The 113,346-nt window shown below is 70.2% G+C and carries 96 protein-coding genes, 1 tRNA gene and 10 pseudogenes (1 of these 107 only partly in view); 64 read left to right on the plus strand and 43 right to left on the minus strand.

What is annotated here, in order from left to right; all coding sequences use genetic code 11:
- The first annotated feature begins 660 nt into the window (after positions 1 to 660).
- The 8 genes and pseudogenes from ACZ7IB_RS16820 to ACZ7IB_RS16855 all read left to right on the plus strand — a co-directional run bounded on the left by ACZ7IB_RS16820 (position 661) and on the right by ACZ7IB_RS16855 (position 8,114).
- Positions 661 to 1,527 carry an amino acid ABC transporter permease gene (locus ACZ7IB_RS16820; RefSeq protein ID WP_470913212.1) on the plus strand — a complete coding sequence of 289 codons (867 nt, stop codon included), beginning with the start codon at positions 661 to 663 and terminating at the stop codon, positions 1,525 to 1,527.
- Positions 1,524 to 3,380, plus strand: a complete 1,857-nt coding sequence (locus tag ACZ7IB_RS16825; RefSeq protein ID WP_470913213.1) for an FAD/NAD(P)-binding protein — start codon at positions 1,524 to 1,526, stop codon at positions 3,378 to 3,380. Before ACZ7IB_RS16820 ends, ACZ7IB_RS16825 begins: the two co-directional genes overlap by 4 nt.
- A gap of 59 nt (positions 3,381 to 3,439) precedes the next feature.
- Positions 3,440 to 4,354: pseudogene (locus tag ACZ7IB_RS16830) on the plus strand (amino acid ABC transporter permease).
- Positions 4,355 to 4,392: 38 nt separating this feature from the next.
- Complete coding sequence (locus ACZ7IB_RS16835) at positions 4,393 to 5,145, plus strand: amino acid ABC transporter ATP-binding protein (RefSeq protein WP_470913374.1); 753 nt, start codon at positions 4,393 to 4,395, stop codon at positions 5,143 to 5,145.
- Between the two features lie 91 nt (positions 5,146 to 5,236).
- Positions 5,237 to 5,455: pseudogene (locus ACZ7IB_RS16840) on the plus strand (F420-dependent methylene-tetrahydromethanopterin reductase); the annotation flags it as partial.
- 4 nt (positions 5,456 to 5,459) lie between these two features.
- Positions 5,460 to 6,275: a DUF1684 domain-containing protein gene (locus tag ACZ7IB_RS16845; RefSeq protein ID WP_470913214.1), complete on the plus strand. Its 816-nt coding sequence runs from the start codon at positions 5,460 to 5,462 to the stop codon at positions 6,273 to 6,275.
- 248 nt (positions 6,276 to 6,523) lie between these two features.
- Positions 6,524 to 7,423: a S1 family peptidase gene (locus ACZ7IB_RS16850; RefSeq protein ID WP_470913215.1), complete on the plus strand. Its 900-nt coding sequence runs from the start codon at positions 6,524 to 6,526 to the stop codon at positions 7,421 to 7,423.
- Between the two features lie 211 nt (positions 7,424 to 7,634).
- The gene (locus tag ACZ7IB_RS16855) at positions 7,635 to 8,114 is read left to right on the plus strand and encodes a hypothetical protein (protein WP_470913216.1); all 480 of its coding nucleotides are present in this window, start codon (positions 7,635 to 7,637) and stop codon (positions 8,112 to 8,114) included.
- 57 nt (positions 8,115 to 8,171) lie between these two features.
- On the opposite strand, the gene ACZ7IB_RS16860 is transcribed toward ACZ7IB_RS16855, so the two are convergent.
- Complete coding sequence (locus ACZ7IB_RS16860) at positions 8,172 to 9,098, minus strand: DUF4231 domain-containing protein (protein ID WP_470913217.1); 927 nt, start codon at positions 9,096 to 9,098, stop codon at positions 8,172 to 8,174.
- A gap of 226 nt (positions 9,099 to 9,324) precedes the next feature.
- Here ACZ7IB_RS16860 and fxsA point away from each other — a divergent pair, with 226 nt between their 5' ends.
- The 4 genes from fxsA (at position 9,325) to fxsT (ending at position 17,276) form a co-directional block, all read left to right on the plus strand.
- Positions 9,325 to 9,492: an FxSxx-COOH cyclophane-containing RiPP peptide gene (gene fxsA / locus ACZ7IB_RS16865; protein WP_093893801.1), complete on the plus strand. Its 168-nt coding sequence runs from the start codon at positions 9,325 to 9,327 to the stop codon at positions 9,490 to 9,492.
- Positions 9,493 to 9,556: 64 nt separating this feature from the next.
- Positions 9,557 to 11,791 carry a radical SAM/SPASM protein FxsBH, inactivated beta-hydroxylase extension form gene (gene fxsBH / locus ACZ7IB_RS16870; RefSeq protein ID WP_470913218.1) on the plus strand — a complete coding sequence of 745 codons (2,235 nt, stop codon included), beginning with the start codon at positions 9,557 to 9,559 and terminating at the stop codon, positions 11,789 to 11,791.
- A gap of 210 nt (positions 11,792 to 12,001) precedes the next feature.
- Positions 12,002 to 13,357 carry an FxsC protein gene (fsxC, locus tag ACZ7IB_RS16875; RefSeq protein WP_470913375.1) on the plus strand — a complete coding sequence of 452 codons (1,356 nt, stop codon included), beginning with the start codon at positions 12,002 to 12,004 and terminating at the stop codon, positions 13,355 to 13,357.
- A complete protein-coding gene (gene fxsT, locus ACZ7IB_RS16880; protein ID WP_470913219.1) occupies positions 13,341 to 17,276 on the plus strand; it encodes an FxSxx-COOH system tetratricopeptide repeat protein in 3,936 nt (1,311 codons plus the stop codon). The genes fsxC and fxsT overlap by 17 nt, the downstream gene beginning before the upstream one ends.
- A 75-nt stretch (positions 17,277 to 17,351) precedes the next feature.
- Here the strand turns inward: fxsT and ACZ7IB_RS16885 are convergent, their stop codons facing one another.
- Positions 17,352 to 18,227, minus strand: coding sequence for an alpha/beta fold hydrolase (locus ACZ7IB_RS16885; RefSeq protein WP_470913220.1), 876 nt, complete (start codon positions 18,225 to 18,227; stop codon positions 17,352 to 17,354).
- Between the two features lie 457 nt (positions 18,228 to 18,684).
- On the opposite strand from ACZ7IB_RS16885, the gene ACZ7IB_RS16890 reads away from it, so the two are divergent.
- A complete protein-coding gene (locus ACZ7IB_RS16890) occupies positions 18,685 to 18,861 on the plus strand; it encodes an ATP-binding protein (protein WP_470913221.1) in 177 nt (58 codons plus the stop codon).
- Positions 18,862 to 19,042: 181 nt separating this feature from the next.
- Here the strand turns inward: ACZ7IB_RS16890 and ACZ7IB_RS16895 are convergent, their stop codons facing one another.
- The gene (locus ACZ7IB_RS16895; RefSeq protein WP_470913222.1) at positions 19,043 to 19,921 is read right to left on the minus strand and encodes a septum formation family protein; all 879 of its coding nucleotides are present in this window, start codon (positions 19,919 to 19,921) and stop codon (positions 19,043 to 19,045) included.
- Between the two features lie 177 nt (positions 19,922 to 20,098).
- On the opposite strand from ACZ7IB_RS16895, the gene ACZ7IB_RS16900 reads away from it, so the two are divergent.
- Entirely contained in the window at positions 20,099 to 20,452 is a 354-nt protein-coding gene (locus ACZ7IB_RS16900; protein WP_470913223.1) for an RNA-guided endonuclease TnpB family protein, read from the plus strand.
- An 835-nt stretch (positions 20,453 to 21,287) separates the two neighbouring features.
- Here the strand turns inward: ACZ7IB_RS16900 and ACZ7IB_RS16905 are convergent.
- Positions 21,288 to 22,325 (minus strand): ABC-2 transporter permease, encoded by a 1,038-nt coding sequence (locus ACZ7IB_RS16905; RefSeq protein WP_470913224.1) that lies wholly within the window; start codon positions 22,323 to 22,325, stop codon positions 21,288 to 21,290.
- Between the two features lie 179 nt (positions 22,326 to 22,504).
- Between ACZ7IB_RS16905 and ACZ7IB_RS16910 the strand changes: the two genes are divergently transcribed.
- The 4 genes from ACZ7IB_RS16910 to ACZ7IB_RS16925 all read left to right on the plus strand — a co-directional run bounded on the left by ACZ7IB_RS16910 (position 22,505) and on the right by ACZ7IB_RS16925 (position 29,142).
- Complete coding sequence (locus ACZ7IB_RS16910) at positions 22,505 to 26,002, plus strand: DNA polymerase III subunit alpha (protein ID WP_470913225.1); 3,498 nt, start codon at positions 22,505 to 22,507, stop codon at positions 26,000 to 26,002.
- Complete coding sequence (locus tag ACZ7IB_RS16915; RefSeq protein WP_470913226.1) at positions 25,999 to 27,006, plus strand: DNA polymerase Y family protein; 1,008 nt, start codon at positions 25,999 to 26,001, stop codon at positions 27,004 to 27,006. The genes ACZ7IB_RS16910 and ACZ7IB_RS16915 overlap by 4 nt, the downstream gene beginning before the upstream one ends.
- An 88-nt stretch (positions 27,007 to 27,094) precedes the next feature.
- Positions 27,095 to 27,559: a GNAT family N-acetyltransferase gene (locus ACZ7IB_RS16920; protein WP_470913227.1), complete on the plus strand. Its 465-nt coding sequence runs from the start codon at positions 27,095 to 27,097 to the stop codon at positions 27,557 to 27,559.
- Positions 27,560 to 27,594: 35 nt separating this feature from the next.
- Positions 27,595 to 29,142 (plus strand): trifunctional class I SAM-dependent methyltransferase/NUDIX hydrolase/VOC family protein, encoded by a 1,548-nt coding sequence (locus ACZ7IB_RS16925; RefSeq protein WP_470913228.1) that lies wholly within the window; start codon positions 27,595 to 27,597, stop codon positions 29,140 to 29,142.
- A gap of 16 nt (positions 29,143 to 29,158) precedes the next feature.
- Here the strand turns inward: ACZ7IB_RS16925 and htpG are convergent, their stop codons facing one another.
- From htpG to ACZ7IB_RS16940, 3 genes are all read right to left on the minus strand, one after another.
- Positions 29,159 to 31,096, minus strand: coding sequence for a molecular chaperone HtpG (gene htpG / locus ACZ7IB_RS16930; RefSeq protein ID WP_470913229.1), 1,938 nt, complete (start codon positions 31,094 to 31,096; stop codon positions 29,159 to 29,161).
- Between the two features lie 349 nt (positions 31,097 to 31,445).
- Entirely contained in the window at positions 31,446 to 31,940 is a 495-nt protein-coding gene (locus ACZ7IB_RS16935) for a ribonuclease FAU-1 family protein (RefSeq protein ID WP_470913230.1), read from the minus strand.
- Complete coding sequence (locus ACZ7IB_RS16940) at positions 31,921 to 32,841, minus strand: GNAT family N-acetyltransferase (RefSeq protein ID WP_470913231.1); 921 nt, start codon at positions 32,839 to 32,841, stop codon at positions 31,921 to 31,923. Before ACZ7IB_RS16940 ends, ACZ7IB_RS16935 begins: the two co-directional genes overlap by 20 nt.
- A 69-nt stretch (positions 32,842 to 32,910) precedes the next feature.
- On the opposite strand from ACZ7IB_RS16940, the gene ACZ7IB_RS16945 reads away from it, so the two are divergent.
- Positions 32,911 to 33,288 (plus strand): GntR family transcriptional regulator, encoded by a 378-nt coding sequence (locus tag ACZ7IB_RS16945; protein ID WP_383072307.1) that lies wholly within the window; start codon positions 32,911 to 32,913, stop codon positions 33,286 to 33,288.
- Between the two features lie 105 nt (positions 33,289 to 33,393).
- Here ACZ7IB_RS16945 and ACZ7IB_RS16950 read toward each other — a convergent pair whose 3' ends face one another.
- Positions 33,394 to 34,497, minus strand: coding sequence for a DUF5925 domain-containing protein (locus ACZ7IB_RS16950; protein WP_470913232.1), 1,104 nt, complete (start codon positions 34,495 to 34,497; stop codon positions 33,394 to 33,396).
- A 213-nt stretch (positions 34,498 to 34,710) separates the two neighbouring features.
- Between ACZ7IB_RS16950 and ACZ7IB_RS16955 the strand changes: the two genes are divergently transcribed.
- The 3 genes from ACZ7IB_RS16955 to ACZ7IB_RS16965 all read left to right on the plus strand — a co-directional run bounded on the left by ACZ7IB_RS16955 (position 34,711) and on the right by ACZ7IB_RS16965 (position 37,048).
- Entirely contained in the window at positions 34,711 to 35,520 is an 810-nt protein-coding gene (locus tag ACZ7IB_RS16955) for an SGNH/GDSL hydrolase family protein (RefSeq protein WP_470913233.1), read from the plus strand.
- Positions 35,521 to 35,792: 272 nt separating this feature from the next.
- Positions 35,793 to 36,056, plus strand: coding sequence for a hypothetical protein (locus ACZ7IB_RS16960; RefSeq protein WP_383072304.1), 264 nt, complete (start codon positions 35,793 to 35,795; stop codon positions 36,054 to 36,056).
- 383 nt (positions 36,057 to 36,439) lie between these two features.
- Positions 36,440 to 37,048, plus strand: a complete 609-nt coding sequence (locus ACZ7IB_RS16965) for a TetR/AcrR family transcriptional regulator (protein ID WP_470913234.1) — start codon at positions 36,440 to 36,442, stop codon at positions 37,046 to 37,048.
- 19 nt (positions 37,049 to 37,067) lie between these two features.
- On the opposite strand, the gene ACZ7IB_RS16970 is transcribed toward ACZ7IB_RS16965, so the two are convergent.
- Both ACZ7IB_RS16970 and ACZ7IB_RS16975 read right to left on the minus strand, forming a co-directional pair.
- Positions 37,068 to 37,229, minus strand: coding sequence for a hypothetical protein (locus ACZ7IB_RS16970; protein ID WP_470913386.1), 162 nt, complete (start codon positions 37,227 to 37,229; stop codon positions 37,068 to 37,070).
- 70 nt (positions 37,230 to 37,299) lie between these two features.
- A pseudogene (locus ACZ7IB_RS16975) lies at positions 37,300 to 37,500 on the minus strand (ABC transporter permease); the annotation flags it as partial.
- Positions 37,501 to 37,560: 60 nt separating this feature from the next.
- Here ACZ7IB_RS16975 and ACZ7IB_RS16980 point away from each other — a divergent pair.
- Positions 37,561 to 37,944 (plus strand): annotated as a pseudogene (locus ACZ7IB_RS16980) (TetR/AcrR family transcriptional regulator C-terminal domain-containing protein); the annotation flags it as partial.
- Between the two features lie 22 nt (positions 37,945 to 37,966).
- On the opposite strand, the gene ACZ7IB_RS16985 reads toward ACZ7IB_RS16980, so the two are convergent.
- From ACZ7IB_RS16985 to hmgA, 3 genes are all read right to left on the minus strand, one after another.
- On the minus strand, positions 37,967 to 39,193 hold the full coding sequence (locus ACZ7IB_RS16985) for a type ISP restriction/modification enzyme (RefSeq protein WP_470913235.1): 1,227 nt from the start codon (positions 39,191 to 39,193) through the stop codon (positions 37,967 to 37,969).
- Positions 39,194 to 39,457: 264 nt separating this feature from the next.
- Positions 39,458 to 40,225 (minus strand): GntR family transcriptional regulator, encoded by a 768-nt coding sequence (locus ACZ7IB_RS16990; protein ID WP_470913236.1) that lies wholly within the window; start codon positions 40,223 to 40,225, stop codon positions 39,458 to 39,460.
- Positions 40,226 to 40,308: 83 nt separating this feature from the next.
- Positions 40,309 to 41,637: a homogentisate 1,2-dioxygenase gene (gene hmgA / locus ACZ7IB_RS16995; RefSeq protein ID WP_470913237.1), complete on the minus strand. Its 1,329-nt coding sequence runs from the start codon at positions 41,635 to 41,637 to the stop codon at positions 40,309 to 40,311.
- Between the two features lie 122 nt (positions 41,638 to 41,759).
- On the opposite strand from hmgA, the gene ACZ7IB_RS17000 reads away from it, so the two are divergent.
- The 13 genes and pseudogenes from ACZ7IB_RS17000 to ACZ7IB_RS17060 all read left to right on the plus strand — a co-directional run bounded on the left by ACZ7IB_RS17000 (position 41,760) and on the right by ACZ7IB_RS17060 (position 58,266).
- Positions 41,760 to 43,865 (plus strand): right-handed parallel beta-helix repeat-containing protein, encoded by a 2,106-nt coding sequence (locus ACZ7IB_RS17000; RefSeq protein WP_470913238.1) that lies wholly within the window; start codon positions 41,760 to 41,762, stop codon positions 43,863 to 43,865.
- Between the two features lie 74 nt (positions 43,866 to 43,939).
- Positions 43,940 to 44,710, plus strand: a complete 771-nt coding sequence (locus ACZ7IB_RS17005) for a cupredoxin domain-containing protein (RefSeq protein WP_470913376.1) — start codon at positions 43,940 to 43,942, stop codon at positions 44,708 to 44,710.
- Complete coding sequence (locus ACZ7IB_RS17010) at positions 44,707 to 45,990, plus strand: hypothetical protein (protein ID WP_470913239.1); 1,284 nt, start codon at positions 44,707 to 44,709, stop codon at positions 45,988 to 45,990. Before ACZ7IB_RS17005 ends, ACZ7IB_RS17010 begins: the two co-directional genes overlap by 4 nt.
- Positions 45,991 to 46,039: 49 nt before the next feature.
- Positions 46,040 to 46,660: a TetR/AcrR family transcriptional regulator gene (locus ACZ7IB_RS17015; protein WP_470913240.1), complete on the plus strand. Its 621-nt coding sequence runs from the start codon at positions 46,040 to 46,042 to the stop codon at positions 46,658 to 46,660.
- A 167-nt stretch (positions 46,661 to 46,827) separates the two neighbouring features.
- On the plus strand, positions 46,828 to 49,134 hold the full coding sequence (locus ACZ7IB_RS17020) for a molybdopterin oxidoreductase family protein (protein ID WP_470913241.1): 2,307 nt from the start codon (positions 46,828 to 46,830) through the stop codon (positions 49,132 to 49,134).
- Positions 49,135 to 49,267: 133 nt separating this feature from the next.
- Positions 49,268 to 50,692, plus strand: a complete 1,425-nt coding sequence (locus tag ACZ7IB_RS17025) for a CitMHS family transporter (RefSeq protein ID WP_470913242.1) — start codon at positions 49,268 to 49,270, stop codon at positions 50,690 to 50,692.
- Positions 50,689 to 50,817 (plus strand): annotated as a pseudogene (locus ACZ7IB_RS17030) (MFS transporter); the annotation flags it as partial. The gene ACZ7IB_RS17025 and the pseudogene ACZ7IB_RS17030, both read left to right, overlap by 4 nt.
- Positions 50,818 to 51,063: 246 nt before the next feature.
- Positions 51,064 to 52,731 (plus strand): annotated as a pseudogene (locus tag ACZ7IB_RS17035) (IS200/IS605 family accessory protein TnpB-related protein).
- A gap of 85 nt (positions 52,732 to 52,816) precedes the next feature.
- Positions 52,817 to 53,101 (plus strand): annotated as a pseudogene (locus ACZ7IB_RS17040) (MFS transporter); the annotation flags it as partial.
- 141 nt (positions 53,102 to 53,242) lie between these two features.
- The gene (locus ACZ7IB_RS17045) at positions 53,243 to 53,392 is read left to right on the plus strand and encodes a hypothetical protein (protein WP_470913243.1); all 150 of its coding nucleotides are present in this window, start codon (positions 53,243 to 53,245) and stop codon (positions 53,390 to 53,392) included.
- 33 nt (positions 53,393 to 53,425) lie between these two features.
- Positions 53,426 to 55,312, plus strand: a complete 1,887-nt coding sequence (locus ACZ7IB_RS17050; RefSeq protein ID WP_470913244.1) for an ABC transporter ATP-binding protein — start codon at positions 53,426 to 53,428, stop codon at positions 55,310 to 55,312.
- 434 nt (positions 55,313 to 55,746) lie between these two features.
- Positions 55,747 to 57,135: an aldehyde dehydrogenase family protein gene (locus ACZ7IB_RS17055; protein ID WP_470913245.1), complete on the plus strand. Its 1,389-nt coding sequence runs from the start codon at positions 55,747 to 55,749 to the stop codon at positions 57,133 to 57,135.
- Between the two features lie 51 nt (positions 57,136 to 57,186).
- Positions 57,187 to 58,266, plus strand: a complete 1,080-nt coding sequence (locus ACZ7IB_RS17060) for a Zn-dependent alcohol dehydrogenase (protein ID WP_470913246.1) — start codon at positions 57,187 to 57,189, stop codon at positions 58,264 to 58,266.
- A gap of 141 nt (positions 58,267 to 58,407) precedes the next feature.
- On the opposite strand, the gene ACZ7IB_RS17065 is transcribed toward ACZ7IB_RS17060, so the two are convergent.
- The 3 genes from ACZ7IB_RS17065 to ACZ7IB_RS17075 are packed head-to-tail and all read right to left on the minus strand — an operon-like array spanning position 58,408 to position 60,837.
- Complete coding sequence (locus ACZ7IB_RS17065; RefSeq protein WP_470913247.1) at positions 58,408 to 59,391, minus strand: DMT family transporter; 984 nt, start codon at positions 59,389 to 59,391, stop codon at positions 58,408 to 58,410.
- Positions 59,392 to 59,424: 33 nt separating this feature from the next.
- Positions 59,425 to 60,147 (minus strand): ArsR/SmtB family transcription factor, encoded by a 723-nt coding sequence (locus ACZ7IB_RS17070; RefSeq protein WP_470913248.1) that lies wholly within the window; start codon positions 60,145 to 60,147, stop codon positions 59,425 to 59,427.
- 15 nt (positions 60,148 to 60,162) lie between these two features.
- Complete coding sequence (locus tag ACZ7IB_RS17075) at positions 60,163 to 60,837, minus strand: TetR/AcrR family transcriptional regulator (protein ID WP_470913249.1); 675 nt, start codon at positions 60,835 to 60,837, stop codon at positions 60,163 to 60,165.
- 65 nt (positions 60,838 to 60,902) lie between these two features.
- Between ACZ7IB_RS17075 and ACZ7IB_RS17080 the strand changes: the two genes are divergently transcribed.
- The 3 genes from ACZ7IB_RS17080 (at position 60,903) to ACZ7IB_RS17090 (ending at position 63,142) form a co-directional block, all read left to right on the plus strand.
- Positions 60,903 to 62,054: an acyl-CoA dehydrogenase family protein gene (locus ACZ7IB_RS17080; protein ID WP_470913250.1), complete on the plus strand. Its 1,152-nt coding sequence runs from the start codon at positions 60,903 to 60,905 to the stop codon at positions 62,052 to 62,054.
- Positions 62,055 to 62,145: 91 nt separating this feature from the next.
- A complete protein-coding gene (locus ACZ7IB_RS17085) occupies positions 62,146 to 62,436 on the plus strand; it encodes a YiaA/YiaB family inner membrane protein (protein ID WP_470913251.1) in 291 nt (96 codons plus the stop codon).
- Between the two features lie 82 nt (positions 62,437 to 62,518).
- A complete protein-coding gene (locus ACZ7IB_RS17090) occupies positions 62,519 to 63,142 on the plus strand; it encodes a TetR/AcrR family transcriptional regulator (RefSeq protein ID WP_401993811.1) in 624 nt (207 codons plus the stop codon).
- A 36-nt stretch (positions 63,143 to 63,178) separates the two neighbouring features.
- Here the strand turns inward: ACZ7IB_RS17090 and ACZ7IB_RS17095 are convergent, their stop codons facing one another.
- Positions 63,179 to 63,640 carry a MaoC family dehydratase gene (locus ACZ7IB_RS17095; RefSeq protein WP_470913252.1) on the minus strand — a complete coding sequence of 154 codons (462 nt, stop codon included), beginning with the start codon at positions 63,638 to 63,640 and terminating at the stop codon, positions 63,179 to 63,181.
- 134 nt (positions 63,641 to 63,774) lie between these two features.
- On the opposite strand from ACZ7IB_RS17095, the gene soxR reads away from it, so the two are divergent.
- Positions 63,775 to 64,248 (plus strand): redox-sensitive transcriptional activator SoxR, encoded by a 474-nt coding sequence (soxR, locus tag ACZ7IB_RS17100; protein WP_470913253.1) that lies wholly within the window; start codon positions 63,775 to 63,777, stop codon positions 64,246 to 64,248.
- A 104-nt stretch (positions 64,249 to 64,352) separates the two neighbouring features.
- Here the strand turns inward: soxR and ACZ7IB_RS17105 are convergent, their stop codons facing one another.
- Complete coding sequence (locus ACZ7IB_RS17105) at positions 64,353 to 64,964, minus strand: hypothetical protein (protein WP_470913254.1); 612 nt, start codon at positions 64,962 to 64,964, stop codon at positions 64,353 to 64,355.
- Between the two features lie 227 nt (positions 64,965 to 65,191).
- On the opposite strand from ACZ7IB_RS17105, the pseudogene ACZ7IB_RS17110 reads away from it, so the two are divergent.
- A pseudogene (locus tag ACZ7IB_RS17110) lies at positions 65,192 to 66,558 on the plus strand (penicillin acylase family protein).
- A gap of 82 nt (positions 66,559 to 66,640) precedes the next feature.
- On the opposite strand, the gene ACZ7IB_RS17115 reads toward ACZ7IB_RS17110, so the two are convergent.
- The gene (locus ACZ7IB_RS17115; protein ID WP_470913255.1) at positions 66,641 to 67,906 is read right to left on the minus strand and encodes an exo-beta-N-acetylmuramidase NamZ family protein; all 1,266 of its coding nucleotides are present in this window, start codon (positions 67,904 to 67,906) and stop codon (positions 66,641 to 66,643) included.
- Positions 67,907 to 68,090: 184 nt separating this feature from the next.
- Between ACZ7IB_RS17115 and ACZ7IB_RS17120 the strand changes: the two genes are divergently transcribed.
- Together ACZ7IB_RS17120 and ACZ7IB_RS17125 are read left to right on the plus strand one after the other, a co-directional pair.
- Complete coding sequence (locus ACZ7IB_RS17120; protein ID WP_470913256.1) at positions 68,091 to 68,855, plus strand: SDR family oxidoreductase; 765 nt, start codon at positions 68,091 to 68,093, stop codon at positions 68,853 to 68,855.
- Positions 68,856 to 69,154: 299 nt separating this feature from the next.
- Positions 69,155 to 69,748 carry a TetR/AcrR family transcriptional regulator gene (locus ACZ7IB_RS17125; RefSeq protein WP_093541408.1) on the plus strand — a complete coding sequence of 198 codons (594 nt, stop codon included), beginning with the start codon at positions 69,155 to 69,157 and terminating at the stop codon, positions 69,746 to 69,748.
- Here ACZ7IB_RS17125 and ACZ7IB_RS17130 read toward each other — a convergent pair.
- Positions 69,745 to 70,200 (minus strand): LysR family transcriptional regulator substrate-binding protein, encoded by a 456-nt coding sequence (locus ACZ7IB_RS17130; RefSeq protein WP_470913257.1) that lies wholly within the window; start codon positions 70,198 to 70,200, stop codon positions 69,745 to 69,747. The genes ACZ7IB_RS17125 and ACZ7IB_RS17130 overlap by 4 nt on opposite strands.
- Between ACZ7IB_RS17130 and ACZ7IB_RS17135 the strand changes: the two genes are divergently transcribed.
- Entirely contained in the window at positions 70,192 to 70,356 is a 165-nt protein-coding gene (locus tag ACZ7IB_RS17135; RefSeq protein ID WP_470913258.1) for a hypothetical protein, read from the plus strand. The two genes, ACZ7IB_RS17130 and ACZ7IB_RS17135, sit on opposite strands and share 9 nt — an antisense overlap.
- A gap of 52 nt (positions 70,357 to 70,408) precedes the next feature.
- The gene (locus tag ACZ7IB_RS17140; protein ID WP_470913259.1) at positions 70,409 to 75,007 is read left to right on the plus strand and encodes a HEAT repeat domain-containing protein; all 4,599 of its coding nucleotides are present in this window, start codon (positions 70,409 to 70,411) and stop codon (positions 75,005 to 75,007) included.
- Between the two features lie 56 nt (positions 75,008 to 75,063).
- On the opposite strand, the gene ACZ7IB_RS17145 is transcribed toward ACZ7IB_RS17140, so the two are convergent.
- Positions 75,064 to 76,290 (minus strand): acyl-CoA dehydrogenase family protein, encoded by a 1,227-nt coding sequence (locus tag ACZ7IB_RS17145; RefSeq protein ID WP_470913260.1) that lies wholly within the window; start codon positions 76,288 to 76,290, stop codon positions 75,064 to 75,066.
- Between the two features lie 8 nt (positions 76,291 to 76,298).
- Entirely contained in the window at positions 76,299 to 77,321 is a 1,023-nt protein-coding gene (locus ACZ7IB_RS17150; protein ID WP_470913261.1) for a phosphotransferase family protein, read from the minus strand.
- A gap of 152 nt (positions 77,322 to 77,473) precedes the next feature.
- On the opposite strand from ACZ7IB_RS17150, the gene ACZ7IB_RS17155 reads away from it, so the two are divergent.
- Both ACZ7IB_RS17155 and ACZ7IB_RS17160 read left to right on the plus strand, forming a co-directional pair.
- On the plus strand, positions 77,474 to 78,763 hold the full coding sequence (locus ACZ7IB_RS17155) for a glucarate dehydratase family protein (protein ID WP_470913262.1): 1,290 nt from the start codon (positions 77,474 to 77,476) through the stop codon (positions 78,761 to 78,763).
- A gap of 68 nt (positions 78,764 to 78,831) precedes the next feature.
- Complete coding sequence (locus ACZ7IB_RS17160) at positions 78,832 to 79,776, plus strand: NADP-dependent oxidoreductase (RefSeq protein WP_470913263.1); 945 nt, start codon at positions 78,832 to 78,834, stop codon at positions 79,774 to 79,776.
- An 18-nt stretch (positions 79,777 to 79,794) separates the two neighbouring features.
- Here the strand turns inward: ACZ7IB_RS17160 and ACZ7IB_RS17165 are convergent, their stop codons facing one another.
- The 6 genes from ACZ7IB_RS17165 to ACZ7IB_RS17190 all read right to left on the minus strand — a co-directional run bounded on the left by ACZ7IB_RS17165 (position 79,795) and on the right by ACZ7IB_RS17190 (position 83,536).
- Positions 79,795 to 80,106 carry a DUF202 domain-containing protein gene (locus tag ACZ7IB_RS17165; protein WP_470913264.1) on the minus strand — a complete coding sequence of 104 codons (312 nt, stop codon included), beginning with the start codon at positions 80,104 to 80,106 and terminating at the stop codon, positions 79,795 to 79,797.
- The gene (locus ACZ7IB_RS17170) at positions 80,103 to 80,498 is read right to left on the minus strand and encodes a YidH family protein (protein ID WP_470913265.1); all 396 of its coding nucleotides are present in this window, start codon (positions 80,496 to 80,498) and stop codon (positions 80,103 to 80,105) included. The genes ACZ7IB_RS17165 and ACZ7IB_RS17170 overlap by 4 nt, the downstream gene beginning before the upstream one ends.
- A gap of 85 nt (positions 80,499 to 80,583) precedes the next feature.
- The gene (locus ACZ7IB_RS17175) at positions 80,584 to 81,105 is read right to left on the minus strand and encodes an NUDIX hydrolase (protein ID WP_470913266.1); all 522 of its coding nucleotides are present in this window, start codon (positions 81,103 to 81,105) and stop codon (positions 80,584 to 80,586) included.
- A gap of 33 nt (positions 81,106 to 81,138) precedes the next feature.
- Complete coding sequence (locus ACZ7IB_RS17180) at positions 81,139 to 81,912, minus strand: glucose 1-dehydrogenase (protein ID WP_470913267.1); 774 nt, start codon at positions 81,910 to 81,912, stop codon at positions 81,139 to 81,141.
- 29 nt (positions 81,913 to 81,941) lie between these two features.
- A complete protein-coding gene (locus ACZ7IB_RS17185) occupies positions 81,942 to 82,571 on the minus strand; it encodes a TetR/AcrR family transcriptional regulator (RefSeq protein WP_470913268.1) in 630 nt (209 codons plus the stop codon).
- Positions 82,572 to 82,642: 71 nt separating this feature from the next.
- The gene (locus ACZ7IB_RS17190) at positions 82,643 to 83,536 is read right to left on the minus strand and encodes a DMT family transporter (protein ID WP_470913269.1); all 894 of its coding nucleotides are present in this window, start codon (positions 83,534 to 83,536) and stop codon (positions 82,643 to 82,645) included.
- Between the two features lie 204 nt (positions 83,537 to 83,740).
- On the opposite strand from ACZ7IB_RS17190, the gene ACZ7IB_RS17195 reads away from it, so the two are divergent.
- On the plus strand, positions 83,741 to 85,396 hold the full coding sequence (locus ACZ7IB_RS17195) for an FAD-binding dehydrogenase (RefSeq protein ID WP_470913270.1): 1,656 nt from the start codon (positions 83,741 to 83,743) through the stop codon (positions 85,394 to 85,396).
- Positions 85,397 to 85,573: 177 nt separating this feature from the next.
- On the opposite strand, the gene ACZ7IB_RS17200 is transcribed toward ACZ7IB_RS17195, so the two are convergent.
- Complete coding sequence (locus ACZ7IB_RS17200; protein WP_470913271.1) at positions 85,574 to 85,951, minus strand: GntR family transcriptional regulator; 378 nt, start codon at positions 85,949 to 85,951, stop codon at positions 85,574 to 85,576.
- A 222-nt stretch (positions 85,952 to 86,173) separates the two neighbouring features.
- Positions 86,174 to 87,979: a bifunctional metallophosphatase/5'-nucleotidase gene (locus ACZ7IB_RS17205; protein ID WP_470913272.1), complete on the minus strand. Its 1,806-nt coding sequence runs from the start codon at positions 87,977 to 87,979 to the stop codon at positions 86,174 to 86,176.
- 268 nt (positions 87,980 to 88,247) lie between these two features.
- On the opposite strand from ACZ7IB_RS17205, the gene ACZ7IB_RS17210 reads away from it, so the two are divergent.
- Positions 88,248 to 88,502, plus strand: a complete 255-nt coding sequence (locus tag ACZ7IB_RS17210) for a hypothetical protein (RefSeq protein ID WP_470913273.1) — start codon at positions 88,248 to 88,250, stop codon at positions 88,500 to 88,502.
- A 351-nt stretch (positions 88,503 to 88,853) separates the two neighbouring features.
- On the plus strand, positions 88,854 to 89,666 hold the full coding sequence (locus ACZ7IB_RS17215; RefSeq protein ID WP_470913274.1) for an AfsR/SARP family transcriptional regulator: 813 nt from the start codon (positions 88,854 to 88,856) through the stop codon (positions 89,664 to 89,666).
- Between the two features lie 35 nt (positions 89,667 to 89,701).
- Here the strand turns inward: ACZ7IB_RS17215 and ACZ7IB_RS17220 are convergent, their stop codons facing one another.
- Positions 89,702 to 90,262, minus strand: coding sequence for a hypothetical protein (locus tag ACZ7IB_RS17220; RefSeq protein ID WP_470913275.1), 561 nt, complete (start codon positions 90,260 to 90,262; stop codon positions 89,702 to 89,704).
- A 19-nt stretch (positions 90,263 to 90,281) separates the two neighbouring features.
- Here ACZ7IB_RS17220 and ACZ7IB_RS17225 point away from each other — a divergent pair, with 19 nt between their 5' ends.
- Positions 90,282 to 90,686, plus strand: coding sequence for a TetR family transcriptional regulator C-terminal domain-containing protein (locus ACZ7IB_RS17225; RefSeq protein WP_470913377.1), 405 nt, complete (start codon positions 90,282 to 90,284; stop codon positions 90,684 to 90,686).
- A 30-nt stretch (positions 90,687 to 90,716) separates the two neighbouring features.
- On the opposite strand, the gene ACZ7IB_RS17230 is transcribed toward ACZ7IB_RS17225, so the two are convergent.
- A complete protein-coding gene (locus ACZ7IB_RS17230) occupies positions 90,717 to 91,373 on the minus strand; it encodes a ScbR family autoregulator-binding transcription factor (RefSeq protein WP_470913276.1) in 657 nt (218 codons plus the stop codon).
- A 192-nt stretch (positions 91,374 to 91,565) separates the two neighbouring features.
- Between ACZ7IB_RS17230 and ACZ7IB_RS17235 the strand changes: the two genes are divergently transcribed.
- From ACZ7IB_RS17235 to ACZ7IB_RS17245, 3 genes are read left to right on the plus strand one after another with little or no spacing between them, the layout of a single operon-like run.
- Positions 91,566 to 91,997 carry a hypothetical protein gene (locus tag ACZ7IB_RS17235; RefSeq protein ID WP_470913277.1) on the plus strand — a complete coding sequence of 144 codons (432 nt, stop codon included), beginning with the start codon at positions 91,566 to 91,568 and terminating at the stop codon, positions 91,995 to 91,997.
- 12 nt (positions 91,998 to 92,009) lie between these two features.
- Positions 92,010 to 92,504 (plus strand): hypothetical protein, encoded by a 495-nt coding sequence (locus ACZ7IB_RS17240; protein ID WP_470913278.1) that lies wholly within the window; start codon positions 92,010 to 92,012, stop codon positions 92,502 to 92,504.
- 25 nt (positions 92,505 to 92,529) lie between these two features.
- A complete protein-coding gene (locus tag ACZ7IB_RS17245) occupies positions 92,530 to 95,085 on the plus strand; it encodes an FG-GAP-like repeat-containing protein (protein ID WP_470913279.1) in 2,556 nt (851 codons plus the stop codon).
- Between the two features lie 80 nt (positions 95,086 to 95,165).
- Here ACZ7IB_RS17245 and ACZ7IB_RS17250 read toward each other — a convergent pair.
- Together ACZ7IB_RS17250 and ACZ7IB_RS17255 are read right to left on the minus strand one after the other, a co-directional pair.
- A pseudogene (locus ACZ7IB_RS17250) lies at positions 95,166 to 95,417 on the minus strand (ATP-binding protein); the annotation flags it as partial.
- Positions 95,416 to 95,865 carry an ASCH domain-containing protein gene (locus ACZ7IB_RS17255; protein WP_470913280.1) on the minus strand — a complete coding sequence of 150 codons (450 nt, stop codon included), beginning with the start codon at positions 95,863 to 95,865 and terminating at the stop codon, positions 95,416 to 95,418. The pseudogene ACZ7IB_RS17250 and the gene ACZ7IB_RS17255, both read right to left, overlap by 2 nt.
- Before the next feature lie 216 nt (positions 95,866 to 96,081).
- Between ACZ7IB_RS17255 and ACZ7IB_RS17260 the strand changes: the two genes are divergently transcribed.
- Together ACZ7IB_RS17260 and ACZ7IB_RS17265 are read left to right on the plus strand one after the other, a co-directional pair.
- The gene (locus ACZ7IB_RS17260; protein ID WP_470913378.1) at positions 96,082 to 96,747 is read left to right on the plus strand and encodes a molybdopterin-dependent oxidoreductase; all 666 of its coding nucleotides are present in this window, start codon (positions 96,082 to 96,084) and stop codon (positions 96,745 to 96,747) included.
- The gene (locus ACZ7IB_RS17265) at positions 96,689 to 97,444 is read left to right on the plus strand and encodes a cytochrome b/b6 domain-containing protein (protein ID WP_470913281.1); all 756 of its coding nucleotides are present in this window, start codon (positions 96,689 to 96,691) and stop codon (positions 97,442 to 97,444) included. Before ACZ7IB_RS17260 ends, ACZ7IB_RS17265 begins: the two co-directional genes overlap by 59 nt.
- 123 nt (positions 97,445 to 97,567) lie before the next feature.
- Here ACZ7IB_RS17265 and ACZ7IB_RS17270 read toward each other — a convergent pair whose 3' ends face one another.
- Both ACZ7IB_RS17270 and ACZ7IB_RS17275 read right to left on the minus strand, forming a co-directional pair.
- Positions 97,568 to 98,965, minus strand: coding sequence for a GntP family permease (locus ACZ7IB_RS17270; RefSeq protein ID WP_470913282.1), 1,398 nt, complete (start codon positions 98,963 to 98,965; stop codon positions 97,568 to 97,570).
- An 11-nt stretch (positions 98,966 to 98,976) separates the two neighbouring features.
- Positions 98,977 to 99,486: a gluconokinase gene (locus tag ACZ7IB_RS17275; protein WP_470913283.1), complete on the minus strand. Its 510-nt coding sequence runs from the start codon at positions 99,484 to 99,486 to the stop codon at positions 98,977 to 98,979.
- Positions 99,487 to 99,630: 144 nt separating this feature from the next.
- Between ACZ7IB_RS17275 and ACZ7IB_RS17280 the strand changes: the two genes are divergently transcribed.
- Complete coding sequence (locus ACZ7IB_RS17280) at positions 99,631 to 100,332, plus strand: FadR/GntR family transcriptional regulator (protein WP_470913284.1); 702 nt, start codon at positions 99,631 to 99,633, stop codon at positions 100,330 to 100,332.
- A 46-nt stretch (positions 100,333 to 100,378) separates the two neighbouring features.
- Here the strand turns inward: ACZ7IB_RS17280 and ACZ7IB_RS17285 are convergent, their stop codons facing one another.
- On the minus strand, positions 100,379 to 101,101 hold the full coding sequence (locus tag ACZ7IB_RS17285; RefSeq protein ID WP_470913285.1) for a TetR/AcrR family transcriptional regulator: 723 nt from the start codon (positions 101,099 to 101,101) through the stop codon (positions 100,379 to 100,381).
- A gap of 99 nt (positions 101,102 to 101,200) precedes the next feature.
- On the opposite strand from ACZ7IB_RS17285, the gene ACZ7IB_RS17290 reads away from it, so the two are divergent.
- From ACZ7IB_RS17290 to ACZ7IB_RS17305, 4 genes are all read left to right on the plus strand, one after another.
- The gene (locus ACZ7IB_RS17290; RefSeq protein WP_470913286.1) at positions 101,201 to 102,706 is read left to right on the plus strand and encodes an APC family permease; all 1,506 of its coding nucleotides are present in this window, start codon (positions 101,201 to 101,203) and stop codon (positions 102,704 to 102,706) included.
- Between the two features lie 110 nt (positions 102,707 to 102,816).
- Positions 102,817 to 104,403 (plus strand): amidohydrolase, encoded by a 1,587-nt coding sequence (locus ACZ7IB_RS17295; RefSeq protein WP_470913379.1) that lies wholly within the window; start codon positions 102,817 to 102,819, stop codon positions 104,401 to 104,403.
- Positions 104,404 to 104,630: 227 nt separating this feature from the next.
- The gene (locus ACZ7IB_RS17300; protein WP_470913287.1) at positions 104,631 to 105,716 is read left to right on the plus strand and encodes an S-(hydroxymethyl)mycothiol dehydrogenase; all 1,086 of its coding nucleotides are present in this window, start codon (positions 104,631 to 104,633) and stop codon (positions 105,714 to 105,716) included.
- On the plus strand, positions 105,716 to 106,345 hold the full coding sequence (locus tag ACZ7IB_RS17305; protein ID WP_470913288.1) for an MBL fold metallo-hydrolase: 630 nt from the start codon (positions 105,716 to 105,718) through the stop codon (positions 106,343 to 106,345). The genes ACZ7IB_RS17300 and ACZ7IB_RS17305 overlap by 1 nt, the downstream gene beginning before the upstream one ends.
- On the opposite strand, the gene ACZ7IB_RS17310 is transcribed toward ACZ7IB_RS17305, so the two are convergent.
- The 6 genes and pseudogenes from ACZ7IB_RS17310 to ACZ7IB_RS17335 form a co-directional block, all read right to left on the minus strand.
- On the minus strand, positions 106,339 to 107,292 hold the full coding sequence (locus ACZ7IB_RS17310) for an RluA family pseudouridine synthase (protein ID WP_470913289.1): 954 nt from the start codon (positions 107,290 to 107,292) through the stop codon (positions 106,339 to 106,341). The two genes, ACZ7IB_RS17305 and ACZ7IB_RS17310, sit on opposite strands and share 7 nt — an antisense overlap.
- Positions 107,293 to 107,409: 117 nt before the next feature.
- Complete coding sequence (locus tag ACZ7IB_RS17315; RefSeq protein WP_470913290.1) at positions 107,410 to 108,648, minus strand: hypothetical protein; 1,239 nt, start codon at positions 108,646 to 108,648, stop codon at positions 107,410 to 107,412.
- A complete protein-coding gene (locus tag ACZ7IB_RS17320) occupies positions 108,645 to 109,712 on the minus strand; it encodes a hypothetical protein (RefSeq protein ID WP_470913291.1) in 1,068 nt (355 codons plus the stop codon). Before ACZ7IB_RS17320 ends, ACZ7IB_RS17315 begins: the two co-directional genes overlap by 4 nt.
- Positions 109,713 to 109,841: 129 nt before the next feature.
- Positions 109,842 to 110,072, minus strand: coding sequence for a beta-galactosidase small subunit-related protein (locus tag ACZ7IB_RS17325; RefSeq protein WP_470913380.1), 231 nt, complete (start codon positions 110,070 to 110,072; stop codon positions 109,842 to 109,844).
- 46 nt (positions 110,073 to 110,118) lie between these two features.
- Positions 110,119 to 110,428 (minus strand): annotated as a pseudogene (locus tag ACZ7IB_RS17330) (IS200/IS605 family accessory protein TnpB-related protein); the annotation flags it as partial.
- A gap of 170 nt (positions 110,429 to 110,598) precedes the next feature.
- A tRNA-Leu gene (locus tag ACZ7IB_RS17335) sits at positions 110,599 to 110,683 on the minus strand.
- 184 nt (positions 110,684 to 110,867) lie between these two features.
- On the opposite strand from ACZ7IB_RS17335, the gene ACZ7IB_RS17340 reads away from it, so the two are divergent.
- The 3 genes from ACZ7IB_RS17340 to ACZ7IB_RS17350 form a co-directional block, all read left to right on the plus strand.
- Positions 110,868 to 112,193, plus strand: a complete 1,326-nt coding sequence (locus ACZ7IB_RS17340; RefSeq protein WP_470913292.1) for a M20/M25/M40 family metallo-hydrolase — start codon at positions 110,868 to 110,870, stop codon at positions 112,191 to 112,193.
- A 164-nt stretch (positions 112,194 to 112,357) separates the two neighbouring features.
- Entirely contained in the window at positions 112,358 to 112,591 is a 234-nt protein-coding gene (chpH, locus tag ACZ7IB_RS17345) for a chaplin ChpH (RefSeq protein ID WP_470913293.1), read from the plus strand.
- A gap of 138 nt (positions 112,592 to 112,729) precedes the next feature.
- Positions 112,730 to 113,346: the 5' portion of a chaplin gene (locus ACZ7IB_RS17350; protein ID WP_470913294.1), read on the plus strand. It continues 124 nt past the right edge of the window; 617 of the gene's 741 nt are visible here — the first part of the coding sequence; its start codon is at positions 112,730 to 112,732; the stop codon falls past the right edge of the window.

Consider the following 113,346-nt stretch of genomic DNA (forward strand, 5'->3'; position numbering starts at 1 on the left):
TCGACACCCACACCACCCTCCCGCTGTTGGGGATCCTCCCCTTGCCTGCCCTCCTCCCTCCCCCCCCCCCCCCCCCCGCCGCCGGATCGCCGGACCCGCACGCGGTGAGGGCGAGAGCGGCGACGGTGATCAGCGCGAAGGCAGCGGAGTGCCGAGTTCGGGGCATGAGGTGTGGTTCTCCTGGTTCGTCGGCCGTGAACAGGCGCGAAAGCGCGGCAGCAGGGCAGCGCGCAGCGACACCACGGTCGTGGCGAAGGGGAATTCGGCGGAGCGGGGAAACGGCGGAGCGAGGGGAGGGCGGAGCGGTGTTGTGTACGTGAAGGCACGCAGGGAACGGTGCTCAGGCGCCGCACACGGCGCGAGGCAGAGACGCGAGGAGACGCAGGGGGTCAGCTCAACAGGAGGAGGACCACACGCGACCGAAGTCGATGTGGGAGCGCTTGACCAGCCACTGCTGCGAATGCATGGCCCAAGTGGAACAGGCATCCAGTGGCCCGTCAACTGAACTGAGACGTACGACTCACAGTGTGGACAAGCTTGACAACACGCAGTGAACAGCGCTTACCTCGGAGGCGGACCGGTGCTGAGGGGCCCGGTCCGCGTTGTGTTTCCGCTGAAGGCGCACCCCGTGTTCGATCTCTGCATCCACGGAGCCTTCGCATGTCCGCGCAGACAGATACCCGCCCTCCGTCTCCCCCCGCCCCGCTCACGAAGAGCAATGATGCCGACCGGCTCCGGATCGTCCCGGTACGCCGGACGGGACAGTGGGCGGGGGCCGTTGTCGCCCTGGCGCTCCTCGCCCTGGCGCTGAACTCCGTCATCCGCAACGAAGCCTTCCAATGGGATGTCGTCGCCGACTACTTCACGACCACCGCAGTCCTGCGCGGCCTCGGCCTCACCCTCTGGCTCACGGCGCTGGTCATGGTGCTCGGCTTCGCACTCGGCACGCTGCTTGCCATCCTCAGACTCTCCGGCAACCGCGTTCTGCGAGCGGTCAGTTGGGGATACGTCTGGCTCTTCAGGTCCACCCCGATCCTGGTCCAGCTGCTGTTCTGGTTCAACATCGGCGCGCTCTACCCGGAGATCCTCGGCGTCCGTACGGTGAACCTCCTGGGCCCCGTCACGGTCGCCGTCATCGGGCTCACCCTGCACGAGGCCGCGTACGCCGCCGAAGTCGTCCGCGGCGGCATACTCTCCGTCGAACGCGGACAGATCGAGGCCGCCCAGTCGCTCGGCCTCGGCCCCTGGCGCCGGCTCCGCCGGATCGTGCTGCCGCAGGCGATGCGCTCCATCGTCCCGCCCGCCGGGAACATGCTGATCGGCACTCTCAAGGGCACCTCGATCGTCAGCATCATCGCCGTGCAGGACCTGCTGTACTCGGTGCAGCTCGTGTACCACCGCACCTACCAGGTCATCCCGCTGCTGCTCGTCGCCACCATCTGGTACGCCGTCGTCACCTCGTTGCTCGGCATCGGCCAGCACTACATCGAGCGGCACTACGCGCGCGGCACGGCCGGTGCCCGATGAGCCGGTCGCCGACGCTCGTCGTCATCGGCGCCGGGCCGCGCGGCACCGGCCTCATCGAGCGCATCGCAGCCAACGCCCCCGGCCTGTACGAGGGCCGCCCGCTGGACATTCATCTCGTCGACCCGTACCCGCCGGGCGGCGGACGGATCTGGCGGCACGACCAGTCGCCGCTGCTCTGGATGAACTCCATGGCCGAGGACGTCACGATGTTCACCGACGAAACGGTCCAGCAGGAAGGGCCGATACGGCCGGGGCCCGCGCTCCACACCTGGGCGGCGGACGTCCGGGACGGACGTCTCGCACTCCCGGACGAGGACGGCATCGAGCCCGAACTCCTGGCCGAGTTAAAGGCGTTGGAGGGAACCGACTTCCCGAGCAGACGACTGCAGAGCGTCTATCTGCGCTGGGTGTACGAGCAGGCCGTGACCGCACTCCCGAAGGACATCACGGTCCACTGGCGCAGGGGCAGGGCCGTGTGTGTCACCGGGCCGCGCGAAGGCCGTCAGCGCGTCTGGCTGGAGGGGTGCGACAAGCCGATCCTCGCCGATCTCGTCGCCGTCACCATCGGCCACCTCGACGCCGAACCAGAGCCTGAGCAAGTCGAGTTGGCGGACTTCGCGAACCGGCACGGACTCGTCCACCTGCCGCCCGACTTCACCGCGGACACCGATCTGACCGACCTGCCCGCGGGCGAACCGGTCATAGTCCGGGGCTTCGGACTCGCCTGCGTCGATCTGATGGTGCTGCTCACCGAGGGCCGCGGCGGACGGTACGAGAACGGCGAGTACGTACCGTCCGGCAGGGAACCCGTGCTCCATATCGGATCGCGCCGAGGTGTCCCTTACCACTCCAAGATCGGCTACGCCTGGCAGGGCGAACGGCCGCCGCTGCCGCGCTTCCTCGGCCCCGACCGGACCGAGGCGCTGCTGAGGACGGACGAGCCGGTCGACTTCCGGCGCGATGTGTGGCCACATGTCGACAAGGAGCTCGGCTACGCCCACTATCACCGGCTCTTCACCGCCCACCCCGAGCGCACGACGGGCGAATGGCCCGAATTCGAGGCGAAGTACGCCGCCGCGGACCCGGCCGGCCCCGAGCTGCGCGCCCTCGTGTCGGCCGCCGTCCCCGACCCCGCCGACCGGCTCGACCTGGAAGCGCTCGACCACCCCCTGGACGGGGTGCGCTACCCCTCGTACGACGCACTGCAGGAGGGGCTGCGGGGCTACATCGCCGCCGACCTGGAACGCCGCCACGACCCCGCCCACAGCCCGGACCTCGCCGTCTTCCTCGGACTGCTCTCCGCCTACGGGCAGTTGATCCGGCTCGGTGACATCGGCGGCTGGTGGCACGGCTTCTTCAGCTATCTCGCCTCCGGCCCGCCCGGGCCCCGGCTGCACCAGCTCCTCGCGCTCTCCCGGGCCGGTGTCGTCCGCTTCCTCGGCGCCGGGATGACCGTCGAGGCCGATGAACGCCAGGGCGTCTTCCGGGCCGGCAGCGCCACCGTGCCCGGGCAGCGGATCGAGGCCCGCGCCCTGGTCGAGGCCCGGCTGCCGGACCCCTCGCTGGAACGTACCCGCAGCCCACTGCTCCAGGAGCTGTACGAGGACGGGGCCGCCGCCACCGACACCGGGCTGCTCTCGGTCGACCCCGACAACGGCCGGATCCTGGGCCGCGACGGCCGTCCGCACCCGCGCCGCTTCGCGCTCGGCCCGTTCACCACCGCGCGCGCCGGCGGAGCGTTCACCCGGCCGCGCACCGGCGGCCCGGCCTTCCGGCAGAACGACGCCACCGCGCGCACGGCGCTCACCTTCCTCCGGGACCTCGCCTGTAGCGACGGCCCCCTCGGCGCCTGAACCCGGCTCCGCGCAAAGCCCCACCCCACCCTCGTACACCTGCAGCTCAAGGACCCCTCATGTTCCTCACCAGCGATCCGCCCATCGGCAAGACGACCGGACCACATGTCGCCGCGCCCACCGCCGCGACCACGACGCGCTCACCGTCGTCCCCGTACGCCACCCCTGGCGCTGGGTCGCCGTCGCCGCCACCGCCGTCGTACTCGCCCAGTTCCTGCACGGCCTGGTCACCAACCGTTCCTGGGCAGTGAGCAGGAGTGAGTCCTGTCTCACCGGCACGCCCCGAACGGTGTTGGGCGCGCTGGTCCTCCGCTTTCACGTCCTGGGCGGCGACGCATATCACGTATGCGGTCCGTCCCAGGCGGGCGGAATCCCTACGACCTGGCCATGTGGGTGTGGCCAGAGGCGACGGGGAGGCCCCGAACCATCACTCCGGTGATACGGGGGCCCCGACTGCTGACGCCACACCCGGCGTCCCAGATCGCTTCACACATTACGCACACCCAGTCAGGCACACCCACAGACCGGAACACCGTTCACTCAATCGTGCCCATGTTCGCCAAAACAAGGTACTGGACCAGCAGTTGTGAACCCCGGCTGGGAGTGTGGCCGCCTATGCGGCGGAGATCGTCCGCGGCGGTGTACTGGCGGTGGACGGCGGTCAGCTGGAGGCCGCCGCCGCGCTCGGGACTCCCCGGCACCGACAGCTGCGGCGGATCGTGCTCCCGCAGGCGATGCGCTCCATCCTGCCGAACGCCGCCAGCGAGATCATCTCGCTCTTCAAGGGCACCTCGATCGTCTCCGTGATGGCGATCGGCGAACTCTTCTGCCAGGTCAAGGTCGTCTACGGACGCAACGGCAGGGTCGTGCCCCTGCTGATGGTCGCGACGCTCTGGTACATCCTCCTGACCACCGTGCTCTCCGTCCTCCAGCACTACGTCGAACGTCACTACGCCAAGGGGGCCGCGCGATGAGCAGCACCACCACCGACACCACCGGATCCGCGGACGCCGTGGTCGAGATCCACTCCGTCCACAAGCGCTTCGGCAGCCTCGAAGTGCTGCGCGGAATCGATCTGTCCGTGCGTACCGGAGAGGTGACCGTCGTCCTCGGCCCTTCCGGCTCCGGCAAGTCCACGCTCCTGCGCACCATCAACCACCTGGAGAAGGTCGACAACGGCTGGATCAGCGTCGACGGCACCCTGGTCGGCTACCGCAGGGACGGCGACAAGCTGTACGAGCTCCGCGAGCGCGAGGTCCTGCGACAGCGCACCCGGATCGGCTTCGTCTTCCAGAACTTCAATCTCTTCCCACACCTCACCGTGCTGGAGAACATCATCGAGGCCCCGGTCGCCGCACTCGGCCGCCCGAAGAAGGAAGCCGTCGCCGCCGCGGAGAAGCTCCTTGCCCGGGTCGGGCTCGCCGACAAGGCGGGGGCGTACCCCAAGCAGCTCTCCGGCGGGCAGCAGCAGCGGGTCGCCATCGCCCGCGCGCTGGTCCTCGAACCGAAGCTGCTGCTCTTCGACGAGCCGACCTCGGCGCTCGACCCCGAGCTGGTCGGCGAAGTCCTTGACGTCATCAAGGACTTGGCGCTGCAGGGCACCACGATGATCGTCGTCACGCACGAGATCGGTTTCGCCCGCGAGGTCGCCGACACCGTCGTCTTCATGGCCGAGGGACGGATCGTCGAGCAGGGCGCCCCCGGCGACGTACTCGACCGTCCGGAGCACGAGCGCACCCGCGCCTTCCTCTCCAAGGTTCTGTGACCCCACCCGTGCTCCCTTCAGTGTTCTTTTCAAGGAGTACGCGCGTGTCCGTCCGCCGCACCCTTTCCGCCACACTCGCCACCCTCGAACCGGCGGCCCGCAGACGGTCGCGGCGCAGCTGACGGAGTTCGTCGCCGCCGATGCCGCCGACGGATTCATACTCGTTCCGCATCTCACGCCGGGCGGCCTGGACGATTTCGTCGACCGGGTCGTCCCGCTCCTCCAGGAGCGCGGTGTATTCCGCTCCGAGTACACGGGTCCCACACCGCGGTCGCATCTCGGGCTCGCCGAGCCGGTATGGAAAGGTTGATCGCATGAGCACGGACGCACAGCAGCCGCACGATTCCGGGCAGGCGGCACAGGACTGGAAGCACTGGCACGAGGAGCGCACCGCCACGGTCGCCGCACCGTACGGACCGCTCTCCCTCACCGGCACCCACTGGCTCTCCGACTACCCGGAGGGCCACATTCCAGGGGTGCCCGGGCAGTGGCGGGAGGATGGCGAGGAGCTGGTGCTCAGCGCCGCCGCCGCGGACGGTCTGATCGTCGACGGCAAGCCCTTCACCGGCCAGGTCCGCCTCACCGCCGACCGCGGCCCGATCGGCGAGTCCCGCGTCGCGCACGGCGAGCGGCGGCTTGTCGTGCTGAGTCGCGAAGGACTCTGGGCGGTACGGGACTTCGACCCGGACTCCGTGGCGCGGCGCACCTTCCGGGACATCGAGGCCACCCCGTACGACGCCCGCTGGGCGCTGCCGGGCACATTCCGCCCGTACGAGAGCGCCCGTACGGTCCGGGTCGAGAACGCCGACGGAGTCGAGCGCGGCCTCGGACTCGCGGGCGAGATCGCCTTCGAGGCCGACGGCACGGAGCACACACTGCAGGTCGCGGTCGAGCCCGATGGCTCGCTCTGGGCGGTCTTCGCGGATGCCACCAGTGGAAACAGCAGCTATCGCTTCCGGTTCCTGCGGCCCGCGGCCCCGTCCGAGGACGGCAGTGTGACGGTCGACCTCAACCGTGCGCTGCTGCCGCCCTGCGCCTTCGCGGACCACTTCATCTGCCCCTTCCCGCCGCCCGGCAACACCCTTCCCATCGCCGTCGAGGCGGGGGAGCGGAACCGCGTCGACGGCTGACGCACCGCCATATCCCCTCGGGACGACGTCCCCGGCAGTCCGTGTGCTGCCGGGGACGCCCGTGCAGCCCGGCAAGTTCAGGCCAGAAGGCCCTCTTGCGCCAGAAGTTGACGCCTTGAATACTCCCGAGCAGCGCTTGTCAGGAACACGGCATTCCGCACTGCGGGCATGCCGTGCGAACGACTGCGCCTCACGGGTCCGACCACCCCACAGGCGGACCCCCGACTTCCCCTCGGGAGGAATGAAAAGTGAGGATCAAGCGCACCACCCCCCTCAGCGGTACCGCGAGACGCAGCAGGGCTGTCGCCATCGCCGCAGGCCTTGTCGCCGTCGCCGCACTCGCCGTCCCCACAGCCCATGCCGACACCACCACAACCTTCAGCGCCAAGCAGCTCTCCGCCGCGAGCGACGCGGTGCTCGGCGCCGATGTGGCGGGGACCGCCTGGAGCATCGACCCGGCGACCAACACCCTCGTGGTCACCGCGGACAGCACGGTCTCGCGGGCCGAGATCAAGCAGATCAAGCAGTCCGCCGGAGCCAACGCCGGCGCCCTGCGGATCGAGCGCACCCCCGGAAAGCTCAGCAAGCTGCTCTCCGGCGGCGACGCGATCTACGCCCCCGGCTGGCGCTGCTCCCTCGGCTTCAACGTCCGCAGCGGCAGCACCTACTACTTCCTGACCGCCGGTCACTGCACCGACGGCAACCCGCCCTGGTACACCAACTCCTCCAACTCGACCAGCATCGGCCCGACGGTCGGATCCAGCTTCCCGACCAATGACTACGGCCTGGTGCGCTACGACAACACCTCGCTCGCCCACCCGGGCACCGTCGGCAGCGTCGACATCACCAGCGCGGCCAACGCCACGGTCGGCATGTCGGTCACCCGCCGAGGCTCCACCACCGGCATCCACAGCGGCGCCGTCACGGGCCTCAACGCCACGGTCAACTACGGCGGTGGAGACATCGTCTACGGCATGATCCAGACCAACGTCTGTGCGGAGCCCGGCGACTCCGGCGGTCCGCTCTACTCCGGCTCCAAGGCGATCGGTCTCACCTCGGGCGGCAGCGGCAACTGCTCCTCCGGCGGTACGACGTTCTTCCAGCCGGTCACCGAGGCGCTCAGCGCGTACGGGGTCAGCGTCTACTGACGCCAGGCACCCCGGTCCGGCCACCGAACAGGCAGTCGGCCGAGACGGAGCCCCCGCCCGAATCGTGGGCGGGGGCTCCCGTTCACCCCGTGGCTTTTGAGAGGATGTGGGGCAGGTCGGTCATGCAGGAGCAAACGGGGGCGGATGCTGTGCCTTCCGGAGGGATGCCCTCCGGGAACCCCCGGCAGACACCTCAGGGGGTTCCAGGTCCGTGAAACGCATCGGAGTGACCGGCCATCGCAGCATTCCGCAGGAGGCCCATGCCCATGTGCTGGCCGGGTTACAGGCGGCGCTCTGCGGCTTGGAAGGCTCCCTGGAGGCCCTCTCCAGCCTGGCGGTGGGGGCGGACCAGCTCTTCGCCGACCTCGCCCTGGCCCGCGGTGCGGATCTGACCGTGGTCATCCCCAGCGGCGACTACGAATCCTGCTTCGCCGACGCAGCCGAACTCGCCCGCTACCGGGCCCTCAAGGACCGGGCGGTCCGGGAAGTCCGGCTGGACTACCCGCACTCCACCGACGAGGCGTACTACGCGGCGGGCGCGTACATCGCCGACCACTGCGACCGGCTGCTCGCCGTGTGGGACGGAAGGCCGGCCCGGGGCTTCGGCGGCACGGGCGACATCGTGACGTACGCCCGCAGCCTGGGCCGCCCGGTCACAGTGATCTGGCGCGAGGGCGTGGAGCGCGCCTGACCGGTTCCCGCGGCCGTCTTCGTATACGACCTCGCGTCCGCCCCGACTGATTGTTCGTCACATCTGATGCCGGGCAAGCCAGTCGGTGTGCTGTGGGGAGACGATGCGCTCGGTCTCGAAAACCGCCCGCGGCCACTGACGCTCGGTCAGTGTGGTCTCCATCGCCACCTGCATCGCCTCCAGATCCTGCTCCACCAGCGAGTGGGCCGAGATCAGCGGGTGGTGGCGGCGCATCTCGCTCCACGCCAGACAGGCCGCCGCGGCGGCCGACAGCACCCCCGTCAGGGCGAAGGACTGGGTGACGGAGAACGTCCGCAGCAGCGCGAACACCAGGGCGAGCGCCGCCAGTACGGCAATGGTGGTCGACCAGACGAGCGTGGCCCGCCGGGACACCTCCTGGCGCCTGCGGTACCAACTGCGCTGCTCGATCAGCCGGTCCCGTACATACGTCTCCTTGCGCACGGTGAATGCCTTGTTCCGCAACTCGCGCATGGAGTCCGTTATCAGTCCGCCCGAATCCGCCGTCAGGTCGCGAGGGTCGGCCCACCCCACCTTCCGGAGCTCCTGAAGACCTTCTTCGAGACGATTCGCGAACACCGCCTCGGGGTGCTGGGCGGTGGTGTCGAAAGGCGAGCCGTGCACCGAGTAACGCCAGCACATCGACTTGATGAACTCTGCTGCCGAGCGGTTGAGTTGCCATTGCGACTTTGCTTTGCGTTGGGCGGTGAGGTACATCGTGATCAGGACACCCACATAGGCCAACACGCCGATGGCATCGGCGAGTTGAAACGTGTCACCTATCTCCAGGTGCCAGGGCACCGCGGCCGGCATCGCGCCGATGACCAGTAGAATCAGCTGGACGCGGGTGGTGTTCACGGCCTCCCGCTGGCTGGCGATGGCGATCGCGTCCGTGTGATGGAACAGCGCCGGCAGGTCGGCGTTCCTGAACACCATGCTCTGCAGCGGTCCGGGAATCGCCGTCATGTTCACTCCCGTCTGCGGTTATGTCGTCACCTCAATGGTGGAATCGGTGGTTCCGTTCGATCCGGGGCGGTCCCACATGACGCTCTTGTTCCAAGTGGGCGTCCTCAGTTGCCAACCGAAGCCATGAGAGTAAAGTCGTGCCGCCAGACACTGCAATGGTGCAGATACCGTTGCTGCATTCCTGTCTGGAACCATTCCATCGGAACAAATCCCCTCAAGGACGGCCGTGAAGACCTCTGAATCCTCCCTCTCCTTCGCTGTTGCGAAGAGGAACCGTGTGCCGCTCGCCGAGATCGATGTCCGCGGCACTGCTGCTGCCCGGAAGCTCGGTCGTGTGCATGCCGCGTCAGCCGGTCGCCCCACCCAGGCATCGACCTTCAACTCGGCACTCTGAACCGACGCCTCGGCACTCCGAACCAATGCCCCGAGCACCCCTTCGGGCTGGCTAGACTGGTGGAATGACTGGACCCCTGGTCCCTTTCCGCGAAGTCGTTCTCAAGGTTCACAGCAGGTGCGATCTTGCCTGTGACCATTGCTATGTCTATGAACATGCAGATCAGAGCTGGCGAACCCGGCCGAAAACAATCTCTGATGATGTCATCTTCCGGACTGCTCAACGCTTGGCCGAGCATGCCAAGACACATGCACTGCCCTCCGTGTCAGTGATCCTGCACGGAGGGGAGCCTCTACTGGCGGGCCCCGCCCGATTGCGGCGCGTCTGCGAGGAGCTCACCTCCGCCTTCGAAGGCATCGCGGAGCTCGACCTCCGTATCCATACCAACGGACTCCAGCTCAGCCCCCGCTATCTCGACCTCTTCGACGAGTTCGACGTCAAGGTCGGCATCTCTCTGGACGGCGACCGGGCCGCCAACGACCGGCACCGCCGCTATGCCGACGGACGCAGCAGCCACCCCCTGGTTCTCAAGGCCGTCGAGCTGCTCCAGCAGGAGCGCTACCGCCATCTCAACCTCGGGCTCCTGTGCACCGTCGACATCGAGAACGACCCGCGCGCGGTCCTCGACGCTCTCACCGAGCTCGACCCGCCGCTCATCGACTTCCTGCTTCCGCACGCCACCTGGGACGAGCCTCCGCCCCGCCCGGACGGCTCACCCACCGCCTACGCCGACTGGCTTCTCGCGGTCTTCGACCGCTGGCAGGAGCAGGGGCGCCCGGTGCCGGTACGGCTCTTCTCCTCGGTGCTGTCCACGCTGAGCGGCGGCCCCAGCCTCACCGAGTCCCTGGGGCTCGCCCCCACCGACCTCGTCGTCGTCGAGACCGACGGCCAGCTGGAGCAGGTCGACTCGCTCAAGAGCGCCTACGAAGGCGCGGCGGCCACCGGATTCGATGTCTTCACCCACACCTTCGACGAGGTCGCGGCCCACCCCGGGGTGCGGGCCCGCCAGCTCGGACTGGCCGGCGTCAGCGAGACCTGCCGCCGATGCCCGGTCGTACGTTCGTGCGGAGGCGGCCTCTACACCCACCGGTACCGCTCCATGGAGCCGTCCGGCGCATTCGACAACCCGTCCGTGTACTGCGCCGATCTGGAGGCCCTGGTGCGCGGCATCGAGGCGCGCAGCGCAGCGGCCCTTGTCGCACCCGCGGTGGCCGAGCCCGTCGAGCTGCTCGCCGCCCAGCAGGACCTCACCCGCACCCTGCTCGCCCGGCTGAACGCCGACATCGGACGGCGCGGCGGCGGGCAGTGGGCGGCCGTCTGGGAGCTGGCCGCCACCATCGACGCGTCCGAGGAAGGGGCCCGCGGTCTGGACGAGGTGCTGGCCCACCCCTACACCCGCAGCTGGCTGCTGTACGCGATGGAGCTGGCCCAGGAGCGGCCCGGGGCCATGCAGGTGGCGCGCCGGATGCCGGTGTATCTCGCGGCCGCCGCCGTACGGGGCGGTCTCGATCTGCCCGTACGGGTGACCTTCTCGGACGGCAGGATCTTCCTGCCGGGTCTCGGCGAGTTGCGGATCGCGGATGCGGGGGAGCACGGCACGGCGCTGGTGCGGGCAACCGAGGACGGCTTCCTGGTCCGGCAGGAAGGGAGTGACGCGGCCGAACTGAGGGTCGTACGGCCGGAGGCGGCCGGCCCCGGCTGGCGGCCGCTGCGCCGACTCGCGACGCCCGGTTCGACGCCCGGCCTCGTGCTCGACGACCTCGACCCGTACCGCACATGCTTCTCCGTGCCCGCCGCGGACGCCCTCGACGACCGGGCCGCCGCCGACCTGGAGGCCAGGACCGGCGAGGCGTGGACGCTGATCGAGGCGAAGGCGCCCGGGCGTACCGGGGAGATGGCGGGCCGTCTCACCACCCTCACACCGCTGACCCGTCTGGCCCCGGCGGAGCCCGCCGTCGGGCGGCACGGATACGGCGCTCTGGGGATCTCCCCGGACGGCAGCGCGGAGGAGTTGGCGTTCGCGCTGCTGCGGGGCTTCCGGCGGGCCGAATTGCGGGCGCTTCGCGATGTCACGGATCTTTACGCGGCAGACGGCTCCTGGGAACATCGGATGCCCTGGCAGGAAGAACCAGTTCCGTTTTCCCGGTTGCTGGCCGATACCTATGAGCGGATGGCGTTGGGGGCTTTCGAGCCGAGCTATCTGGAGGGCGTACCGCAGGCCCTCGACACGCTGGAGGGTGCCGCCGAGCTGACCACCAGTGGAAAGCGGCTGCTGGATCAGATGCGAAAAGAGATCTGAGGCTCGCATTCCGGTTTAGCCGGGGCCGTCGGTACGCACAGGACAACTGGGAGGAACAGACGCAGACCGAATTCGATCAAGGAATGATCGACTGAACCTGGGAACGTATGACTGAAAACTGGCGTTGAATGACCGAACGCCATGGGGGTGGAGCAACGTCCGCTCCGGAATGATGAATTCGCTCGCATTCACTTCAATCCTCGGGTGCGGGTGCTCACACAGGACGGGGGTCGTGTGCACGCAACAACGCAGCAGCGAGCGGCGGACCATCGGCCGTACTTCTTCTTGAGTTATGCACATACACCGGGGTACGGCGGTGGAACGGACCCCGACATGTGGGTCGAGCGGCTCTTTCAGGATCTCTGCGGTCATGTGATGGCCATGACCGATCTGCCCGCGGGCGCGCCCGCCGGGTTCATCGACCGCGAGATACGCTCCGGCGAGGGCTGGTCGGAGCGGCTCGGCGAGGTGCTCGCCACCTGCCGGGTGTTCGTTCCGCTGTTCTCGCCGCGCTACTTCGCCAGCGAGATGTGCGGCAAGGAGTGGTACGCCTTCGCCCAGCGCGCCATTCACTACCGGGCCCGCTCCAACCAGCCGGCCGAGGCGATCGTCCCGGCGCTCTGGGTGCCGGTACCGCCGAGCCAACTCCCGGGACCCGCCGAGAGATTACAGTTCAACCACCGCGACTTCGGGGACCGTTACGTCAGCGACGGACTCTACGGACTGATCAAACTCAAGCTCTTCACCGAGGAGTACGAGCGCGCGGTGTACGAACTCGCCAAGCGCATCGTCAACGTCGCGGACACCATACGGATCGGCACCGGCCGCCCCGTCGACTACCGGCTGGCCCCCAGCGCCTTCGGCCCGCCGAACAGCGGAGCCGGCGGTCCCCGCCCCATGCAGGTGACCATCGCCGCTCCCACCCGGCACGACCTGCCCGAGGGACGCAACGCCGATTACTACGGCGACAACCCGCAGGACTGGAACCCCTACCACCCGGCCGCCGCCCGTCCCCTGGCCTATGTCGCCGAGGACCTGGTGCGCTCCCTCAACTACCAGGCCACCATTTCCTCCTTCGACGAGGAGTCCGGGCACCCGGAGGGCAAACAGCCGCCCAGCAGGCCGGAGATCCTGCTCGTCGACCGGTGGGCCCTGCAGGACGAGGACCGGCGCCGACGGCTCGCCGCCTTCGACGCCGAGAACCGCCCCTGGGTGACGATGGTCGTGCCGTGGAACCGCGAGGACCACGAGAGCAGGGCGGCCGAGGCCGAACTGACCGAGAAGCTCGAACAGACCATGCCGACCAAGATGCGCCAGGGGCGGGCCTACTGCCGCGCCGCCGCCAGGGGCGTACCCAGCATGGAGGCCTTCGGGCAGATCCTGCCGCAGGTGGTCGAGGTGGCGGCCCAGCAGTACCTGAGACATGCGGCGGTCTACCCACCCGCCACCGGCGGCGGGCACACCGAACGGACACGGTTGATGGGGCCGATGGCACAGACGTACTACACCCCCGAGACACACGACCCTGCGACGGATGCGGAGGACACGGATGACGGCCAGTCGTGACGGGCGCATCGTCACTTTCTACTCGTACAAGGGCGGCACCGGGCGCACCATGGCTCTGGCCAACACCGCCTGGATACTCGCCGCCAACGGGAAACGGGTACTGGCTGTCGACTGGGACCTGGAGGCACCGGGGCTCCACCGGTTCTTCCACCCGTTCCTCGACCCGTCGACACTCGGTGCCACCACCGGCGTCATCGATCTGATCACCGAGTACGCGTGGGCCGCGACCAGCCCCGTCCAGCGCGCCGACGACTGGCACCGCGACTACGCCCGTATCCAGCCGCACGCCGTATCCCTCACACCCGAGGCGCTCGGCTGGGAGTTCCCGCAGGGCGGCACCCTCGACTTCGTCTCCGCCGGGCGGCAGAACCGCGAATACTCCGCGACCGTCTCCACCTTCGACTGGGACAACTTCTACGACCGGCTCGGCGGCGGCCACTTCTTCGACGCCCTGCGCGACGACATGAAGGCCAACTACGACTACGTTCTCATCGACAGCCGGACCGGCCTCAGCGACATCGCCGACATCTGCACCGTCCACCTGCCCGACGTCCTCGTCGACTGCTTCACCCTCAGCGACCAGTCCATAGACGGCGCCGCCTCCGTCGCCCGGCAGATCTCCGAGCGCTACACCGGCCGCCCCATCTCCATCTTCCCCGTCCCGATGCGCATCGACGAGGGCGAGAAGGAGAAGGCCGATGCCGGACGGGCGCTGGCCCGGCTGAAGTTCGACCGGCTGCCGCGTGATCTGTCCGGGGACGAACTCACGGCCTACTGGGGCGCGGTGGAGATTCCGTACCGCCCCTACTACGCCTACGAGGAGACCCTCGCGACCTTCGGTGACGAGGCCGGTCTCACCAACTCCCTGCTCTCCGCCTTCGAACGGCTCACCTCCGTCATCACCGACCAGCAGATCACCTCGATGCCGCCGGTCGGCGAAGAGGTACGGCTGCGCATCCGTGACGCGTTCACCCGGCGCAGGCCCGCGCTGCCCGCCGATCTCTTCCTCAGCTATGTGGCGGAGAACCGGATGTGGGCCGACTGGATCGAATCCGTGCTCACCCGGGCCGGGTTCCGCGTCGTACCGCGCGATGTGTCCGCCGAGCGGGAGAACCCGGAACCGGCGGCCGCCGCCGCGGAGAACGCGGCCCGTACCGTGGTGCTGCTCTCCAGCGCCTACCTCAAGTCGCAGCGTGCGGTGAACCTCTGGGAGCGTGCCGTGGCGGAGGACCCCGGCGGTGGCCGGCGCCATCTGCTGCCGCTCAGGGTCGGTGACGTACGGCTGTCCGCGCCCTACATCGACCGCAACCCCGTCGATCTCTTCCGGCTCGACGAGGTGCACGCCACCGCCGCCCTGTTGCGCGCCCTGGACCGGCCCGTACAGCTCACCGACAGTGTGTCGCCCGGACCCCGCTTCCCCGGTACCGTCCCCAGGATCTGGAACGCGCCGCCGCGCAACCCCGGCTTCACCGGCCGCTCCCTGGTCCTGGAGCGGATGCGCGACCAGCTCGGCGGTGGCATGGCCGTCGTGCTGCCGCAGCCGCAGACCCTGTACGGACTCGGCGGCGTCGGCAAGACCCAGGTCGCCCTGGAGTACGTGCACCGCTTCATGGCCGACTACGACCTGGTGTGGTGGATATCGTCCGAGCAGACCGACGACGTGGTGGCCGGGCTCGCCGAGCTCGCCGTCCGGCTCGGTGCCCAGGGCGGCGACGACATGGCGGCCGCCTCCCAGGAAGCCGTGGACCTGCTGCGGCGCGGGGTTCCCTCGGACCGCTGGCTGCTGGTCTTCGACAACGCCGACGACCCCGAACGGCTCAGGCGCTACTTCCCGCAGGGCGGCTCCGGACACATCCTGGTCACCTCCCGCAACCAGGCATGGTCCCAGCACGGCGACGCACTGCCCGTCGACGTCTTCCTGCGCGAGGAGTCCATCGAGCACCTCCAGCGCCGGGCCCCGGGGCTGAGCGACGAGGACGCCGCCCAGGTGGCCACCGCAGTCGGTGACCTGCCGCTCGCTGTCGAACAGGCGGCGGCCTGGATCGCGGAGACCGCCACCCCGATCGACACCTATCTGGAACAGCTGGCGCAGCAGGCCCCCGAGGTCCTGGCGCTCAACCAGCCGGCCGGCTACCCGCAGCCGGTCGCAGCGACCTGGAACATCTCCATCGAACGGCTCAAGGAGCGCTCGCCCGCCGCGGTGCGGCTGCTCCAGCTCTGTGCCTTCTTCGCCCCCGAGCCGATCTCGGGGAACCTTCTGTACAGCAAGGAGATGATCGAGGCACTGAAGCCGTACGACGCCTCGCTCCAGGAGAAGCTCGTGCTGGGCCGGGTCATCCGGGAGATCGGCCGGTTCGCCCTCGCCAAGGTCGACCAGGTCTCCAACTCCATCCAGGTGCACCGTCTCGTCCAGGCCGTCATCCGGGCACAGCTCAGCGAGGAGGAGCAGCGCGACGCCCGGCATGCCGTCCACCGCATTCTGGCGGGTGCCCGGCCCGATGAGGACGAGCCGATCGACAACCCCTCGACCTGGCCGCAGTTCGCCACCCTCTGGCCGCACCTCGTCCCGTCCGACGCCCGCAACTGCAAGGAGCCCGAGGCCCGCAGGCTGTTGATCGACCGGGTCCGCTATCTCTGGAAGCGAGGTGACTTCAGGACCGCGGGCGCACTCGGCGAGGAGTTGCGCGCCATCTGGAAGGAGACGTTGGGGGAGCGGGACATCCAGTACCTCTACCTCTGCTTCCACCTCGCCAACATCTACCGCTCGCGCGGCCGTTATGTGGAGGCGAGGGAGCTCGACGAGATCACCCTCGCGACGCAGCGGGAGGTCCTGGGACCGGAGCATCCGCACACGTACATGAGCACCAGCAGTCTGGCGACGGACCTCGGCACGCTCGGCGAGTACACCATGGCGATCGAGTTGGCGACCGAGGCCACCGACGGGTTCAACCAGATCTTCCACGATTCGCATCCGAGGACCCTGGCAGCGGCCAACAACCTGGCGTTCACCCTGCGGTCCATCGGGCAGTACGCCAAGGCCAGGGAGATCGACCAGGACGTCTTCGACCGGCGGGTCGAGGTGCTCGGCGCGGAACACCCGTACAGCCTCTCCTCGGCCATGAACCTGGCCCGTGACCTGCGTGACGTCGGGCGGTACGAGGACGCGGTCGGCATCCTCAGCCGCACGTACGACAGTTACAAGGCCACGCTCGGCCGGTCCTTCCCCGGCACGCTGAGCGCGGCGAAGAGCCTGGCGGTGTCGCTGCGCCGGGCGGGCAGACTGGAGGACGCCCGCAGGCTCACGGTGGCCACCCGTGCCCGGTACCGGGCCAAGTACACCTCCGCCAACCCGGAGTGGCTGGCCTGTGACCTCAATCTGGCGGCCGACCTGTTCGCGGCGGGCGAGGCGTCCGAGGCCAGGGACACCGCGCAGGAGGTCGTCGACCAGTACATGAAGGTGCCGGGGGAGAAGCACCCGTACACCCTGGCCGCCCTGAACAACCTCGGCGTCTACCTGCTGGGGGCCGGTGCGGTGGAGGAGTCGGAGCAGGTGCTGACCCGGGTGGTCGCGTCGATGCGGGAGGTGTACGGGCACGAGCACCCCAACACCCTGTTCTGTGTGATGAATCTGGCCAATGCGACGGCCGAACGGGGCGATCTCGAAATCGTGCTGGAGACCGAACGGAAGGTGGCAGGACAGCTCAGGCACGTCCTCGGGGCGCACCACCCGGAGACCCTGGCCATGATGTCGAACATGGCGGTCACGCTCGATGCGATGGGGCGCAAGGACGAGGCGCTGCGGCTGAGGGCGGAGACGGTCGACGAGCTGTCGCGGCAACTCGGTGACGACCACCCGATGACCCGGATCGCCCGGGACGAGCGCCGGTTCGAGCGCGAACTGGAACCGACGGCGGTATGAGCCACGGGAGCGTCCGGACGCCACCGGACGCTCCCTGTCTCTCCCTGTCCCTTCTGTCTCTCTCGGGTCCGTTCCTCAGCAGACAGCCGGCTCCAGCAGCCAGTTGAGGATCGTGGGCAAGGCGTGCAGCGCGTCGAAGTGCGCGGCCGCCGGTTCCACCACGACGGTGGAGTTCGGGATGCGCTCGGCCAGCCAGCGGGAGTGGCCCACCGGAGAGAACACATCCTTCTCGCCGTGCCACAGCATCACCGGACCCGGGATGTCCGCAGGGTCGAACCCCCACGGACGGCTGAACGCGATCGCGTCGTCGATCCATCCCCATGCCGAAGTGCGCAGCCCCTCACGGTAGTTGCGCAGCAGCATGGTGCGGACCCCGGCGTCGTTGACCACCATCCGGTCGGAGTCGGTCAGCTCCCGGCGCAGATCGTCGATGAGCCTGACCGGGTTCTTCCTGATCACCGCGGACCGCGAGGTGAACGACTCCGCGAGCCCGTCCGGATCGGCCGCCGCGGTGGAGTACGCCAGTACGTTGGAGGCGGCCATCCCGTCGAACCAGTCCAGGCCGTCGGCGCCCCAGGGGGCCAGCCCGACCAGTGCGGCGGTACGGGTGACCCGCTCGGGCATCAGCGCGGCGCAGGCCAGGGCGTGCGGGGCGCCACCGGATCGGCCCACCACGGCGAAGCGCTCCAGCTCAAGGTGGTCCGCGATGGCCCGTACGTCCTGAACGACATCGGCGACACGGCGGCCCGGCAGCCGGTCGGAGTCGCCGTAGCCCGGCCGGTCATAGGTGATCAGCTGTGTCTTGCGCTGGTACAGCACCATCCCGCGCGGAGCCGGACCGAGCCTGCTCCCGGGCATTCCGTGCAGCAGGAAGACCGGTCTGCCGCAGGGATCGCCCAGACGCTCCACCACCAGATGCCGCCCGTCCGTTGCGCGCACCCGACTACGCACTCCGCGCCTCCTTCGTATGGTGCGGGCACCGCGTGCCCGACTTTTCCCGCCCGATTCGATGATGGCCCATCAGAGCACTTACCGGGACTGTGTGTTGGGAAACCGTGGGGGCGTTCGGGGGGCGCGTAATCGTGCGGCGTCTTCGGGCAGTTCTCGATCCGGCACGCCGGGGGGGGGGGGGGGGGGGGGGGGAGGGGGGGGGGGGGGGGTGGGGGGGGTGGGGAGGGGGGTGGTGGGGGAAAAACCGGGGGTGGTGTGGGGGGGCGGGGGCGTTGTCCGTCTTTTCCCCCCTCCCCCCCCCCCCTTCCCCCCTCCCCCCCCCCCCCCCCCCCCCCTTCCCCCCCCCGAGCCCGTCGATTCCGATCAGGAAGCCTCGTCGGCGCTACCCCCGCGCGAGCGTCACGAACGCCGCCCACTCGCCCCGGCCGACCCGCAGCACCGGGCGGGTGCCGTCGAGGTGACCGACACCCGCCCGGAGCGCCTGCCGCCCATCCCGGCACCGGGACCCGCGTCCGCCGACGCGGCATCGGGCCGCGGTCTGCTGCTCGTCGAGGCGTACGCGGACCGCTGGGGCTGCACCGTCCGCGACGCGTTCACGAAAGCGGTCTGGGCGGAGGTGGCTTGCTCCTCCTGAGCGCGGCGCGGAGGACTGCTGGGCCCCCAGGAGATCTCCACTCAGGCTCCGGGGCTGTTCTTCGGTCCCGGCACATGGCCGAAGCCAGGATGCCGGGACCGAAGGCGCAGGCAGACGTGCCGGATCCGGCGGTGTCCCCGCCGTTCGGCAGGGGCCCGGCCGGACGACGTGATCCGACAGGTCAGCCGGCCCAGACCTCGGCTTCGTCGGCCGGGACGGTGGTGGCGAGCTTCAGCTCCTTGCGCGCGGCGACCGTCTTGCCCGGGTCGATACCGGCGAAGGCCCGGTCGTAGGCGAGGTAGAAGGCGTCCGTGTCACCGGCCGAAGCGGCCTTTTCCCACGCACCGGCGGTCTCCTTCAGCCCTGCACGGAGCTTGGCGGTCTCCGGCTGCTGAATGCTCTTCAGAGCCGTGAGGTGGGTGCCGAGCGCGGCGGCAACGGCTTTGGCCTGCTTCTTGTAGCCGGCGAAGTCGTCCTCAACATGCTCCGTTTCGGGCTGGTTCGTCCACAGGGCCTCGTAGACGGCGTTCGAACCCTTCAGGTACGCGAGCTGGTCGGCGTTCAGGGGCTTGCTCTTCAACGAACCGGAGAACGTGCCCGCTTCCTTGGTGTACGTGCAGCTCACGGCCCGATCGCCCGTCGCCCAGCTCTCCTTGGTGGGGGAGTAGTAGTAGACATCGACGCCCTTGGGCAGGGCCCAGGCGTCGGGGGTGAACTTCTGCGCCTCGGCCGGGCATCGCTCGTCGGCGATCTGTGCGGTTTTGTCCTCGCCGGGGTAAGCCGACTGCCCGTCGATCTTGAAGTCACCGACGACCTGGCCCTTGTGCGGTTCCTTGCACGGCACGACCTCGACGCTGAGCTCCTCGCTCTTGGGCGCCTCGTTGTTCGGGTTGTAGCAGTCGCCGGTCGCGAGCGAGAAGACCGATTGCTGGCGAACCACTTTCTTGGCGCCGGCCTTTGCGCTGTCGAGGGCCTCGGAGCATCCCACCGCTCCGACCGAGATCAGGGCTACGACAGCGGATATACCGCGCAGAGAACGGGACGTGGCACCGAAAGACATGACGTAGGCATCCTCAAACGGAAGGGTTGTGAACAGATGTGCGCATCGTATGGCATGTCAGTGACAGTGCTGTGCGCAGGCGCTTTGGTGCACCGGCGGTGGTGGTGCAGGTGATATCCGGACGAGTTGTCGTCCGGCGCGCTTGAGAGTGGTCGAGAAGCGAACTCCTGATGCAGCGTGGAGAGCCTGAACGTGAAGGGGCTCGCCCGCACCCGTCTGGCGAAGTCCGTGCACGACGCGGGATGGTCCTCCTTCGTGACCATGCTGGAATACAAAGCGGCCCGGTACGGACGCACCCTGACCAGGGTGGACCGTGCTTTCCCGTCCTCGCAGGTGTGTTCCGCCTGCGGTCACCGCGACGGGCCCAAGCCCCTGCACGTCCGGGCATGGACCTGCAACGCGTGTGGCACCCGGCACGACCGGGACCACAACGCGGGCCAGAACATCAAGCACGAAGGGCGGCGCATCCGCGCCGCACAACAGGCTGTACCACCCGCCCCCGGACCGGGGACCCCGCCCGGCAACGCGTGAGGTAAACGCCTGCGGAGCGAATGTAAGACCAGGATTCGTCCCGGCAGAGCCCACAATCCCCGCCCATCGGTGGGGAGGAACCAGGAACCCGGCTCAAGGCGCACCGCACACGCGGACGCCAGGGAGAGAATCCCCCACACTTATGGGAACGACGTCGGCGGGAGCGGCGCATCCATTACGTTCGGACCTGGTGAGCAGGAGGGGGAGTCCATGCCTACAGAGGGCCGGTTCCGGGCGAGCGGGTGGCGAGGGCGGGAAGTTGAGATACCGCAGCCTGCTGGGACTCAGCGGCCGGTCCCTCTGGAGTTCAAGGGGGGGCGGACCACATCGTTCAGGGTGCACGCGCTGCGGCGATCGACGGCACGCAAGGTGCACGGCGGGGAGCTGCTGTACGCATACGGGCCCGGGGTGCGCAGAGTGCTGCTGCCCGCCGGTTACAACCGGGTGGAGGTCACTCGGGACAAGCCGAAGCCGAGCTCGGGGACGGGCTTCTCCCGCTGGCGCCTGCAAACCGTCGAGTGGATCCCCTGGGGTGCTCACCGAGCAGCGGGAGTCGCCCCGATGTCAACCGTTCGTGCCCACGCGGGCGGCGAGTCCGGGACGTAATCGGGATCGTCCTCGTCCTACGACCCGGCTGCCTGCTGGAGACCCGAGGCGGCCTGCGCCGGAGGCGTGCGGCCCTTGCAACGGGCCCCCGAGCACGACTGTACGCACGGCCTTCCGCTGTCCGTACTGTCGGGCCGCAACGAGGCTCTGATCGGAGACCCGGCCGGACGTTTTGCAACGCGTGGTTCCCGGATGCCGATGAGCGCTCGCGCTGCCACGATCCGCTGGGTCAGGCGGCCGTAGAGCCCACGGGCGCCGTGTCACCGGCGACATCATCCGGTGTGCGGCGCATGGCCATCAGGAGTGTGACGAGTGTGCCCGCCACCGCCCACGCGGACAGCACCAGCAGTGGTCCGGTGACCGCGTTGCCCTTGAAGTACGCGATCGAGCGTGCCACCCAGGTGCCCGCCCCGGGCGGCAGCGCGGGGCCGATCGCTCGCCAGAAGTCCGGGAGCATCGGCAGCGGGAAGGCGCCGCCGGCGCTCGGGTTGCCCGCGATCACCACGATCAGGACGGCCAGGCCGATGCCGACGATGCCGGTGAGGGCCTGAAGGGCGAGGGTGAGCATGCCGACCGCGAAGACGGTCAGCGCCCCCAGCCCCGACAGGCCCCAGAAGCTTCCGGGCAGGGCGCCGAGGATCGGGCCGATGATGATCGCGCCGCCGATCCCGCCCACGATGGAGTACAGCGCCATGACGCCGGTCCGGATCACCGCGCGCTGTCGGTTGGCGGGCTTGGAGCCGGCGCTGATTGCCAGGATCGAGGCGCAGAGGTAGCCGCCCACGCACCAGCCCACGACCAGGTAGAAGGACGAGAGCCCGTCGAAGTCCTGGTCGGAGGCCGGGGCCACGTCCACGGACCGCACTGTGCGCTGCTGGGTCAGATCGACCTTCGTGATGATCTTCGTCAGGGTGTCGGCCAGCGCGGCACCCCCGCCGGAGGCGACCAGCACGGTGTCGGCCGTGCTCCTGGGACTGACGATCAGGGCGCCGTCGATCTCGCGGTTCAGGATCTGCTCGCGGGCTGTGGCCGAGTCGGCGACCGTACGGGGGGCCAGCGGGCCGCCCGGGAGATTCTTCAGCTCGGCGATCAGCTGTGCGGACATCTGCCGGGGCGCGACGACCCCGAAGGGTACGTCCGTCGGTTTCGGCTTGTGCAGAGCCCCGACGTAGGACGCGATGAACAGCAGCTGCAGTCCGAGCACACCGATGACAAGCAGTGCTGCCCGTGGAGTGACGGCGTTCTTCACCTCGTCAGCGAAAGTCATGCCCCCACGGTCCGGGGCGTCGGCCGTTCGCGCAGGTGGGGCTGGGCCGAATGGCTGACCGGAGCGCCGGTCCGGGGCCGGGTGCATGTCCCGCACTGCGGGTATCGTACGAATGTTCGAAATTTGGTCTATGGTGGAGAGCGAGGGGTGGTGAGTGCGGATCGGTCCAGGAGGTGCAGATGCCAGGGTTCACGCATCTGCACACCGTTTCCGGGTTCTCCCTGCGGTACGGGGCCTCGCACCCGGAGCGGCTGGCGGAGCGCGCCGCGGAGCGGGGGATGGACGCTCTCGCGCTGACCGATCGCGACACGCTCGCGGGTACGGTCCGCTTCGCCAAGGCCTGCGAGAGGGCCGGGGTGCGGCCGATCTTCGGGGTGGAGCTCGCGGTGGACCCTGCGGCGGCGGAGCATACGAGGGAAGGCGGACGTACGCATCGGCTGCGGACCCCGGTCCGTGGCGGTGCCTTTGTCGATGAATCCGCACCCCGGGTCACCTTCCTCGCCCGGGACGGTGCGCAGGGCTGGGCGGAGTTGTGCCGTCTCGTCACCGCCGCCCACGCCCCCGCGCCCGCCGGTGCCGGACAGCCCCTGGTCGGCCGGTCCGAGCTGCCTGCCGAAGGGCTCACCGTGCTGCTCGGCCCCGCCTCCGACGTCGGCAGGGCGCTGGCCGCCGGCCGCCCGGACCGGGCCGCCTCGCTGCTCGCCCCCTGGCGGGAGATCTACGGCGACGACCTGCGCCTCGAAGCCGTCCACCACGGACGCGAAGGCACCGGACCCGGATCGCTGCGGCTCGCCGCCCGTACCGTCGGCTTCGCCGCCGAGCAGGGGATACGGGCCGTGCTGACCAATGCCGTCCGGTACGCCGACCCCGGGCAGGGCCCGGTCGCCGATGTGCTCGACGCGGCCCGCAGGCTGGTCCCCGTCGACCCCCGCCGCGGCCCGCTCGACAGTGATGAGCGCTGGCTGAAGGATGCCCGCGCGATGACGGAGACCGCCGAGCGGATCGCCTCCTCGGCCGGGCTCGGCCGGGACGGCGGAGCCCGGCTGCTCGCAGAGACCCGGCGCACCGCCGACGCCTGCGTCGTCGACCCCGAGGGCGACCTCGGCCTCGGCACCGTCCACTTCCCCGAACCGCATCTCGTCGGTGCGGGGCGGCGCACCGCCCAGCGGGTACTGGCCTCCCGCGCCGCCGCCGGAATGGTGCTGCGCGGCTACGACCGCAGGCGCGACTACTGGGAGCGGATGCACCAGGAGCTGGACATCATCGCCTACCACGGTTTCGCCTCCTATTTTCTGACGGTCGCTCAAGTCGTTGATGACGTAAGGGCGATGAAGGTACGGGTTGCCGCCCGGGGCTCCGGCGCGGGCTCCCTGGTCAACCATCTCCTCGGGATCGCGCACGCCGACCCGGTCGAACACGGGCTGCTGATGGAACGCTTCCTCTCCAAGCGCCGCTTCGTGCTGCCCGACATCGACATCGACGTCGAATCGGCCCGCCGGCTCGACGTCTACCGCGCGATCATCGGCCGCTTCGGCACCGAGCGGGTCGCGACCGTCGCCATGCCCGAGACCTACCGGGTGCGCCACGCCATCCGGGACGTCGGCGCGGCGCTCTCCATGAACCCGGCCGAGACCGACCGGCTCGCCAAGGCCTTCCCGCACATCCGGGCCCGCGACGCCCGCGCGGCCATGGAAGAGCTGCCCGAGCTGCGGGCTGTCGCGGCGGAGAAGGAGAAGTACGGGCGGCTCTGGGAACTGGTGGAGGCGCTGGACGGCCTGCCGCGCGGTATCGCCATGCACCCGTGCGGGGTGCTCCTCTCGGACGCCTCCCTGCTGCGCCGGGTGCCTGTCATGCCGACCAGCGGGGAGGGTTTCCCGATGGCGCAGTTCGACAAGGAGGACGTGGAGGATCTCGGGCTGCTCAAACTCGATGTGCTGGGCGTACGGATGCAGTCGGCGATGGCGCACGCGGTCACGGAGGTCAAGAGGGCCTCGGGCCAGGACGTGGACCTGGACGCCGTACCGCAGGGCGACCCGGAGACGTACCGGCTGATCAGGAGTGCCGAGACACTGGGCTGCTTCCAGATCGAGTCGCCGGGCCAGCGCGACCTGGTCGGCAGGCTCCAGCCCGCCACCTTCCACGATCTGGTGGTCGACATCTCGCTGTTCAGGCCGGGGCCGGTCGCCGCCGACATGGTGCGGCCGTTCATCGAGGCCAGGCACGGCCGTGCGCCCGTGCGCTATCCGCATCCCGACCTGGAAGGGCCGCTGCGCGAGACGTACGGAGTGGTCGTCTTCCATGAGCAGATCATCGAGATGGTCGACATCATGACCGGCTGCGGCCGGGACGAGGCCGACCGGGTGCGGCGCGGGCTCTCCGACCCCGGGGTGCAGGGCCGGATCAAGGTGTGGTTCGCGCAGCAGGCGGCGGCGAAGAAGTACAGCGCCGAAGTGATCGCCCGCGCCTGGGAGATCATCGAGGCGTTCGGCTCGTACGGCTTCTGCAAGGCGCACGCGGTCGCCTTCGCCGTACCGACGTACCAGTCGGCGTGGCTCAAGGCACATCACCCGGCGGCCTTCTATGCCGGGCTGCTCACCCATGATCCGGGGATGTACCCGAAGCGGCTACTGCTCGCGGACGCGCGGCGGCGCGGGGTGCCGGTGCTGGGGCTGGATGTGAACCGGTCGGCGGCCACCCATCGAATCGAACTGGTGCCTGATGGTGAGGAGGGGAGGGAGGTCTGGGGGGTGCGGCTCGCGCTCTCGGACGTCCATGGCATCAGTGAGGCCGAGGTCGCCCGGATCGAGGCCGGGCAGCCCTTCACCTCGCTGCTGGACTTCTGGCAGCGGGCCAGGCCGGGAAAGCCGGCCGCTGAACGGCTGGCCCAGGTCGGCGCGTTGGACGCGTTCGGCGCCAACCGGCGTGATCTGCTGCTGCATCTGTCCGAACTGCACCGTGCCCAGCGGGGTACCGGGGCGCGGTCCGGCTCCGGTGGCGCGCAGCTCCCGCTCGGCGAGGGGCGCAGGACCGGCTCCATCGGCCTGCCCGACCTCAACGAGGCCGAACGCCTCAGTGCCGAGCTCGGCGTCCTGAGCATGGATGTCTCCCGCCATCTGATGGGCGATCACCATGCTTTCCTGAAGGAGCTCGGCGCGGTCTCCGCCAAGCGGCTGCGCGAGGCACGGCACGGGGATACTGTGCTGGTCGCGGGCGCCAAGGCGGCCACCCAGACACCGCCGGTCCGCTCCGGCCGCCGGGTCATCTTCACCACCCTGGACGACGGTACGGGCCTGGTCGACCTGGCCTTCTTCGACGACAGCCATGCCGCATGCGCGCACACCGTCTTCCACTCCTGGCTGCTGCTGGTACGCGGAGTGGTACAGCGGCGCGGACCGCAGAGCCTGAGCGTGATCGGTGCGGCCGCCTGGAATCTGGCGGAACTGGCCGAGCTGCGGCGTACCGGCGGACTTGACGCGGTCGCGGCCCGGCTGGCGGAGGAACCCTCGTCCGAGGAGAGCGCCCCCGAGGCTCCCGAGCCTGCTCCCACCGACAAAGGCCGCCGCATCCAGATGACCACCGGGTACGAGATGAACCCCTGGTCCGACCTCCAGCCGCCCGGTGAAGGAGTCGCCACCGGAAGGAAGTTGTGGCACCAGAGCCCGGGGAGTGCGGGATGAGCACTGCGCACGATGCGCCGGGAATCCTGTATCTGCGGTTCCGCAAGGTCGGCGGCGGCTCCCCGGACAGCGCCGGTTACGAGGGACTGCTCGCCCTTCTCGGTGCGTTCACCCCGGTGGTCGAGGCGGTCCCGCCCGACGGGGCGCTCGCCGATGTGCGCGGCGCGCTGCGCTACTTCGGACGGGATGTGAAGGGGCTGGCCTCGGTGATCCGGATCCGTGCGCTCGCCCTGCACGGCGTGGACTGCGCGATCGGAGCCGCGGAGAACCCGATGCTGGCCCGGATGGCGGCACGGCAGGCCGCGCCCGGAATGACCTTCGTGGTGCCCGGGGGCGGGGGAGCGGAGTTCCTCGCGGCCAAGCCGGCCACGGCGCTGGACGGCGTCGGGGCGGCGACGGCCCGCACCCTGTGCGGGTACGGGCTCGACTCCGTCGGCCGGATCGCGGCTGCCCCGCTCGGCACCCTGCAACGGATCACCGGCGTACGGACCGGACGTGAACTGTGGGAGCGGGCGCGCGGCATCGACCGTACGACGGTCGTACCGGGCGCCGCCGCACGGTCGATCGCCGCCGAACGGTCCTTCCCGCGCGACGAGCTGGACCGGGAACGCCAGCGCCGCGCGCTCATGTCGCTCACCGAGGAGCTGGGGGCCAGGATGCGCGGGGACGGGCAGGTGTGCCGGGGGCTCGCGGTCTCCGTCCGCTATGCCGACCGCACCGGATACTCGACGCTGACCCGCAGTCGTACGCTCCGGGAGCCCACCGCACACTCCGCGGCGCTCACCGAACTCGCGTACCGGATCCATGACTCGTTCGCTCTGCAGCGGGCCCGGGTTCGGGGGATCGCGCTGCGCGCGGAGGGGCTGACGGACGCCGAACGGGCCGCGCACCAGCTGTCGTTCGACCCGGTGGACGAACGGGCGCGCCGGATCGAGGCGGTGGCGGACCGGCTGCGGGCCAGGTTCGGGCCGCAGGCCGTGGTGCCGGGGCGACTCGCGACCTGATTTGCTGAGCGCGGTGACGGCGATCGTTATGACCGCCTTGAGGACCCGCTCAGCAGCGATTGAGAACAGCCGGCCGTACGGTGCGTACATGACCGCCGAAGCTTCCGAGAAGATCCGCCTCGCCACCCCGGCCGACGTCCCCGCCGTGCGGGCCGTCACCGACGCCGCCTACCGTCACTACATCGAACGCATCGGTCTCGTACCCGCACCGATGGAGGCGGACCACGCGGCGGTTGTCGCCGCGGGCCGGGTGCACGTTACAGGGGCCTTGGACGTCGTCGGCGTCCTGGTCCTCGTACCGCACGACGACCACCTCTTCCTGGAGTCCGTCGCCGTCCACCCGGACGTGGCCGGCCGGGGAGTCGGCCGACGGCTGCTCGCCCACGTGGACGCGCACGCCCGCAGCCTCGGCCTCCCTGAGATCCGGCTCTACACCAACGCCCTGATGTGGGAGAACCGGAAGCTCTACCCGCGCTACGGGTACGAGCTGGTGGAGCGCCGTGTGGACGGCGCGTACGACCGCTTCCACTACCGCAAGCGGCTGGCCGGCTGATCGACTCCGTCAGTGCGGGATGGCACGATCGGCCCATGACGACGATCGACTGGGATTCCGCAGCCGACTCCTTCGACGAGGAGCCCGACCACGGGCTGCTCGACCCGGCGGTCCGGCACGCCTGGGCGCAGCGGCTGGAGAGCTGGCTGCCCGGTGAGCGCTCCGAGGTGCTCGACCTGGGATGCGGCACCGGAAGCCTTGCGCTGCTCGTCGCCGGGCAGGGGCACCGGGTCACCGCCGTCGACCGGTCGCCGCGCATGGTGGAGCAGGCACGGGCCAAGCTCGCCGGGACGGGTACCGGGGTGTTCCTCGGGGATGCGGCCCAACCACCGGTCGGAAAGCAGCAGTTCGATGTGATCATGGTCCGGCATGTGGTGTGGCTGCTGCCCGATCCGGTGGCAGCCCTGCGTCACTGGTTCACCCTGCTGCGGCCCGGCGGCCGGCTGATCCTGATCGAAGGCGTCCGGGGTGGCGTCGGCCTCTCCGCCGAGCGGCTGACCGGACTTCTCTCCGAGCTCACCGAACGCATCCACCACGAGCGGCTCTCCGACGATCCGACCCTGTGGGGCAAGCAGATCGACGACGAGCGCTACGCCCTGGTGGCCCGCGCCGAACCGCCGCACCGGCACACCGAGGTCGTCGATGTGCATCTGATCCTCCGCCGAGGCCCGGACGTCCTGCTCGCCCGACGGGCCAATACCGGTTACGCGGACGGACTGTTCAACGGCCCGTCCGGACATGTCGAGGACGGTGAGGACGTCCGCGAGGCGATGATCCGCGAGGCCGCCGAGGAGATCGGTGTCGAACTCGGCCCGGACGAGCTGCGGGTCGCCCTGGTCATGCAGCACCGAGGCCCCGGCGGCAGTCCCAGGACCGGCTGGTTCTTCGAGGCTGAGTACGACCCCGCCCGCCCGCCGTACAACCGCGAACCGGACAAGTGCTCCGAGCTGGCGTGGTTCCCGCTGGACGCCCTTCCGGACGACATCGTCGCCTACTGCCGGGCAGGACTCGACGGCTACCGCGCGGGGGAGCACTTCCTGATCCACTGGCACGAGGACGGCGACACCGTGGCGTACCAGCCGCACGCGATCCGCCGCGCCGTCCCGCTGCCGGCCGGCGGGGCCCGCACCGGCGGGGTGCACCACATCGAGCTGTGGGTGCCCGATCTGCCGGCGGCCGAACAGGGGTGGGGCTGGCTGCTCGGCGCGCTGGGCCATGTCCCGTACCAGCGCTGGGAACACGGGCGGAGCTGGCGGCGCGGCGACAGCTATGTGGTGGTCGAGCAGTCACCCGATCTGACCGGGGGGACGCACGACCGCCGCCGCCCCGGGCTCAACCACCTGGCGTTCCACGTCCGGGACCGGGCCACCCTCGACGCACTGGTGGCCGGGGCCCCGGAGCACGGCTGGCGGCCGCTCTTCCCGGACCGATACCCGCACGCGGGCGGGGACGGGCACATCGCCGCCTATCTGGAGGACGCGGCGGGGTACGAGGTGGAGCTGGTCGCCGGAATCCAGCAAGCCCGCCCGGTGCCACAGGACCCGGCGCCGCACACCGATGTATGGGCGCGGCGCCGGGACTAGGGCCTGCGTCTTTCACTCACAGGGTGCGCTCAAGGCGGTCGGCCATCAGTCTGACGAAGCGCGACGGGTCGCCCAGTTCGCCGCCCTCGGCCAGCAGCGCCAGGTCGTGGAGGAGTCCGGCCGTCTCCTCCAGGCCGGTGCCGGCATCCTCGCCGCGTTCGGCGTGTGCCCGGTTGAGACCGCTGACCAGCGGATGCTCCGGGTTGAGTTCGAGGATGCGCTTCACGTGGGGGACGGGCTGGCCCATGGCGCGGTACATGTTCTCCAGGGCCGGCGTCACATCGTGCGTGTCCGAGACGATGCAGGCGGGCGAGACGGTGAGGCGCGAGGAGAGCCGTACCTCCTTGACGGTCTCGCTCAGCCGGTCCGTCATCCAGGCGAGCAGATCCGCGTATTCCTGCTGCCGGTTCTCGCGCTCGGTCGCGGCCTCCTTCTTCTCCTCCTCGGTGCCGAGGTCGACCTCGCCCTTGGCGACGGACCGCAGCTTCTTGCCGTCGAACTCGGGCTCGGCCTCGACCCACACCTCGTCGACGGGATCGGTCAGCAGCAGCACCTCGACGCCCTTGGCCCGGAACGCCTCCATGTGCGGGGAGTTCTCGATGGCCTGCCGGGACTCACCCGTGAGGTAGTAGATGTGCTCCTGGCCGTCCTTCATCCGCTCCACGTACTGCCGCAGAGTGGTCGGCTCGTCCTTGTCGTGGGTCGTGGCGAAGGAGGCGACACCGAGGATGGCGTCGCGGTTCTCGAAGTCGCTCAGCAGCCCCTCCTTGAGGACGCGGCCGAACTCCCGCCAGAACGTGGCGTAGCGCTCCGGGTCGGCGGACATCATGTCCTTGACCGTCGACAGCACCTTCTTCGCCAGACGCCGGTGCATCAACTGGATCTGACGGTCCTGCTGGAGGATCTCGCGCGACACGTTGAGCGACAGGTCAGAAGCGTCGACGACGCCCTTGACGAAGCGCAGGTACGGCGGCATCAGCGCTTCGCAGTCGTCCATGATGAAGACGCGCTTCACATAGAGCTGGATGCCGCGCTTGTACCCCTGCATGAACAGGTCCTGGGGCGCGTGCGACGGGATGAAGAGAAGCGCCTGGTACTCGAAGGTGCCCTCCGCCTGCAGCCGGATGGTTTCGAGCGGGGCGATCCAGTCGTGGCTGATGTGCTTGTACAGCTCGTGGTACTCGTCGTCCGTGACCTCGTCGCGCGAGCGCGCCCAGAGGGCCTTCATCGAGTTGAGGGTCTCGGGTTCGCGCGGGGCGTCGTCGGCCCCTGCCCCGGAGTCCGCGGCGTCGTCGGCAGCGGTCTCCGGGGCCATCCTGACGGGCCAGGTGATGAAGTCCGAATACCGCTTGACGATCTCCCTGATCTTCCAGGGAGAGGTGTAGTCGTAGAGCCGGTCATCGGCGTCCTCCGGCTTGAGCCGGAGTGTGACCGAGGTGCCCTGGGGAGCGCCGTCGACGGTCTCGATCGTGTACGTGCCCTCGCCGGTCGACGTCCAGCGGGTGCCCTGGCTCTCGCCCGCGGGCCGGGTGAGCAGCGTGACCTCGTCGGCCACCATGAAGCTGGAGTAGAACCCGACACCGAACTGGCCGATCAGCCCTTCGGCCGCGGCGCTGTCCTCGGCCTCCTTGAGCTCCCGCAGGAACTTCGCTGTGCCCGAGTTCGCGATGGTCCCGATGAGCTGGACCACTTCGTCGTGCGACATCCCGATGCCGTTGTCCCGCACGGTCAGCGTACGGGCCTGCTTGTCGGTCTCGATGTCGATGTGGAGGTCGGACACGTCCGCGCCGAGCGAATCGTCGCGGAGCGCTTCGAGCCGCAACTTGTCGAGCGCGTCGGAGGCGTTGGAGACGAGTTCGCGCAGGAACACGTCCTTGTTCGAGTAGATCGAGTGGATCATCATCTGCAGAAGCTGGCGCGCTTCCACCTGAAACTCGAACGTCTCAGTGGGCATAATCCGTGATTCCTTCTCAGGTCACCGGGTGGGGAACTGACCTGAGCACTGTAGATCAACTGGTCATCACGGGAACTGCGTTCCGGCGGTCAGGGGTGTCCGTCGTGCGGTTTCGGCGGTGAGGCCGGACCGCATTCACGGAAATTCAGTACAAAGCGGGCGCGCTGTCCCTGGGTGCGTCGGCGGACACGGCATCCGGGTCCCGTGGGCCCCGTCCTGCGGAACCCTCCGTTCCGCTGAGGCCATCGAGCTGACGGCTGACGGCTGACGGCTGACGGAAACGGTGGGCGGGGCTCCGGGCGGATCGTTCAGTGGTCCGCCCGGAACCCGGAACGAGTACCTCCGCCGGTCAGGCCAGCAGCGTCGCGAGGCCCTCCGTGCGGGCCAGGTGTTCCAGTTCGTCCAGCGCCCGGCGGGCCGCATCGGCCGCCGCCGGATCGCGTTCGGCGAGACCGCTCTCCTCGAATTCGTCCTCGTCCAGCCGGAGTACGGACGAGCCGTCCGCCGACACCCACAGATCGAGATCCAGGTCCTCGACCAGAAGTTCCGCGTCCCGCAGCACGGCGGGACGGGTGATGTCGCAGTACCAGCCCTTGAGTTCGCCCGCGCCGGTACGGACCTCCTTCACGGCGAACCAGCGGTCGCGCCAGTAGTGCTCGGTGAACACATCGCCCGGCTCGAACCGCACGAAGCCGAAGTCACGGACCCCCGGCGCCGCCCAGGGCGCACGCACCGTCACCCGGGTGCCGTCGTCGCGGACCACATGTGCCGGGTAGCGGATCTTGGTCCGCCCGGCCTTCACCAGGGCGACCACCAGCGCGGTCTCAGCCGAGCTTGCGGACATACCGCACCTCCGTGGCACAGATCTCGTAGCCGAACCATCGATTGACCGCCAGCATCGGACCGTTGTCCGCGTCATTGCCGGTGTACGCGTCCGTGTACCCGGCGGCGCGCGCCCGGTGCAGCGAGTCGTTCTTCGCGAGCCTGGCCAGGCCCCGGTTGCGGTAGGCCCGGCGGGTTCCGGTCATCCCCGACATATAGCGGGTCAGACCGTCGGTCTGCGCCGCGCTGAACGCCGCCACCTTCCCGTCGGCCACCACGACCGAAGTCAACTCGTGGTCGAGCCCGGGGTGGCGCCAGATCTGATTCAGCCAGTCCTCGTAGTCGGACAGTTCGGCCGGGGTGTCGCTCGGCTCGTCGGCCGTGGTCTCGGCGTCCGCCTCGAAGAGCGGGCGCGGATCGTCCGCGAAGTCCGCGCCGGTACGCAGCTCGACGTCCGCCGGGGGCTCCTGACGGGGCGGCAGCGAGCCGCCCGCCAGATCGAGGTGGAGGAAATGAGCCGAGCGGCTCGGCGCATAACCGCGCTTCTCGGCGAACGCGCGGTTCGACGGGGTGTCGAGCACCCAGGTGTAGAGCGCGAGCGCGTCCTCCCGCGCGAGGTACTCCTCGGCCGTGCTCAGCAGCAACCCACCTGCCCCGCGCCCGGTGCGGTCCGGATGCGTGTACGGATTGCAGAACGCCTGGCCGGGTTCGGGGCTGTCGTGGACGAGACCGACCTGTGCGGTCCCGATGAGCTCACCGTCCTCCTCGGCGACCAGTAGCCGGTAGCGCTTGTCGGGATGGGCAGAGGCCAGATCGAAGGCGACCTGCTCGGGAGTCGTCACCATGTAGGGCAGTGCGGCACGCCGGACCTGCACCCAGGCCTCTGCGTCGGCGGGCAGGAAGTCGCGAACGAGGACAGTCATGGGCCGGACGTTACGCGTGGTCCCGCACGGGGCGCCGCTGATTTTCCGGCGGTGGGGGACAATCGGCGCGTGACCCTGAAGATCGCCCTTGATCCGGATTCCGGTACCGCCCCGTACGAGCAACTGCGCACGCAGATCTCCGAACTGGCCCGCTCCGGCGCGCTGCCCGTCGGTTTCAGACTTCCGACCGTACGCGGCTTCGCCGAGGAGCTCGGCCTCGCCGCAAACACCGTCGCCAAGGCATACCGGGCGCTGGAGGCCGACGGGGTGATCGAGACCCGTGGCCGCAATGGCACGTTCATCGCCGCTGCCGGTGATGCGGCGGACCGGCATGCGGCGGCCGCGGCGCAGGAATACGCGGAGCAGGCCCGGCGACTGGGCCTGTCCCGGTCCGAGGCGCTGTCCCTGGCCGAGGACGCGGTACGGGCGGCGTACGCGGCCCGATGAGTCGGGGGCCTGGGCGGGGCAAAGCCCGGCGCCCGGTCTGCCCTCAATCACCGGACGGGCTTGAGGGATGTCGTTGAGCGCCGGACGGGCTCGGTTTTGCCGGGCTCAGAGGTACAGGCCCGCGTCCGCACCGGAATCCTGCTTCGGTACCGACGCGGGACCGCTGCCGCGCCGCAGCGCGTACAGCTCGGCGAGCGTGGCGCCCTCGCGGCCCAGCCCTTCCTCCGTACCCAGCCAGGCCGCCGCCTCGTTGCGGGTCAGTGAGCCCACTTCGATCCTGGCGAGGCAGCGGCCGGGCCTGACCACGGCCGGGTGGAGCCGCTCCAGGTCCTCGTTGGTGGTGACACCCACCAGCACATTGCGGCCCTGGCCCAGCAGCCCGTCGGTGAGGTTCAGCAGCCGGGACAGCGCCTGGCCCGCCGTGTGCTTGGCCTCGCCGCGGATCAACTCGTCGCAGTCCTCCAGAAGCAGCAGTCGCCAACGGCCCTTCGCCGTGCCGTCGTCCTCACCGATCGCGATGTCCATCAGATAGCCGACATCGTTGAAGAGCCGCTCCGGATCGAGCACGCAGTCGACCTGGCACCAGTCCCGCCACGAGCGCGCCAGCGTGCGCAGTGCGGACGTCTTGCCGGTGCCGGGCGGGCCGTGCAGCAGGAGCAGCCGGCCGGCGATGTCGTCGGGCGTGACCTTCATCAGCCGGTCCATGGCATCGGCCACCGGTGCCGTGTAGTTGTTGCGGACCTCGTCCCACGTACCGGCGGCGATCCGCCGGGTGGTGCGGTACGGGCCGCGGCGCGGGGACACGTACCAGAAGCCCATCGTCACATTCTCGGGCTGCGGTTCCGGCTCGTCCTGGGCGCCGTCCGTCGCCTGGCCGAGGATTTTCTGCGCCAGCTCCGGGCTGGTCGCGGTGACCGTGACATCGGCGCCGCGGTTCCACCGCGAGATGAGCAGCGTCCAGCCGTCGCCCTCGGCGAGCGTGGCGCTGCGGTCGTCGTCGCGGGCGGCGCGCAGCACCTTGGCGGCCGGGGGCAGCAAGGTGGCCCCGGCCTTGACGCGGTCGAGGGAGGAGCTGTGCGAGTACGGCTGCTCGCCCGTCGCGAAGCGGCCGAGAAACAGCGCGTCGACGACGTCGGACGGGGAATCGCTGTCGTCGACGGTGAGCCGGATCGGGAGAGCGGACTCAGGGTTGGCAGACATGGCGCCCATGATCCGGCAAGGGGGCACCCGGCGCACCCCGGTTTCGCCACCTTCCTCCCTGCTTCCGGCGGCGGACAGCGGACATGACGCAACCTCAGCGGGACGCGCAGGAGAACTCATTGGACAAACTTGGCATGGACACTTCCGGTGAGGGCGTGGGTGCTGCTACCACGGACACGGCAGACCAGGCGGAGATCCTGCCGGTCGGTCCAAGGAGGTTCCATGAAAATGTCCAGACTCGTGGCGTTCTCGTCCTCGCTCCTGCTCGGTGCCGTACTCGCTCTGACCGGAGCGGCCACCGCCAACGCGGCACAGTCTGTTCAGGCCGTCGACTACGTCGCCCTCGGCGACTCGTACTCCTCGGGTGTCGGATCCGGCAGTTACGACAGTGCCAGCGGTGACTGCAAGCGCAGCACCAAGGCCTACCCCGCACTCTGGGCCGCCGCCAACTCGCCCTCGTCCTTCGGTTTCACCGCTTGCTCCGGTGCCCGCACGGGTGATGTCAAGGCCAACCAGCTCGGCCCCCTCAGTGCCTCGACCGACCTCGTCTCGATCTCCATCGGCGGCAATGACGCGGGTTTCTCCGACGTCATGACCACCTGTGTCCTCCAGTCGGAGGCCACCTGCCTCAGCCGGATCGCCACGGCCCGCAGCTATGTCGACACCACCCTGCCCGGCAACCTCGACTCGGTGTACTCGGCGATCCGGACCAAGGCGCCGTCCGCTCGTGTCGTCGTCCTCGGCTACCCGCGCTTCTACAAGATCGGTGGCAGCTGTGTCGTCGGCCTGAGCGACAAGGTGCGCACCGCGATCAACGGTGCCGCGGACTACCTCAACGCGGCGACCGCCAAGCGCGCCGCCGACCACGGCTTCACCTTCGCCGATGTCACGGGGAACTTCACCGGGCACGAGATCTGCTCCGGAAGTGCCTGGCTGCACAGCCTCAACTGGCTCGACATCGGTGAGTCGTACCACCCCACCGCTGCCGGGCAGTCGGGCGGCTACCTGCCCGGCCTCAACTCGGCTGTCTGACCCCCCACCCAGTGCATGCGCCGGGCCCGTTCAGCCGTCTGACGGGTAGGAGGCCCCGTACGCAGGGGTCTCCGTCCGGCACCCCGTCGATTCATCGCGGGCGAACCGCTTCCGTTCTGTCCAACTCGCCCTGGAATCGGGCGGATTCAGAGGTCAGTCGTCAGCCTCCGTATGTGTGTGCTCAATCCTGCGACCGGGATACACGAGTGTCGTCGCGGGGGGATAGGGTTAACCTGCCCGGGCCGGGTGCCCTCGTACGGGTGGGGAGTGACATGGAACAGATAACGGTGCGCAGCAGGCCGCGTGTGCCTGCCATCACATGCGGGAGCAGTGCGACGAGTTCGCGCCTCGACCGCCATCTCGCGGTGCTCGGCGGCCCTGCCGTCCCGCAGCGGGAGGCCGCGGAGGCGACGCTGCTGATGCGTGAGCTCACCTCACGCGATGCCGCCCACAGCCGTCGGAGCAAGAGTGCGCGGGTCTCGCTCTTCGCGCCGCTGCGGCGACTGCGACGCTCGCTCTTCGGCAGCCGCCACTGACCCGACGGCCTGTCACGACCGCGCTTCGGTCCACCGCCCGGGCTTCCCGGCCAGGGTCCGTCGCCCAGGCCCCCCGCTCGGGGCCGCGCGGGCGATCACACCGCCCCGGCGCTGCGCTGCTGTCTGCTCTCCCGTCATCCCAGGGCCCGCAGCAGCGCTTCGGTGTGCTCGCCGGGCGTCGGCACGGCGGCCATCGGTGGCTGCATCCGTCCACTCGTACATATCGTGTACGTAACATCTTTGTCATCCCGAGATGGTGACGCAGAAAACTTCCGGGTCCAGTGCGCTAATCGTTTGGCAAGTACGCGACATCGATCCCGGGAACAGGGATACGGAACGGGTACCGAAATAATTCGGCTCCGAAGTACTTCTAGACTGTCCGCATGTCCGAAAAGCGAGCCGCGCGCCTCAGTCCCGACGAACGAAGGGCCCAGCTGGTTGCCATCGGCCTGGACATGCTCGCCGACCGGTCACTGGACGAGCTCTCCACCGACGAGGTGGCGCGCCGGGCCGGGATCTCGCGGGGGCTGCTCTTCCACTACTTCGAATCCAAGCGCGACTTCTACCGCGCCGTGGTGCGGCAGGAGTGCGACAACTTCGCCGCAGCCACGGAACCGGACTCTTCGCTGGAGCCCGTCCCCTGGCTGCGGTCGTTCATCACCGGTTTCGTGACGTACGTACTGGAGCACCGCAAGGTCTATCTCGCCCTGGTCCGCGGTGCCGCCGGCAGTCACCCCGCGGTGGAGGACATCGTGGAGGGGACCAGGGACACCCTCGCCCGGCGGGTGGAGGAGGGGCAGCGGCGGCTCGGGATGCCCGACTCGCCCCGGCTCTCCATTGCCACGCGGGCGTGGATGGCGTTCGCCGAGGAGGCCGTGACCAACTGGCCGCTGGGTGAGCCGGACGCGCTGACGGAGCTCGGCGCCTTCCTGGAGTCCAGCTTCATCAGCCTGCTCGGCGCCCTGGACCGGCCCGCCGCGCTGCCCCGGTGAGCGTGGCGCGCGGCGGCGGTCACTCGCCGCCGCGCGCGTAACGCCGTACGGACAGCGGCACGAACACCGCGAGGAGCACCACCGACCAGGCGAGCGTTCCGGCCACCGGGTGGGCGACCGGCCAGGCCGCGTCGGCGGCCGGGGACGCGTTGCCGAACAGTTCGCGGGTGGCCGAGGCCATCGCGCTGATCGGGTTCCAACTCCGCGATCGTCCGCAGCCAGTGCGGCAGATTGTCGGTCGGGATGTACGCACTCGACAACAGCGGCAGGATGAAGGTGGCGCTGCCCAGCTGACCGGCGATCTCCTCGTTGCGGATCAGCAGGCCCAGCCGGCAGCCCAGCCAGGACGTGGCGAACCGGAGGAGCGGCAGCCCGAAGGCGCCCAGGGCGGCGAGCGGACCGCCCTCGATCCGCCGGCCGACCGCGAGTCCGACCAGGATCAGCGGAATCATGCCCGCGTCGAAGCCCTCCGCATCGGCGATGCGGACGGCGGCTGCCGCGATGTCGGCGCGATGCACCGCCACACCTGGGTGCCCCGGCTGATGTCACCCGTGTACGGCTTCAGCCCGAACGCCCTGCGGTATCCGGAGTACTCGCTCAGCTGCCTGGACGGGGTCGACGCGCGATTTGGCGAGAAGATGGAACTCATCGCCATGGTCACCAGTGTGGTCACCACCTATGTGGCCAACGAGATCGCCACGGCGGAGCGCAGCCGGTCGCTGCCCTGGTCCGAGGAGCAGGAGCACGCCGTGCGCACCGGCTATCCGATCAGCCAGATCGCGACCGGGAAGTATCCGCGGATGGCTGCGGGATTCGCCGAGGACCCCGGGCCGATCGATCTGGACGGGGTCTTCGACCGGGCGCTGCGCCGGGTGCTGGACTCCTTCGGCCGGTAGCGAGTGGGGCCAGGGCGCCCCCTCACAGCAGCGCGAACTGCCCGTCCGGGCCCTCCTCCTGATGGTCGAGCACCGATGCGGGCCGCCGGGCTGTGGCCGGGACCGGCAGGACGCCCGCCGCGCGGAGGTCGTCGGCCGTGATCTGCGGGCCGTCGGCCAGGCCCTCCTGCCGTGGCCGGAGTCCGTCGAGCAGGGCAAGCACGGTGATCAGTTCCAGCAACTCCGAGGTCCACTCCTGGGGCCAGGACCGGGGCCTGACCGCTTCCAGGCTGTCCGGGTCCTGCACTCCGGCCGCCGCCGTACGGCGTTCGAACCACAGCTCCAGCATCCGGACCCCGCCCACCCGGAACTCCCACGCCCCGGTCGGCACGGGCGAGATACGGCCCGTGCCCAGCGTCAGCGTCTCGTCGTCGGGGTCGTACGCCAAAGCAGTCGGCACGGGCGGAACCGCGGCCCGCACATAGGGGCGCCGCCCACCGGGCAGCCGCGGGCGCTCCCCGCCCCGGGCGCCGCGCAGCTGCAACCGCAGCAACTCCTGCCCCAGCTCCACCCCCGCCGACCAGCGCTCCGTGTCGGCGGGCAGCGGCACCACGCACCCGGCCGGGGAAGGGCGGGCCGCCGCGAGTGTCCACGCCAGCACGGACCGATCGGTGACCGCATCCCCGTGGCGGGCCCGCAGCAGCGCGAGCAGCCCGGGGGCCAGATTGGGTTCGAGACCGCCGGGGCGCCGGTACAGCGGCCGGATGCGGCCCGGCCGGCCGGCGGGGGAGTGACCGTCCGGCAACAGCGCCGTCACGGAGAGGGCGGGGCCGGGGTCCTGGGGCACGTAACCGTGTTCGACGGCGAAGAGCTGGTGCCCGTCGGCGACCCGCCACAGCTCGGGGCGGGCGGCATCGATCAGCCGGTGATCGGGGAGCAGCCACTGTTCGTCGAACGGGCCGTGCAGGATCCGTACCGGCTCGGGGCACGGTCCGGTCTCCCGGGCGAACCGGCCGGTGGAGGTGGCCTGTCCGGGAAGTGCCGCCACCGGGGTCTGCGGGGTACGGGAACGGGTGGGCCGGAACAGCCGTTCGCGTTCGGCGGCCTCCGCCCGAACCAGCCGCTCCCAACGGGCCTTGAGCGAACCGGCATCCGGGGCGGTCACCCAGGGGCGCCCTGTCCGCAGGGGCCGTACGGACCATGGCATGAGGTCGTCGAGCAGCGGGATGTCGTCGTTCCCGCCGGCTCCGGTCGCCGGCCGTGCTGCCACCGTGTCGTCCTCCCCGTCGCCACGCCGCCTCCAGGGCCGGTCCGGCGGAGCACGGCCGGGGTCGCGATGCCCGGCACGGCACCTCGCGGCGTTGCCGAAACGCCCGAACAGCTCCTTCCCCAAGCTCTCAACTTCGTTCGAGCAGGGGAGACCCCATCCAGGGCGCTCCGGTGCCTTGCGATGCACCGCACCGGACGCCGCGCCCTGTCCGCCCCTGATCCACCGGACCGGCCCTGGCATCGTAACGGCGCCGGGGGCGGGCCGTCAGTGCGCCTCCACCGTCACCGAGAAGGAGAACCGGTCGCCCCGGTAGCGGATCTGCGCCACATCCACCACCCGGCCGCTCTCGTCGTACGTCACGCCCGTGTAGAACAGGATCGGGCTCAGCAGCGGCACCTGGAGGAGTCCGGCGGTGGCCGGGTCGGCGAGGCGCGCCTCGACCGTGTCGGTGATGCGCGAGATCCGGACACCGACCCGGTCGCGCAGCACCTTGGTCATCGGCCAGCGTTCGAGATCGGCCACATCGAGCCGGGCCGCGACCTCGGGATGCACCGCGTTCTCCGCCCAGTTGGTGGGCTCGTCGCTCTCGCCGTCGCGGCGCAGCCGGCGGTAGCTGACGACCTCCGCGCAGTCGGGGAAGTACTCGGTGAGGTCTCCCGGCACGGCGAGCGGACCATGGCCGAGGACCACGGTCCGCTCGCCCGACTGCTGGGCCACGATCGCATCGATCGAGCCCAGCAGCCGGACCGGTGACACCCGGCGGGCGCGCGGCTCGATGAAGGTGCCGCGCCGCCGGTGCCTGCTGATCAGCCCTTCCGTCTCCAGCTCCTTGAGCGCCTGGCGCATCGTCAGGACGCTGACGCCGTAGTGCGCGGCGAGCTGTTCCTCGGTCGGCAGCCGCGCCGATGCGTCCTTGGCGCGGCCCAGTATCGAGGCGCGCAACGACTGCGAGACCTGGTACCACAGCGGCAGTTTGCGGTTCAGGACCAGCGAATCGGGGGCGAAGACATGCCCCTGGGGCATCTTGGGCATCTGAGGCACCTGGGTCACCTGGTCTCTCCGTACTGCGACACAGCGGACGCGACGACGCGGGGGCCGAGAAGCGGCGTCGTTGCCTACGGTCTGAAGTTGCGGCTCAGACCCTGCCACACGTCGTCGTAGCCACGCTGCAGATGGGCGGCCGTCGCCGCCTGCCCGGTCGCCGTCACCGGCCAGCGGGTCTCGAACATGAAGGCGAGACCGTCGTCGATCTTCTGCGGCTTCAGCTCCGCCTCGCTCGCCCGGTCGAAGGTCTCCCGGTCCGGGCCGTGCGCCGACATCATGTTGTGCAGCGAGCCACCGCCCGGGACGAAGCCGCCCTTGCCGGCCGTCTTCGCGTCGTACGCGCCCTCGACCAGGCCCATGTACTCGCTCATCACATTGCGGTGGAAGTACGGCGGCCGGAAGGTGTCCTCGCCGACCAGCCAGCGCGGCGCGAAGACGACGAAGTCGACGCCGGCCAGGCCGGGGGTGTCGGACGGAGAGGTCAGCACCGTGAAGATCGACGGGTCGGGGTGGTCGTAGCTGATCGAGCCGATGACATTGAAACGGTGCAGGTCGTAGACGTACGGAGTGTGGTTGCCGTGCCAGGCGACCACATCGAGCGGCGAGTGGTCATAGGTCGCGGACCAGAGGTTCCCGCAGAACTTGTTGACCACCTCCACCGGGCGGCCGTCGTCTTCGTACGCGGCGACGGGGGCGAGGAAGTCCCGGGCGTTCGCCAGGCCGTTGGCGCCGATCGGGCCGAGGTCGGGAAGGGTGAACGGCTGGCCGTAGTTCTCGCAGACATAGCCGCGGGCAGTGGCATCCAGCAGTTCCACGCGGAAACGGATACCGCGCGGGATCAGCGCGATGTGCCCCGGTTCGGCGCGCAGCAGGCCCAGTTCGGTACGGAGCAGCAGGCCGCCCCGCTCCGGGACGATCAGCAGCTCACCGTCCGAGTCGCTGAACACCCGGTCGGTCATGGACGAGTTGGCGTGGTAGAGGTGCACGGCCATGCCGGTGCGCTGCGTCGCGTCGCCGTTGCCGCCGAGGGTCCACAGACCGGCCAGGAAGTCCGTCCCGGCCGTGGGCTCGGGGAGCGGATCCCAGCGCAGCCGGTTGGGGTCGGGCACGGATTCGGTGAACGGGGCGGTGCGCACTGCGCCGTTGTCGATACGGACGAACGGGGGATGAGCGGCCGACGGGCGGATCCGGTAGAGCCAGGAACGGCGGTTGTGCACCCGCGGTTCGGTGAAGGCCGAGCCGCTCAGTTGCTCCGCGTAGAGCCCGAGGGGCGCGCGCTGAGGCGAGTTGCGGCCGTGCGGCAGCGCTCCCGGCACTGCCTCCGAGCTGTGTTGATTGCCGAAACCGGCGGAATGCTCAAGCCCTTCCGCGGTCTTCCTCGCCTGCTCGATGCCGCTCATGTGCGCTCCTGGTGCCGAAGGAATCCTATGGACAACCGTAGGAATCGGATCGAGGCGAGTCAACGGCATTCGTGGTGCGCAGGGGGGTTCCAAAAGTTGAACAATGCTCTACTCTCCCGCACATGTCGTGGACACGAAGACTTCTGGTGGTCCTGGCGGCGCTCGCCGTCGCCCTCCTCGCGGCTCCGGCCGCCCAGGCGCACGAGGAACGTCCGGTCACCCTGCCCGACGGAACCGGCAGCGTCCCCGTGTACCGCACCGGCGATCCGGATCTGCTGGTCTGCAAGAGCGACCGGGCGGACTTCGAGCGCCGCATATCCGGCTTCCCCGACGGGCTGCGGGCCCGGAACCTGCAGCTGTTCGACCGGTGCCTGAAGTCCGGCTACCGCCATCTGCAGCAGGCCGTCGACGCGGTCGGCAGGCCCGGCATGAACATCGCGATCCTGCCCGGCCTGTACGAGGAGGAGCCCTCACTGCCCAAACCGGCGGGGGAGTGCACTCGCCTGAAGGCGCCCAACTCCAAGCTCGGCTACCAGATCCTGTCCTACGCACAGCAGACGCAGTGCCCGCACAACCAGAACCTGGTGGCGATCCTCGGCAAGAAGAACCTCCAGATCGAGGGGACGGGCGCCGAGCGCACGGATGTCGTCATCGACGCCAAGTACCAGAAGCTCAACGCGATCCGCGCGGACGGCTCCGACGGCGTCTACTTCAAGAACTTCACCGCCCAGCGCACCACGTTCAACTCCCTGTACGTCCTGGCGCAGGACGGATTCGTCATCGACTCCGTCCTCACCCGGTGGAACGACGAGTACGGCTTTCTGACCTTCGCGAGCGACCACGGGCTGTACAAGAACTGCGAGTCGTACGGAAACGGCGACTCCGGCATCTACCCCGGCAGCGCGTCCGACATCAACGACGGGTACGGCTACAATGTCCCGCGCTACTCGATCGAGATCACCGGCTGCCGCAGCCACCACAACATGGTCGGCTACTCCGGCACCGCGGGCGACTCCGTCTACGTTCACGACAACGAGTTCGACCACAACATGGGCGGCGCCTCGATGGACAGCGCCTTCCCCGGCCACCCAGGACTGCCGCAGAATCACGCCCGCTTCGAACGCAACCTGATCCACGACAACAACGCCGACTACTACCCGTATGTCGCCGACGGGACCTGCGCCAAGCCGCCCGTGGACCGCGGCTACGAGGACGGGGTCGTCTGCCCGCAGATCTCCATGCCGCCGGGCTCCGGCATCATCACCGCCGGCGGCAACTGGAACCTGTACGAGAACAACTGGATCTACGGGCAGCAGCGCGCCGCCTTCTTCCTGACCGCGGTCCCCGCCTTCATTCGCGGCGAGAGCGCGCTGTCCAAGCAGACCGACACCTCCCACCACAACCGGTACGCGGGCAACCACCTCGGCACGGACAAGGCGGGCAACTCCCGGCCCAACCGCACCGACGTGTTCTGGGACGGCCAGGGCGACGGCAACTGCTGGCAGTCGGACACCGGGCCGTCCTCCCCGCGCACCCTGCCCACCTGCGGCTCCGAGCGCGGCGCCGTGTCCGGACGCACCGACCGGCTCGTCGGCGAACCGGTCAAACTCGCCCAACTGCTCGTCTGCGCCGACTACAACGTGCAGGCGCGACGGCTGCCGGCCGGCTGCGACTGGTACGGAGCACGTGGCATCGAGCGCATCGAGGTACAGGTGACGCTGGCGATCGCGGTGGTGCTCGCGCTGGTCGGCGGGGTGCTGTGGTGGCGCAGACTGCGCGGCAGCGGGCTCGCCACCGCGGTCACGGTGCTCGGCGCGATAGGCCTCGGGCTGGATGTGGCCGGATCGACGACGGGGCTCGCCTCCACCTATGTGCCCGCGCTGGCACTGCTGCTGACCGGGGTGTGGTGGACCGGGATCGGGCTGGTGCTGCGGGGGGAACGGCCCTGGCTGGGCTGGACCACGGTGGTCCTGGGTGCGCTCACCCTGCTCGACGCCGTCGACAAGGCCGTGTTCATGATCCCGTGGATTCCGCTCAGCCCGGCCTGGGTCCGTGGACTGCTCGGTGTGATCTGGGCGGTGTGGGCAGTCGTGGCCGCCGCCAGGCACGGCGAACGGGGAGCCTCGGAGGAGGGCCCTGCTCCGGACGCGGGCGTGCACGAGCCCGCCGCTCCGGCCCCCGCCCCGGCCGCCGCTCCGGCCCCCGCCCCGGAAGGAGACGCATCGTGAAGGATTTCCGCAGGCGACTGCTGCCCGCTCGGCCGGGCGTCGCAGCCGTCACCGTGCTCACCGCAGGCGCCCTCATGTTCGGTGCGAGCGCCTGTGGTGGGCGGGCCACCACCCACCACAAACCCGGCACCAGCCATGAGCAGGCCGGCGGCAGCGTCGGCCGGCTCCTCGCCGCCGACGACGGCTCCGGTCACCGGCTGCGCCAGGTCGACGCCAAGGGCGCCCCCGCAGTGACGGTCGCCGTCCGGCGGGACTCCGAGGACGGCTGGAACGTCCGTCTCTCCGTACGGAACTTCCGGTTCACCCCGGACAGCGTGGGCGGCGCCGCTCTCCTCGGGCGCGGCCACGCCCGCCTCTTCCTCGACGGCCACCCCCTCGCCCGGGTCTACGGCTCCTGGTACCACCTCCCCGACTCCCTCGTCCGCAGCGCCGGCGGCGGCGCCGGCCTCACCGCCCGCCTCTACGCCGACGACCACACCGCCTGGGCCGTGAACTCCGCCCCGATCCAGGCCACCACCTCCCTCACCACTGCCTCCGCACAGCCCTCCGCCCAGGCGCCGCACCCACCGGAAACGCCCCGGCCCGACACGACCCTTGAGATCGTCGTCTCCCACGGCAAGGTCAGCCCCGCCCCCGGCCGCACCGAGATCAAGAAGGGCCGGGTCATCGAACTCCGGGTCCGCAGCGACCACGCCGACACCCTCCACGTCCACGGCTACGACAAGGAGGCCCGGCTGCCCGCAGGAAAGACCGTCACCCTCACGTTCACCGCCGACCGCACCGGGCTCTTCGAAGTCGAGACACACGAGTCCGACCTGCTCCTGACCCAGCTCGTCGTACGGTGAGCGTCCTCGCCCATGGCATCGGCGCCCAGCACGACCTTCCGCTGTCCCCCTTCTACGCCTTCGCCGGGGCCTTCGCCGCGCTCTTCGTCTCCTTTCTCGCGCTCGGCCTGCTCTGGTCCTCCTCCCGATTCCGCGGCGACCGGGCGGGCCGCCCGCTCCCGGCCGCCGTCCAGCGCCTCGCCGACGCACGCCCCACCCGTATCGCCGTGCGCGTACTCGGACTGACCGCCGCCCTGTTCGTCACGCTCCACCTTCTCCTCGGTCCGGACGACCCGGACCGCAACCCGGCGCCCGGCGCCGTCTACGTACTCCTCTGGGTCGGGCTCGTCCCCGCCTCACTCCTTCTCGGCCCCGTCTGGCGACTGCTGAACCCGCTCCGTACCGTCCACCTCCTCGGCTGCCGCGCGCTCGGCCGCGATCCCGCCGCAGGCCGCCCCCTTCCCGTACGCCTCGGTCTCCGGCCCGCCGCGGCCGGGCTCCTGGCCTTCACCTGGCTCGAACTCGTCGCCCCCGACCCCGCATCGACCACCGCCCTCCTCCTCTTCCTCTCCCTCTACGCCGCCGTCCACCTCGCAGGCGCCGCCCGCCACGGCGCCGGATGGTTCGACCACGCGGACGCCTTCGAGGTCTACTCGGGGCTGCTCGCCCGGCTCTCCCCGCTCGGCCGCCGCCCCGCCGACCGCCGCCTCGTACTCCGCTCCTTTTTCAACGGCCTCGACGCCACCCCGCAGACCCCCGGACTCGTCGCCACCGTCTGCGTCATGCTCGGCTCCACCGCCTACGACGGCTTCTCCGACGCCCCCTCCTGGATCGCCACCGTCCAGACCTCACCTCTGGGCCGCACCACCGCGGCCACGCTGGGACTCCTGGGCGCCGTCGCCCTAGTCGCCACCCTCTATGCCCTCTGCGCCGGCGCCACCCGGCTGATCTCCGGTCAACTCCGCCACCCCCTCACCGTCTTCGCGCACTCACTCGTCCCGATCGCCCTCGGCTATCTCATCGCCCACTACTTCACGCTCTTCGTCACCGAAGGGCCACGCACAGTCATGGTGGCATCCGGCACTGACAATCCCGTCCCGCCCGAGCCGCCCCTCGGCCCGGGCGGCGTCGCCACGCTCCAGGTCGCCGCGATCGTCCTCGGCCACGTACTCGGCGTCATCGCAGCCCACGACAGGTCCGTGCGCCTCTTCCCGCCCGGCCGCGCCGTGGCGGGGCAACTCCCGCTGCTGGTCCTGATGATCACGTACACCATCGGCGGGCTGTCCCTGCTCATCGCGTGACGGCCGCACCGGCACCGACCCGCCACCCGCAGAGGAGACCCACGGCATCATGGATCCCGTGCCCCATGCGAACACGAACCTCCGCCGCGCCCCCGTGCAGCAGCGCAGCGCCGAACGCCTCGCCCGGATACTCGACGCCTGTGCCGAACTCCTCGACGAGACCGGATACGAGCAGCTGTCCACCCGTGCCGTCGCCGTCCGCGCCGAGGTCCCCATCGGCTCCGTCTACCGGTTCTTCTCCAACAAGCGCGCGCTGACCGATGCGCTCGCCCGGCGCAACCTGGACGGCTACGCCGAACGCATCACCGCCCGCCTCGCCGCCATACCGCCCGCCGACTGGCGCAGCGCCATCGATGCCGTCCTGGACGAATACCTGGCCATGAAGCGCTCCGTGGCCGGCTTCGCCCTCGTCGACTTCGGTGCTTCGGCCCCCGACGACGACCCGGCCGGTGACGCCAACCACCGGGTCGCCGGCCGGCTCACCGAACTGCTTTCCGGGCACCTCGGCCGGGCCCCCGACGAGGAGCTGCTCCGGACGGTCCTGGTCTGTGTCGAGGCTGCCGACGCCCTCCTCCAACTCGCCTTCCGCAACGACCCGTCGGGCGACCGAGCCATCGTCGGCGAGACCCGCGTCCTGCTCCGGGCCTACCTCGCACAAGTCCTGGACTGACCGCGAGGGCCTCGGCCCACGGCCCGTCCCCCGACCCGCCCCGCGTCGTCTCAAGGCCCGGCAGTATCGTCGCGACAACACCTCCCCACCATGCGTACCGGTCGGTATGCTCGGCCGTGCTTGCCCACGTACGCGCGCCACCGCTGTCGCCGCCCCGGGGAGGGCCCATGTCGCACGACCCCAGCAGCTCCCGCACCGCCCTGCGCATCTGCCCCCTCTGCGAGGCCACCTGCGGACTCACCCTCACCATCGAGGGGACCAGGATCACCGGTGCGCGGGGCGACCGGGACGATGTCTTCAGCCGCGGCTTCATCTGCCCCAAGGGCGCGTCCATCGGCGGGCTCGACGCCGACCCCGACCGGCTGCGCACCCCGCTCGTCCGAAAGGACGGCGTCCTGACGGAGGCGAGCTGGAGCGAGGCGTTCGACGCGACCGCCCGCGCCCTGCCCGCACTGACCGAGGAGCACGGGCGGCAGGCCGTCGGCGTCGTCCTCGGCAACCCGAACGTGCACACCATGGCCGGCGCGCTCTACCCGTCCGCACTGCTCTCCGCCCTCCGCACCCGCGCCCTGTTCACCGCGAGCACCCTCGACCAGATGCCCAAACACGTCTCCAGCGGACTGCTCTTCGGCGACCCGAACGCCATCCCGGTGCCAGACCTCGACCGCACGGACCATCTGCTGCTCCTCGGCGCCAACCCCCTCGAATCCAACGGCAGCCTCTGCACCGCCCCCGACTTCCCCGGCAAACTCAAGGCGCTGCGCCGCCGCGGCGGCACCCTCACCGTCGTCGACCCGCGCCGCACCCGCACCGCCCGCCTCGCCGACCGGCACGTCGCCATCCGCCCCGCCACCGACGCCCTCCTCCTCGCCGCACTCACCCACGTACTCTTCGAGGAGAAGCTCACCGACCTCGGCGCACTCGCCGAGCATGTCGAAGGACTCGGCGAAGTCGCCGAAGCGGTACGGGAGTTCACGCCCGAGGCGGTCGCCGAAGCGTGCGACGTGGACGCCGTGACCATCCGTACGATCGCCCGGGAACTCGCCGCCGCCCCCACCGCCGCCGTCTACGGACGCATCGGCAGCTGCACCGTCGAACACGGCACCCTCGCCAGCTGGCTCGTCGACGTCCTCAACATCCTCACCGGCAACCTCGACCGCCCCGGCGGTGCGCTCTTCCCGCTCTCCGCCACCGCCCGCGCTCCCCGTCCGGCCGCGCCCGGCAAGGGCTTTGTCCTCGGGCGCTGGTCGAGCCGGGTCTCCGGACACCCCGAGGCCAAAGGCGAACTGCCCGTCTCCGCGCTCGCCGAGGAGATCGAGACGCCGGGGGAGGGCCGGATCCGCGCCCTGATCGTCCTCGCCGCCAACCCCGTACTCTCCGCACCCGACGGCGACCGTCTCGACCGGGCTCTCGACGGCCTCGACTTCATGGTCAGCGTCGACCCGTACCTCAACGAGACCTCACGCCACGCACACGTGGTGCTGCCCCCGCCGCCGCCCTCGCAGAGCGCCCACTTCGACTTCGCGTTCAACGCCTTCGCCGTGCACAACCAGGTCCGTTACACCCGCCCCGCCGTCCCCCTCGACGACGGTCTGCTCGACGAGAGCGAGATCCTCGCCCGGCTCGTCCTCGCCGTCTCCGGGATGCACGGCACCGACCCGTCCGCCGTGGCCGCCGTGGACGCCACGGTCATCGACCGGATGCTGACCAGGGCCGTCGGCGACCCGCACTCGCCCGTGCACGGCCGCACCCCCGGCGAACTCGCGGCCTCCCTCACCGGCCGCACCGGACCCGAACGCCGCCTCGACCTGATGCTCCGCCTCGGCCCGTACGGCGAAGGTTTCGGCGCCGCCCCCGACGGCCTCACCCTGCAACGGCTGCTCGCCCACCCGCACGGCATCGATCTCGGCCCACTCCGGCCCCGGATCCCGGAGGTCCTCACCACCCGCAGCGGACGCATCGAACTCCTCCCCGCACCGATCGCCGCCGATCTGCCGAGGCTCCGCCACGCCCTGGCCGACCGGCGCGGACCGGACGCACTCCTTCTCATCGGCCGCCGCCATCTGCGTTCCAACAACAGCTGGATGCACAACATCGCCGAGCTGAACGGCGGCTCGAACGTCTGCACCCTGCAGATCCACCCCGCCGACGCGGCCCGGCTCGGACTGACGGACGGTGGCCCGGCCACGGTCACATCGGACGGCGGCTCGGTGACCGCCCCGGTCGAGCTCACGGAAGGCGTACGCACCGGAGTGGTGAGCCTCCCGCACGGGTGGGGGCACAACCGCCCCGGCACCCGGCTGTCCATTGCCGCGGCCCACCCCGGCGTCAACGTCAACCAGCTTCTCGACGGCAGCCGGCTCGACCCGCTCTCCGGCACCGCCGTGCTCAACGGCATCCCGGTGGCGGTGACGCCCGCCGCGACACCCGACGCCATGAGCCAGGGGGTGCCGCCGGTTGTGCCCATCACGTGATTAACGCGTTGACCTGGGGTTTTGCTCGTATTGCTCGCATGTCAACATCTTGTTAACGAGGCGAGGCGCGCCCTAACGTCATCCGCACCGCCGACTCCGGTGGGAGTTCAAGGGTGAACGATAGGTATCCCACATGCTGACAATCCTCGGCTTTGCCATGATTGCGACCTTCCTGGTCCTGATCATGATGAAGAAGATGTCGCCGATCGCGGCGCTGGTCCTGATCCCCGCACTGTTCTGCGTCGCCGTCGGGAAGGGTGCGAAGCTCGGCGACTACGTCATCGAGGGCGTCGGTAATCTGGCCCCGACCGCCGCGATGCTGATGTTCGCCATCGTCTACTTCGGCGTGATGATCGACGTCGGCCTCTTCGACCCGATCGTGCGGGGCATCCTGCGCTTCTGCAAGGCCGACCCGATGCGGATCGTGGTCGGTACGGCGGTGCTCGCCGCGATCGTCTCGCTCGACGGTGACGGCTCCACCACCTTCATGATCACCGTCTCGGCGATGTACCCGCTCTACAAGCGCCTCAAGATGAGCCTGGTCGTGATGACCGGTGTCGCCGCCACGGCGAACGGCGTCATGAACACCCTTCCCTGGGGCGGCCCCACCGCCCGCGCCGCCACCGCGCTCAAGCTGGACGCGGGCGACATCTTCGTCCCGATGATTCCCGCGCTCGGCGTCGGACTGGTCGCCGTCCTGCTCCTGGCCGTCGTGCTGGGCCGGCGCGAGCGCAAGCGGCTCGGCACGCTCACCCTCGACGAGGTGCTGGCCACCGAGACGGTCACGGAGTCGGAGACGGTTCTCGTCGGGGCGGGCGGCAGCGACCGTATCCGCAAGAGCTCCGGCGGAAGCGGTACGGGCACGGGCGCTGTCGGCGACGAGGCGGCAGACGCCGAAGCGAATGCGGACGAGGGCTTCAAGGGCCTGGACCCGGCCCGCGCCACCCTGCGCCCCAAGCTCTACTGGTTCAACGCGGGCCTCACCGTCGCCCTGCTCACCGCGATGATCATGGAACTGATGCCGATCCCGGTGCTCTTCCTGCTCGGCGCGGCCCTCGCCCTCACCGTCAACTTCCCCCACATGCCCGACCAGCGGGCCCGTATCGCCGCCCACGCCGACAACGTCCTCAATGTCTCAGGCATGGTCTTCGCAGCCGCAGTCTTCACCGGCGTCCTGTCCGGCACCGGCATGGTCGACCACATGGCCGACTGGCTCGTCGGCGCGATCCCCGACGGCATGGGCCCGCACATGGCGATCGTCACCGGCATCCTGAGCATCCCGCTGACGTACTTCATGTCCAACGACGGCTTCTACTTCGGCGTCGTCCCCGTGCTCGCCGAGGCCGGTGCCGCCCACGGTGTCTCCCCGCTGGAGATCGCCCGCGCCTCCCTGGTCGGACAGCCCCTGCACATGTCGTCCCCGCTGGTCCCGGCCGTCTATGTCCTCGTCGGCATGGCGAAGGTCGAGTTCGGTGACCACACCAGGTTCACCGTCAAGTGGGCCGCGCTCACCTCACTCGTGGTGCTCTGCGCCGGACTCCTCTTCGGGATCATCTGACCGTGCCCCGTAGACAAGAGCCCGGCAGGAGCCGGCTGCTGCGCCTCGTCATCGCCTTCGCCTTCGCGCAGGGGGCGGTGTCGATGGCGCGGCCCGCCGTCTCCTACCGGGCTCTTTCGCTGGGCGAATGGGGTCTCCCCTGCCCGAACGCAGTTGAGAGCTTGGGGAAGAGCGCGCCATCGGTATGATCACGGGGGTTGTGAGCTGCTGTCGGTTTGCTGAGCTGAAGTGCGTTGTAGTGAGCAGGAGTGAGTCCTGTCGGTGGGTTCACGCGGGTGGGAACGGAAGTTCTGGGGTCGAATGGGTGAACTTGGCGTCTGCTGCTCGTTGGGCAGGTGGCAGGTTTCCAGACTTGGGGAGGGGGTGTTGTGGTGGGTGGTGTGCGGGAGTTGGCGGCGCCCTTCGTGGTGCCCGGGCCGAGCGGGGTGGCGGCCCGGGACCGTCTCAAGCACCTCACCCCCCAGGACGAGATGGTTTTGCGTGCGGTCGGTGAGCATCAGGGCCGTCTGGCTTCGCGTGATCTCAGGGCCCGTTGTGCGGATGGTCTGGAGCACGGTGCGGACACCTGGGCGTCGCGTAAGCGGGACCTGACGCCGCTGTCGTCGTCGCGGATCGCCGGTGCGATCACCAAAGCCACGCACGATCAGTGGGCGCTGGCGCGCCGTTGCCAGGCCGCGCACATCCAGACGCTGGAGGCCGGGATCAGGACGCTGCGGCACCGACTGTCCCTCCCCATCGGCGCGCCAGGAACGAAGCGGGCTGCAGGCGGCTACCGCTCCAAGGGCGAGTGGTTCCACAAGTCCCGCCGTCTCGCGGCGTTGGAAGCCCGGCACGATGCCGCGGTCCGTGACCGGCAGGCCGGACGCGTCCGGGTCGTGCGGGGCGGCAGACGCCTCCTCAACACCCGCCACCACCTCACCCGGGCCCGGCTGGCCGAAGAGCGGTGGCGGGAGCGCTGGGAAGCGGAGCGCTGGTTCATCGCCGCCGACGGCGAGTCCGGGAAACGGTTCGGGAACGAGACGATCCGCGTCACCCCGGACGGCGAGGTCAGCATCAAACTGCCCGCCCCGCTCGCACACCTGGCCAACGCCAAGCACGGCCGGTACACCCTCACCTCCACCGTGGCGTTTGCACACCGGGGTCAGGAGTGGGCCGACCGCATTGTCGCGAACCGGGCCGTGGCCTACCGCATCCACCTCGACACCGGCCGTGGTCGCTGGTATCTGACCGCCTCCTGGCAACGCCCCGTCGTCCAGACCATCCCGCTGGAGACGGCCCGCGCCCGGGGCATGATCGGCGTCGACACCAACGCGGACCACTTCGCCGCCTACCACCTCGACCGGCACGGCAATCCGGTCGGCGACCCGCACCGCTTCCCCTACGACCTCTCCGGCACCGCCGATCACCGCGACGCCCAGATCCGCCACGCATTGACCCGGCTGATCCACTGGGCCAAGCAGGCCGGGGTCGCCGCGATCGGCATCGAAGACCTCGACTTCACGACCGAGAAGACCCGCGAGAAACACGGCCGCAGGAAACGGTTCCGGCAGCTGATCTCCGGCATTCCGACCGGCAGACTCAAGGCCCGGCTGGTCTCCATGGCCGCCGAACAGGGCCTGAGCATTGTCGCGGTCGACCCCGCCTATACCTCCCTGTGGGGTGCCCAGCACTGACAGAAACCACTGGCCACCGCGCACCGCAGAATGTCCCGTCATGATGCCGCCGGTATCGCGATCGGACGACGCGCCCTCGGACACCCGGTCCGGGATGGGGTATCCCCTGCTCGAACGGAGTTGAGAGCTTGGGGAAGGACGGCACCGCCCCCACACGACCGGAGTGATCGTGCGGGGCATCGGACCGCCCAGGCCAGGCCAGGCACCCGAGGACGTGACGGAACCCGCCCACCCACAACGGACCACGCCCCCAGAGACGTGCCGCCGAACGGGACGCGAAAGCGGGGACCGAGTGCATCCAACACCGTTCGGGATGCGCCCAGTACACATCGGTGGGTCCAGGACTCACTCATGCACACTGGCTAGGAACGGTGTACGCGCTCCTGCCGCTCTTCGCCGCCGTCCCGCTCGGGCGCAGGACCGACCACGGCCGGTGCGCACCCTTGCTGCCCTGTCGATGACCACCGTCGTCCAGGCCGCCCCGGCGGAGGCCCGTTCCACCGCACTCGCTCTCCGGCTGACCGGAAACCGCCTGGGCCAGGTCGCCGCCCCGGCGTCCGCCGGTCTCATCGCCGGAGTGGCGGGCACCGCGGCGCCGTTCGTCATGCTCGGCGCACTTTTGCTCGCGGCGGCGGGGCTGGGGGTACGCGGCGGGCGCGCCAGAAACGCCGAAGCGACCCCGGCCGTGCCGGCGCCCCGGCCCCGACAGCGCCCCGTGGACCGCAACCGCACCTGACAATTCCGCCGCACCCACCCCAGTGCGACGCAACCTTTGCCCTCGACGAGCCCGGCCAGGACAGCGACCCGAACGCCGTGCACAGCCCGGACCGCCCCGCGATCGCGGGGCGCCGACCTCGTCGTCCGTACCGGCCCCGACATGCGGCTGCGCACCGGCGGACAGGTCCCGCTCCTGGTCGATCTCGCGCACCTGTACGTCTTAGACCACCACGGACGCCGGATCTGCCCACGGCCCAAGGGCATCCCGGGTCTTGAGGTCCAGGAGCACCGGACGACTCCGGGCGGTTGACCTCAAGTCCACTGGAGGTCGTACGTTCCTTCCATGAGCATGGAAGCCACCGCGTGGACGCAGCTCCACAACGTCATGAACGCGCAGCAAGACCGACGCCCCTTCGACCGGAACACCCTGCGGCGCATCGCCGCGTTCGCCCGTCCGCACCGGCGCCGGGTCGCCCTGTTCCTGATGCTGAGCGTGGCGACGGCGCTGCTCGCGGTCGCCACCCCCGTCCTCGCCGGCCGCGTCGTGAACGCGATCGTGACCGGCGAGGACGGGGGCACCGTCACACGGCTGTCCCTGCTCATCGCCGTGATCGCCGTCGCGGAGGCGGCACTCGGCCTGGTCAGCCGCTGGCTCTCGGCGAACCTCGGCGAAGGTCTGATTCTCGATCTGCGCACCGCCGTCTTCGACCATGTGCAGCGCATGCCGATCGCGTTCTTCACCCGCACCCGCACCGGCGCACTCGTCAGCCGCCTCAACAACGACGTCATCGGCGCCCAGCGCGCCTTCAGCAACACACTCTCCGGCGTCGTCAGCAATGTCGTGACGCTGCTCCTCACCCTTGGCGTCATGCTCTCCATCTCCTGGCAGATCACCGCGCTCGCACTGGTGCTGCTGCCGGTGTTCGTGCTGCCCGCGCGCCGCATGGGTACGCGGATGGCGAGGCTCCAGCGGGAAGCCGCGGCCCACAACGCCGCGATGGGGACCCGGATGACCGAGCGCTTCTCCGCACCCGGCGCCACACTGATCAAGCTCTTCGGCCGGCCCGCCGACGAGTCCGCCGAATTCGCCGCCAGAGCGGGCAGGGTGCGCGACATCGGGGTGCGTACGGCCATGGCCCAGTCAGCGTTCATCACCGCCCTCACCCTCGTGTCCGCGCTGGCGCTCGCCCTGGTCTACGGGCTCGGCGGGTTCTACGCCCTGCGCGGGCAGCTGGACGCGGGCGCGGTCGTCTCCCTGGCCCTGCTGCTGACCCGGCTGTACGCGCCGCTCACTGCCCTTGCCGGGGCGCGCGTCGAGGTGATGAGCGCCCTCGTCAGCTTCGAGCGGGTCTTCGAGGTCCTCGACCTCAAGCCGCTCATCGAGGAGAAGCCGGACGCACGGACGGTCCCGGAAGGGCCGGTGTCCGTGGAGTTCGACGACGTACGCTTCGGCTACCCGTCCGCCGACAAGGTCTCCCTCGCCTCGCTCGAAGACGTCGCGGCCCTCGACACCCGCGGCGGCAGTGAAGTGCTGCGCGGGGTCTCCTTCCGCGCCGAGCCCGGCCGGACCGTGGCACTCGTCGGCTCGTCCGGCGCGGGCAAGTCGACCATCGCGCAACTGCTGCCGCGCCTGTACGACACGGACGAGGGTTCGGTACGCATCGGCGGCATCGACGTACGCGACCTGTCCGCCGACACCCTGCGTGACACCCTCGGCATGGTCACCCAGGACGGCCATCTCTTCCACGAGTCGGTCCGCGCCAACCTCCTGCTCGCCCGGCCGGAATCCACCGAGGAGGACCTCTGGGACGCGCTGCGCCGCTCACGCCTGGACGGTCTGGTCGCCTCGCTGCCCGACGGGCTCGACACGGTCGTCGGCGAACGCGGCTACCGCCTCTCCGGCGGCGAACGCCAGCGGCTGACCATCGCCCGGCTGCTCCTGGCCCGCCAGCGCGTTGTCATCCTCGACGAGGCCACCGCCCACCTGGACAACACTTCCGAGGCGGCTGTCCAGGAGGCGCTCACCGAAGCGCTCGCCGGACGCACGGCAGTCGTGATCGCCCACCGGCTCTCCACCGTACGGGCGGCCGACCTCATCCTTGTCGTGGAGAACGGGCAGATCGTGGAGCGGGGCACCCACGAAGAACTTCTCGCGGCCGGCGGCCGGTACGAGGAGCTGTACCGCACCCAGTTCGAGAGCCCCGGCACGGAGGCCGCGGAGCTCGGCTGACAACGGCCGCCCGGACCACCGGGCAGCCGGGAAATCCGGTACGGGCGGCGGCCCAGTCCGTCCCGCCGGCTTCATCCACCGCGAACGCCCCTGCGGGATAGGGGAGTTCCCTGACCAGGGCCGCAGCCCGCCCGAACTCCTCGTGTGCCGCCGCCTCCCGGCCCAGCGCCGCGAGCGCGGCCGCATGCACCGTGCGGGCATCGGTCTCCGACAGCCGCTCGCCGACCCGCTGTGCACGCAGCTCCCCCGGCTGGTCCCGGACGCTGGGAGGAGGCCGTTACTGGCGTATTACTGGCCGGGGCGGACGGACTTTCGGCGCATGGCGTGACACCGTGACGGAAGCCATGGGAATGGCCCCTGGCGCCCAAAAACTAACAGCGCTAGTTTGGGCGTGGACGACTACGCCGTAGCCACGGCACCCCGGGAGGAACGCGATGAAGGCCCACGACGGGATGTACATCGGCGGCGAGTGGCGGGCCGCCGCAGGCACGGACCTGATCGCGGTGGTCGATCCGGCGGACGAGCAGGTCATCGCCCATGTCCCGGCAGGCACCGCCGAGGACGTCGACGCCGCCGTGTCCGCAGCGCGTGAGGCCTTCCCTGCGTGGGCCGCGACCCCGCCCGCCGAGCGCGCCGCCAAGATCGCCGCCCTGCGCGACGTCCTCGTCGCCCGCAAGGACGAGATCGCGCAGACGGTCACCGCCGAACTCGGCGCGCCGCTGCCGTTCTCGCAGTTGGTGCACGCGGGCGTACCGATCCTGGTGGCCGGCTCGTACGCCGAACTCGCCGCGTCGTACGCCTTCGAGGAGAAGGTCGGCAATTCCACCGTCTACGCCGAACCGGTCGGCGTCGTCGGCGCGATCACGCCGTGGAACTACCCGCTGCACCAGATCGTCGCCAAGGTCGCCCCCGCGCTCGCGGCGGGCTGCGCGGTCGTCCTCAAGCCCGCCGAGGACACCCCGCTGACCGCCCAGCTCTTCGCGGAGGCCGTCCACGAAGCGGGCATCCCCGCAGGCGTGTTCAACCTGGTCACCGGCCTCGGCCCGGTCGCGGGACAGGCGCTGGCCGAGCACGAGGGCGTCGACCTGGTCTCCTTCACCGGCTCCACCGCCGTCGGCAAGCAGATCGGTGCCACGGCCGGCGCGGCCGTCAAGCGCGTCGCCCTCGAACTGGGCGGCAAGTCCGCCAATGTCATCCTGCCGAGCGCGGACCTCGCCAAGGCCGTCGGCGTCGGCATCGCGAATGTCATGGGCAACTCCGGCCAGACGTGCAGCGCCTGGACCCGCATGCTCGTGCACACCTCCCAGTACGACGAGGCGGTCGCGCTCGCCGCGGAGGCCGCCGCCAAGTACGGCGACCGCATCGGGCCCCTCGTCAACGCCAAGCAGCACGCACGGGTGCGCGGATACATCGAGAAGGGGGTGGCGGAGGGTGCGCGCCTCGTCGCGGGCGGCCCCGAAGCCCCGCGCGAGCAGGGGTACTTCGTCAGCCCCACCGTGTTCGCCGACGTCACCCCGGAGATGACCATCGCCCAGGAGGAGATCTTCGGCCCGGTCGTCTCGGTCATCCGTTACGAGGACGAGGACGACGCCCTGCGCATCGCCAACGGCACCGTGTACGGGCTCGCGGGAGCGGTCTGGGCGGGCGACGACGCCGAAGCGGTGGCCTTCGCCCGCCGGATGGACACCGGGCAGGTCGACATCAACGGCGGCCGGTTCAACCCGCTCGCCCCGTTCGGCGGATACAAGCAGTCCGGCGTCGGCCGCGAACTCGGTTCGCACGGGCTCGCCGAGTACCTCCAGACCAAGTCCCTGCAGTTCTGACCTTTCCGCCCCTGCCCCGATCCCTGCCGCCGACCGTCAAGGAGCCTGTTCGTGGTCCGCGCCGCCGTACTGCCCGCCGTCGGAGCTCCCCTGGAGATCACCGACATCGAACTCCCGGAGCCCGGCCCCGGCCGGGTGCGAGTCCGTCTCGCCGCCGCCGGTGTCTGCCACTCCGACCTCTCCCTGTCCAACGGCACCATGCGGGTGCCCGTCCCCGCCGTCCTCGGTCACGAGGGTGCGGGCACCGTCGTCGCGGTCGGTGAGGGCGTCACCCATGTCGCGCCAGGCGACGGAGTCGTGCTCAACTGGGCGCCTTCCTGCGGAAGTTGTCACCACTGCGGGATCGGTGAGGTCTGGCTCTGCGTCAATGCCCTGTCCGGTGCGGCCGGCATCCATGCCCGTACCGCCGACGGCACCGAACTGCACCCCGGCCTGAACGTGGCGGCGTTCGCACAGGAGACCGTCGTCGCCGCGAACTGCGTCCTGGCCGCCCCCGACGGCATCCCGCTCACCGACGCCGCCCTGCTCGGCTGCGCGGTCCTCACCGGATACGGCGCGGTCCACCACAGCGCCCGGGTCCGCCCCGGCGAGTCCGTCGTCGTGTTCGGCATCGGCGGTGTCGGCCTCGCCGTGCTCCAGTCCGCCCGGATCGCGGGCGCCTCGAAAGTCATCGCCGTCGATGTGTCCCCCGAGAAAGAGGAACTGGCACGACGGGCGGGCGCCACCGACTACGTGATCGCCTCCGACACCACCCCGCGCACCATCCGGGGGCTCACGGGCGGCCAGGGGGCCGACGTCGCGATCGAGTGCGTCGGACGGCCCGCCACCATCCGGGGCGCCTGGGACTCCACCCGCCGCGGTGGCCGCACCACGGTCGTCGGCATCGGCGGCAAGGACCAGCTGGTGTCCTTCAACGCCCTGGAGATCTTCCACTGGGGCCGCTCGCTGACGGGCTGTGTGTACGGGAACAGCGACCCGGCCCGCGACCTGCCGGTCCTCGCCGAGCACATCCTGGCGGGCAGGTTCGACCTCTCCATGATGGTGACCGAACGGATCGCGCTGGACGGCATCCCGGCGGCCTTCGACAACATGATCGCGGGCAAGGGCGGGCGGGCCCTGGTGGTCTTCTGACCGTTGCCCGGAAGGGACCCCGGCCGCCCTCGACGGCGGCCGGGGTCGCCGTCGAGCCCGGAGCCGCCGTAGCGGGCCGCCTCGGTGAGGGCGTCCAGCATGGCTTCCCGGGCCCCGGCCGGCTTTCTCTCCGTCTTCTTCTTACGGCCGCTCGGTTCCTTGGCGCTCCGCGTCATGTCGGAGTCCCTCCACCGGCTGTGCCGGATTCTTCCGCGTCAGGCCAGTCTGCGGACGCATCCGGGAGACAGCCACCCCGGCCAGACAGAGCAGCCCCCCGCCGACGGTGAGCAGCGCGGGCACCTCGTCCAACAGCAGCCAGGACATCAGCACCACCAGCGCGGGCACCGCATAGGTGGTTGCTCCCATCCGCCCCGCGGTGGTCCTGGCGAGCGCGTAGGCCCAGGTGGTGAAGGCCAGCGCGGTCGGAAAGAGGCCGAGGTAGACCACGTTCAGGGTGGCGGACAGGGGCGCGTCGGCGGCGTCGGAGATCAGCGCACCGGAGAACGGCAGACAGGCGGCGGTGCCGACCAGGCAGCCGAACGTGGTGATCTGCAGTGCGGATCCGTGCCGCAGCGCCGGCTTCTGGCTGACCACCCCTGCCGCGTACGCCACCGCGGCCAGCAGACAGAGCGCCACGCCGAGCACCGACGCGTCCCCGTGCCCCGACATCGAGAGTCCGACCACGGCGGCGCCCGCGAACGACACGGCCATGCCCGCGATCAGCCTGCCGGGCAGCCCCTCACCGAGCATCCGGGCACCGAGCAGCGCGATCAGGAGGGGACCGATGTTCACCACCATCGCGGCCGTGCCCGCGTCGACCTGCTGCTCGCCCCAGTTGAGCACCACCATGTAGAGGCCGAACCAGAGCAGGCCCGACCATATGATCCCCGGCCAGGCGGCCCGTGGCGGCAGCCTCTCGCGCCGCAGCACCAGCAACGTGCCCAGCGCCAGGGAGCCCGCGAGCAGCCGGCCGAGAGCGAGCGCACCGGGCGAGTAGGCATCCCCGGCGCTGCGGATGGAGACAAAGGCGGAGGCCCACAGCAGCACACTGGTGCAGGCCGCGGCAGGGGCCCGCCAGTCACGATGTGCCGCGGGTGCCGCCGCCGGGGTGGGTGTCGTCGTCATGTACCCGACCGTATGGCCGCGACCGTTCGGCACCTACCGAATGGTGGACGGTTCGATGCCCAGATGCTCGTACAGCGCCCGTTCCCCGTCCGGGGTCGCTCTCACCGCACGCCCGGACCCGATCCGTACGCACCACCCGGCATCCAGCGCATGGCGGCACAGCGCTGCTCCCGCGACCCCTGCCAGATGCGGCCTGCGCTCCGTCCAGTCCAGACAGCTCCGTACGAGCGGACGCCGCGACCTCGACTCCAGGCCGATACCCAGTCCGCCGAACCAGCCGAGCCCGTCGTCGGTGAGCGCGAAGCCGGTGTCCTGCTTCAGCAGTCCCCGTACGGTCATGGCATCGGCGATCGCGATGCCGATCCGGCCCGCGAGATGGTCGTAACAGGTGCGGCCGCGAGCGAGTGCGCTGCCGGCGCTCGCCGCGCTCAGGGTGCGCGGCCGCTCGGGCGCGGTGTCGGGGACGACCTGGGCCGCCAGGTCCTCGACGAGGTGCGCGGTCCGTTCGTCGGCGAGCCGCAGGTAGCGGTGGCGGCCCTGCCGCTCCTCGGCCAGCAGCCCGCCCGCGACGAGCTTGCCGAGGTGTTCGCTGGCGGTGGACGGTGCCACCGAGGCGTATCTGGCCAGTTCGCCCGCGGTCCAGGCGCGGCCGTCGAGCAGGGCCAGGCAGAAGGCCGCGCGGGTCTCGTCGGCGAGGAGCGTGGCCAGGGCGGCGAGGCGGGGTGCGGCCGGGGCGGGGTGTGCCATGCGTGCCATGTGTTCCAGGATGCGTCAGGAACGCTTCGGTGCCGGCCGAACAGTCCCGGCGGACGCCAGTTGCTCGTACTGGAGGGAGAGGCCCTCGACCAGTGCTCGCAGCCCGGTCTCGAACGCGCCCTCGTCGACCTTCTGGCGGCGCTCGGCCAGCAGATGGGCCTGGCCGAGGTGCGGATAGTCCGCGGGGTCGTACGCCGTCTCGTCGTCGACGAAGCCGCGGGCGAACGAACCGAGGGACGAGCCGGTGATGAAGTAGCGCATCAGGGCCCCGATGTACGTCGCCTGGGCGGGCGGCCAGCCGGCCCTGACCATCGCGCCGAAGACCGCGTCGGCCACCCGCAGACCGGCGGGGCGGCGTCCCGGGCCCTGGGCGAGCACCGGGACGATGTGCGGGTGCTCGGTGAGCGCCGCACGATAGGAGACGGCCCAGTCGTGCAGGGCGGCGCGCCAGTCGCGGGTGTCCGACTCGTCGAACATCGACAGATCGACCTGGGCGGACACGGCGTCCGCGACCGCGTCCAGGATCTCGTCCTTGTTGCGGAAGTGGTTGTAGAGCGAGGGTCCGCTGACCCCGAGTTCGGCGGCGAGCCGGCGGGTGGAGACGGCGTCGAGCCCCTCGGAGTCCACGAGTGCGCTCGCCGTCTCGACGATGCGGTCTCTGCTGAGGAGGGGCTTGCGCGGTCGGGCCATGCGGCACATAGTAGGGCCTGCAAGCGAAAAACTAGCAGTGCTAATTAAAAGTGGAGAGTCGAAGGATGAACCTGGAGCTCAGCGAGGAGCAGGAAGCCGTCCGGCAGCTCGCCAAGGACTTCGTCGCCCGCGAGATCGCACCCCATGTCGTGGAGTGGGACCGGGCCGAGAACGTCGACAAGTCGATCGTGAAGAAGCTGGGCTCCGTCGGCTTCCTGGGCCTCACCGTTCCCGAGGAGTACGGCGGCTCGGGCGGCGACCACCTCGCGTACTGCCTGGTCACCGAAGAACTCGGCCGCGGCGACTCCTCGGTCCGCGGCATCGTCTCCGTATCCCTCGGCCTGGTCACCAAGACGATCACGGCCTGGGGCGACGAGGCGCAGAAGCGGCACTGGCTGCCGAAGCTCACCGCGGGCGAGGCGATCGGCTGCTTCGGCCTCACCGAGCCCGGCACCGGCTCGGACGCCGGGAACCTGACGACGAAGGCCGTCCGGGACGGCGGCTCGTATGTCATCAACGGCAGCAAGATGTTCATCACCAACGGAACCTGGGCCGATGTGGTGCTGCTCTTCGCCCGCACCAACGACGCCCGGGGCCACAAGAGCATATCCGCCTTCCTGGTCCCCACCGATACCCCCGGCCTCAGCCGCCGCACCATCCACGGCAAGCTCGGCCTGCGCGGCCAGGCCACCGCCGAGGTGGTCCTGGAGGACGTCCGAGTGCCCGCCTCGACGCTCCTGGGTCCGGAGGGCAAGGGCTTCTCCATCGCGATGTCCGCCCTGGCCAAGGGGCGGATGTCGGTCGCGGCCGGCTGTGTCGGTATCGCGCAGGCCGCCCTTGACGCCGCCGTGGGTTACGCGGGTGAGCGCGAGCAGTTCGGCAAGTCCATCGCGGGCTACCAGCTCGTCCAGGAACTCATCAGCGACATCGCCGTCGACGTCGACGCCGCCCGGCTGCTGACCTGGCGGGTGGCCGACCTCATCGACCGCGGCGAGGACTTCGCCACCGCCGCCTCCACGGCGAAGCTCTTCGCCTCCGAGGCCGCCGTCCGCGCCGCCAACAACGCCCTCCAGGTCTTCGGCGGCTACGGCTACATCGACGAGTACCCGGTCGGCAAGCTGCTGCGCGACGCCCGTGTGATGACGCTGTACGAGGGCACCAGCCAGATCCAGAAGCTCATCATCGGCCGCGCGCTGACGGGGGTCTCCGCCTTCTGACCGTTTCATCGCCGCTCGAACGGGAGTCTGAGTACCGGACTGAGTACGGGGGCGGATGCGGTGCACACCGCGTCGGCCGATGCTGGGCGACATGAGTGACACAACATCGGTCAAGCAGCAGAGCACCGCGGCCTTCTACGGCCAGGCCGTCGCGTCCTTCGGGGTGGCGATGACCGCGATGACCCTCGGCATCTACTTCCTCGACGCCGATGCCTGGGTCCGCGGATTCCTCGCGATCGGCGTCCTCTACCTCGTCACCTCCTGCTTCACCCTGGCCAAGGTCATCCGTGACCGTCAGGAAGCGGGACAGATCGTCAGCCGGGTCGACCAGGCCCGGCTGGAGAAGATCCTCGCCGAGCACGACCCCTTCCAGAAGCCCTGACGATCCCGCCCGGACGGACCCTAAGCGCTTGCTCAGGTTCGGGGTATGGTGTTCGTCCTGCTGACGAGAGGGGCGAGTGACGATGAGCACGGCGGAGGAGACCGACGGCGACAGTGCGCCGTGGGCCGAGGTGACGCCCGAGGCGGCCAGGCGGCTCCTCGTCGCCGCCGTCGAAGCCTTCGCCGAGCGCGGGTACCACGCCACCACCACCCGCGACATCGCCGGCCGGGCGGGGATGAGCCCCGCCGCGCTCTATATCCACTACAAGACGAAGGAAGAGCTGCTCCACCGGATCAGCAGGATCGGTCACGACCGCGCCCTGTTCGTCCTGGAGGCCGCCGCCGACGGCGGGGGTACGGCCGCCGAGCGGCTGGCCGAGGCTGTACGGTCCTTCGTCCGCTGGCACGCCGAACGGCACACCACGGCCCGCGTCGTCCAGTACGAACTGGACGCCCTCGGTGAGGAGCACCGCACCGAGATCGTCGAGCTGCGCCGCAAGAGCGACGCGGTGGTGCGCCGGATCATCAGCGAGGGCGTGCAGGCCGGGGAATTCGACGTCCCCGACATCCCGGGCACCACGCTCGCGGTGCTCTCGCTCTGCATCGACGTGGCGCGCTGGTTCAACGCGCAGGGCAGCCGGACGCCGGACGAGGTCGGCGAGCTGTACGCCGACCTCGTGCTGCGCATGGTCGCCGGCAAGCGGTAGCTGTGGCGGGCTGCGCCGTCAGGAGCAGCCGTGCCGTCAGAAGTAGTAACGCGACACCGACTCGGCCACGCACACCGGCTTGTCGCCGCCCTCGCGCTCGACCGTGACGAGGGCGGTGACCTGCACGCCGCCCCCGGCCTCCTCGACGCTCTTCAGGACGGCCGTGGCGCGCAGCCGTGAGCCCACGGGCACGGTGGACGGGAAGCGGACCTTGTTCGTCCCGTAGTTGATGCCCATCCTCATGCCCTCGACCCGCATGATCTGGGGTACGAGGGCCGGCAGCAGCGAGAGCGTGAGGTAGCCGTGCGCGATCGTCGTGCCGAACGGCCCGGCCGAGGCCCGCTCCGGGTCCACATGGATCCACTGGTGGTCGCCGGTGGCCTCGGCGAAGAGGTCGATCCTCTTCTGCTCGATCTCCAGCCACTCGCTGTGACCCAGCTGTTCGCCCACCCCGTCGCGCAGCTCCTGCGCGGACGTGAAGATCCTCGGCTCTGCCATGTCCCTGGTCCCTGCCCTTCCAGCTCTCGGCCATCCGGCGTCGCGCCCCTGCCTAAGCGCTTGCTCAGCATGGTTGGCGGGTGCGTTCCTGTCAACGACGGACCGGCCGGGGGCGGACAAGTAGGGTTGGAGGGGTGCCCCAGATCCCACAGACACTCCATGAACTCACGGTCGGCCAGCTCTCCGCACGCAGCGGCGCCGCTGTTTCGGCCCTGCACTTCTACGAGGCCAAGGGCCTGATCAGCAGCCGCCGCACCAGCGGCAACCAGCGTCGCTACACCAGGGATGCGCTGCGCAGGGTCGCGTTCGTCCGTGCGGCGCAGCGGGTCGGAATCCCGCTCGCCACCATCCGGGACGCCCTCGCCGAACTCCCCGAGGAGCGCACCCCGAACCGTGACGACTGGGCGCGGCTCTCCGCGGCGTGGCGCTCCGAACTGGACGAGCGCATCGAGCAGTTGGGCCGGCTGCGGGACCATCTCGCCGACTGCATCGGCTGCGGCTGTCTGTCGCTGGAGAACTGTGTGCTCTCCAATCCGGACGACATCTCCGGTCAGCGGATCAGTGGCTCGCGCCTGATGCCGGAGCGCCGGTCGGCCGACTGTCCGTAGAAGCGGGGGCCCGGTGGCTCAGAGCCTGTCGGGTGACCTTCGACCGGAGGCCACCCGGCAGGCTCTCAGGTGCCTGACGGCGCGCCGGGCGCTTTCGCTGTCCGTCACGCCGCCGACGCCAGATCCCGGCGCCGTGCGCCCCGGGCCTTCGCCAGCGCCCCCGGTGTGAGCATCGGCTGCGGCACCACGATCCCGCACCCCGTGCAGACCGGCCCCGACCACGGCTCGCACTCCAGATCCGGCCGCCAGACGATCTCGGTGCTCGCGCACACAGGGCAGGACGCGCCCGGTTCCGACTCCAGTGCGGCGATCAGCCGGCCGAGAACCTCGGCGAGCGGCGCCGAGGGGTGAACCGTCGGGTCCTCGCAGCGGGCGACGCCGTGGCCGCCCCAGGTGCGCCGGTGCCAGTCGTCGAACGTGCCGGGCCTGCGCAGCCCGTCGTGCTTCTCCCGCCTGCGGCGCTCGGCGAAACCCGCCTCGTATCCGAGCCAGACGGCCCGCGCCGCCTCCAGTTCGTCCAGTGCGCGCATCAGCCGCACCGGATCGGGGGACCGGTCCTCGGGCTCGATCCCGTGCCGGGCGCACAGATGATCCCAGGTCGCCCGATGCCCGTAAGGGGCGAACCTCTCCAGGCACTTGCGCAGCGAGTACCGCCGCAGCGCCAGGTCGCCCCGTGGATCGCGGACCTGTCTCGCAAGACTCCGGAATCCGGCCACTGCACTGCCACCTCCGTCGCTCGTACTTCGGCGTCAAGGAATGGACGTACGGCTGCCCGATTCGGATCCATCGAAATGTGGTGACGTCCACGATGTGAGATGACTCATCGTCATGAGGGCCGCATGCGACGGCATGTGATGATTCGGAAAAGGTGACTGTTGCTCACCTTACCGGTGGGTCATACCGCCGGTAACCTCCGGCGCATCGGCCTCTCGGAGGAGCACGCGTGCCCCCACGCACCGTCAAGTTCAGAGCCGCCACCGTCGCGGCGGTTCTCGCACTCGGCACCACCCTGCTGGCGGCCTCGCCGCAGTCCGGCGCCGCGGCAGCGGAACCCGCACCCGCCACCGACTACTGCCAGGGGCAGTGCGACGACATCCTGCCGCCCGGCGAGAACGGCAACGCCACGCTCGTCGACATCCTCGGCAACAAGGCGTTCGGTACGCACCCCGCCCACATCGACGACCAACTCGACCGCTACAACGGCCTGGTGGCCGGGCACACCGGTCTCACCGACCAGAAGCTGACCGACTTCTTCAACGACGCCTCGTTCGGCGTCCCCGAGAACCAGGTCGAGTCCGTCACCTCGCCGCGCGACGATGTCACGATCACCCGTGACAAGACATCCGGCGTGCCGCACATCAAGGGCACCACCCGTTACGGCACCGAGTTCGGCGCCGGATTCGCGTCCGGGCAGGACCGGCTCTGGCTGATGGACCTCTTCCGGCACATCGGGCGCGGCGAACTGACCTCGTTCGCCGGTGGCGCGCTGGCCAACCAGGGCCTGGAGCAGTCGTCACCCACCGCGCCACCGTGGGCGGCAAGCCCGTCGCCTACACCTCGCTGCGTACCACCTGGCTGGACGACCGGGTGGCGAAGCTGGTCGAGGAGGGCGGCGTGACCCGTGGGTCCCTCACCCGGGCGATGGCCGAGGCCGCCGTCACCGATCTGCGCGGCGAGCAGCTGCTGCCCGAACTGCTGAAGGTGATCCGCTCCCGGCCGGTCACCGATCCGGAACTGAACGGCGTCGTCCAGCAGTTGCAGTCCTGGCGGGCGGCAGGTTCGCAGCGTAAGGAGAGCAGCCCCGGATCGCATGCGTACACCTACGCCGACGCGGTACGGATCATGGACGCATGGTGGCCGAAGCTGGTCGAGGCCGAGTTCAAGCCGGGTCTCGGCGACGGCCTGTACGGGGCGCTGACCGCGAACCTCGCCACCGACGAGTCCCCGGCGGCCGGCCACGGGCCGAGCGGGGCGCACAGTGGTTCGGCGTTCCAGTACGGCTGGTGGGGCTTCGTGGACAAGGACCTGCGCCGGGTCCTGGGGCAGCCGGTCAAGGGTCCGCTGGCCAAGACCTACTGCGGGAACGGCGATCTGGCCAGTTGCCGTGACGCGCTGCTGGCGTCCCTGAAGGCGGCTGCGGCGGAGCCGGCCGCGGAGGTCTACCCGGGTGACGACAGCTGCAAGGCCGGCGAGCAGTGGTGCATGGACTCCATCGTCCACCGGCCGCTCGGCGGGATCGCCCAGAAGTCCATCCACTGGCAGAACCGCCCGACGTACCAGCAGGTGGTGGAGTTCCCCGCCCACCGGTAGGGCGTTTTTGTTCCGTCCGGCGTTCGAGGACGGAACCGGTGCGCCGGGCGGGGCCCGAATCCTCGGACCCGCCCGGCCCCTCTCACCGGTACTGGAGATACCTCTTCCGCACGGCCCGGAACGCGGCGAGATCCTCCGCCCACGCCCCCACCACCTCATCGGTGTCCGCCCCCGCGTCGATCATCGTGCGGACCCGCGTGTTGCCGGTGAGCTTGTCGATCCAGTTGTCGGAGCGCCACGCGAACCCGCTCCACGTCCGCTTCGCCGTCACCAGCAGCGCGATGCCCGTGCGTACCGGATCGAAGACCTCGCGGTCCTGGACGTGCAGCTGCACCCCGCCGACCGTCTTGCCCTGGAACTTGGAGAACGTCGGCGCGAAGTACGCCTCGCGGAACGCGACTCCGGGCAGGTCGAGCGCGTTCGCGGCCGCCGCCCACCGGTGGTCGATGCCCTCCGCGCCGAGCAGTTCGAACGGCCGGGTGGTGCCGCGTCCTTCGGAGAGGTTCGTGCCCTCGAACAGGCAGGTCCCCGAGTAGACCAGCGCCGTGTCCGGCGTCGGCATATTGGGGCTCGGCGGAACCCAGGGCAGCCCGCTCGCGTCGAAGAAGTCCGAGCGCTTCCACCCCGACATCTTCACGATGCGCAGGTCGACCGGCCGCTGGGCCAGGAATTGCGCATTGAAGAGCAGAGCCAGCTCGGTGACCGTCATACCGTGCGCCTGCGAGATCTCCCGGCGGCCCACGAACGTGGAGAACGCCGGGTCGAGCACCGGTCCGAGTGCCGCCCGCCCGGTCACCGGGTTCGGCCGGTCCAGGACGACGAACCGCTTGCCCGCGAGAGCCGCCGCCTCCATGCAGTCGTACAGCGTCCAGATGTATGTGTAGAAGCGGGCGCCCGCGTCCTGGATGTCGAAGACGATCGTGTCCACGCCGGACGCGGTGAAGACATCGGCGAGCGGCTGCCCGCTCTTCAAGTACGTGTCGTAGACGGGGAGTCCGGTCGCCGGGTCGTCGTACCGCCCCTCGGAACCGCCCGCCTGCGCGGTGCCGCGGAAGCCGTGCTCGGGTCCGAAGACCGCGACCAGGTTCACCCGCTCATCCGGGTGCATCACATCGACGATGTGGCGCACATCGGAGGTGATCCCGGTCGGGTTGGTGACGACACCGACCTTCTGCCCCTTCAGCAGCGCGTAGCCGTCCGCGGCCAGCCGGTCGAAGCCGGTGCGGATCCGGCCGTGCCCCTTGCCGGGGGTGGGGGCGGCGGTCGCGACCCCGGTACCGGCGGCCGTCGCCGCGAGGGCTCCCACCGCACCGCCGGCGGCCAGCAAGCCACGTCTGGACAGGCTCATTCAGCTACCTCCGTGATCGCGACGTCTGTCATGGTCACGCACGCTAGCGCGCGTTCAGGCCATACGGAATGAGCCGGACGATTCGGTTGTGACAGGAGTGCCGCCCGAGCGGTGTCAAGCCCTTCCACTACGACATACCGACTGGTTAGTCTGCGGGGTAGTCGGCTGAGAGGGGCGGGACCCGATGAGTACGGTGCAGGGCGCGGGCGTAGTGGTCACAGGGGCCGGAGGCGGCATCGGAGCCGCTCTGGCCCGCAGATTCGCCGCGGAAGGCGCCAGGGTCGTCGTCAACGACCTCGACGAGGCCCGGATCAAGCCGCTGGCCGAGGAGATCGGCGGCACCGCCGTGACCGGTGACGCCTCGCAGATCGTGGACGCCGCCCGCGAAGCGCTGGACGGCACCGTCGACATCTACTGCGCCAACGCGGGCCTCGCCTCGCCCGGCGATGTCTTCGCCGACGAGGAGGTCTGGGCCGCCGCCTGGGACGTCAACGTGATGGCCCATGTCCGCGCGGCGAGGGCGCTGCTGCCGGACTGGCTGGAGCGCGGCAGCGGCCGCTTCGTCTCGACCGCCTCCGCCGCCGGACTGCTGACGATGATCGGCGCCGCACCGTACAGCGTCACCAAGCACGGTGCCGTCGCCTTCGCCGAATGGCTCTCGCTGACCTACCGCCACCGCGGCATCAAGGTCCACGCGATCTGCCCGCAGGGCGTGCGTACGGACATGCTCACCGCCGCCGGATCGGCCGGCGAACTCGTCCTCGCGCCCAGCGCCATCGAGCCCGAGGCGGTCGCCGACGCGCTCTTCGACGCCATGGCCGAGGACCGCTTCCTCGTCCTGCCGCACCCCGAGGTCGCCGGTTTCTACCGGGCCCGCAGCAAGGACACCGACCACTGGCTCGGCAGTATGAACCACCTCCAGCAGAAGTGGGAGGAGACCGGCGCATGACCGAGTCCATCTACGCGGCAAAGCCCTGGATCTCCCTGCTCGGCGAGGCCCAGCGCGCCCAGCCCGCACCAATGGGAACGTATGTTCTTAGCCTTCGGTCAGGGGCGACGCCTCCCGGACGAGGCCGGACAATGCGAGCGCGGCCGGCCGCGTAGAAGTACCCGCGCGAGGTCGAGATCCTGACCGAACTCCCGAAGACGGCGAGTGGGAAGATCCTCAGGCGGGAACTGCGTTCCCCTCGATAGACCGTTTCACGCACAGCACGGATTCACGCACGGTACGGAAGGAAGGTGGCGGCAATGGCCAAGGCGACGGACGGGGACACGGCCCCCGTTCCTCAGCGGCTGCTGGCCGCCGCCACCCGGCTCTTCGCCGAGCAGGGGTACGACCGCACCTCGGTCCAGGAGATCGTCGAGGCGGCAGGCGTCACCAAGGGTGCGCTCTACCACTACTTCGGCTCCAAGGAGGACCTCCTCCAGGAGGTCTACGCCCGAGTGCTCCGGCTTCAGCAGGAGCGCCTCGACGCCTTCGCGGACGCCGACGCCCCGGTCGAACAGCGGCTGCGCGACGCCGCCGCGGACGTGGTCGTCACGACCATCGAGAACCTCGACGACGCCTCGATCTTCTTCCGGTCGATGCATCACCTCAGCCCGGAGAAGAACAAGCAGGTACGGGTGGAGCGGCGCCGCTACCACGAGCGCTTCCGGGCCCTGGTGGAAGAGGGCCAGCGGAGCGGAGTGTTCTCCACGGCCACCCCGGCGGACCTGATCGTGGACTACCACTTCGGCTCGGTCCACCATCTGTCCACCTGGTACCGGCCCGACGGCCCGCTCAGCCAGCAGGAGGTCGCCGACCACCTGGCCGACCTGCTGCTGCGCGCCCTGCGTCCCTAGTCACCCGGGGAGCGCCGCCGGTCAGCCGGTCGAGGAGCGCCTTTGCCGCCGGGTTGGGGGGTGCCCGCCCCCGCAAGGACCACCGTCCGGCCGGGCTCCGGCCGGCGGATGCTCACACACGGCAGCCCCGCTTCCGCACCGATCCGCCGCGGCACGATCGCCACACCGGTCCCGGCCCGCACGAGATCGACGAGCAGCCGGATCTGAGTGACGTCACGGGTGATCCGGCGCTCCGGACCGCAGTGCGCGGCCGGCCTCCGTACCGCGGTCTCCAGACCGGTGCGCGCGCGGAAGTCCACGAACGGCTCGTCGGCGAGATCCTTGAGCAGGGTGCGTCCGGCCGTCGCCGGCCGATGGCCCGCCGCGGCGATCGGCACCAGGTCCTCGTGCCAGGTCGCGAACCCGACCAGGACCGACCGCCGGTACGGGGCGAAGCTGGATGTATGACTCACATCCAGCCATCCGCACACGTTCCCGCACTCTGGGCCGCGGCATACGGCCCGCGCCACACACCGGCCGTCCGCCTCGTCGCCCGGTGCCTGTTGCGTGTGAGGGCTTTCGCCCGCGACCTGGCGCTGGCCGACCACGTGCCGTTCGGCGGCTACTGACGGGGGCGGAATCCGTTGGTGGAGCCGGGAGTGCCCCGGTTAGCATCCGACGGTGAAGACACCGGCCGACGAACAGTTCCACGATGCCGTACGCCGGGCCGACGCCGGGCGGCTGTCGAGGCTCCTGGACGCGCAGGACTGCCCACCGGCAGTCCTCGGACGTCTGATCCGGCACGAGGACCCCGCCCTGCGTCATCTGGGGCTGGTCCTGCTCACCGAGCGAGTGACAGCGGGCCGCCCGTCCGACGACGGCGAGACGGCCGAACTCGCCGGGCTGCTGCCCGTATCGCTGATGGGGCCGCCGGAGGCGGATCTCCTCCTGGCGGAGCTCTACGAGCGACTCGGCCACCGTCTCCGGGGCCGCCCCCGCCCGTCATGGCGCACGGCCGGGCTCCCGGTACGGGTGAGGATCGCGTGGCTGCGCTCCGAACTCCTCGACGAGCCGGCGGTGATCCGTGACGAAGCCCCGGGTGAACTCCTCTACCAGGCCGTACGGGAGATGGGTATCACCGCGGCGCATCGGCCGGCCCAACTCGTGGACGAACTGGCGGACAGCGGCGACCCCGTGCTGCGGGCCGAGGCGCTGCGGCTCGCGCGGCAGGGGCTGCACGCCGGACTGCTGGCTCCCGCGCTGGTCCGCGAAGACCTGATCGGCCTGCTCGACGCCGACAGCGACCGGGTCGTCGTCGGCGCGCTGGACGAACTCACCGAGCCGTGGGCGGCGATCGAGCCGCTGCCGCAGGGGCGCATTTCTCCATTTCTCGCCGCCGGTTCGGCGAAGGACAGGCCCGCGGTGGCCGATGCTGCCCTCGCGGCCGCCGCCCGCCACGGCCACAAGGACCTGCTGCGGCAGATCATCGACGATCCGGATCTTCCGCCGGGCCTTCGCCGACGGGGAATGGAACTGCTCGGCGATCTGGCGGACCGCGACGACATCGGTGAACTCACGGCCGTCGCCACACGCGATCCGCTGCTGTTCGGCAGGCCGACGGTGACGTGCCTGCGCGGTCTCCACCGGCGCGGGCACTTCGTGGACGGTCCGGAAGTTCCGGCCGTGATCGGCCTGGCCCTGGCCGATCACTCGATTCCGCCCCGCGAGATCGCGACGATCCTGTTCACCTGCCGGAAGGAGGCGTTCCGGGTACTGACGGAGACGGCCGCCGATGATCCGAGCAGGCCGCGAGGGCTCGCCCTGCTGGTGGCCCTGGCCGGGCAGGGAACGGGCGAGCTTCCGATCGGGGACGCGATCGCACGCGTACTTCCTTCGGCCCCCGCCCCCGGTCCGTTCCTCGACGCGATCCGGGAGCTGCGCCATGCGGATGCCGAGGACGCCGTGATCGCTCTGCTGCCCTCGGAGCCCGCCGCGGCCCTGGACGTTCTGGAGGCCATCGGAGGGCAGCGGACGGTACTGGCCCTGCGAGAAGGGCTGGGCCTGGCCGGTGACCCGGTCGCCCCCCACCTGTACGCCGTACGGGACCGCGCCCTCGAACTGCTGTGGCAGCTGACCCGCGATCCGGCGCACCGGCGCGCCCTCCTCGTACGGCTGGATCCGGTCGACCTGCCGGCGCGCATCGCGGCGGACCTGGGTGGCCCGGACGAGCGGGAACTGGCCCTGCTGCGTTCCCATCTGAACCCGGACGAGCCGGTGGCGGCGCTGTGCCGTCTTACGGACCACGGCAACGCAGGCACCCTGCCGGCCATCGCAGCCCTGCTGCTGCGCATCGTGGCCGAGCAGGCGGCGCTGCGGGAGTGGCAGCACGGCCAGCCCGGCGGTGAGCCCGTGGTGCCCCAAGAGGTCCTGGACGCCGTGCACGCCCTGGGCCGCCGTCTCCACGAGCGGGGCGCGATCCGGCCGGTCTGCCTGCTCGACACGGCAGATGCGCAAGAGGCCGGCCACGCACTCGTCGCGACCATGGCACTGGACCTGCTGGACCGGCCCGGACTGTCCGACCGTGAGCGGACGATCCTGCTCGAACTGCTGCTCCGGGCCCCCTGGGCGGGCACTCGCGCCCGGGTGCACCGGCTGCTGCGCCACCGCGACCGGCACGTACGCAAACACGTCATCGCCCTGCTCGCGCGCGACGCCACGGGCGAGGACGCACAGGCGCTGTCGGCGACCCTGATCGCGCTGACCACCGCCCAGGACATCCAGACCGTCCGGCAGGCCCTGCTCGCACTGGGTCACGCACAGGCCCACTGGGCGTGCACCGCGATCGCCGCATGTCTCGACCATCCGAACATGAACATCAAGAAGACCGCCGCCGAGGTGCTGGTCCGCGCGGGCACACCGGCGGCGCTGCCCAAGCTGCTCTTCTGGCTCGGGCGCCACGACAACCCCGGGCTGCGCGGCACGCTCGTCGCGGCTCTGCGTGCCGTCCTCGGCGACGCCTACGCGGCGACCCTTCTCGCCGCCGCCGAGCACAGCCAGGACGGCCGTACCCGCGAACTGCTGCTGGCGGGCCTCGACGGCGCCCTCGGCGCCCGCTCGGTCCTCGCGCTGGACGACCAGGCGTCACCGGTGGTGGCCGCCCTGCTCTCCCTGGTGGCGGACGGCCGGGTCGCTCTGGCCTCCGGGGACGTGCAGGATCTGGCGATACCGCTGGCCAGGCATGGCATCACCACATCGGCCGTCGCACAGCGGTCATCGCAGGACACTGCGGCGGACCGTGACATCAGGTCGCTGGTGGCCGGCGGCTGGAATCCCTCGGTCGCGCTGCGCGTCGCCGAGAGGGACGCGCCGCTCCACCCCGACCGGCTGAACGAGCTGCGGCCGATGCTCACGGACTGGCTCCGGCTGGCCGGCTCCCGGCCCGCGGCCCGGGACAGGCTGGTGCGGCTCGCGCTGCGCATCTGCCCCGCACCCCGGACGGCCGGGGAACTGACGGCATTCGCCCGGTCCGCACGGGTCCTGCTCGACGCGCTCGTCGACGCCCGGGACGAGGACCGGCACGACCTGGTCGCGGTACTCGAAGAGGTCGCGCCGATGCTGACGGGGGCCGGCAGGCCGGCCGTCGCCGCTGCGGTACGGGCACTGCGTCCCGCACCCACGACGCCGGGCCGGTCCACGCTGACGCTGCTGCGCCTCCTCGGCGCGGTGCCGGTCCGCGCCGACCTCGATCAGGCACTCGCGTCGGCCCGGCTCGGCGCCGACCCCTGGCAGGCCCAGGCCGCCGTGCTGAGGGAGGCGTTCGCAGCCCCGGAGACCACCGCGGCACCCGTGCCCGCCGAGGCGCGGGCATGGCGGGCGGCGCTGGACGACGCGGTGCGCGCACCGGACACTCTGGAGGAGTTCCGCCGACAGGACGACGGCAGGGTCGGTTCGCGGGACCGGCTGACCGCACTGATCGAGGTCCACCACGGCGCGGACCCCGAAGTCCAAGCCGCCCTGCTCGACTGGATGACGCTTCTTCAGCCCCTCGACGCACCGCCCTGGACCATCACCGAGACCGCCAAGGCTCCGACGCCGCTGCCCCGGCACGTACACATCGACGACCTCGACCAGCCCCGCTCGGCGGCCCTGAGGGAGCGCCTGCTCGACATGCTGGGGTCGACTCATGCGGGCCGCAGGGAGACCGCCGCCCTGGCGCTGGCGAAGTGGCCCGAGCCCGAGGCCCGGCTGCCGGTTCTTCGCGCGTACCTCCGCGGGCACATCGACATACCCATCGGCGTGGACCTGGCCCGTGCACTGCGCACCCTCGACGAGACGGAGCTCCGGGGCGAGGACGTCCTGCACGACAGGGTGGCTCTCGCGGCCTCGAAGCTCTCCCCGTGGACACTGGAACCGCTGGTGCCGCTGCTGCTGGACTGGTGGGAGCACGCCCCGCCCGCCGACGGACCGGCAGTCGGCGACGCACTGCGCAACTACCCCGCCGACGCGCTCGCCAGGACCCTCGGAGACCGCCTCGACGCCGGGGCCTGGGGCTGCCTCGACCTGCTCCTCGACCGCCGACTCCTGCGCACCCCCGCGCTGACGCGCACGTGTCGGCGGCTGCGCGCCGAAGGACGCGACGACATGGCGGACCGGCTTCTTCTCGTCGAGGGTCCGCTGCGCGGCCCGGACGCCGCACAGCAGGACGCGGCAGCGCTGACAGCGCTCCGTGACCGCCCCCCGGCCGCACCCGGCGGAGCTTCGCACCGCCCGTCCAGGCAGGAACTGCTGGACCTGGCCCGAACCGGCACCCCGGAACAGATATGCGGGGCACTCACAGAACTGGCCGAGGCCCACTCGGGCCCGGACCCCGGACTGCGCGACCTGATCGGTGAATTGCTGAACCATCCCCGGGCCAAGGTACGCCTGCGCGCCCACCGGACCTCACGGACGATGCTGGACCGGGGTACCTACCTGAGCCACACCATGCTCCTGCTGGACGACCCCCGGCCGGAATTGACGCGTACGGCGATCCGCACGCTCTGCCACGCCGGCTGGGAGCCCGCGATCCCCGCCGTGACCGGACTGCTCGCGCACCCGCACCCCGTCGTGCGCAGGACGGCGGCCGAGGGGCTCATCGGGATGAGCGAGGCGGCGATCCCCGCCCTGCGCCAAGCTGCCGCCCACGCCCGCCCCGACAAACGCTCCCTCTACACGGACGTCCTCGACCGGCTCAGAAATTCAAGTCCGTCCGGCAACATTCCCAGCCCGTCCGGCGATTGAGGACGAAACGGCAACCGGGCGGGCCCTCGCACCCACCGACCCCGCCCGGGCACCGGCTACATGTACCGCTTGATCTCCCGCCGGGCCAACGACCGCTGATGCACCTCGTCCGGCCCGTCCGCCAGCCGCAACGTCCGCGCCGCCGCCCACAGTTCCGCCAGCGGGAAGTCCTGGCTCACGCCGCCCGCGCCGTGCAGCTGCACCGCCTGGTCGAGGATGTCGACCACCCCGCGCGGGGTGGCGATCTTGATGGCCTGGATCTCCGTGTGCGCCCCCCGGTTGCCGACCGTGTCCATCAGCCATGCCGTCTTCAGTACCAGCAGCCTCAACTGCTCCACCGTGACCCGCGCGTCCGCGATCCAGTTCTGCACGACGCCCTGCTGGGCGAGCGGCTTGCCGAAGGCCGTACGGGACACCGCCCGCTTGCACATCAGCTCGATGGCCCGCTCGGCCATCCCGATCAGCCGCATGCAGTGGTGGATGCGGCCCGGGCCGAGGCGGGCCTGGGCGATCGCGAAGCCGCCGCCCGCCTCGCCGATCAGGTTCGCGGCGGGCACCCGTACGTCCGTGAAGACGACCTCGGCGTGACCGCCGTGATAGTGGTCCTCGTAGCCGTACACCTGCATGGCGCGCCGCACTTCGAGACCGGGGGTGTCGCGTGGGACCAGGATCATCGACTGCTGGCGGCGGATGTCGGCGCCGTCAGGGGTATCGGCAGTCGCTGTCTTGCCCATCACGATGAAGATCTGGCAGTCCGGGTTCATCGCCCCGGAGATGTACCACTTGCGACCGTTGATGACGTAGTCATCACCTTCGCGCACGATGCGCGTCTCGATGTTGGTCGCGTCCGACGAGGCCACCTCGGGCTCCGTCATCGCGAACGCAGAGCGGATCTCCCCGGCGAGCAGCGGCTCCAGCCACTGCTTCTTCTGCTCGTCCGTGGCGAACTGGAAGAGCACCTCCATGTTTCCGGTGTCCGGGGCCGCGCAGTTGAGTGCGGTCGGCGCCAACTGCGGTGAACGGCCGGTGATTTCGGCGAGCGGTGCGTACTGGAGGTTGGTCAGTCCGGCGCCGTACTCGGCATCGGGGAGGAAGAGGTTCCACAGCCCCTGCCGCCGCGCCTCGGCCTTCAGGGTCTCGATGATCTGCGGGGTGTCCCACGGTGAGGCCAGGAGCGCGCGCTGTTCGTCCGCGGTCTTCTCGGCCGGGTAGACATGTTCGTCCATGAAGGTGAGCAGCTTGTCGCGCAGCTCTTCGGTACGGGCGTCGAATGCGAAGTCCATGGGGGTGATCAGCCTTCCTGGAGGGTGGTGAGGCCGTGCTCGATGAAGACGGGGACGAGATCGCCGATGCGGTCGAAGCCGGCGCCGACGGTCTGGCCCAGGGTGTAGCGGTAGTGGATGCCCTCCAGGATCACGGCGAGCTTGAACCAGGCGAACGCCGTGTACCAGGAGATGGCGGAGGTGTCCCGGCCGGAGCGTGCGGCGTAGCGCTCGACCAGTTCGGCGGGGGTGGGATGGCCGGCCGCTCCGCTGGTGGTGGAGACCGGGGACTTCGTCAGACCGAGGTCGGAGCTGTACATCACCAGCAGGCCGAGGTCGGTCAGCGGGTCGCCGAGCGTCGACATCTCCCAGTCGAGAACGGCCTTGATCCGGTCGTCGGAGCCGATCAGGACGTTGTCCAGACGGTAGTCGCCGTGTACGACGGTGGGCGCGGGGGAGACGGGCAGTTCTCGGCCGAGCGCGGCGTGCAACTCGTCGATGCCGGGCAGTCCGCGGTTGCGGGACGCGTCCAGCTGCTTGCCCCAGCGGCGGAGCTGCCGGTCGAGGAAGCCCTCGGGGCGCCCGAAGTCGCCGAGCCCGACGGACTCGGGGTCCACGGCGTGCAGTTCGGCAAGGGTGTCGACGAGACCGAGGACGGCCTCCCGGGTGCGCTCGGCGCCCAGCGGGGCGAGCTGCTCGGCCGTGCGGTACGGGGTGCCCTCGACGTACTCCATGACGTAGAAGGGCGACCCGATCACCGAGTCGTCCTCGCAGAGCAGCACCGGTTCGGGCACCGGAACGGCCGTGGGGTGCAGGGCGCTGATCACCCGGTGCTCGCGCTTCATGTCGTGTGCGGTGGCCAGCACATGACCCAGCGGGGGCCTGCGCACGACCCAGTGGCCGGTGCCGTCCGTGACGATGTACGTCAGGTTGGAGCGACCGCCCTCGACGAGCCGGGCTTCGAGCGGTCCGTTCACCAGATCCGGCCGCTCGCGGTCGAGATATCCGCGCAGCCGGTCGAGGTCGAGACCTGGCGGGTGGACTGGGCTCATCGTGCGCACCTCCGGGGTGAAAGACGGTCGGTGTTCATGATGCCGACCAGTCGGTATGCCGTCCAGTGGACTCCCGGGATCCGGCACGTGGGCTCCGCTCCGACTCGGGCCGGAGTCTGGCGTTCGGCCGTATCCCTGAATATGGTTCACGTATGAATACCGAGCTGCTGATCGACGAAGTCCGGCTGACCCCGATCCTGATAGCCGACCCGCCCCTGCTCAACACCCAGGGCGTCCACCAGCCGTACACGCCGCGGCTCATCGTGGAAGTCGTCACACGCGGCGGTGTGACCGGTATCGGGGAGACCTACGGGGACGGCAAGTACCTCGAACTCGCCCAGCCGCTCGCCACCGCCCTCGTCGGACGCCCGGTCAGCGGTCTGAACGGCCTGTTCGCACTGGCCGACGAGGTGTGCGGTGATTCACGCGCGGCCGACGAGCGTGTCGACGCCGGTGGGCTGCGCGGTGTCCAGACCGCCGACAAGCTCCGGCTCTCCGTCGTCTCCGGCTTCGAGGTCGCCTGCCTGGACGCGCTCGGCAAGTCCCTCGGCCTCCCCGTGCACGCTCTGCTCGGCGGCAGGGTCCGCGACAGCGTGGAGTACAGCGCGTACCTCTTCTACCGCTGGGCCGCTCACCCCGAGGGCGGCGAACAGGACGACTGGGGCGCCGCCACCGACCCGGCCGGAGTCGTCGCCCAGGCCCGGCGCTTCGCCCGCGAGCACGGCTTCTCCTCCTTCAAGCTCAAGGGCGGCGTCTTCGAACCCGACCAGGAGATCGCCGCGATCCGTGCTCTGGCCGAGGAGTTCCCGGGGCAGCCGCTGCGCCTCGACCCCAACGGCGCCTGGTCCGTCGAGACCTCGCTGTACGTCGCCGAGCAGTTGAAGGACGTACTCGAATATCTGGAGGACCCGGCGAGCGGCACGGACCTGATGGCCGCCGTCGCCGCGGGCACCGACGTACCGCTCGCCACCAACATGTGCGTCACGACCCTCGCCGAGGTCCCGGAGGCCTTCGCCCGCGGCGCCGTCCAGGTCGTGCTCTCCGACCACCACTACTGGGGCGGCCTGCACCGCACCCGTGAGCTGGCCGGGATCTGCCGTACCTTCGGCGTCGGACTCTCCATGCATTCCAACACCCACCTCGGCATCAGCCTCGCCGCGATGACCCACGTCGCGGCCACCGTCCCCAACCTCGACTACGCCTGCGACAGCCACTACCCCTGGCAGACCGAGGACGTCATCACCACCCGCCATGTCTTCCGAGGCGGCCGGCTCACCGTCTCCGACGCGCCAGGGCTCGGCGTCGAACTCGACCGTGAACGCCTGGCCGTGCTGCACCGGCGCTGGCTCGACGACGACGGCACGATGCGCGAGCGCGACGACGCGGCCGCGATGCGCAAGGCCGAGCCCGGATGGCGGACCCCCTCGATCCCGCGCTGGTGACGGAACGTTCCCCGCAGCGGCCACGGCCTGAGTTGCGGGGGCCCCGGCCCGCACCGAGGGTTCGGTACATGAAGGCGATCAGCTACAGCAGGTACGGCGGGGCCGACGTCCTGGAGTACGGGGAACGGCCCGACCCCAAGGTCGGCCCCGACACCGTTCTGGTGAAGGTGCGGGCCGCGGCGGTCAACCCGGTCGACTGGAAGGCCCGCGAGGGTTACCTGGACGCCGGTCTGCAGGCCGTGTTCCCGGTGATCCCCGGCTGGGACGTGTCCGGCGTCGTGGTGCAGCCCGGTGTCGCCGTCGACGAATTCTCGGTGGGCGACGAGGTCATCGGCTATGTCCGGGAGGACTTCCTCTGCCGCGGTACGTTCGCCGAGTACGTTGCCGCACCCGTGCGCACCCTCGCCCGCAAGCCGCTGAGCCTGAGCTTCGAGGAGGCCGCGGGCCTGCCGCTGGCCGGCCTCACCGCGTACCAGGTGCTCCACCGCACACTGAAGATCCAGGACGGTGAGACGGTCCTCGTCCACGCGGCGGCGGGCGGCGTGGGCTCGCTCGCGGTCCAGATCGCCCGCCACGCGGGCGCCCACGTCATCGGCACCGCGAGCGAACCCCACCACGAACATGTGCGGCAGCTCGGCGGGGAGCCGGTGGCCTACGGGGACGGCCTCGTCGACCGGCTGCGGGCGCTGGCCCCGGACGGGGTCGACGCCGCGTTCGACACCGTCGGAGGCGAGGCGCTCCGGGCCTCCGCCGAAGTGCTGAAGCCCGAGGGCCGGCTGGCCTCCATCGCGGACGGTGAGGTCTTCTCGTACGGCGGCCGCTACGCCTTCGTGCGCCCGGACGCCAAGGACCTCGCCCACCTTGCAGAACTGGCCGAGCAGGGCATCGTCACCGTCCATGTGGACCGGGTCTTCCCGCTGGAACGGGCGGCGGACGCCTACCGGCTGAACGAGCAGGGACGCACCCGCGGAAAGATCGTCGTCACCGTCTCCTGGGACACCCCGGACGTCTGACACGCCCGGTGCCGGGCCTCAGAACAGCATGGCCGCGGCGAACACCGCGAGCGCGACCGTGCACGCCCCCGCGGTCAGCGCACCGCGCGTCGAGAGCGGCTGCGGCCGCGCGGTCCCCATCCCGAGCACCCGCCGGTGCGCCACGAGCAGGAAACCCAGCCAGGCCAGCGCGCTCAGCGCCACGGCGACGATCCCGGCCGGGCTCGCCCCTTTGTGCAGCGCCTGCTTGACCGCCAGCAGCGCCACCACCGTGCAGGACAGCGTCGTACGCCGCCACGCCAGCCTGGTCCGCTCGGGCTGCAGTCCGGGGTCGCGCCCGTCGGCCGTCACCGGCCCTCCCAGCCGAAGAGGACCACCACCACCATCGCCACGGCGACGACGGCGACGGCGAGACCGAGCAGCGTCGGGAACCGGGAGACCGGCAGATCCTCCCCGCGCCGCATCGCCCGCTCGCACCGCACCCAGTGATTGATGGCCCTCAGCGCGCACAGCACACCGGCCGCGAGCAGCGCGAGCGCCAGTCCCGCGCGGATGCCCCACACCAGCTCCGGGAGGAACTGGTCGACCGCGAAACCACCGCCGATCAGCGCGAGAGCCGTCCGGATCCAGGCGAGGAACGTGCGCTCGTTGGCGAGCGAGAACCGGTAGTCGGGGGTGTCGCCCTCTTCGCGGATTCGCTGCGGCGCGAACCACAGCCGCAGGCTCTGTACGAATTCCTTCACGCGGGAACCTTAGACCGGCCGGTGACCGGGACCCCGGACCGACCGGTGACGGGAACCCCGGACCGGCCGGTGACCGGGCCCCGGATCAGGAGGCCGCCCCGCCCGCCCGGAAGGCGCGCAGCCGGTGGTACGTCTCCAGGCCGTCCGGCACCCACTCCCAGTCGTCGAGCCGCTGCTCCAGCTCCGCATCGGTGAGGAAGGTGTGCCAGGCGACCTCCTCCACCTGCGGATTCACCGGCAGCTCGCACCGGACCTGGTAGATGTGGCTCCACCAGGAGTGCTCCGCGCTCTCGTAGAGGAACTTGAACAGCGGCTCGGGGCGCGGGAGCCCAAAGACCCCCAGCTCCTCCTCGGCCTCCCGCAGCGCCGCCTCGTCGTACGACTCGCCCGCCCCGACCACCCCGCCGACGAACATGTCGTAGTGGGACGGGAAGACCAGTTTCGTCGGGGTCCTGCGGTGCACGAAGAGCCGGCCCGCGGCATCCCTGGCCTCGATGAAGACGCAGCGATGGCGCAGGCCCCGCGCGGTCGCCTCACCGCGCGGGGCCTGCCCCACGACCACGTCGTTCTCGTCGACGATGTCCAGGATCTCGTCAGAAGGAGTCATGCCCCTCATCCAACATCAGGCCGCTGACAGTGATCACTGGCCCATGACGTACTTGACGGTCGGCCCCGTGGTCCAGCCGCCGTCCACGGCCAGTTCGGCGCCGGTGATGTACGAGGCGGCGTCCGAGAGCAGAAAGGTGACGGCCTCCGCGATCTCCGGGGCCTCGCCGACCCGGCCCATCGGGGTGTTCGGGTAGTTGCCGTCGCCCTTCTGAATGCCGACGGACGCGGTCATCGGCGTGTAGACCATGCCCGGGTGCACGGAGTTCACCCGGATCTTCGCCGTGCCGAGCTCCACCGCGCCGACCTTCGTCAGACCGCGGACGCCCCACTTGGAGGCGCCGTAGCTGGAGGTCAGGGCGAGGCCCATCAGACCGGCGGCCGAGGAGATGTTGACGATGGAACCGCCGCCGTTCTCCTTCATCACCGGGATCACCGTCTTCATGCCGATGAAGACGGCCGTCAGGTTGATGTCGATGACCTTGCGGAAGTGCTCGACCGTCTCGGTCTCCAGCGGCTGACCGGTCGATACGCCGGCGTTGTTGACCAGGCCGTCGATCCGCCCGAACTCGGCGACGGCGAATTCGGCGACGCGCTGCCAGTCCTTCTCGGAGGTCACGTCGTGGTGCATGAAGCGGGCCTGCGCCCCGAGGGCGGCGGCGGTGGCGGCGCCCTCGTCGTCGAGCACATCGGTGATCACCACATGGGCGCCGCCCGCAACGGCGAGGCGGGCGGCCTCGGCGCCCAGGCCCCGGGCGCCGCCGGTGATGATGACGGTCTTGTCGCTGAGCTTGTTCTTGTCGGTCATGACACTGTCCTTCATGTGGTGCGGGTGGTTCACGCGCCGCCCGGCACGGGCGCGTGCAGGAACGCGGTGGTGGTCTCGACGAGATCGGCGAGGAAGAACTCCTCGCCGGTCAGCGGCCGGGTGCCGTCGAGACCCTGGCGGGCGCGGTCGGCCAGCGCCGCGCCGATCAGGGTGAGCGCCAGGTCCAGGCGCTCCAGGCGCACGGGCCCGGGCAGTGCGCCCAGGCAGTCCCCGATGCGGCCGATCAGCCGCCCGTAGGCGGTGCCGTCCAGGGCGGGGTGCAACCGGCCGGTCCGCAGCCCGGTCTCATGGCTGAGCTGGGCCGAGATCCGCAGACAGCGGCGGCCCCGGTCGTCGGCGAGCAGGCTCGCCTCGGCCGTCACCAGCGCGGTGAGCAGTTCCCGTACGCCACAGTCCCCGGCCAGCTCGTCGAGCAGCGGTGCGATCACCTGTTCGGTACGGGTCTGGCGGCCGTCCATCACCGCGTCGAGCAGCCCGGCCCGGGAGCCGAAGTGGTATTGGACCGCGGAGGGGTTGCTCTGCCCGGCCAGCCGGACGATGTCCCGCAGCTGGGCGCCGTCCGTGCCCTGCGCGGCGAAGATCTCCTCGGCCGCGCGGATCAGCTTGTCCCTGGTCTCTTGCCCTGACGTTCTCGTCATGTCGGCCACTCTAATGCTGGCCATTATTAATAACCAGGGCGGACGGCCCCCTGTGACCGGACAGACGCCGGTCAGTTCGGCTGGAGGCTCTTTTCCCGGCGCCCGCCCACCGGCCCCTCCGGCATCGCCGGATGCAGTCCCAGCAGCACGATCCCGACGACGATCGCCATGAGGCCCACCGCCTGCCAGGCCAGCGCGCCGGTGTCGGTACGCAGCTGGTCGCCGAGGAAGCCGACCCCGCAGGCGATCCCGGCCAGCGGCTGGGATGCGGTCAGCGGAGGCAGTGAGACCCGCAGCGGGCCCGTCTCGAACGCGCTCTGCACCAGGAGCAGACCCGTCACCCCCAGCGCCACCACCGCGTACGGCTGCCACGCCGTCACCAGCGCCGACCAGCCCTCGTCGGACAGCCGCTCGCCGGTGACCCGGGTGAGGGCGTCCTGGAGTCCATACAGCAGTCCGGCCGCCACCGCGAGCAGCGCCGGGGCGACCCCGGACTGCGAGCGCTTGGCGAAGGCGGTGAGCAGCATGGCCGTGCCCACGACCACGCCGACGACCAGCCAGTGCCGCAGCGGACTGGTCACGGCCTCGCCGCCCTGCGGCCGGCCCGCCAGCAGGAAGGCGGCGACCCCGCCCGCCAGCAGCCAGAGCCCGGCCCAGCCCTGCCCGCCGAGCCGCTGCCCCGTGCGATGGCGCGACAGGGTCATCGCGAAGAGCAGATTGGTCGCCAGCAGGGGTTCGACGACGGATACCTCGCCCTTGCCCAGGGCCAGGGCGCCCAGAGCCATGCCGCAGACCATAAGGCCGATCCCGGCCAGCCAGCTCGGCACCCGCATCAGGTCCAGCAGCAGCCGGAAGGAGAGATAGTCGCTCCTCGGGGCGTGCGAAGCGGCGGCCTGCTGCAGGACGAAACCGAATCCCAGGCAGCAGGCGGCACTCACGGCGAGCACGAGGACCAGCACCGACACGCTTCTACCTCGAGTCAGGCCAGAAGTGGGTGATTTGTTTCGACGATAGCGCCTGCGCCCTGCGGGTGCGGCCGGAGTGCCGCCGACCGGGCGGTTGACGCCGTGGCGGTCGATGCAGAGGATCTGACGCACGAGTAACTTCCGGTGTCCGAGCCGGACCTCCACCGTGGCCGTGACCGGATCGCCCCGACAAGGATGGAACCCATGGCGTACGACGCTGATGTGATCGTTATCGGGGCGGGGCTCGCGGGTCTCGTGGCCACCGCCGAGCTGGTCGACGCGGGCCGCTCGGTGATCCTGCTCGACCAGGAGCCCGAACAGTCGATCGGCGGCCAGGCGCACTGGTCCTTCGGCGGTCTCTTCCTCGTCGACTCGCCCGAGCAGCGCCGGATGCGGATCAGGGACAGTCATGAGCTGGCCCTCCAGGACTGGCTCGGCTCGGCGGGCTTCGACCGCGAGGAGGACCACTGGCCACGGAAGTGGGCCGAGGCGTACGTCGACTTCGCGGCCGGTGAGAAGCGTTCCTGGCTGCACGCCCAGGGGCTGCGGCTCTTCCCCGTCGTCGGCTGGGCGGAGCGCGGCGGCTACGACGCGACCGGCCACGGCAACTCCGTACCCCGCTTCCACATCACCTGGGGCACCGGCCCCGGTGTCGTCGCCCCCTTCGAGCGCCGGGTCCGCGCGGGCGTCGCCAAGGGCCTCGTCCAGCTGAGGTTCCGCCACCGGGTCACCGGCCTCGGCCGCACCGCGGGCACGGTCGACACGGTGACCGGCGAGATCCTGGAGCCGAGCGCTGCCGCCCGGGGCACCGCGAGCAGCCGGGTGACGTCCGGCAGCTTCGAGCTCAGGGCCCAGGCGGTGATCGTCACCTCCGGCGGCATCGGCGGCAACCACGACCTCGTACGCAAGCAGTGGCCCCCGCGGCTCGGCACCCCGCCCGCGAAGATGCTCTCCGGTGTCCCCGCCCATGTCGACGGACTCATGCTCGGCATCACCGAGGAGGCGGGCGCCCACCACATCAACCGCGACCGGATGTGGCACTACACCGAGGGCATCGAGAACTGGAACCCGATCTGGGCCAGGCACGGCATCCGGATCCTGCCGGGACCGTCCTCGCTCTGGCTGGACGCCCGCGGCAAGCGGCTGCCGGTCCCGCTCTTCCCGGGCTTCGACACCCTGGGCACCCTCGAACACATCATGAAGTCCGGCCACGACCACACCTGGTTCGTCCTCGACCAGAAGATCATCGGCAAGGAGTTCGCGCTCTCCGGCTCCGAGCAGAACCCCGACCTGACCGGAAAGTCGGTCCGTGACGTGATCGGCCGGGCCCGCGCGGACGTACCGGCCCCGGTGAAGGCTTTCATGGACCACGGGGTGGACTTCGTGGTCGAGAAGGACCTCGGCGCACTGGTCCGCGGGATGAACGCGCTCACCGACGAGCCGCTGATCGACGAGGCCGAACTGCGCCGCGAGATCACCGCACGCGACCGGGAGATCGCCAACCCCTTCACCAAGGACCTCCAGATCACCGCGATCCGCGGGGCCCGCACCTATCTCGGCGACAAGCTGATCCGTACGGCGGCGCCGCACCGCATCCTCGACCCCAAGGCCGGCCCGCTGATCGCGGTACGGCTCAACATCCTGACCCGCAAGTCGCTCGGCGGACTGGAGACGGACCTGTCCTCACGGGTACTGACCGAGGACGGCACGCCCCTGCCCGGTGTGTACGCGGCGGGGGAGGCGGCAGGCTTCGGCGGCGGCGGGGTGCACGGCTACCGCTCCCTGGAAGGGACCTTCCTCGGCGGCTGCATCTTCTCCGGCCGCGCGGCGGGCCGCGCGGCGGCGCAGGCGACCTCCTAGGCACCCCGGGCGTCCCGCTGTCCCGGCGACCCCGGCCGTCGCCCGCCCCGTTGGGGCCGACGACGGCGACGACCCGGCCGACGGGCAGGGTGAAGGTACGGTCCTTCAGCGCTCAGGCGGCCTTGCGGCGCCGTCGGTAGTGCAGGCCGAGGCCTTCGGCCTCGATGACCGGGCCGGTCATTCGTCCCCCTCGAAGTGTTCCTTCAGTACGGATGTGAAGAGCGCGGCCACGTCCTCCCGCTCCAGCCCCGCCGCCCGCGCCCGCCGTGCCCAGTCGGCGAGTTCGCCGCGCAGGGGTGAGTCGGCGGGGGAGGCGGTGCCGAGGGTGGTGCGGATGAAGGTGCCGAGGCCGCGGCGGGCTTCGACGAGGCCTTCGCGTTCCAGTTCGCGGTAGGCCTTGAGGACCGTGTTGGGATTGATGGCCGTCGCTTCGACGACCTCGCGTGCGGTGGGCAGGCGGTCGCCGGGTTCCAGGAGGCCCATCCGGAGGGCCTGTTTCGTCTGCTGGACGATCTGGAGGTAGGCGGCGACGCCGCTGCGCCGGCCCGCTGTCAACCGGCAAGACCCGGACAGCCTTTGTGGGCTGACGGTTCATCAGTAACGAGCCATGAGCGGGGAGAGGTATGCGTGACGGCTGGTGCACAAGCGCGCATAAGGCGGCGGGGGGGGGGGGGGGGGGGGGGGGGGGGGGGGGGGGGGGGGGGGGGGAAAAGGGGGGGGGGGGGGGGGGGGGTGTGTCCCCCCCCCCCCCCCCCCCCTACAGCAGGAGAGCCACCGTCACCGCACGATGTTGATTCGCCCCGCCGCCGGAGGCGCGATCGGCGCGTCGGCCGAGGAGTGGGCCGCCAGATAGTCGAGCAGGACGTCCAGGTCGGAGGCGCCGACCAGCTTGTTCGTGCCCTCGGTGAAGACCGCGAAGCCGTCGCCGCCGCCCGCCAGGAACTCGTTCATGGCGACGCGGTACGTCGTGGCCGGGTCGATCGGCTCGCCGTTCAGCTTCACGGACGCGGCCTCGATCCGGTCGGCGCCGGTCTTGGTGAGGTCCAGGGTGTACGTGAAGCCCCCGGACACCTGGAGGATCTTCGGGGACTCCTCGTTGCGGCCGCTGACCTGCTGCTGGAGCGCGGTCACGATCTGCTCACCGGTGAGGTCCTGGACGGTCATCATGTTGGTGAACGGCTGGACGGTGTACACCTCGCCGTACGTCAGGACGCCGTCGCCCTCGCCCCCGTCCGGGCCCTCGTGCACGAAGTCGGAGCGGATGCCGCCCGGGTTCATGAAGGCGATCTGCGCGCCGCCCTTGTCGGCCGGGGCCATGCCCTCCAGCTGGGCGTCGGCGATCAGACTGCCGAGCGGCTTCTCGTACGCCTTCGAGCCGCGGCCCTCGATGTCGGCGGAGATGTGGCCGACCGGGCGGTTGGCGATGGGCGCGGCCAGGGCACCCCACTCCTTGACGAGCTGCTCCATGTCCCTCGCCCGGTCGACGTCACGGGTCACCACATGGTTGGCGGACGTCACGGCCGTACGGACGATGTCCTTCGTCTTCCGGTCGTAGGTCAGCGTCGTGTCGGTGTAGAGCCGCCCGAAGGACGCTGCGGAGGTCACCGTGCGGGGCGTGCCGGACGGGTCGGGGATGGTGCAGGCGTACGCCTGGTGGGTGTGGCCGGTGACCAGCGCGTCGACCTGGGGGTCGATGTTCTTGGCGATGTCGACGATCGGGCCGGAGATGCCGTCGCCGGGGCCGGGGCTGTCGCAGTCGTAGTTGTACGAGTCGGAGGCCGGGAGCCCGCCCTCGTGGATGAGCGCGACGATGGACTTGACGCCCTTGCCCTCCAGCTCCTTGGCGTACTTGTTGATCGTCTCGACCTCGTCGCCGAACTTCAGGCCCTTGATGCCCTCGGCGTTGACGATGTTCGCCGTGCCCTTCAGGGTCACGCCGATGAATCCGATCTTGACGCCGTTCTTCTGCCAGATGAAGTACGGGTCGAGAATCGGCTTGCCGGTCTTCTCGCCGGTGACGTTCGCGCCGAGGAACGGGAAGTCGGCGCCCTGGTAGGTGCTGCCCTCTGTCGCGCAGCCGTCCGTCGGGTGGCAGCCGCCGTTCTGGAGGCGGGCGAGCTCGGCCGCGCCCTCGTCGAACTCGTGGTTGCCGACGGAGGTGACGTCGAGCTTGAGCTTGTTGAGCGCCTCGATGGTGGGCTCGTCGTGGAAGAGGCCGGAGATCAGCGGGGAGGCGCCGACCATGTCGCCGGCGGCGGCGGTGATCGAGTACGGGTTGCCCTTGCGGGCGTCCCGCAGGTGGGTGGCCAGGTATTCGATGCCGCCCGCCTTGATGCCCTCGGTGGCGCCGTGCTCGTGGACCTCGCCGGAAGAGCCGGCCGGCGGCTCCAGGTTGCCGTGCAGGTCGTTGAAGGAGAGCAGCTGCACGTCGACGGTACGGCCGATGCCCTTGCCGTTGCTCGGCCCGTTGCCCTGTGCCGCGCCGGCAGGCATGGCGGCCACGAGAGCACCGGCGGTGGCGAGTCCGGCGGCGGTGACGAGTATCCGCCGCCCCGCACGCTTCTTGTGACGAGTCTCTGACATCTGTCTCCTTCTTCCCTGCACGCCCGATGGATCCGGCAGTGCCATGTCATGGCGAAAAGTGCGGCAATGCGGGCTTGTTGGCGCCTCGTCACCCCGTCCACCCCCACTCCTCCCCCGGGAAGCTCCAGGCGGTGAGGCCATGGCCGCTGGTCTGCCGAGCGCAGCCTAAGGTCAACGCGCGTAGCGCAATAGAGGGGTACGGGTTACGACCTGGTTGCCATCACTCGACGGCGCCCCCAATGACACCCGCTGAACGGCCCACCGTTGTATGACGACTGAAGCTCCCACAACAGCCATCGAGTCGGGCCGCCGTATCGACATCGTCGACGAGCTCACCCCGGAGCAGGTCCAGGAGGTCCTCTCCCTGATCGCCTCCGCCGCCGAGACGGACGGCATGTCGGCGGCCGGGACGCCACAGGCCGGGTACTCCTCACCGATGTTCTGCTCCACGACGACCGACGTCGCACACGGCGGCGTCACGACGAGCGCCGCCGCCCGGGCCTCGCGGTGCACGGCGCGATGACGGCCGCCGCGTGGGACGGTTCAGACATGATCGAGCCATGCTGGACGCGGTTCGGGCCGAGGCGATGCCGGGCGGGATCTGTGGCGTGTTTTAGGACGAAGAGGGGCGTCCGCACGGAGTCCGCGGGCTTCTGACGGGCCTTTACGGCGGCTTGCCCCCCCCCGGATCGCGCCGGGGTGGGTCGTCCGCTCGCGTGGGGCTTTCACGCCGCACCCGCCTTGTGCACCGATCGATTACAGCCACCTGAACTGTTGTTACACCAGCAAACCGGTCCGTCGGTATTCTACTGACGATGTACCGACGGTCGCACGCTCGCTACTGTCGGTCAGCTTCCGTGGAAGGGTGGCAGTCGTGGTGCGCTTCAACTTGCTCGGTCCCCTGGAGGTCCGGGTGCAAGGCCGGCCGGCGAACATCAGAGGGGGACGCCAGCGCATCCTCCTGGTCCTGCTCCTGCTCGGTGAAGGGGCCTCCGTCTCCAAGGACCAACTCATCGGGGAAATATGGGGCGACGATCTGCCAGCCCAGGTCGACAACGCCCTGCAGGCCGTCGTCACCCGGCTGAGACGGTCGCTGGACGCCTGGTGCGGATCGGGCTTCGCCCGCGAGCGGCTGGTCTCCGAACAGTCGGGATACAGCCTCTGGCTGGACGACCAGACGGTCGACCTCCGGGAGTTCGAGTCGCTGCGCTCCGAGGCGCACGGGCTGATGACCAGTGACCCGGCCCGGTCCGCTGCCGCCCTTGAGGAGGCGCTGGGGCTGTGGCGTGGCCCCGCGCTGGAGGGCGTCGGCGGCGGTGTGCTGTGCGGCAGCACCGCTGCCCGCCTCGACGAGGAGTGGCTGCTCGCCCTGGAGGACAAGATCGAGCTGGAGCATCGCGGCGGCCGGCACGCCGGCACGGTCGCGGAGCTGCGGCGGCTCACCATGCTGTACCCGCTGCACGAGCGGCTCTCCGAGCAGTTGATGGTGGCTCTGTACCGCTCCGGCCGTCCGGCCGAGGCACTCGACGTCTACTGGCGGCTGCGGACCGCACTGCGTGGCGAGCTCGGCCTGGATCCGACGCCCACCGTGCAGTCGCGGATGCAGGCGATCCTCCAGCACGACATGGCGGACGTGCTCCCACACGAGAGGGGACGGGGAATCCCGCGCCGGTCCGCCGTGGCGTGACCGTACGGGGTTGAGTACGGCGCCGGTGGTGGTGCTCACACGCCGCTCGCCACCCCGGTGTCCTGCTCCGCCCGATGCGCGTCGGCGGCACCCGCTTCCCTGTGACGCCGCAGCAGCGCCAGGGCGAGCAGGCCCGCCGTCAGCACCAGACCCGCGGCCAGGAGCAGCGCCGAGGCGGTACCGGACACGAGCCCCTGGGCGGACACCGTCGCCCCGGAGGCCGCCACCCCGAGGAGGCTGCCCAGCTGGTGGAAGGTGTTGGACACCCCTGAGGCGGTGCCCGCCCAGGCCACCGGTACGGCACCGAGGAGGGTCACCGTGGCAGGCGCCGCGGCCGGCGAGATGCCCGTACCGAGGAGGGCGAGCGGCCACCAGTAGGCGCCGTAACCCTCTGCGGGGCCCAGCCGGGTGAGGCCCAGGAGTGCCGCTCCTGAGCCGAGGGTCCCGGTGACCACCGGGATGCGTGGGCCGGTCCGTACGACCATGACGGCCGCCGGGCAAGAGGCCGGCACCTCGGCGATGGCGGCGCGAAGGAGGAACTGGCCCGCGGGGTGATCGAGGCGCAGTTCTCGGCCATAGGGCAGCTTCGACTGCAACTCTCCCCTGCAGCAGGCGATCGACTCCGCGCATGCGGTGGCCCACGCGCTGAAGCATGTGCCCCTGGTGTGCGCCGGAATCCGGCTGGTCATCGAACAGGGGTCGTTCACCGAGCCGGACCCGGAGCCCTATCTGCGCTGGGTCGAGCCGGCGCAGGCCTTCCTGGAGCAGGCTCGTACGGAAGGGGAGTTGCGCCCCGAGGTGGACGTGCCGGCCGTGGCCCAGCTCATCGTCGCGCTCTTCACGGGAACGCAGCTGATGGCCCAGGTGCTCACACAGCGGGAGGACCTGGATGAGCGGATCACTGCCTTCTGGCGGGTGGTGCTGCCGGGCCTGGCCATGCCGGAGGCGCTGCGGCGCCTGAAGCCGGAGGGTGCGGTGAAGTTCCCCGACGGCCCGGAAGTCCCTGGTTCCGCGGGCTGACGATCGCCCGGCGGAGTCGTCCGGTGCGCCTCAGCGTGCCTGAGGACTTGGATCCGCGAGCTGTATCCCGGGGGAGCCCTCTGGGTGCAGGGTCGCGGCGTACTTCGGGGTGACCAGTCCCGGCAGGATCACCCGCCACATCGCGGTCGTCATGTGCGGTCGCAACATCCTGCCTTCCCGTCCGGCGAGCAGTTCAGCGCCGGCGCCCATGGACATGACGAGGGCGGCGACGGCATGGGCGCTGACGCCCTCTCTGAACTCCCTGCGGGCGGCGGCCGATTCCAGCGGCAGCCGCACGGTGCTCGCCCAGGTGAGCCGGTAGGCGCGCGCCTGGGGTGCCGGGCTGTTGCACTCCAAGGAGAGTTGGATGCATGCTCGGGTCACGGGGTCCCCGTTGAACTGTCGTACGAGCAGATGAGTCGTGTCGATCAGGCTCTGTAGCGGCGAGGCCTCAGGGCCGCGGGCCCGGGTCGCGATCGCGCGGAGTGAGTCGTGCGCCTCGTCGAACAGGGCGGCGGCGATGTCGCCTTTCGACGGGAAGTGGAAGTAGACGGCGCCCTTGGTCGTCCCCGCTGTCGTGGAGATGCCGTCGATGCTGGTCGCCGTATACCCGTTGCGTTCGATCATCGTGGCGGCCGAGTCGAGGATCAGTCGACGTGTATGCATCGCACGCTGCTGCTTGGCCATCAGGACCCCCTGGTCAGGTGTGGGTCGATTGAACGTCTGGTCAGGACGTCGTTCGGCTGGGGTGCCAGGATACTAATACCGACCGTGCGGTATTAGTGGGACGGTCATGCGTCATCACCCCGGAGGCGGATCATCAGGGGCATGTCAGGGACCTCCGGCATCCTGGCGAGGTCTGCCTCACAGGGAGCTTGGATGAGAACAAGAAGGACCCGGCTGTGGGTCTGCCTACCCGCATTCGCCATGGCCGGCGCATGGGGAGTGGTCGGAAGCGCCCCCGCTGTCTCCGCCGAACCCGGCTGTGAAATCCGCGAGAATTCGCCGCACGCCGACTGGGGAGGGATGTCTTTCTCCATCGACCTCTACTGCACCAACACACCCGGAGACGTGACATCCCAGTCCTTCTTCGGGTCTCCTGTCACCGGGAGGATGACGAAAACCACGAGCTGGTTCGTCTGCTGGAAGATCGGGGCTCCGCACTCCGGGAAGAACAGCGTCTGGTACTACACCAAGGGCGACGAAGTCGTGAACAACCCCGGCCAGCAGGGCTGGGGCTATATGCCGGCGAGTGCGCTCGGCACCACCAAGGCGCCCTTCCCGGGGCTGCGGAAGTGCTCGTGGGGATAGGGGCCCATACATATGCGTGCAACCAATGACAACAGCCGGCCGGAGGGCGTGTCCCGTCTCGGCCGCCTCGGTCGCGTCGGCCGTACCGCCCGCGGCCTCACCGTGGCGGCCCTCGCCCTCCCCCTGCTGACCAGCGGCCTGAACACAGGCACCGCCCACGCCGTCACCTGCGCGCTGGAGGAGAACGTTCTCCAGCAGGACAGGCTGGGCAATGTCTTCCGCACCGACGTCAAGTGCGAGAACCTCGCCGGAAACGTTTACGGGCGCGCGTCCTACGACAGCCCGCTCACCGGAAAGAAGACGTCCACGCTGAGCACCTTCGTGTGCTGGACGCGAGGTCAGCCGCATTCCGGCGGAAACACCGTCTGGTACTACACGAAGGGTGACACGGCGGTTTCGCCCTTTGAGACCTTCGAGGGCTGGGGGGCCATGGAGTCCAACAAACTCCTGACCCCGTCCGGCATTCCGCATCCCTTCCCGGGGCTTCCCCGCTGCCCGTGGTACTGACAGATCCGGAGAAGTTTCCATGCTGATGAGGAATGACACAGGGCGGGGGCGCGGTCGTAGCTCCGTGCTCGCCCTCGGTCTGCTCGTGACCCTTTCCACCCTGGGAACAGGGCTGGGAATAGCCGCGACGGCCTCCGACCCGGACTCCGGTGAGGCAGGCAGAGGCGTCGAGGTGTCGCCGCTGGCGAAGGCGAAATCCTCCGGAGAGCCGGTGGAGATCGTGGAGCGGCGGACCGAGACCTCCGAGGTGTACGCGAATCCGTCCGGCACGCTGACCGTGACGACGCACCTGTCGCCGGTACGGGTACGTCAGGGCGGCAAGTGGGTCGCGATCGACACCGACTTGGTGGTCGGCAAGAACAGTGTGACGCCCAAGGCCGCGGCGGCGGGCATCGAGCTCTCCGACGGCGGCACGGGCCCGCTGGTCCGGCTCAACGACGACATGCACGTGCTGGAGTACAGCTGGCCGGGCAAGCTGCCCAAGCCGAGGCTGGCCGGCGCGGTGGCGACGTACCCCGAGGTGATGCCCGGAGTCGACCTCCAGGTCGAGGTGAATGCGAAGGGCTTCCAGCAGCTGCTGGTGGTCAAGGACGCCAAGGCCGCGAAGAACCCCGGGTTGAGGAAACTCACGTACGGCATCAAGTCGAACGGCCTGAAGGTGACCGCCGACGAGAAGCAGAGCCTGAAGGCGGCCGACGCCAAGGGCCGTACGACGTTCTCCGGGCCGGCGCCCCGGATGTGGGACAGCGGTAAGGGCGGGAAGAAGAAGCAGGCGGTCATGGAGACCACGGCCGCGGGTGAAAGCCTCACGGTCGTCCCCGACCAGAAACTGCTGACCGACACCGGTACCACCTACCCGGTCTACGTGGACCCGTCGTTCAGCACGGAACTGCCCGGCGCATACGCGGTGCACGAGTTCTCCCCCGAGTGGCACCACTGGGACACTGAACGTCTCTGGATGGGGAACTACATGGGAACCGATGGCAAGTTCTCGCGTACGCGCTCGTTCTTCCAGGTGGACGTTCCTTACCTGGCCGGGCGGCAGGTGCTGAACGCGTCGCTGTCCCTCAAGGATCTTTCGGGGTGGACGGGGGACTGTTCCCTCGCCCCTGTGGAACTGTGGGAGACAGGCCGCGCCGGTGCCACGACGACGTGGAACAACCAGCCGTTGTGGAAGACGAAGAACTCCTCCTACTCCTGCCCCAAGGGCACGGTGACTCTGGGCGCGACGAGCGCGGCGCAGGCTGCCGCGCAGAGTGGCACGAGTCTTGTGGACCTGGGGGTACGGACCTCCCTCGCCGCCGAGAGTGCCAAGGCTGACAGCGACCGGCAATTCCTCACGGCCTACGCGAAGTTCACCGTGGAGATCGCGAACAAGGGCGAGTGCTTCCTGGTCACGGACGTGAGCTATACAGACCCCGACGGCAGGTCGTTCACCAAGGAGATGAACTGTGACAGCCTGGCGTCCGACGTGAAGGCCGAGCCGTACACCACGGCGCAGTCGACCGGGCAGCTGCTGGCGGGCCCGCACGGCTTCGTGTGCTGGCGCAGCGGTGACATGAACGGCGCGGGGAACCGCATTTGGTACTACGTCAAGGGCGATACGGCGTCGGGCTGGACCGGCTGGCAGGGCTGGGGTTTCGTACCGGCTGACAAGATCACCGGTGTGGGTGCGGAGCCCTACCCCGGGCTGCCGGCCTGCGGTGTCTATAACGTCACCCCCGGTATCACCCCGCCGCAGGACTTCAACTCCGACGGACTGTCCGATGTCGTGGCCCTCCAGACGGACGGCAATCTCGCCCTCTACCCGGGCATCGGCAACGGCACCCTCGGGAGCAAGCGGATGCTGTGGACCGACGGCCGCGGCAGCGCGTACACCAACGTCTTCACCGGCGACTTCAACGGGGACGGGATCGGCGACATCGGGGGCTTTGGCGGTGGCCGTGTGTGGTGGTGGGCCGGAGACGGCAACAGCGGGGTCGGCACGACGGCTCAACCACTGATGGACAACCGGAATAAAACACAGGCCGGCTTCGACCCGGGCCTCCACGCGCCGTGTCGGGTCGCCTTCGCCGCCGACTTCAACGGCGACGGAAAGACGGACATCGCGGCTGCCTGCGGCCAGGGCTCGGAACAGGGCAACTACGACGACGACGCCATCTGGTGGTGGCCCGGCGACGGGGACGGTGGGATCAACGCCACCCTGGGAGCGAGTCCCGGCTACGAGTATCTCTACGCATGGCGCTCGGAGACCGAGTTCTCCCCGCTGGACGTCACCGGCGACGGCCGCATGGACATCGCCAGGATGCCCTACGCGACGACCCTGGAACTGAACCCGGGACCCCTCGCGCCCAACGCCTCCTACGGCACGGGCACCAGGCAGACCTGGGCGCCGAACGGCTTCGGCACGGTCACCAAGGTGTTCGCCGGTGACTTCAACGGCGACCGCTACGGCGACATGGCCGGCGTCGACAGCAGTGGCCAGCTGTGGCAGTGGCCCGGCAAGGGCGACGGCACCTTCGGCGCCCCGTCGAAGATGTCGACCGCCACCGACTGGGGGGCCTACAAGGACCTCCTGTGATCCAGCGATGACACAAGGGCCGGGCATCCGTCGTGACGCGGATGCCCGGCCCCCGTGTGAACGCAGTCAGATGCAGTTCGTCATGAGTGGGGCGCCTCCGGCGGCGGCGTCGGCGCCCCCGGCAGCCGTAGCGTCGCCACCGTCCCGCCGCCCTGCGCCGGGGTGAGGGCGATCGTGCCGCCCGCGTGGTGGACCGTGCGGGCCACGATCGACAGGCCGAGGCCCGAGCCCGGGAGGCTGCGGGCCGACGGGGAGCGCCAGAAGCGCCCGGCATGGACATTCTGCCGCGAGATCCCCGCCCCGCCGGCGTGGAAAACCGGCGGACCCCGCCTACCGTTCCGCCGCGCCCACGACGGGATCCAGCAGCTCGACGACCCGGAACCGTTCGGCGACGACCATGGTGTCGTCGTCGACCGTGAACTCCGGGTCGCCGAGCGCCTCCCGCATCTCCCGGCTGTGCCAGAACTTCTCGTGACCCGCGCGCCACTCGGCCACCGAGGTGTCGCCCTCGCCCTCGTCGATCGCATGCTGAAGATCGACGTCGCCGAGGCGCAGCACCCGCACCTCCGTCACCTCCAGCACCGCGACCTCCCGGCCGTCCGAATCGATCAGCGCGGACCGCTCACCCACCGGAGGCAGTTCCTCCTTCTCCGCCTCGTACTCCGCGAGCAGCCCGGTCGTCGACACCTTCGCCCCGGCGAGCACCGCCCCCACCAGCCGGTCGCGCAGCGGGCCGGGGAAGGTGAGCAGGAAGGGCTTGAGAGGTTCACGGTTCGACATGGCGCCAAGTCTGTCATGTTCGGCCGTGCGCGGCGCAGGGACGCGCACCCGATCGCGGGTCGTCAACTGTGCGGGGACTGAACGGAGTTGGCATCGAGTACGGGCAGGTGCCCGCAGCCCCTGGCGACCTGCGGCCGCAGATGCTCGAATGGTCGGGTGAACAGTCGCCCTCCCGACGCCGAAGGCACGCCCCTGGGCCGCCGTGTCGTCCTGGCCATGCTCGGTCTCGGCGCCGCCGGAGTCGTCGCCGCGCCCGTGCTGCAACGCACGCTGGAATCCGGGCTGGGCGCGGTCGCCGACAAAGACCCCACCGGCCTGACCGGCCTGCTCCCCAACGGCGGCGGCTTCCGCTACTACTCCGTCGCCGCGTCCGTACCGGAGAAAGGCGCGGACGACTACCGGCTGACCGTCGACGGGCTGGTCGACCACCCGGCCACGTACACCCTGGACGCCCTGAAGGCGTTGCCGCAGACCCGCATGGTCCGCGATGTCCAGTGCGTCACCGGCTGGCGGGTGCCCGGGACTCCCTTCGAGGGGGTAGGCCTCTCGTCGCTGCTGGACGCGGCGGGCGTACGGCCCGGGGCGAAGGCGGTCCGCTTCACCTGCTTCGACGGCACCTACAGCGAGAGCCTCACCCTCGCGCAGGCGCGCCGCGCCGATGTGCTGGTCGCGCTGCGTATGCAGGACCGGCCGCTGACCCACTCCCACGGGGGTCCGGTCCGGCTCTACGTGGCCCCGATGTACTTCTACAAGTCGGCGAAATGGCTCTCCGGGATCACCGTCACCGACTCCGTACGGCCCGGCTACTGGGAGGAGCTCGGCTATGACGTCGACGCCTGGGTCGGCCGGTCCAACGGCCGTGACGACGCCCCGACCACCTGACCCCGCGGAGCGTGTGCGGCGCTTCAGTGGTGCGGAGCGCTGGGTGCACCGCACCACCGCCACGCTGATGCTCCTGTGCGTGGCGAGTGCGGCGTGTCTGTACGTACCCCAGCTCGCCGAGCTCGTCGGCCGTCGCCATCTGGTGGTCACCGTGCACGAGTGGTCCGGGGTGCTGACCCCCGTACCGTTCCTGGCCGGTCTGCTGTCACGGGCGTTGCGGGCCGACCTGTCCCGGCTCAACCGCTTCGGGCCGCACGACCGTCAGTGGCTGCGGGCCGTATGGCGCCGCGACCACCGGCCCGAGGCGCGTCCGGCCGGAAAGTTCAATGCCGGGCAGAAGCTGTACGCGGCCTGGATCGCGGGCGCGGTGCTGGTGATGACCGGCACCGGCGCGCTGATGTGGTTCACCGGCCTCGCACCGCTGATGTGGCGCACGAGCGCGACCTTCGTCCACGACTGGCTGGCGCTCGCGATCGGGATCGTGCTGGTCGGGCACATGGCAATGGCGCTCGCCGACCCGGAGGCACGCCGTGGCATGCGCACCGGGTCGGTCGAGCGCCATTGGGCACGGTCACAGCATGCGCTGTGGGGGGAGGACCGTGCGGGCAGCCGCTCGTCAGGGCCTGTCCGGCGGATCATGGCCGGGGGCGCGACGTCTGGCACGGCACCTCGCGGCGTTGCCGAAACGACCGAATAGCTCCTTCCCCAAGCTCTCAACTCCGTTCGAGCAGGGGAGACCCCACCTTAGGACGTTCCGGCGCCTTGCGATGCGCCGCACCATACGCCGCGCCCTGCCCGACCCTGATCCGCCGGACAGTCCCTAAAGGACTAGCGACAGCAGCAGGATGAAGGCCAGCGAGACCACGGAGATGATGGTCTCCATCACCGACCAGGTCTTCACCGTCTGGCCGACGTCCATGCCGAAGTACTCCTTCACCAGCCAGAACCCGGCGTCATTGACATGGCTGAAGAAGAGCGAGCCCGCGCCGACGGCGAGGACCAGCAGAGCGGCGTGCGACGTCGACATGTCGGCGGCCAGCGGGGCGACCAGACCGGCCGCCGAGATGGTGGCCACGGTCGCCGAACCGGTCGCGAGCCGGATCGCGACCGCGATCAGCCAGCCCAGCAGCAGTGCCGGGATCGACCAGTCCTTGGAGAAGTCCAGGATCATCTGGCCCACACCGGCGTCGATGAGGGTCTGCTTGAAACCGCCGCCCGCACCCACGATCAGCAGCACACCCGCGATCGGGGCGAGGGACTTCTCGACGGTGGTGGAGAGCCGGCCCTTGGTGAAACCGGCCGCCCGGCCCAGCGTGAACATGCCGACTATGACGGCCGCGAGCAGCGCGATCAGCGGCGAGCCGATCACATCGGTGACCCGCTGGACACCCAGCTCCGGGTCGTCCACGACGATGTCGACCAGGGCCTTGACCAGCATCAGCACGACGGGCAGCAGAATCGTCGCCAGGGTGGCGCCGAAGCTGGGCCGACGGTCCAGCTCCTCCGAAGGACGCTGCGGAATCATCTTCTCCGGAGCCTTGATGTCCACCCAGCGCGCGGCGTAACGGGAGAAGACCGGCCCCGCGATGATCACCGTCGGGATGGCGACCAGCACACCCAGCGCGAGCGTGACCCCGAGGTTGGCGCCGAGGGCGTCGATCGCCACCAGCGGGCCGGGGTGCGGCGGAATCAGCCCGTGCATCACGGAGAGTCCGGCCAGTGCCGGGATACCGATCCGCATCAGGGAGTAGTTGCCGCGCTTGGCGACGAGCAGTACCACCGGGATCATCAGCACGATCCCGACCTCGAAGAACAGCGGCAGACCGATGATCGAGGCGATTAGGACCATCGCCCACGGCATGGCCCGCCCGCTCGTCTTCGCGAGGATCGTGTCGACGATCTGGTCCGCGCCGCCGGAGTCGGCGAGCAGCTTGCCCAGAATGGCGCCGAGCGCGATGAGGACACCGACGCCCGCGACGGTCGAGCCGAGGCCGGCGGTGAAGCTGGCGATCGTCTTGGCCGGTGCGGCGCCGGCGAACGAGCCGAGCGCCAGCGAGCCGATGGTCAGCGCGAGAAACGCGTGCATCTTGAACTTGGTGATGAGCAGAACGATGACGGCGATGCCCGCCAGGACTGCGATGCCCAACTGCGCGTTGCCTGCCGAAGTGATCGGTTCGACGGCATCCGCTGCCAGCATCTCGACGCTGAGACTGGTCACGGTGGTGATCCTTAGCTTTCGAGCCGGCGCAACGCGGCGACGGCTCGCTGGGTGATTTCTTCGGGGGTGCCGGACACATCGACCGAGACTCCGGCCTCGTCCTCCTGCAGCGGCTGCAGGGTGGCGAACTGAGAGTCGAGCAGTGCGGTGGGCATGAAGTGGCCCTTGCGCTCCGCCATGCGCTCCTCGATCAGAGCCCGGTCGCCGGTCAGATGGAGGAAGACGGCACCGGGGGCCTCGGCGCGCAGCCGGTCCCGGTAGATCCGCTTGAGCGCCGAGCTGCTCACCACCCCGCCGAGCCCCGCCCGGCCGTGCGCCCACTGACCGATCGCATCGAGCCAGGGCCACCGGTCGGAGTCGTCCAGCGGGGTACCGGCCGACATCTTGGCGATGTTCGCCGCGGGATGGAAGTCATCGCCCTCGGCGTACGGAACGCCGAGTTCGGCGGCGAGCAGGGGGCCGATCGTGGTCTTGCCGGTCCCTGCAACGCCCATCACCACGACGACGTGGGGGGTGCTCATTGGTGGTGCCTCGCTGTCTTCTTCGACGTCTTCCTCGACATCGGTCCGTCGCGCTACTGAAACCCATACGTACGACTTATTCAAGATGCTGTGACATAAACGTCGTACTTTTTGTTCCTGAAGGGCGCCCCGTAGGCTGTGCTCATGACCACACAGGGCCCTGGGCTGCATACACATGTGCTGGACACCCTGGGTCTGGAGATCGCCGCGGGGGAGCACCGGCCGGGGCAGGTACTGCGTACCGACGAGCTGGCCCAGCGCTTCGACGTCTCGCGCACGGTCGTACGCGAAGTGGTCCGTGTCCTCGAATCCATGCACCTGGTCGAGTCCCGGCGCCGGGTCGGCGTGACCGTACAGCCGACCGAGGCGTGGAATGTCTACGATCCGCAGGTCATCCGGTGGCGGCTGGCCGGCGCCGACCGCCCGCGCCAGCTGCGCTCCCTGACCGTGCTCCGCTCAGCGATCGAACCGGTAGCGGCCGGCCTCGCCGCCCGTAACGCCACCCCGGAGCAGTGCGCGGCCCTCACCGAGTGCGCGCTCGGCATGGTCGCCACCTCGCGCGGCCAGCAGCTGGAGGGCTATCTGGGGCACGACATCGCGTTCCACCGGATCGTGCTCAACGCTTCCGGCAACGAGATGTTCGCGCGGCTCGGCGATGTCGTCGCCGAGGTCCTGGCGGGCCGCACCCACCACCAGGTGATGTTCGAGGACCCCGACCCGGCCGCGGTCACCCTCCACGTCCGGCTCGCCGAAGCCGTGCGCGAGGGCGACACGGTGGCGGCGGAGCGGCTGACGAAGGAGATCGCGGTGGGCGCCCTGCACGAGCTGGACGTGCTCGCTCCCTGAGGCCCGTACCGCGGCGCCGTCGCGCGCAGCTCCCCGAGCTCCGTCCCTACGGTGCCGACGTACGTACGTGCTGCAGCCGGGCCGCGGCCGCGGCCAGCACCATCTCCAGCGCCGCGGGATAGCCGCTGCGGTCCATCTCCGCGACCAGCCCGCCCGCGGTCGCCGCGATGTTCGGATGGGTATCGGCCGGAAGCCGGGCATACGTCTCCTGCCAGGTCTGCACCTCCTGCGCACGGGCCTGCTCCGACAGCACCAGTGTGGACGCGTCCAGCGCCGCGAACGACAGCGTCTGGTCCACGAAGACGTGGTAGATCCGCACCGCCTCGGCATCCGGGAATCCCGCACCGCGCAACACCCCGAGAATCGCCTCCACCGACCGGATCTCGTGCGTCCGGCCGGTCACCCGTGCACAGGTCAGCGTCGCCGCCTGAGGGTGCGCCAGATAGTCCGCGTGCATCCGCAGGCCGAGGGTGCGCAGATCGGCCCGCCAGTCACCCGTCGGCCGCCAGGTGCGCAACGTACGGCCGATCAACTCGTCGGCCACCGCGAGCAGTAGTTCGTCCGTGTCCCGGAAGTACCGGTAGAGCGCGCTGGGATCGCAGCCGAGAGCCGCACCGAGCCGGCGTACGGTGAGCGCCGCCGCCCCGTGCTCCCCGATCAGTCGCAACGCCGTCTCCACGATCAGCTGCTCGGACAGCACCGTGCCCTGTTTGGTGGGGCGCCTGCGGCGCCGCGCCCCCTCCGGTACCACCCGCTCGCTCGCGCTCATGGCGGCACCTTATGACAACAGCGTTGACGTGTGAACCCGTCGGAGAGTTCGATGTGCCGCCATCGGGGCCGAAGAGCGCCCCTCGGCGAAGGAGCCACCGTGACGGACTCACCCACCCCCTACGGCAGTGACCCACCGGCACCCGCGGCACTGAAGAGGAGCCTCGGTGTCGTGGACGGCGTCGTCATCGCCGCCTCCTCCACCGCCGCCACCTCCAGCATCGGTATCGGGCTGGGCGTGACCGCGGGCGCCGTCGGCCTGCATCTGCCGATCATCATGCTGCTCGCGTTCCTGCCCATCCTGGGTATCGCCGGCGCGTACTCCCGGCTCAACAAGGTCGAGCCGAACATGGGCAGCGGCTATGTCTGGGTCGGCCGTTCCCTCAGCCCCTGGCTCGGCTTCCTCGTCGGCTGGATCGGCATCGTCTCCACGATCGTCTTCCTGTCCTACACCACGACCGTCACGGGCTCCGCCCTCCTCCAACTCGCCGGCGAGGGAGGGCTGCACACCCTCGCCGGGCTCCACCTCGACCCGGACTCCACCGCCCAGTCGACCGCGCTGGGCATCGTCGTGCTGATCGTCGTCACCTTCACCGCGATCACCGGCATCCGGTCCGCCGCCAACCTGCAGAAATACCTTCTCGTCTTCGAGTACGTCGTCCTGCTCGGCTTCTGCGGATACGGACTGGTCGTCGGCCCGCACCCGTTCAGCCTCGACTGGATCAACCCGTTCACCATTCCCTCCGGACAGCAACTCGCCGAGGGCCTTCTGCTCTCGGTCTTCTGCTACTGGGGCTTCGAATCGTCGTTCAGCGTCACCGAGGAGATCCGCGACCCGCAGGACGCCTCCCGGGCCGGACTCATCACCCTCTTCACCATGCTCGGTCTCTTCCTGCTCGGCTCCTTCGCCTTCCAACGCGTCCTCTCGCTGGACGAGCTGACCGGTCATGGCGCCCAGGGACTCACCTACTTCGGCGACCGGCTCGCCCATCAGCCGCTCGCCGCACTCCCGCTGATCGCCCTCACCTTCTCCGCCATCGCTTCCCTCCAGTCCGGTGTGATCCCCACCGTGCGCGGCATGTTCGCGATGGGCCGCGACCGCACGCTCGGCGCGTTCTGGACCAGGGTCAGCCCGCGCTACGGGACACCGGCGGCCGGAACCATCGCGGTCGGCTGTGTAGCCGCCGCCATCGCCGTCGTCTCACTCGTCATCCCGAAGGTCGGCGACCTCATCCTGGCCTCCGTCAACGCGATCGGTGTCGTCGTCTCGCTGTACTACGCGCTCACCGCCCTGGCCGCCGCCGCGCGCTTCCGCGGGGCGCTGCGCGAGAGCTGGTCCGAGGCCCTGCGGGCTGTGGTGCTCCCGGTGCTCAGCGCCGCCGTGCTGCTCGGCCTCGGCGGCTATCTCTGCTGGTCCTTCTACACCTCCGCCGACCACTTCGAGATCAGCCCGGACAACGGCTGGTTCATGCTGTTCTGTCCGGCGGTCATGCTGCTGACCGGTGTGGGCGCGGCGGCCTGGGCCAAGTGGGTGAGGAAGTCGCCGTACTTCACCACCGGCCGCTCCGTCGCCGTCACCGAGCCCATGGTGGTCGAAACAGCCTGACCCCCGTACCCCTGCCGGCCTCCAGCCGAGCACGGCCCTCACGGAAACGGAACAGCCCCGTGCACCACGCCCCCGCCGATCTCGTCCTCACCGGCGGCCCGGCCCTCACCATGGACGCCGCACGCAGCCGCGCCACCACCGTCGCCGTCACCGGCGACCGCATCACCGCCGTCGGCCACGACGAGGTGCGCGAACTGATCGGCCCCAAAACCGAAGTCGTCGACCTCGCCGGCCGGTTGCTCGTCCCCGGCTTCCAGGACGCGCACATCCACCCCGTCGCAGCCGGTCTCGAACTCGCCCGGTGCAACCTCACGGATGTCCATGCGGCGACGGACACGCTCGCCGCCGTGCGCGCGTACGCCGACAGCCACCCCGGCCAGGAGTGGATCACCGGCGGCGGCTGGTCCATGGAGGCCTTCGACGGCGGCAGCCCGACCAGGGAGCAGCTCGACACCGGCGTAGCCGATCGGCCCGTCTTCCTGGCCAACCGCGACCACCACGGCGCCTGGGTCAACACCCGCGCCCTGGCGCTCGCCGGCATCACCCGGGACACCCCGGACCCCGCCGACGGCCGCATCGAGCGCGACGACCGCGGCGAGCCCACCGGACTCCTCCAGGAGGGCGCCATGAACCTGGTCGCCCGCCACGCCCCGCGCTCCACCCCCGCCGACCGGCTCGCCGCCCTGCTCAGTGCCCAGCGTCTGCTCCACTCGTACGGAATCACCGCCTGGCAGGACGCCATGGTCGGCGTCCACGGCTCGATGGACGATGTGTCCGACGCCTATCTGACCGCCGCCCGCGACGGCTCGCTCACGGCCCGGGTCGTCGGTGCCCTCTGGTGGGACCGCGAACGCGGCGCCGAGCAGATCCCCGAACTCATGGCCAGGCGGGAGGAGTTGATCGCCGGGCGGTTCCGGGCCGACTCGGTGAAGATCATGCAGGACGGGGTCGCGGAAACCGGCACCGCCGCCCTGCTCACCCCGTACCTCGACGCCTGCGGCTGCGCCACCGCCAACCGCGGCACCAGCTTCGTCGACCCCGTCGAGCTGCGTCGCCACGTCACCGAGCTGGACGCCCTCGGCTTCCAGGCCCACTTCCACGCGCTCGGCGACCGCGCCGTGCGCGAGGCACTCGACGCCGTCGAAGCGGCCCGCGCCGCCAACGGCCGCACCGACACCCGCCCCCACCTCGCCCACCTCCAGATCGTCCACCCCGACGACATCCCCCGGTTCCGCGAACTGGGCGCCACGGCCAGCATCCAGCCGCTCTGGGCCGCGCACGAACCGCAGATGGACGAGCTGACCATCCCCTTCCTCGGAGCCGAACGCGCCGCACTGCAGTACCCGTTCGGCGCCCTGCTGCGCTCCGGCGCGACGGTCGCGGCAGGCAGTGACTGGCCGGTCAGCAGCGCCGATCCGCTGCACGGCATCCACACCGCGGTCAACCGGGTGACCCCCGAGAGCGAGGGGCCGGTCTTCCTCCCGGAGCAGCGCATCTCCCTGACCGCGGCCATCGCCGCGTACACGGCGGGCTCGGCGTATGTGAACCATCTGGACGACACCGGAAGCATCCGTCCCGGAGCCCTCGCCGACCTGGTGGTCCTGGACCGGGACCCGTACGCGGGCCCGCCCGAGGAGATCGGTCACACCCGCGTCCTTCAGACGTACGTGGGCGGCAGGCGGGTCCACGAGGCCTGAGGCAATACGGTGGTCCCCGCGGAACGATCCCGCGCGGGCCGCCGGCGCAGCCGAGTCGGCCGCCGTGCCTGTGGTGGCCACCGTCCCCGGCGCCGCGAGCGGTGCGTCCCACCGGATGGACAGCAGTCGTTTCCCGCCAACGCGGCGCGCCGTCGTGACACCCTCACGGGGCGTACGGTTGTTCGTGTTCGATCTTCACGAAATGACGGAAACAGGGAGACCACGGTATGTCGCAGCAGGTGCAAGGTGTCATCGCACCGGGGAAGAACGAGCCGGTACGGGTCGAGACGATCGTGATCCCGGACCCGGGCCCCGGCGAGGCCGTGGTGAAGATCCAGGCGTGCGGCGTCTGCCACACCGACCTCCACTACAAGCAGGGCGGCATCAACGACGACTTCCCCTTCCTGCTCGGCCACGAGGCCTCGGGCGTGGTGGAGTCCGTCGGCGAGGGGGTCACGGACGTCGAGCCCGGCGACTTCGTCATCCTCAACTGGCGTGCCGTGTGCGGGCAGTGTCGTGCGTGCCTGCGCGGCCGCCCCTGGTACTGCTTCAACACCCACAACGCCAAGCAGAAGATGACGCTGCTCGACGGCACGGAGCTGTCACCGGCGCTCGGTATCGGCGCGTTCGCCGAGAAGACCCTGGTCGCCGCCGGTCAGTGCACCAAGGTCGACCCGGAGGTCTCCCCGGCCGTCGCCGGGCTGCTCGGCTGTGGCGTGATGGCGGGCATCGGCGCCGCCATCAACACCGGGCAGGTCGGCCGCGGCGACTCGGTCGCCGTGATCGGCTGCGGCGGTGTCGGCGACGCGGCGATCGCGGGCGCGCGGCTGGCGGGCGCGGCGAAGATCATCGCCGTGGACATCGACGACCGCAAGCTGGAGACGGCGAAGACGATGGGCGCCACGCACACCGTCAACTCCCGCTCCACCGACCCGGTCGAGGCGATCCGCTCCCTGACCGACGGCAACGGCGCGGACGTCGTCATCGAGGCGGTCGGCCGCCCGGAGACGTACAAGCAGGCCTTCTACGCCCGCGACCTCGCAGGCACCGTCGTCCTGGTCGGCGTCCCGACCCCGGAGATGCAGCTGGAACTGCCGCTCATCGACGTCTTCGGCCGCGGCGGCTCGCTCAAGTCCTCCTGGTACGGCGACTGCCTGCCCTCGCGCGACTTCCCGATGCTCATCGACCTGCACCAGCAGGGCCGGATCGACCTCGGTGCGTTCGTCACCGAGACCATCGGGCTCGGCGACATCGAGCAGGCCTTCGCCCGGATGCACGAAGGCGACGTGCTGCGCTCGGTGGTGGTCTTCTGATGACCGCCCGCATCGACCACCTCGTCACTTCCGGCACCTTCGCCCTCGACGGCGGGGAGTGGGACGTCGACAACAACGTCTGGATCGTCGGCGACGACACCGAGGCGATCGTCATCGACGCCGCCCATGACGCCGCCGCCATCGAGGCCGCGCTGAACGGCCGTACGCTGCGCGCCATCGTCTGCACGCACGCGCACAACGACCACATCGACGCGGCCCCGGCCCTCGCCGACGCCACCGGCGCACCGGTCCTGCTGCACCCCGACGACCTGCCGCTGTGGAAGCAGACCCACCCGGACCGCGCCCCGGACGGCGAACTGGCCGACGGCCAGGAGCTGGAGATCGCCGGAACGACACTCCAGGTCCTGCACACCCCCGGTCATGCCCCGGGCGCCGTCTGCCTGTACGCCCCCGGGCTGTCCACCGTCTTCACGGGTGACACGCTCTTCCAGGGCGGCCCCGGAGCCACCGGGCGGTCCTTCTCCCACTTCCCGACGATCGTCGCGTCGATCAGGGACCGGCTGCTCGCCCTGCCGCCGGAGACCACCGTCCGCACCGGACACGGCGATTCCACGACCATCGGCGCGGAGGCCCCGCATCTGGACGAGTGGATCGCCCGCGGTCACTGAGAACCGCGGCTCACCGGTCCGGGCCATGCGCAGAGCCGCAGCCCGCTCTCGAAGCGGCGCGGCCCGCCTGTGACCGGATCGGTGAACTCCAGCACCCGGGCCAGGAGTTGGAGTGGGTGCGACCAGTCGTCGGTCGCATCCTCCGGCCGGACCACCGGGTAGACCGGGTCATGGACGAGCGGCAGCCCCAGGCTGTTCATATGGACTCGCAGCTGATGGGTGCGTCCGGTCGCGGGCAGCAGCCGGTACCGGCCGAGACCCTCCCGGTGTTCCAGCAACTCGATCCGGCTCTCGCTGTTCGGCTCGCCCGGCTCCTCGCGGGCGGCGATGACCCCGCGCTCCTTGACGATGCGGCTGCGTACGGTCCGCGGGAAGGCCAGCTCGGGGTCGTACGGTGCCACCGCCTCGTACTCCTTGAACACCGAGCGGTCCCGGAACATCGTCTGGTACGCGCCCCGCTCCTCGGGCCGCACGACGAAGAGGACGAGGCCCGCGGTCAGCCGGTCCAGCCGGTGCGCGGGCTGCAGCTCGGGCAGGTCCAGCTCGCGGCGCAGCCGGGCCACCGCGGTCTCGGTGATGTGCCGGCCGCGCGGTGTCGTCGCCAGGAAGTGCGGCTTGTCCGCGATCACGATGTGCTCGTCGCGGTGGACGACACCGACCGGGAACGGCACCGGCTCCTCCGGCGCGAAATCCCGGTGGAACCAGATGTACCGGCCGGTGGTGTACGGCTCGTCGGCGGACACCGGGCCCTGTACGGAGACGAACCGGCCCTCGGCGAGCATGGCGTCCACCCGCGCCGCCCCGATCGCACCCGCGAACCGCGCCAGCAGATGATCGCGTACCGTCGCCCACCGGCCGTCCGGATCCTCGGGGAGCCGCAGCCGGACCGGATCGATCCCGTCCCGCTGCGGCAACGGTGCCGACGGGGGCTTCGCACGCCCCCTCATCGGGGTGCGCCGACCGGTACAGCGGTGAGCATGGTGCGGGCTCCTCGTATCTTCTGCCGGGGTGTCCGCACAGTATCGCCCGTTCCGCCCGCCCACCGGGGCCCTGCCCCCCCGCACTCAGGCGTTCGGCAGCGTCACCTTCTCCGGGCCGCACCCGATGCGCTCGGCCTCGGCGGCGACATAGCCGGGCAGCAGCTCACGCGTGAGGTCGACGCCCTCGTCCGTCGGCTGATCCAGCTGCTCCACCATGAAGATCACGGGCCCGGTCTGGCAGCTTGCCCGGTAGACGGCCCGCGATCCGTCGAGCCGACCGAACCCCTTGGAGCCTTTGAGAGGCAGACCGGCCTTGTGTGTGCCTCCGGAGAAGATCTCGGTCAGCGCCGGGTCCGTCACCGTGGTCATCCGCACGACGGGGGAGTAGCCGTCACCGGACTCGCAGACCCGGGCGGGCCCGCCGTCGTCGCTGACGCGAGTCTGCTCCAGAGCCTTGCGGTACGCCGCGGGGACGGTGAGGCCCTTGACGCCGCAGAAGGCATTGGCCTTCGTGCCCTGCCGGTCCACGAGGGCGGGCAGGGTGCGAGGTATCCGATAGGTGCCGGAGCAGCCGAATTCGCGGATGACGCCGTTGGTCGCCTCCACCAGCGCGCGGGTCAGGGCGGCGCGGTTCTCCCGGTCGTACTCCGACCCGGTGTCGAGTCCGGCCTGTCCCATGCCGATGTCCACCACGGTGGGACCGGTGAACTCGTCCCGTCCCGTGCAGCTCTGCGGCAGCGCCAGCCAGGCGCGCGACGACGAGGTCATCCCGGGCAGTCCGTCGCCGAGCGACACCATGCCGGCCGCGAGGAACTCCTGCGGCCATGCGTGCGCGTCGGTGCCCCGGAGACCGTCCAGCTGGTGCACCCGCAGGGTCACTTGGCGGCGGGGATTGCCGTCCTTGTAGCTGGTGACGCGGCACTGTCCGTACGACGGTTCGCGATCGCGTGGATTGGCCTGCAGGGACTGCTCCTCGACCTCGGTCCTGCGGTCACCGAAGAGGTCCGACATGGTCGAGTCGCCGAGCGAGTCCCAGCAGGGGGCGGGACCGGGCAGCGGAAGCGTGTCCGTCCGCCAGGCCACCGCACCGGCGCCGAGGAGAGCACCGACCAGCCCGGCGGCAGTGACGGCGCGAGCGGTACGGCTGCGGAACAGGCGGCGCAGAACGGGGGTGTGCGAAAGGGCGGGCTCCTGGTCCGGGGACGGGCCGGGCTGTGGCTCGTGCGCCTGTTCCTGTTCCCGTTCCTGCGCCTGCTCCTGAGGAACTGTGGTCTCGCCGTCCACCGCCGCTGCCCCGTTCTCTTCGGTCCCTTCGCCGTTCACGCGACCCCACCGGCCCCGCACCCGATGCGCTTGCTCACGGACTTGGTGAAGTTCGTGAACACCTGCCGGTTGTCGGGCCGGCCCGCACCTTTCGGACCGGACTGGACGTTTCCGTAGAACACCGTCTGCCGCCCGTTGCACTCGGTGCGTACGAGCCCGTTGCCGGCGCCCTCGGGAAGCCCCTTGAACAGCGCGACCAGGCGTGGCTCACCCGCCATCACGTACTGCGCCGCCGGCTCGTCGGGCATCCGCGGCGCGCGCCACACCACCGAACAGGTCTGGAGCCGCTCGCCGACCACCCCCACTTGTTCCTGGTACTGGGAGCTCCGGCCGAGTTCGAGCGTCACGCCGGGTATCCGGCACAGCGGGCTCCGGGCGCTCTCGTCGTCCTCGGCGACCGTCACGATGGGCGAGGTCATGCGCAGGGGCTCGTCCGGTGCGCAGCCGGCTTTTCGCATGCCGGTGTTGGCGGCATCCAGCAGCAGCCGGGAGACGGTTGACCGGCTGCCGATCGTGAACGGCATGGCGACCTTGCCCAGATGGCCGTCGCCGGTGCTCTCGCTCCGGATCGTCACCGCGGACGGCCTGCCGTCCACATCACAGGTGTCGGGCAGGACCAGCATCGCCCGGTCACCGGCGACCAGCCCGTCGAGCCCGTCGGGCAGTTGGGAGGCCGACCCGTCGAAGTACCGGGCTATCCAGGCACGGTGTTCCTCGACCCCGGTGGGAACCGGACCGTACTCGACGGTGACCTGCTCCTTGAACGTGAGCGGCTCGTCCGAGTCGTCGTCCGGAACCGTCGAGGTCACCGCGACCGTGCAGCTGGCGTGGTGACGGCCGGCCGAGGGCGGGGCGGACTCGGTGGCGCGCCGCTCGGAGCCGGACTTGTCGAGCCCGTCGTCACCGAGGAAGGCCGCACCGCTGTTCTGCTCCCAGGCTCCCCAGCAGTAGTTGTCCCGGAACGGCCAACTGTCCGTCGCCCACAGCCCGATGGCGGAGACGAGCACCGCCCCGACGACCGTTCCGGCGAGGAGTGCGCCCCGCCGCCTGCGCCTGCTGTCCATCACATTCCCCCCTTGCCAAGTACGAAGATCGCGCAAAGCCTCGATGCTACGTCTTCGCCCGGAGCAGGCGTGCAGCGCGCCGGACCGCACCACGCCCTGAGGAAGCCCCTCCCCGCCTGTCACCGCAGATCATCCGGTCGCCGAGAACACGAACGAGAACTCCGCAGCCTCCGCATCGAGCCGGTACTCCGGCAGCACCCCCGGCCCGCACGACTGCGCACCGATCCCCTGCACCGCATGGTCCAGATTGACCCAGACGGTCTCGCCGGCCCGCAACTCCGTTACGTGCTCCGCCGCATCCAGCTGCTCGCTCGTCCACCGCCGCGCGGTGAACCAGAACGGTGCACCGTTCCTGACCAGTGCGCATGAGTGGGTCCTGGACCCACTGCTGCGTGCTGGACGCCGATCATGCCCCGGGCGCGGGCGGCCTCCATGGGATGGTGTGCACGACGGGGTGAGGTACCGGCGGCGACGGTCGGTGTCGAGGTGGATGCGGTAGGCGACGGCCCGGTTGGCGGTGATGCGGTCGGCCCATGCCTGGCCCCGGTGCGCGAACCCGATACGGGCGGTGAGGACGTACCGGCCGTGCCGGGCGTCGGCCAGGTGCGCGAGCGGGGCGGGCAGCCTGATGGACACTTCGCCGTCCGGGGTGACGCGGATGGTCTCGTTCCCGAACGCTTCCCCGACTCGCCGTCGGCGGCGATGAACCAGCGTTTGTGTGTGCGGTTCATGGGACTCCTCGCTCGGCGATGGCCTCCGTGCTGCTGGACGTCAGCGAGGAATGAACCGATTCAACAAGGGTTGTACCCTGCTCCGGCCCATGTGGGACGGCACGGGCGCAACGCAGAATGCCGACCAGGATTGCTCCTGATCGGCATTCTCTCTGTGTCCGAGGGGGGACTTGAACCCCCACGCCCGATAAAGGGCACTAGCACCTCAAGCTAGCGCGTCTGCCATTCCGCCACCCGGACAAGGTGTCTGTCTCGCGGGCCTGGCCCGTTCCGACATGGAAAACAATAGCAAACATTCGGGGGTGCTCGATCACTCCAGGGGGAGTGTGAAGGGCGCATGACGGGGGGTGTGGGGGCCTTGGGCGTGCGTGCCGGGCGCGGGAGGATGAGGGGGAGCACCACGGTGACAGTGGAAGGAAGCAGTGTGAGCGAGACCAACACGGCCCGGACCGTCTCGGGCGAGGACGAGGTCGTGGACCTCTGTCGTGAGCTGATCCGGATCGACACCAGTAACTACGGGGACCACTCGGGTCCGGGAGAGCGGGTCGCCGCCGAGTACGTCGCGGAGAAGCTCGCCGAGGTCGGGCTGGAGCCGCAGATCTTCGAGTCCCACAAGGGCCGGGCCTCGACCGTGGCGCGGATCGAGGGCGAGGACCCGTCCAAGCCCGCGCTGCTGATCCACGGGCACACCGATGTGGTTCCGGCCAATGCTCACGACTGGACGCACCACCCGTTCTCGGGCGAGGTCGCGGACGGCTGCGTGTGGGGCCGCGGCGCGGTCGACATGAAGGACATGGACGCGATGACCCTCGCGGTGGTCCGCGACCGGATGCGCAGTGGCCGCAAGCCCCCGCGCGACATCGTGCTGGCCTTCCTCGCGGACGAGGAGGCGGGCGGTACGTACGGCGCGCGGTATCTCGTGGACAAGCACCCAGGCCTCTTCGAGGGTGTCACCGAGGCGATCGGCGAGGTCGGCGGCTTCTCCTTCACGGTGAACGAGAAGCTGCGGCTCTACCTCGTCGAGACGGCCGAGAAGGGCATGCACTGGATGCGGCTCACCGTGGACGGCACCGCCGGCCACGGCTCGATGACCAACAACGACAACGCGATCACCGAGCTCTGCGAGGCGGTCGGGCGGCTGGGGCGGCACAAGTGGCCGGTCCGGGTGACCAAGACCGTACGGTCCTTCCTCGACGAGCTGTCCGATGCGCTCGGAACCCCGCTCGACCCGGAGGACATGGAGGCCACGCTGGCCAAGCTGGGCGGCATCGCCAAGATGATCGGCGCCACGCTCCGTAACTCCGCCGCTCCCACCATGCTCGGCGCCGGCTACAAGGTGAACGTGATCCCCGGCCAGGCCACCGCCCATGTCGACGGCCGCTTCCTGCCCGGTTTCGAGGACGAGTTCCTGGCCGATCTGGACCGGATCCTCGGCCCGCGGGTGAAGCGCGAGGACGTGCATGGGGACAAGGCGCTGGAGACCAGCTTCGACGGTTCGCTCGTGGACGCGATGCAGGTCGCCCTGAAGGCGGAGGACCCGATCGCGCGCGCCGTCCCTTACATGCTTTCCGGCGGTACCGACGCCAAGTCCTTCGACGACCTCGGTATCCGCTGCTTCGGGTTCGCACCGCTGAAGCTGCCGCCGGAGCTCGACTTCGCGGGCATGTTCCACGGCGTGGACGAGCGTGTACCCGTGGACGGTCTGCAGTTCGGTGTGCGGGTGCTCGACCGTTTCATCGACAACTGCTGAGTCTCTGCCGCTTTTCCGCTGATTCTCTGCGTCAACAATCGCCAGCGTGTGCGTATTTGACCGGAACGAGTGAAAGGAACCATACGCTCGTAGCCCAATTACCTCTTCCTCGTTACAAGTGATGCGGTCCGCGGCTGGGACCGCATTGCCAACTAGGAGGAATAATGATCAAGAAGGTCGTCGCTGCTGCGGCTGTCACTGGTGGTCTGGTGCTCGCGGGTGCGGGCATGGCCGTCGCGGACTCCGGTGCCCAGGGCGCCACTGCCGGCAGCCCCGGTGTGGTCTCGGGCAACGTCATCCAGGTGCCCGTGCACGTGCCGGTGAACGTGTGTGGCAACACGATCTCCGTGGTCGGGCTGCTGAACCCCACCTTCGGCAACACCTGCGCCAATGCCTGACGTTGTGCGTCAACCCGTAAGGGTTTGAATCCGGTCGGCCCCGGAGTGCACGCCATGCACTCCGGGGCCGCTGGGTAATCGGCCCCCGCACGGTCAAGTCCGGGGGTAATCCGGAAGGTAGAAGGCAGGAAACAACCTATGCGACAGGTCACGCGTAAAGGCCTGATCACCATGGCGGCTGCGGGCGGCGTGCTCGCGCTGAGTGGCGGTTACGCGCACGCCGACGCGGGAGCGGCCGGCGGCGCATCGAATTCCCCGGGGGTGCTTTCAGGGAATTCGGTCCAGATCCCGGTCGACGTACCGGTCAACGTGTGCGGCAACTCCGTGAGTGTTGTCGGACTGCTCAACCCGGCCGCAGGAAACACCTGCGGAAACGCTTCGCAGAGCGCTGCCTCGGGCCGCCACGCCTCGGGCAGTCAGGAGTCCGGCGACCGGACCCGGACGCACCGGGCGGGGGCCGGCAAGCACCGGGCCGTCACGAGCGACACCGGGAGCGGTGCGAGGGCCGAGGGGGTTACGAGCGGCTCGCCCGGTGTGCTTTCGGGCAACAACATCGCGGTGCCCATCGACATCCCCGTGAACGCCTGCGGGAACAGCGTCACCATCGGCGGACTGCTCAATCCCGCCTCCGGCAACGACTGCGGAAATGTTCCGGACGTCGTCACTCCGCCGATCGGCACTCCGGTTACCCCGGTCACCGAGAACCAGCCCCCGGCACCCGGACCGCGAAACGTGTCGAACGCGCACGAGACACA

The organism is Streptomyces sp. NPDC037301 (assembly GCF_055602785.1).

Coding starts and splice junctions, on each gene's coding strand:
- ACZ7IB_RS16820 (WP_470913212.1), top strand. CDS start 661: ATGTCCGCGCAGACAGATACCCGCCCTCCGTCTCCCCCCGCCCCGCTC.
- ACZ7IB_RS17085 (WP_470913251.1), top strand. CDS start 62,146: ATGAGTGACACAACATCGGTCAAGCAGCAGAGCACCGCGGCCTTCTAC.
- ACZ7IB_RS16970 (WP_470913386.1), bottom strand. CDS start 37,229: ATGGCCTCGGCCACCCGCGAACTGTTCGGCAACGCGTCCCCGGCCGCC.
- ACZ7IB_RS17055 (WP_470913245.1), top strand. CDS start 55,747: ATGAAGGCCCACGACGGGATGTACATCGGCGGCGAGTGGCGGGCCGCC.
- ACZ7IB_RS17050 (WP_470913244.1), top strand. CDS start 53,426: ATGAGCATGGAAGCCACCGCGTGGACGCAGCTCCACAACGTCATGAAC.
- ACZ7IB_RS17280 (WP_470913284.1), top strand. CDS start 99,631: ATGACCACACAGGGCCCTGGGCTGCATACACATGTGCTGGACACCCTG.
- ACZ7IB_RS17005 (WP_470913376.1), top strand. CDS start 43,940: ATGTTCGGTGCGAGCGCCTGTGGTGGGCGGGCCACCACCCACCACAAA.
- ACZ7IB_RS16925 (WP_470913228.1), top strand. CDS start 27,595: ATGACGACGATCGACTGGGATTCCGCAGCCGACTCCTTCGACGAGGAG.
- ACZ7IB_RS17245 (WP_470913279.1), top strand. CDS start 92,530: ATGAGGAATGACACAGGGCGGGGGCGCGGTCGTAGCTCCGTGCTCGCC.
- ACZ7IB_RS16910 (WP_470913225.1), top strand. CDS start 22,505: ATGCCAGGGTTCACGCATCTGCACACCGTTTCCGGGTTCTCCCTGCGG.
- ACZ7IB_RS16955 (WP_470913233.1), top strand. CDS start 34,711: ATGAAAATGTCCAGACTCGTGGCGTTCTCGTCCTCGCTCCTGCTCGGT.
- ACZ7IB_RS17120 (WP_470913256.1), top strand. CDS start 68,091: ATGAGTACGGTGCAGGGCGCGGGCGTAGTGGTCACAGGGGCCGGAGGC.
- htpG (WP_470913229.1), bottom strand. CDS start 31,096: ATGCCCACTGAGACGTTCGAGTTTCAGGTGGAAGCGCGCCAGCTTCTG.
- ACZ7IB_RS16960 (WP_383072304.1), top strand. CDS start 35,793: ATGGAACAGATAACGGTGCGCAGCAGGCCGCGTGTGCCTGCCATCACA.
- ACZ7IB_RS17160 (WP_470913263.1), top strand. CDS start 78,832: ATGAAGGCGATCAGCTACAGCAGGTACGGCGGGGCCGACGTCCTGGAG.
- ACZ7IB_RS17195 (WP_470913270.1), top strand. CDS start 83,741: ATGGCGTACGACGCTGATGTGATCGTTATCGGGGCGGGGCTCGCGGGT.
- ACZ7IB_RS17180 (WP_470913267.1), bottom strand. CDS start 81,912: ATGACCGACAAGAACAAGCTCAGCGACAAGACCGTCATCATCACCGGC.
- ACZ7IB_RS17235 (WP_470913277.1), top strand. CDS start 91,566: ATGAGAACAAGAAGGACCCGGCTGTGGGTCTGCCTACCCGCATTCGCC.
- ACZ7IB_RS16920 (WP_470913227.1), top strand. CDS start 27,095: ATGACCGCCGAAGCTTCCGAGAAGATCCGCCTCGCCACCCCGGCCGAC.
- ACZ7IB_RS17000 (WP_470913238.1), top strand. CDS start 41,760: ATGTCGTGGACACGAAGACTTCTGGTGGTCCTGGCGGCGCTCGCCGTC.
- ACZ7IB_RS17240 (WP_470913278.1), top strand. CDS start 92,010: ATGCGTGCAACCAATGACAACAGCCGGCCGGAGGGCGTGTCCCGTCTC.
- ACZ7IB_RS16940 (WP_470913231.1), bottom strand. CDS start 32,841: ATGACTGTCCTCGTTCGCGACTTCCTGCCCGCCGACGCAGAGGCCTGG.
- ACZ7IB_RS17295 (WP_470913379.1), top strand. CDS start 102,817: ATGGACGCCGCACGCAGCCGCGCCACCACCGTCGCCGTCACCGGCGAC.
- ACZ7IB_RS16965 (WP_470913234.1), top strand. CDS start 36,440: ATGTCCGAAAAGCGAGCCGCGCGCCTCAGTCCCGACGAACGAAGGGCC.
- ACZ7IB_RS17115 (WP_470913255.1), bottom strand. CDS start 67,906: ATGAGCCTGTCCAGACGTGGCTTGCTGGCCGCCGGCGGTGCGGTGGGA.
- ACZ7IB_RS16915 (WP_470913226.1), top strand. CDS start 25,999: ATGAGCACTGCGCACGATGCGCCGGGAATCCTGTATCTGCGGTTCCGC.
- ACZ7IB_RS17155 (WP_470913262.1), top strand. CDS start 77,474: ATGAATACCGAGCTGCTGATCGACGAAGTCCGGCTGACCCCGATCCTG.
- ACZ7IB_RS17145 (WP_470913260.1), bottom strand. CDS start 76,290: ATGGACTTCGCATTCGACGCCCGTACCGAAGAGCTGCGCGACAAGCTG.
- ACZ7IB_RS17080 (WP_470913250.1), top strand. CDS start 60,903: ATGAACCTGGAGCTCAGCGAGGAGCAGGAAGCCGTCCGGCAGCTCGCC.
- ACZ7IB_RS17275 (WP_470913283.1), bottom strand. CDS start 99,486: ATGAGCACCCCCCACGTCGTCGTGGTGATGGGCGTTGCAGGGACCGGC.
- ACZ7IB_RS17025 (WP_470913242.1), top strand. CDS start 49,268: ATGCTGACAATCCTCGGCTTTGCCATGATTGCGACCTTCCTGGTCCTG.
- ACZ7IB_RS17045 (WP_470913243.1), top strand. CDS start 53,243: ATGCGGCTGCGCACCGGCGGACAGGTCCCGCTCCTGGTCGATCTCGCG.
- ACZ7IB_RS17020 (WP_470913241.1), top strand. CDS start 46,828: ATGTCGCACGACCCCAGCAGCTCCCGCACCGCCCTGCGCATCTGCCCC.
- ACZ7IB_RS16905 (WP_470913224.1), bottom strand. CDS start 22,325: ATGACTTTCGCTGACGAGGTGAAGAACGCCGTCACTCCACGGGCAGCA.
- ACZ7IB_RS16895 (WP_470913222.1), bottom strand. CDS start 19,921: ATGTCTTTCGGTGCCACGTCCCGTTCTCTGCGCGGTATATCCGCTGTC.
- ACZ7IB_RS17185 (WP_470913268.1), bottom strand. CDS start 82,571: ATGACGAGAACGTCAGGGCAAGAGACCAGGGACAAGCTGATCCGCGCG.
- ACZ7IB_RS17075 (WP_470913249.1), bottom strand. CDS start 60,837: ATGGCCCGACCGCGCAAGCCCCTCCTCAGCAGAGACCGCATCGTCGAG.
- ACZ7IB_RS17320 (WP_470913291.1), bottom strand. CDS start 109,712: ATGGACAGCAGGCGCAGGCGGCGGGGCGCACTCCTCGCCGGAACGGTC.
- ACZ7IB_RS16935 (WP_470913230.1), bottom strand. CDS start 31,940: ATGTCCGCAAGCTCGGCTGAGACCGCGCTGGTGGTCGCCCTGGTGAAG.
- ACZ7IB_RS17300 (WP_470913287.1), top strand. CDS start 104,631: ATGTCGCAGCAGGTGCAAGGTGTCATCGCACCGGGGAAGAACGAGCCG.
- ACZ7IB_RS17175 (WP_470913266.1), bottom strand. CDS start 81,105: ATGACTCCTTCTGACGAGATCCTGGACATCGTCGACGAGAACGACGTG.
- fxsBH (WP_470913218.1), top strand. CDS start 9,557: ATGACTGGACCCCTGGTCCCTTTCCGCGAAGTCGTTCTCAAGGTTCAC.
- ACZ7IB_RS17095 (WP_470913252.1), bottom strand. CDS start 63,640: ATGGCAGAGCCGAGGATCTTCACGTCCGCGCAGGAGCTGCGCGACGGG.
- ACZ7IB_RS17310 (WP_470913289.1), bottom strand. CDS start 107,292: ATGAGGGGGCGTGCGAAGCCCCCGTCGGCACCGTTGCCGCAGCGGGAC.
- ACZ7IB_RS16990 (WP_470913236.1), bottom strand. CDS start 40,225: ATGCCCAAGATGCCCCAGGGGCATGTCTTCGCCCCCGATTCGCTGGTC.
- ACZ7IB_RS17285 (WP_470913285.1), bottom strand. CDS start 101,101: ATGAGCGCGAGCGAGCGGGTGGTACCGGAGGGGGCGCGGCGCCGCAGG.
- ACZ7IB_RS17210 (WP_470913273.1), top strand. CDS start 88,248: ATGACGACTGAAGCTCCCACAACAGCCATCGAGTCGGGCCGCCGTATC.
- ACZ7IB_RS17150 (WP_470913261.1), bottom strand. CDS start 77,321: ATGAGCCCAGTCCACCCGCCAGGTCTCGACCTCGACCGGCTGCGCGGA.
- ACZ7IB_RS17205 (WP_470913272.1), bottom strand. CDS start 87,979: ATGTCAGAGACTCGTCACAAGAAGCGTGCGGGGCGGCGGATACTCGTC.
- chpH (WP_470913293.1), top strand. CDS start 112,358: ATGATCAAGAAGGTCGTCGCTGCTGCGGCTGTCACTGGTGGTCTGGTG.
- ACZ7IB_RS17125 (WP_093541408.1), top strand. CDS start 69,155: ATGGCCAAGGCGACGGACGGGGACACGGCCCCCGTTCCTCAGCGGCTG.
- ACZ7IB_RS16825 (WP_470913213.1), top strand. CDS start 1,524: ATGAGCCGGTCGCCGACGCTCGTCGTCATCGGCGCCGGGCCGCGCGGC.
- ACZ7IB_RS17260 (WP_470913378.1), top strand. CDS start 96,082: ATGCTCGGTCTCGGCGCCGCCGGAGTCGTCGCCGCGCCCGTGCTGCAA.
- ACZ7IB_RS17065 (WP_470913247.1), bottom strand. CDS start 59,391: ATGACGACGACACCCACCCCGGCGGCGGCACCCGCGGCACATCGTGAC.
- ACZ7IB_RS17305 (WP_470913288.1), top strand. CDS start 105,716: ATGACCGCCCGCATCGACCACCTCGTCACTTCCGGCACCTTCGCCCTC.
- ACZ7IB_RS17090 (WP_401993811.1), top strand. CDS start 62,519: ATGAGCACGGCGGAGGAGACCGACGGCGACAGTGCGCCGTGGGCCGAG.
- ACZ7IB_RS16845 (WP_470913214.1), top strand. CDS start 5,460: ATGAGCACGGACGCACAGCAGCCGCACGATTCCGGGCAGGCGGCACAG.
- ACZ7IB_RS16950 (WP_470913232.1), bottom strand. CDS start 34,497: ATGGGCGCCATGTCTGCCAACCCTGAGTCCGCTCTCCCGATCCGGCTC.
- ACZ7IB_RS17255 (WP_470913280.1), bottom strand. CDS start 95,865: ATGTCGAACCGTGAACCTCTCAAGCCCTTCCTGCTCACCTTCCCCGGC.
- hmgA (WP_470913237.1), bottom strand. CDS start 41,637: ATGAGCGGCATCGAGCAGGCGAGGAAGACCGCGGAAGGGCTTGAGCAT.
- ACZ7IB_RS17265 (WP_470913281.1), top strand. CDS start 96,689: ATGACGTCGACGCCTGGGTCGGCCGGTCCAACGGCCGTGACGACGCCC.
- ACZ7IB_RS16860 (WP_470913217.1), bottom strand. CDS start 9,098: ATGACGGCGATTCCCGGACCGCTGCAGAGCATGGTGTTCAGGAACGCC.
- ACZ7IB_RS17015 (WP_470913240.1), top strand. CDS start 46,040: ATGGATCCCGTGCCCCATGCGAACACGAACCTCCGCCGCGCCCCCGTG.
- ACZ7IB_RS17230 (WP_470913276.1), bottom strand. CDS start 91,373: ATGGCCAAGCAGCAGCGTGCGATGCATACACGTCGACTGATCCTCGAC.
- ACZ7IB_RS17070 (WP_470913248.1), bottom strand. CDS start 60,147: ATGGCACGCATGGCACACCCCGCCCCGGCCGCACCCCGCCTCGCCGCC.
- ACZ7IB_RS17135 (WP_470913258.1), top strand. CDS start 70,192: ATGACTCACATCCAGCCATCCGCACACGTTCCCGCACTCTGGGCCGCG.
- fxsT (WP_470913219.1), top strand. CDS start 13,341: ATGACGGCCAGTCGTGACGGGCGCATCGTCACTTTCTACTCGTACAAG.